The following is a 115,343-nucleotide window of genomic DNA, read 5'->3' as shown; positions in this document are numbered from 1 at the left end:
AACAATATGGTGTACAGACTTCCCGTTGAGCGTTTCGTCTTTTACCTCTAAAGTAGCATAACTGGCTGTAAAAAACCCATAGCGAATTTTGAATTTGAACCATTCTCCACTATTAAAAGAGCTGTGGCTGTCCTGAGCAATAGAGGTAGTTGTAATCAAGATTATTAATAAAAGAATATATCTTTTCATTTGTTCTTTTTTATTGTTTTTTTAGTAGTCAAATGGAATTCGCCATTGTACATTTCTTTGTGTATCAATTTAATTGTTATGGCTCATTTCATAAATATTTTGGGTGTTGTTTTGTTAAACATAAACACTATTGCCAGTAGTATTTACAATATCCATTCCAAAAATACTATATAATATAAACAGATAAAAACGGGGAGTATTACTAAATTTTAAAAAAAGTAATAAAAAAGAGAGCCACCACAGCTCTCTTTTACTTTTATTAACCAACTAAAAACTTAAATTATGAGAATAATTATTGTTTTTGGTATAAGCAGTAACCACTCCGCTTATAATACAAACATCCGCTTTTTTTGCATAATTATCAAACGAAAACGTTTTTTTATTATCATATTTAACAAAAATTTAGGCAGAAACGGATAATTTTTCAATAATCTCAATTTATTAACATTGTTTGCTTAAATTTTTGAAAGGATTCAAAGAAAATATTGAATCTATAGTGTCCCTCTCTGTTCTTGTTCTCTTTCTATTGCCTCAAAAAGTGCTTTAAAATTACCTTTTCCAAAAGATTGCGCTCCTTTTCTCTGAATTATTTCAAAAAACATAGTTGGTCGATCTAAAACGGGTTTGGTAAAAATCTGAAGCAGATATCCTTCATCATCTCTGTCAATGAGTATTCCAAGTTCTTTTAAAGGTTCAAGATCTTCATCAATTTCTCCTACTCTGTCCAGAACTGTTTCATAGTAACTGGCTGGCACGGTAAGAAATTCAACTCCACGATTTTGCAAGGCAGAAACTGTTTCTATAATATTATCCGTAGCCAACGCCATATGTTGAACACCTGCGCCGTTGTAAAAATCAATATATTCTTCGATTTGTGATTTTTTTCTTCCTTCTGCAGGCTCATTTATCGGAAATTTAATTCTACCATTCCCATTACTCATTACTTTACTCATTAAAGCGGTATATTCTGTAGAAATGTCTTTATCATCAAAAGATACTAATTGGGCAAATCCCATAACTTTAGCATAGAATTCGCACCATTTATTCATTTCATTCCAACCTACATTTCCAACCATATGATCAATATACTTAAGTCCGGTAGATTCTGTTTTGTAAGGCTTTTTCCAGGCAACATAACCAGGTAAGAATGCTCCGTTGTAATTTTTTCTTTCTACAAATACGTGAACAGTTTCTCCATAGGTATGGATGCCAGAGAATACTACTTCACCATCTTTATCCTCTTTTGTAATTGGTTTCATATAGGATTCTGCACCACGTTTAACGGTCTCTTCGTAACTTTTTGTAGCGTCATCGACCCAAAGTGCGACTACTTTTACACCATCACCATGGGCATTAATATGCTTATTGATATCTCCATCCGGTTGTAATGGCGAAGTGAGGACTAAAGTTATTTTGTCCTGGCGCAATACGTAAGAAACCCGATCTTTAAGACCTGTTTCTAGTCCTGCATAGGCAATGGGCTGGAATCCCCAAGCCGTCTGATAATAGTAAGCTGCTTGTTTAGCATTACCTACATATAGCTCTACGTGATCTGTACCTAGAAGCGGCAGGAAATCTTCTGCTTGTGGAACTACTTTTTCTAAATTTTGTGAGTTTATATTTGTTGACATGACTTTTTAATTAGATAATTAGTAAATGTGATAATTAGATGATGATATTTAAAATCCTTCGGAATTTTCTAATCATATTTACCACATTGCTCTTAAATGTGAAGTAATATCTTTTCTATAGCTTAGCATTTATCTATTTTTTGATTATTCATTAACTATTCTAGCCAAGATTTATAATAATCTTCATCTGCTATTTTCATGGCTTCTTTTGTAACCATCAAAGGTTTAAAAGTGTCAACCATCACAGCTAGTTCATCTGTTTTAGTTTTTCCAATACTTCTTTCTACAGCACCGGGATGTGGACCGTGCGGAATTCCTGCCGGGTGCAAGGAGATATGACCGGCAGCAATATCGTTTCTACTCATAAAATCACCGTCTACATAATACAATACTTCATCACTATCGATATTACTATGATTGTAAGGAGCAGGAATACTCTCAGGATGGTAATCATATAATCTGGGAACAAATGAACAAACCACAAATGCATCTGTTTCAAAAGTCTGATGTACAGGAGGTGGCTGATGAACTCTTCCAGTTATTGGCTCGAAATCGTGAATGGAAAATGCATACGGAAAATTGAACCCATCATATCCTATCACATCAAAAGGATGCGTAGCATAAATCATATCAAAGATTTCATCCTGTTTTTTCACTTTAATCAGGAAATCTCCTTTTTCATCATTACTTTCTAATTCATAAGGAGCTCTTAGGTCTCGTTCACAAAAAGGCGAATGCTCTAATAACTGCCCGAACCAGTTTCTATATCTTTTTGGAGTATAGATAGGTCTCCTGGATTCTACAATAAACAGTCGATTGTCTTTTGTGTCAAAATCAAGTTTATATATTGTGCCTCTCGGAATTACTATATAATCACCATATTTAAAATCCAGGTTGCCTAAATGACTTCTGAATTTACCAGTTCCTTTATGTACGAAAATAAGTTCATCAGCATCGGTATTTTTGTAAAAGTAATCTGATGTGGATTCCTGAGGAGCAGACAAAATAATACTAACATCACTGTTGGTAAGTACATTTTTTCTGCTTTGTAAATAATCTTTTTCCGGGTTTACATTAAACCCGTGTAATCGATAGGATTTTATATTATTTTTTATTGCAATTTCGGGTGCTACACTATAGCTTCCTTGAATTTCTTTTACTTGTGTAGGTCGCTGATGGTGATATGAATTGGTTGACATTCCATCAAAACCAATGGTTCCAAACAATTGTTCATAATATAAGGTACCATCAGGTTTTCTGAAGATTGTATGTCGCTTAGGAGGTATTTTACCTAAAGAGTGATAAAAAGGCATGATTATTAAAGATTATGGTGTTAACTACTAGGTTATAAAAAAGTAAGCAATAGTAAACTATACCTCATTCCGGATTACGTTTAATAAGGTAGTGTAATAGCAATAATAAGTCCTGCCAATACAAGCTCATAACTATACAAATATCGGAAATATTTCGATCTTTTTGAATGTAAAAATTTATTAAAACCAAAAACCTATACTAAAAAACCATTCTCCTTCTTTTTGTTCAGGAGAATATGAATATTTTACTTGTACCGGTCCTGCAAAAGTTTCTAGTCCATAACCTAAAGCATATCCAGAATATTCGGGAGATTCTAACCACTCACCATTTTCAAATAACCCATTACCAACATTGGCATAGTTAGCAGCTAGATTGATATGGTTTTTCGAAAATATCTCATAGTCTAAAGTGATGGCTGTTTTAAAAAAACTATCTCCCACAATACTCAAAAAATCATACCCGTAAAAAGGGATATTATTATTGATCATTTTTGCCCCAAAACCACCCACGAAAAAATTAAGACTTCTAACATTCTGTTCTTCCCATCTGTTACCGGCACTCAGCCCTAGATTAACCGAAGTTTTGTCAAAAACTTTAAAAGCGTATCCAAAATCAGCCTTTGCAATAACAAAATTGCTATTTTCACTGTTTGGGTTATCGTCAAATAAATAATAATTAATATTTCCGTCAAAGAAAAATCCAGAAGAAGGGAAATACTTATTGTTGTAGCTATCAAATTTTAGATAAGAGAATGTGCTCCAGTAATTGCTGTTGTCAAAAACAACTCGCGGTAATTGATCCTCGTCCTCTCCTATAGTTTCAGAAATAAGTCTAAACCTTCGATACTCTGCTCCAAGACCTAGGGAAAAAGTTTGATTTAATAAAGTTTCTACATAGAACTGAGTTTTGAAATCCAGATAATCCAGGTTGATCTTATTTACTTCTATATCGGGTAAACTAAAATCTTCTCTCACCAGCTCATATTCTACATTTCTGTTGAAACGATTAATACTGTTTTTTAGACCAATACTCCAATAGAATCCTTTGTCGATATAATAATCAAAATCATATCTGATATTATCTCCTAAAGCCACATCAAGTGAAAGAACATCATTGTTAAAGAGTAAACTTTTTTTGGTGAAATTTATAAGAGCGGCAGTTTTATATAAATCATCATAATGAAGCGCTAAACGTAATAGTGTAGTGTTTTTTGATTCTTTTACATTAAGAACCAGTTCCTTGCCATCTTCTTTGTCAATTAAACGATGGCTTACCCTATCAAAATTACCAGTTGCAGATAGGTTATTAATACCTTCGTATAATTTCTTATAAGTAGTGGTTTTGGGATTATTCAGTTTTAATTTTAGTTTTCCCTTGATATAGGATCTTGTATATCTTTGATTTCCAGAAACAACTAAGCTATTGATAAGAAGTGTGTCGGAGTTTTTAGGAGCTTTAATTGATGGTTTTGAAGTTTTTTGACGTCTTTTTATTGCTCTCAATTTTTCATAATTAGCGAATGCCGCTTTTTCTCCATTCGCGATAATTTTATCGGCCTGATCAAAAGATATTAATGAAAATTCTGAAATGGATGGTTTAATATAGACATCGGTTTCAGGCATTTTGCTTTTCATAGCTTCAATCGTCCTGAAATTGCTTATCTGCAACATGATGTTGGTTACAGAATTTAATTCATCTCTTGGCATTAAACTGTCTTGCACATCGATTCCGATTACGATTTCTGCTCCTTTTTTACGTATTTCTTCGATAGGATAATTGTTAGCAACACCTCCATCCGTCATGAGAATACCATCTAATTCGATGGGGCTAAAAATAGAAGGCAATGCGCCACTTGCAGATACTGCTTCAGGTAAATATCCCTTGTCTAATAAAATTTGTTCTCCATTAGCTATATTGGTAGACATACAGAAAAAAGGAATAGGAAGCTTACTAAAATCATCAACTTCGTGAACATGAGAGGTTAATCTTGCAAATTCGTTAAAAAAGTTCTGCCCTTTGGATAACCCTTGTGGAAGTCCTATTTTGAAATTATCAAAAGGAAGAGTAAGTGCGTATTTTTCGGAGTCTTCACGTTCATAAAAAGTTTTAGCTTTTCTTGGTAAGTCATCCTGTATGAGTACATCAAAATCTACAGCTCTAAAAATAGAATCTAGCTCTTTTGCAGAGTATCCTGATGCATATAGTGAACCGACAATTGCTCCCATACTGGTTCCGCCTATATAATCGATTCTAATTCCGGCTTCTTCAATCACCTTTAGCGCTCCTATATGCGCCAATCCTTTAGCACCGCCACCACTTAAAACCAGCCCAACTTTCACATCCTGGCCTTCAGGATTGTCGTGGATTTCAAGAATATCCTTATCCTGAGACACTATGATATTGGATGCAAAGAGCATCACAATCAGTATTAGTGTATCTAAAATTTTGAAGGAGGTGGATTGCATAAGAGGTTTATTCTTTTTTAGAAAGATAGTAATTATACACTTTGGTTGCGCGTGATTCTCCTACTACTTCTGAAAGCTCTTTTTTTGTGGCTTCACTAATTCTTTTTACAGATCTAAAATGCTTTAGTAATTCTATGACGGTTTTTTCTCCTATTCCGGGAATAGAATCCAACTCTGTATCTAAAGCTGCTTTACTTCGTTTCTGTCGATGAAAGGTAATACCAAAACGATGGGCTTCATTTCTGAGATGCTGTATAATTTTTAAAGATTCTGATTTTTTATCAAGATATAAAGGGATTGAATCTCCAGGATAGTAAATTTCCTCTAGTCGTTTTGCAATTCCGATAATCGTTATTTTTCCACGAAGATTTAGGTCTTCTAAAGCTTTCAGTCCAGAAGAAAGTTGACCTTTTCCACCATCAACAATCACTAATTGTGGTAATGGTTGCTCTTCTTCCAGTAAACGTTTATATCTACGATATACAACTTCTTCCATAGAGGCAAAATCGTTTGCGCCTTCTACAGTTTTAATATTGAATTTTCTGTATTCTTTTTTACTTGGTTTGCCATTTTTAAATACTACACAAGCTGCAACCGGATTCGTTCCTTGTATATTAGAGTTGTCAAAACATTCTATATGTCTAGGCTCTTCAGGTAATCTTAGATCCTTTTTCATCTGAGCCATCAATCGCTTTACGTGTCTATCAGGATCAATAATTTTTATTTGCTTAAAACGTTCCTGTCGATAGTATTTTGCGTTACGTATGGATAGATCTACAATTTTTTTCTTATCTCCAAGTTGAGGTATTGTGATTTTTAAATCTTCACCAACATCAACCTTAATAGGCACATATATTTCTTTGGATGTGGATCCAAATCGTTGTCGTAATTCTATAATCGCCAACTCTAATAATTCCTTATCTGTTTCTTCTAGTTTCTTTTTAATTTCTGTAGTATGTGATCGTATAATCGCTCCATACGAAAGTTGAAGAAAATTGACATATCCATAGGATTCATCAGAGATTATGGAGAAAACATCTACATTGCTTATTTTAGGATTTACAACCGTAGACTTTGCTTGATATTTTTCTAAAACTTCAATTTTTTCTTTTATTCGTTGCGCATCCTCAAACTCCATTTTTTCGGCGTGATCTGCCATTTGTTTTCGAAATCTATTAAGAGAATCCTTAAAGTTTCCTTTTACAATTTCACGAATTGCTTCTATATTTTGACGGTATTCTTCCTCTTCTTGATATCCTTCGCATCCACCTTTACAATTTCCCAAATGATACTCAAGACACACCTTATATTTTCCACTGTCTATTTTTTGTTGTGATAAATCATAATTGCACGTTCTTAATTGGTATAAACCTTTGATGAGATCTAAAAGGGTATTTACCGTTTTGAAATTGGTATATGGGCCAAAATATTCTGAACCATCTTTAATAAGACTTCTAGTAGGAAAAACTCTAGGAAATCGCTCTTTTTTGATGCAAATCCAGGGATATGTTTTATCATCCTTGAGCATGACATTAAAACGAGGCTGATGCTTCTTTATAAGATTGTTTTCTAAGAGTAATGCATCAGTTTCGGTTTCTACAACAATATGTTTTATAGTGCTGATTTTTTTAACCAGTACTTTGGTTTTATAATTGTCATGACTCTTTGTGAAATAAGAAGTAACTCTTTTTTTGAGATTTTTGGCTTTACCTACATAAAGTAGTTTATCATCTTTATCATAATATTGATAAACTCCGGGACCTGTTGGTAATGTCTTAAGTTGTATATCTAACGAGGGTTTCTGCATAATGTAAGTGTAAATTTAGTGCTTTACGGGAATTATTAAATACACTTGACATGAATATTATGTTAAAAACAGAAAACGAATTTAACTATTAAAAGGTATTATAGTATAGAATGCATCTGGTTTTTTATTACTTTAGTAGCTCTATTTTTAAAGATATTTTTTTGAAAGATCAAAAAAAAATAATTGGAAGGACTGACAAGGTAGATTTTCCTCTTCTAGATCTGCAGGATATTGATGCAAAAGTCGATACGGGAGCGTATACTTCATCAATTCATTGTAAAGAAATTAAGGAGGTAGGTCAAATCTTAGAGTGTAGGTTTCTCGATCCTACACATCCCGAATATAATGGTAAAAAATTTACTTTTAAGAACTATGACATTACTGCGGTTAAAAGTAGTAATGGAAAGGTAGAAGTTAGATACGCCATAAGAACAAAAATCACCCTTTTTAACAAAACTCATTCTATAACATTAACATTGTCTTCTCGCGATGATATGCGTTTTCCGGTATTAATTGGACGTAAATTTCTAAGCGGAAAATTCTTGGTGGATCCTCAATTAGAGGATCAATCATATAATCTAAAATCCTAATGAATATAAAAATATTATCTCGCAATGCGAGTCTTTTCTCTACTGATGCTTTAGTGCAAGCTGCAGTAAAGAGAAAGCATAATGTGCAAGTAATAGACCCTCTAAACTGCGATATTGTTATCGAAAAAAAGAAACCGGAAATTTATTACCGGGGAAAAAAACTAGATCATGTAGATGCAGTAATTCCAAGGATAGGATCCTCTATTACTTTTTATGGTACAGCGGTGGTAAGGCAGTTTGAGATGATGAACGTATTTACGACCATTCAATCTCAGGCATTGGTCGATTCCAGAGATAAATTAAGAAGTCTTCAGATTCTATCAAAAGCAGGATTAGGATTACCAAAAACAGTGTTTACTAATTATTCTAAAGATGTTTCTGAAGTAATTTCTCATGTGGGAGGTGCTCCTCTTATCATTAAATTATTAGAAGGGACACAAGGTTTAGGAGTCGTTTTAGCAGAAACAAAAACAGCAGCAGAATCTGTACTTGAGGCTTTTAATGGACTGCAAGCCAGAGTCATTGTTCAAGAATATGTAAAAGAGGCCAAAGGAGCCGATATTAGAGTGCTAATTGTAGATGGCCAGGTTGTTGGTGCTATGAAAAGACAGGGAAAAGAAGGTGAGTTTCGGTCTAATCTTCATAGAGGAGGTAGTGCATCAATTATTGAACTCTCTGAAGAGGAAGAGAATGCTGCAATTAAAGCAGCAAAAGCCTTAAAGTTGGGAGTAGCTGGAGTGGATATGCTGCAAAGCGAGCGAGGACCACTTATTTTAGAAGTAAATTCTTCGCCAGGTTTGGAAGGAATTCAAATCGCAACAGGAAAAGATATCGCAAAATCAATTATTCGCTTTATAGAACGAAGTGTTTAAAAGAATATGGCAAAAACAGACAAAAAGAATATCTTAAGTGTTTTAGGAGAGGATATTCCGCTGGGAGCGAGCAAAACGATTAATTTCAATATAGCTAATCTTTATACATCAACAAAGATTGAAATCCCCATTATTATTGAAAGATCTAAAAAAGAAGGTCCTACGGTATTGATTACTGCCGGTATACATGGTGATGAGATCAATGGAGTAGAAGTCGTTCGTCAGATTATTTCTAAAAAGATTAATAAACCGGCAAAAGGAACTATTATATGTATTCCCGTTTTAAATGTATTTGGGTTTTTAGGAATGCAACGTTCTTTTCCTGATGGTCGAGATTTAAATAGAGTATTTCCTGGTACAAAAAGTGGCTCTTTAGCGAGCCGTTTTGCATATCAATTCGTTAATGAAATTTTACCAGTTGCAGATTTTTGTCTGGATTTTCACACAGGAGGTGCCAGTAGGTTTAATGCGCCACACATTCGTGTTGATGAAAAAAATGAAAAATTAGTAGAATATGCAAAGATATTTAATGCGCCATTTACGATGTTTTCTAAAAATCTAGATGGATCATATCGTGCTACTTGTGCGAAAAAGGGAGTTGATATTTTATTATTTGAAGGCGGTAAATCACAAAACAGCAATAAGGATATTGCTAGAGAAGGGGTACACGGAACCATGAGATTATTGAATCATTTTGATATGTTACATACGTCTTTTGTTGTCCCGGAAATTAAGACGGAGACTATATTCATCAAAAAAAGTTCTTGGATTCGGGCAAAATATAGTGGATTATTGCACGTCAAAATTCCATACGGAAAACATGTTGAAGTAGGAGAGCATCTAGCCACGATAACCGACCCTTACGGAAAGATGAGGCACGTTGTTAAGGCAAGCAACGAAGGTTACATTATCAATGTAAATGAAGCGCCAATTGTCTATAAAGGAGATGCGATTTTTAATATCTCAAAAGTTTTGAGTGATGGCAAGTCTGAGTAAACTAGATTTAAGAAAAAAGTACAAAAAGTTGCGTGCTGAACTTTCAGAAGAAGAGATTGATGATTTAAGCGTAGCCGTTGCAAACAATTTATTGAAGTTACCTATCTGGGAGCAATCTTTTTATCATATTTTTTTATCTATTCAAAAACAAAAAGAAATTAACACAGAATTTATACTTCATATTCTACAGGGTAAGGATAAAAATATAGTGGTGTCAAAGAGTAATTTTGAGAATAATACCTTAGAGCATATTTTGCTAACAGATGCTACTATACTTAAGGTAAACTCCTGGGGTATTCCCGAACCTATTGATGGGATTCCTATTGCAGAAGAGAAAATAGAAGTAGTTTTTGTTCCATTATTAGCTTTTGATCATAGAGGAAATCGTGTAGGTTATGGCAAAGGTTTTTATGACAAGTTTCTTTCCAAATGCAATGCTGAGGTTATAAAAATAGGGCTTTCCTTTTTTACACCTGAAGAAAAAATTGGAGGGATTTTATCTACAGATATTGGTCTTGATTATTGCGTAACTCCATCAAAATTTTATACTTTTAACTAACGATATATAATTTTTTTTGCCAGTATAGTTATTCTGTATTAAAATTTTAATTTTTATCCCAAGATGTCCCAAAACTCAAAGAGTGTATGCATCATAGATGATGACAATATGTACGTAAATTTAGTTATTAAAGTTATCAAGCTAAAAAAATTATCAGAGAAGATTGTTGTATTTAATAACGGTAAAGAAGCACTAAATTATTTCATAAATTCTACACAAAATATAGAGGATCAGATTGTCCCCCAAGTTATATTTTTGGATCTGAATATGCCTATTATGGATGGTTGGCAGTTTATTCAGGAGTTTGAAAAAATCAAGGATAAAATCAGTAAAAAGATCGATTTATATGTAGTTAGTTCTTCTATTGATGCCAGAGACATTAATAGAGCCAAATCGATCGATGTGGTTTCAGATTATTTGACTAAACCGATTCATCTGGATGATTTTGAAAAAATTCTGTACTAAATAAATGGTTAGGCTTCTTTTTTTGGAAAAGCTCTTTTATTAAAAATTAACAATAAGAAAACTCCAATACTAATAGCAGAATCCGCAATATTGAATACGGGATCAAAAAATGAAAAAGGTTTTCCACCCCAGAAAGGAATCCATTCGGGTAAAATATCATCGTAAAAAGTAAACTGAATCATATCTACTACTTTCCCATAAAAAATACTTTCATAACCACCACCTTCGGGTAAAAACTGTGCTATTTGAGTAGTTGTACTTTCGTTAAAAATAATACCATATAGAATTGAATCGATAATGTTTCCAAAAGCACCTGCAAAAATTAAAGCGATACAAAAAGTAAGGATTCTTGAACTGTTTTTTCTAACAGAGTCATATAACCAATATCCAATTCCGGTTATGGCAACTAATCTAAACAAGGTCAATATGAGTTTGCCATAATTTCCAGGAAGCTCAAACCCCCAAGCCATTCCTTTATTTTCTACAAATACAATACGAAACCAACTAAATACCGGTACTTCTTCATGTAGTGTGAAATTAGTTTTGATATAAATTTTGGAAATCTGATCGATTAGCAGAACTACGATTATAACTAAAATAGACTTCTTAAGGGACATAAACTTCTCTTATTTCATACAGTGACGGACAAAAATAGTGTTTTATTTTGTTTTGTAGACACTTATGTTTCCACTTATGGATTTTAGGTCAATTAGATGTTGACCATAGATTTTCTCTTCATAAAGAGTTCCTGATTTTGTCGAAGCATTTACTGTTGCATTTTTCGTATGAATAGTAATATCGCCTTGCAACGTATTTATGGTAGCATTTCCAACAAAATGATGAAGCAAGCAATCTCCAGAATTCAGCTCTACAAATAATGATTTAATATCACCATTTAATCTTAGAGAAGCGATCCTTGATTGTATGGTTACTTTGAGATGACTTGGCACTTGAATTTTTATCTTTAATACAATCACTTTATGCGCGCTGAGTTTATCATTGTGGTTTTCCGAAAATGGCTGAATGTCATCCATAATGGTAAGCGTGTTTTCTTTTCGCTTTGCATTAACCAATATGTCATTTTGATACTCTCCTTCAGACAATGCGCTTACTATAATTTTATTTTCTGAAGTATTCTTAACTTCAATCTGAAATGTATTGTCAAGAAGAATAAACACTTCTGAAAGTCCAGTAGCATCGATACTTTTATCAAAAGTTGATTGACCGGATACGTGGATTGATAGTATAAAAGCGATAAAAAAGAAAAAAAGCTTCCTCATACTGCTCTAAGGTAGCTTTTTTTCTGATTTCTATAAAACACTAAAGAATTGTGTTTTGGTGATGTGATTAACGTTTTCTCAAAAAGATATCTCCGCTAATGGTTTTGAGATGTAAATTACTTTTAACATTGCCGAAGGTTCCAGTCACCTTACTACCAACCATTCTGTTTTTTCCTTTATCAAACTCCATTTCTTTGTCAGAATAGATCAATCCGGAAATAGTTTCTGCCAATAATTTGGATTGAGCAATGTTAATATCAATGTCTCCACTAATCGTTTTCAGCGTTAGCTCTCCATCATATTTTTTAATATCTATATTCCCGCTGATAATATCAATTTCTAAGTCACCCTGATAATTTTCTGAAGCCACGTTACCAGAAATGCTTTTTACTCGTAGTTTGGCTTTTTTAGGAAGATATAGTGTATAGTTAGCATCAATATCCATATTGTTACAAGGTCCCCAATTATTTTTGCGGTTAGATCCTTTTTCTTTTTTCCATTTGTCAAATAAATCACCATAACTAGATTCAATATCCAAAACAGAAGAGGAGTTATCTATTTTTAGATCAAAATAGTCGTTAAATTCTCCATCGTTTATACTTACTTCAGCTTTAAGATAGACGGTGCTTTTATCCCATGTTTTTATGGTGATATCTTCTGCAAATTTGAATTCTATATTAATTCGATCAGCAGAAGTAGTGATTTCTTTTTCTATTACTTTTTGTGCATTGAGCTGAAAAGCTACACAGCAGAACGCGATTAGGTTTACTAAAGTTTTCATGATTTTTTGTTTTTGATCCACCTTAGGCGGACAGGTTGATAAATGACCTCTTTATTGTTTTCTCAGATAAATATTACCGGTTGCGGATTTTAGATTAATCTCCACACCACCGTTATTTAATTCAGTTTTTATTGTTTTTTTACCACTTACCACTTTTAGATTACTTTCTGGTACAGGGAATTTAATGTCAAAGTCAGTGAAAATCTCACCCATCGTTGCTTTCATCTCTAAATTTGCAGGAGTATTGGCAGGAATGCTAATATCAATAGCTCCTGTGGCTGAGACCAAAGAAATCGGCGAACTCTGACTTACTTTACTAAAAACAATGTTGATCTCACCTGTAGATGTTTTGGCCACAATTGGCCCGGTAACATCTCTCAACGTGATATGGCCAACATTTGTGGAGGCCTCTATTTCTGATGAGAATCCTTCTGCAAATATTTTTCCGAGGTTACTTCTTTCGACTTTAATATTGATGTCTTTTGGAAGAAATACTTCTAACGTTTTGGTATAAGCACTTTTTAAGTTTCTAACGATCAGTGTCCCTCCTTCTTTCTGTGCATACACACCAAAACCCGTATTGTCACTTCCTCCTGCATACACAGCTTTTAGTCCTTTTGCTTTTTCGGGCATCTTACGGCCATTTCCTATAATCAACAATTCATTTTTATCATGTGCTTTTAGTTTTACCCCGGACTCAGAGCTGATAACTACATTTTTAATTCCTTGTAAAGATTGGGTGTAATCTTCTTGTGCTTGTACCTGTCCAATAGTTATAAAAAGTACTATTGCGATTGCTATATTTTTCATCTGTTCTTCTTTTGATTTTTGATTGAAATTTTAAATTAAACTCGGAAGACCAATGTTTACTTGATCTTTTACATAACCAGGTGTTTCTTCATTCTGAAGTAACTTTTCCATAGAAGGAACTGCGCGTTTTTCCTGTATAGAAACTAATATTTGAATTAATTCAATTTGCATGCCCGGATCCTGTTCTGTCTCCAGAGCATTTACCAATGCTTTACGTACCATTTCTGAGTCCGAAAACTTTGTTAGTGCTTCTGCTGCAGCAAGTCGCACATTAATATGATCATCGTAAAGCATCTTATTAATTAAAGCTTTTAGTATCTCATTTCCGGGTTTTTCAAATTCTTCTGCGTAGTATACTGCTTGTAAACGCTTACTAGCTGATTTATTTTCAATTAGAGAAATGGTTACTTCCTGTTTTAATTGTACTTTTTCTTCTTCTAATACCGCCATTTCCTGAGAAAATGATTCATTGTTTTGTTGTTTTCCATAGAAATATGCTGAAACAATTAAGGCAACAGTCGCGGCTATTTGTAATACTGTTCTCCAAGAATTTTTCGTGTTTTTTTGAAGGGAAACTATTTTAGAATCACTTAATGTCTCTTTTTCCTTTTGAAGCATTTCTTCAAAATTCACTTTCATACTCGCATCCGGTAATTCTTCAGGATCTTGATCAATCCCATCAAAAATTAGTTGAAGTTCTTGTAATGACTCCTGACAACTATTACAGATGGTAAGGTGAGCTGTAATAACTTGATGCTCTTTCTGATCTAAATTTCCATCTAGATAATCGATGAGAAGTTCTTGTATTTGTTTACAGTTCATGGTGTTATATGTTTTGTAGGTAATGGTCTTTTAATTTATGAATGGCTCGATGTACTTTGGTTTTTATGGCTCCTGCTGTTGATCCGGTTATTTCTGCAATTTCTTGGTATTTAATGCCTTGATATCGACTCATAATGACCAATTCTCTGTCTGTATGATTTAATTTTTCTAATGCTTTATTCAATTGTTCTTTGATCTCTTCTTTTTCTAAGCTACCATTTTCTTCTTGCTCCATTTTGTACTCAATTTCATCTAATCGTTGCTCTTTAGTTTTCTGACTTTGATAATGATCAGAAAAGATATTTCTGGCAATCGTATAGATCCAGGATGAGAACTTACCTTTCTTATAGGATTTTCTATATTTTATGGCTTTATAGAAAACCTCTTGAGTAATATCCTGACTGATATCCCGATCTCTTGTCATTTTTAGTAAAAAATTAAATATTCTTATATGGTATCGTTCAAAAAGGATACTCATCATATCTAAATCTCCATTAGATACCAGAATCATTAATTCTTCATCAGTTGAATTTTTCAAGACGTCACTCTTTTTGGTTAGTTTCTATTAGTAATACCTGAGTTTTTTAAAAAGGTTACAACCTAATTAGAATTATTTTATCAAACTCTTATTTGATTTTTAGTAAGTATTAGAGGATCCCGCTTTTTAGCGGGATTAGTTCAACTATTTATTTTGAATGCTTTCAAAATAGAGTTTCACTAATAAAAAAAAAGTGCTTCCCAATCTGGAAAGCACTTTAAAGTTACAATATTTTGTAGTTTGTTAGCTCTGCATATTCTTAGCTTCTATACTAAGTGTAGCGTGCGGAACAAGTTTCAGTCGCTCTGGATTAATTAGTTTTCCTGTCACACGGCAAATACCGTATGTTTTATTTTCTATTCGTAACAATGCATTTTTTAAATCACGTACAAACTTCTCTTGCCTAATTGCTAATTGTGTATTTGCTTCTTTAGACATGGTTTCACTACCTTCTTCAAAAGCCTTAAATGTTGGCGAAGTATCATCTGTACCATTATTACCATCATTTTTGTAAGCACTCTGAAGTAATTCTAAATCTTTCTGTGCTTTTTCCATTTTTTCAACGATAATTGCCTTGAACATCGCTAAATCGGCATCACTATACCTTACTTTTACATCTGCTGCCATACTGTTATTGTTTTTTAATTACCAATTGGGTTGCAATGTCGTCAAACGCAATTTCTGTACCATTTATTACATCTGTTGCAAATTCAATTGTCTCGGTTAAGGTTTCATTCTTGATGTACGCTTCATTAGTTGCAACGGCTTCTTGAATAGATTTGTTTTCCTTTATTACAATTTCTATGCGATCAGTCACTTCTAGTCCGCTATCCTTTCGGATATTTTGGATTCGGTTTACAAGCTCTCTTGCGATCCCTTCTTTTTTGAGCTCTGGAGTTATGGTTATATCCAATGCTACCGTAAGTGAGCCTGAGTTTGCAACCAACCAACCCTCAATATCCTGAGAACTGATTTCTACATCGTCGGTTCCTAAAGTAATAATTTTATTATTAATTTCTATGTCAAAACTTCCAGTTTGTTCAAGAATTTTAATTGTTTCTTGATCAAAGGATTGTATCTTATTGGCTATCAGTTTCATGTCTTTTCCGAAACGAGGGCCTAAATTTTTAAAATTTGGCTTTATTTGCTTGACTAATATACCAGAGGCGTCGTCAATTAACTCTATTTCTTTAACATTTACCTCACTTTTTATCAGACTTGCAATGTCATTTATTTCAGCTTTATCTGCATCATTTAGTACAGGAATCATGATTCTCTGTAGCGGTTGACGTACTTTGATCTTTTCTTTCTGACGTAAAGAAAGTACAAGAGAACATACAGATTGTGCTTTCTGCATTTTGTGTTCTAAGGCTTTGTCTACAAATGAACTATCATATTCGGGGAAGTGTGCCAGATGAACACTTTCAAAAGTCTCTTTGGTTGAATTTGAAACCAAATCTTTATATAAGCGATCCATAAAAAATGGTGCTACCGGTGCTCCAAGTTTTGCTACTGTAAGCATACATGTATATAAAGTCTGATATGCCGAGATCTTATCTTTCTGATAATCACCTTTCCAATATCTTCTTCTGCTTAAACGAACAAACCAGTTACTTAAGTTTTCCTGAACAAAATCAGAAATAGCTCTGGTAGCTTTGGTAGGCTCATATTCATTATAGTATTCGTCTACGCTTTTGATCAATGTATGTAATTCACTTAAAATCCATCGATCAATCTCCGGACGTTCTGCCAATGGGATATCCGCTTCAGTATAGGTGAAATTATCAATATTGGCATATAGCGTAAAGAACGAATAGGTGTTATACAGCGTACCAAAAAACTTACGACGTACTTCTGCAATTCCTTCAGAATCAAACTTTAGATTGTCCCAAGGATTGGCATTACTGATCATATACCATCTGGTAGCATCCGGACCATATGCTTTTAACGTCTCAAAAGGATCTACAGCATTACCTAGTCGCTTTGACATTTTTTGACCATTCTTGTCTAGAACTAAACCGTTAGATACTACATTTTTATAGGCTACATCATCAAAAATCATGGTTCCGATCGCATGTAGGGTATAGAACCATCCACGGGTTTGATCAACACCTTCTGCTATAAAATCCGCTTTTCTCTCACCAGATTCTACTTTTTCTTTATTCTCAAAAGGATAATGCCATTGCGCATACGGCATGGATCCGGAATCAAACCATACGTCAATCAAATCGCTTTCGCGTTTCATTGGCTTCCCAGATGGAGAAACCAAGGTGATTTTGTCTACTACATTTTTATGAAGATCTATTTTATCATAGTTTTCTTCACTCATATCTCCAACAACAAAATCTGCAAAAATATCGGCGTCGAGTACTTCAGCCTCCACTGCTTTTTGCATTTCGGCCTTTAATTCTTCTACAGAACCAATAATCATTTCTTCTTTACCATCATCTGTACGCCAGATCGGTAAAGGGATTCCCCAGAAACGTGATCTAGATAGGTTCCAGTCATTGGCATTTGCTAACCAATTTCCAAAACGGCCTTCTCCTGTTGCTTTTGGTTTCCAGTTGATACTTAAATTCAATTCGTGCATGCGATCTTTAAAATCGGTCACTTTTATAAACCAAGAATCTAATGGGTAATATAAAACAGGTTTGTCTGTACGCCAGCAGTTAGGATAACTGTGCACATATTTTTCAACCTTAAAAGCTTTATTTTCTATTTTTAACTTGATAGCAATTTCTACATCAACAGATTTTTCTGGAGCTTCGCCATCATTGTAATATTCATTTTTTACATACTTACCGCCAAATTCACCTACATGTTTTGTGAATTTACCTTGTAGATCTACTAAGGGAACAAGGTTGTCATTATCGTCTTTTACCAGTAATGGTGGAACTTCTGGCGTAGCTTGTTTAGCTACCATAGCATCATCTGCACCAAATGTAGGAGCAGTATGTACGATACCAGTACCATCTTCTGTAGTTACAAAATCACCAGAAATAACTCTAAAAGCATTTTCTGGATTGTCATATGGCTGAGCATAGTCCAGTAATTGCTCATAACGAATCTCTACAAGATCAGCTCCTTTGAATTCTTTTAGAATTACATACGGAACTTTTTTATCACCTTCTTTAAATGGGCTTAGAGCTTCTTCATTTTCTGCTAGAACGAATTTTCCACCAAACTGTTTTCCAACTAAATTCTTTGCCAGAATCACATTAATCGGCTCAAAAGTATATTGATTAAAAGTTTTTACAACGACATAATCAATCTTTGGTCCAACAGTTAATGCGGTATTCGATGGTAATGTCCATGGAGTAGTTGTCCAGGCTAAGAAATAAATATCACCTGCCACATTTGTTAAGAATGAAGGTAGTGTTTCTTTTTTAGCTTTAAATTGGGCAACAACCGTAGTATCCGTAACATCCTGATAGGTTCCAGGCTGATTTAATTCATGTGAACTTAATCCAGTTCCAGCTTTCGGAGAATAAGGTTGTATCGTATATCCTTTGTATAATAATCCTTTCTTATAGATTTCAGCAAGTAACCACCATACGGTTTCCATATACTTGGACTTATAGGTAATGTATGGATCCTCCATATCTACCCAATATCCTATTTTTTCGGTAAGGTCATTCCAGATATCTGTATAACGCATCACTGCTTTTTTACAAGCTTCGTTATATTCTTCAATGGTAATTTTTTTACCAATATCTTCTTTGGTGATCCCTAGTTCTTTCTCTACACCCAATTCTACTGGAAGACCATGCGTATCCCAACCGGCTTTACGTTTAACCTGGTATCCTTTTTGAGTTTTATAACGACAGAAAATATCTTTAATCGCACGAGCCATTACATGGTGAATCCCTGGTAGTCCGTTTGCAGATGGAGGTCCTTCAAAAAAGACAAAAGGAGTCGCATCTTCTCGCTCAGAAATACTCTTCTCGAAAATATTATTCTGTTGCCAGAATTCTAGTATATCATCTGCCACTTTTGGCAAGTCAAGTCCTTTATACTCAGGAAACTTCGTGCTCATTTGATCGTTCTTTCTATTAAGTGTGCGAAAATAAGGATTTTCTGGAAAAAAGAAGGTCGAAATTACGCTGCGATATGAAATAATTGTTCAGGATGTATTGTTTTTTAACAAGACCTTTATTATTTGGCAAAAAAGCAGGATATATTTATTCTTCTAAAAATCTATAACAATACCTAAACTTGGTATGATTTGCCCCGTCTCAGTTTCAATTGCCGTTAAACTTCTAGGCTCTACGATACTTCCATTTGAATCACGATTAAGCCCGAACTGTGTGGGTTGAGGAGTTTTCTGACCTAATATATTCTGTGCCTCTATGAATACGTTTAATGATAAATTTTTAAAATTCCATTTCTTGTCTATTCGTAAATCAAGTTGGCTAAAGACATCTAATTTTTCCTCACCCAAGCGATCATAGTCTAGTATCACCTCTGGGTAACTGGCAAGTGTGGCATCTTGGTCTGTAGGCACAAAAGGTGTTTCTCCGGCAAAACGATATCTAGCACTTATTTCCCAATTTCGTTTTAGTTTATATCCTCCGGTAAATGAAATAAGATGGCGACTATCCCATACAGATGGAAGATATATTTCTCGATCAAAACCTGTAAATTCACTATAAAACCACGTATATGCAAAAATTCCGTAAAAATTGTTGGAAAGCTTTTGCTGAAATTGAAGCTCTGCGCCATAACTTCTTCCTTTACCTACAGTAGCAACGTCTTCACTTCCTAATATTTCAAAATCTGCTCCTTTATTAGCGAGTGATACTCCGTCTAAGACAGAAACTGGATAATCATCATAGCGTTTGTAAAACCCTTCTAACGAAATACTTGACGAAGGGCTGAAGTTATGTTGTAATCCTAAAACATAATGATCACTTACCGTGTAATTTACATCTTGATTAACAAGGATGTTGTTATTATCTCTAAAACCTAAGATGGTATAAGGAGGTAATTTGTAATATCTTCCTAGAGAACCATTTAATCTCCAGTTTTCCTTAAACTCGTAGGATATGGAAAATCTGGGAGAGAATGTAGATAATAAATTATCTTCATCTGTAAAATTATCATCATCCATTCTAAAACCAAAGGATAGATCTAACTTATCGTTAAAGAATGATTTGGTCATATTTGCAAATAAACCATACTTGAAAAAATCAATTTCTGTATTAAAAATGTTGTTATCAGTTAGGTTTATTGTTTTATTACTATAATCAGAATATTGTGTATTAAAACCAGTAGTAAGTTTCCAATCACCAAAAAATTTTGTCAATTGATATCTAAGTTTTGTTTCTGATTCGGTAGCATCATTGCTAAAAATTACTCCTGTCTCATTTTCAGGATCTTCATATCTGGTGAACTCATTGATCAAGGTATTGTTACTTATCGTAGTTTCCATAAAACCCGAACCATCTTTGAACCTGTTTTTCCAAGTCAATCCAATAGCATTCGTACGTTGTTCGATAAATGGAGCTTGCTCTAGTTGGGCCTGTTGTTCTTCGTCAAAATCTTCTGGTGATTCTAAAGAAAAATCATCAATTGATCCTAAGCCAATAAGACTAATGTCATTATAACTATCGATTTTGTGGTTTATTTTATATTGGTAATCCCAATAGTTAGGTCTAAAAGGAAGTCCAATAACTTCGAATAAAAATTGCAAATAACTTCGTCTTGCAGATACTAAGAAGGTTGTTTTTGATTCTTCATTGTTTTTTCCTTTAAAAAGCGGTCCTTCTAAGGTTAAGGCTGCTTCACTTGCACTTACTCTAAAATTTCCGCCAAATTCTCTATTATTCCCTTTACGTTGACTAAATTGTAATACTCCAGAAAGGGGATTATCATATTGTGCACCAAAAGCTGAAGTAGATAAAGTTACATTATCAATAAAGGATACATTGATAAGCCCTACAGGGCCTCCTGCGCTACCTTGTGTACTAAAATGATTAATATTTGGCACTTCCATTCCATCTAGATAATAAACTGTTTCGTTTGGAGCTCCACCTCTAATGATCAGGTCATTCCTAAAACCACCGATCGAAGGAGAAACTCCGGGAAGTGTTTGAGCAACTTGTACAACATCGTTATTACTTCCGGGATACGTAGCAATTTCTACTGCAGAAAGTGTCTGGGTGGAAAGTGGTGTTTCTTTAGGTCTACTAATTTTATTGGTGTTAGTAATAACAACTTCGTCTAGTGCTTCTGCGGATTCTTTTAGAACAAAATTGTAGTTAGGAGTTCCTTTAGATCTTACAATAACATTAAATTTGGTTTGAGTCTCAAACCCAACATAACTGACAACAAGATTATATGATCCGGGAGTAATATTTTCAATTCGATAATTACCATCAAAATCTGTTTGTGCTCCTTTTTCTGTTCCTTCAAGAAAAATAGAAGCTCCTAAGACGGGTTGTCCAGTTTGATCCGTAACGTTTCCGGATAATTCTCCAAATACTTGCGAATACATATTAGAAACAAGTAGTGAACAAAGTATTAAAGCAGTATTTTTGATATTCATAGCTATAGTTTTAAGTAGTTTTAGAGTATTTTGAAATAGAGGACTTTGTAATTCTTAAGCGATGTTTATTTATTTTATGCAAATATTGAACAAATAAGTATGTTATAGCAATAAATTTTTATAATTTAGTGTTAAAAAGTAGTTTTAATGAAGATTTACGAATTAATAAAGCAATTGATAGATCTAACTGGTGAGTTTGCCAGAGAGAGTCGGGCAAAGGATATAAATATAAAATCATTTGTAAATTGGTTGTCTAAACGAATGGACAAAACTAGTTCAGAAGAAGAAAACACGATAACGGGTCATAGTAGAGAAGCGGAAATAGCAGCACATATTGGAAGAATGAGTAGATATTCTAATACCTATATTAAATCTGCATTGGTTGATTTACCATTTACAACCGATATGGATTTTGCATTTACGGCAATTCTTCATAGATCCGGACAGATAGGTAAAACAGATCTAATCAGAAAAATGGTATACGATAAATCCTCTGGAATGGAGGTCATTAAAAGACTTCTTAAAAATGAGATTATAGAACAATTCCCAAATCCTGACGATAAGAGAAGTAAACTTTTGCGACTTACAAAAAAAGGTGAAGAAAATGTGATCAAAGCCTATGCTGAAGCTAGTAAAGCGGCAAAAATGGTAAGTGGCTGTTTAACGAAAAGTGAACAGATATCGTTGTTAGCAACTCTTAAAAAACTAGACGAGTTTCATCTTCCCATCTATCTTGAAGAAGAAAAGGATTTAAATGTAATTGTAGAGAAGTATTATTTGTAATTACAAAATGATAAGCACTAACTTGATTTTAGTAATTTTGACCTATGAGTACTATGTTAAATATTGCCTTGATCCAATCTCATTTAGCTTGGGAAAATCCCATCCAGAACAGAGTGGTCTTTGAACAAAAAATCAAATCTATACATAACGATACGGACTTGATTATTTTACCGGAAATGTTTACAACAGGTTTTACAATGAACGCTAAAGAAGTGGCTGAGACTATGGATGGTGAAACGATAAGCTGGTTAAGAAAGTTAGCTAAAGAGAAAGATTGCGCTATTGCGGGAAGTATTATCATAAAAGACGCCGAAGCGTATTTTAACCGCTTTCTTTTTGTAAGACCTGATGGTACTATTCAGAAATATGATAAGCATCAATTATTTACATTAGCTAAAGAGGAAGATGTGTTTACAGCCGGTAATGAAGAAGTAATTATACTTTATAAAGGTTGGAAAATTAAACCACAAATTTGTTATGATCTTAGATTTCCTATTTGGGCAAGAAATACATCTGGATATGATTTGTTAATTTATGTTGCCAGTTGGCCAAAGCCACGAGTGAATGCTTGGGATACTTTACTAAAGGCAAGAGCTATTGAAAATATGTCATATTGCATTGGTGTCAATAGAGTAGGTCTTGATGGAAAAGGGTATGAATATAATGGTCACTCTGCAGTCTATGATGTATTAGGGAATTCCCTTTTAGAAGAGAACCCAATAGAAAGAGAGGTAATATTATATGCAACTCTGGATAAATCTCATATCGAAAATACTCGTAAAAAATTACCTTTTCTTAAAGATGCTGATCATTTTAGGATTACTCCAAAATAAAGGTTTGTTTTAGCTCCCAATTGGCTCTTACTTCAATGGCTTCAGGATAATAAACTACTTTTTCTGCCTGAATTCCTTTTAAGAAATTACCGGTATCCCATGCACCGTTTTTATTAGTGTCAAAAATTACTCGGATATTGTATTTTCCAGGGTCTAGGTTGTCAAAAACAGTTGTCTCTTCTTTTGCAACTATTTTTTCATCAATAAACTTTCCTTTTTCATCAGTTGCCTGAACAAGAAGAGGGTATTCTTTTACATTTTGTAGGGTAAAAAAGATGGTACCGTAATCTGCTAATTTCTTTGTCCTGAAATTTATATTAATAGTATCATTTACATTACCAATAAAATCGGTAATAGCCTCAGGTAGTAATTCTATTTTATAGGCATTATCTTCTGTTCTTTCGAAAGTAAATATTGCTTCGTTTTTAATTTTATCCAGTTGAACTGAAAAAGGTATTTCTACAGTGTCTTTATCTATCAATGAAATTAATTTTTCGTTGATAGATTCTAATGGAGTGTTTGAGAAAAGGGTGAAATCTTTATTAAAAGCTAAATTTCCTTTTGCATTATTACTAAGTTTTATAGAGTCTTTATATTGATCCTTAAATCTTGCTACCAGCGTATCACGGAAGTTTTTTGAGTTGGTCACTTCAAAAATTAGCGAATCAGCTTCAAAAAAGGGTTTGAACCAATAGTGGAGCGTATCTTTTGTCTTATCCGGAAAAATCCTGGTTTCCAATTTTTCAGGAGTTTTGCTAAGTAAATTAATCTTCATAGAGTCCGCAACACCCTCATATCCAAAAACAAAAGAATTTTTTGAAACTTGCTTTGGTTTTAAAGCCTTGAAATCCAGAACTTCTTTGAATAAATTTATATTGAAAACTTTTGCTGTATCTGCAGGAAGTGTTACGGTTTCTTCATAAAACCCAATTTTATCTTGCTTAGGCTGGTAGGTATAGTTAGAGGCAACGTCTTTAAGCGCTATTAATTTATAGGTTCCTTCTTTCAGGTTATCTAAGTCAAAAGTAATACTGTCTAAAGTACTTGTTACATATCTGGGGACTTCTTTAAAGACTAAAGAATCAGAGTACTCCTCATCAATTTGGTATAGCGCAACACTAATAAAAGGATCTGCTTTTTTCTCTAATGCATCGCCAACGGTACCCTGTATTCTAAGGGAATCAAGAGAATCTCCTGTAGAGAAAACATATCTAAAAAATGGATTAGGATTTCCTTCATTATTATCTACAATACTCTGACCAAAATTGATACTATAGGTAGTGTTCTCTAATAAGGTATCTAAGAATTTAACTTTTACATATTTACTAGCACCTCCTAAAGGGGTTATCTCCGGCTTAGGATCCATAGGAGGAGAGATTATAATTTGTTTCTGAGGATCTTTTAGCTTTACATACTCATCAAAATATATCTTAATTTCGTTTTTATCAAAATTCGTAGTAAAATTTGGAGGTGATGCTTTCACAAATTTTGGAGGAATCTCATCCTTTTCACCACCGGTTATGGTACCTTTTTTGGCACAGCTGATTATTAGGAGTAGAGAAAAAACATTTAATAATAACGCATAGGATCTTTTATACATAGCTCCATTACAATTTTTAAAGACACAAAGAAACGACTATTTATAACAAACAAAAAATCTATGCAGTGATGGCCATGGTTGCAATACTTATTTTTATACCTGGAATTGATTTAAGAACTTCGATACAAGCTTCTAGAGTAGCACCTGTGGTAACAATATCATCGACGATTAAAATATGTTTGTTTTCTAATAAGGACTCATTTTGTAGGCCGAATGTTTCAGATGTGTTAATCCAGCGAGTTAAACGACTATTTTTTGATTGTTTTTGATTGTAGGAATTTTTTTTCAAAACAAAATCAATGTATTCTGCATCCAGTTTTTCAGCAATTTCTTTTCCAAATTTCTCTACCTGATTAAACCCTCTCTCTCTTAATCTTCTTGAATGAAGTGGCACGGGTATTACCGCTTCAATATTTTGATAATCAGCACTTTGAAACATTTCATTTCCAAGCCATATTCCTAGCTCTTTTCCTATTTCTTCTCTACCTCTGTACTTAAGATTATGGATCAAATTTTGTACTAATCCACCCTTCTCAAACACCAATAAAGAGGTTGCATTCTCTATTTTGGCTCGCCCATAAAATACTTTTTCGATCTTTTTAGCGTTTACCTTATGGAAATTACCTAATGGGAGCTTGTGTCTACAAGAAGTGCACAGGATCCTTTCGTTTTTATATAAAGGGTTGTCACAGGCAGCACAATATATAGGATAAAATAAATAAGCTAAGTCGCTTAACATATTAGGTCAATTAACATTAATTATTATATTTAACTAAATTTACTATTTAACGTAACCATCAAAAATTAGAAATTTATTATGACAACTCAAAACAATAACTTGACCCTTAAGATACTAATCGGTGTTCTGGGAGCTCTTTTATTAATTCTGGGGATCTTCACGTATAAGTTTTACAACGAAGAAAAGAGAGAAAAAGCAATTTTGCAACAAGAAAAGGATTTAATTGAAAGTGAATTAGGAGAATTAATAACAAAATATGATAATGCTATCGCTCTAAATGAAGTAATGGACGATCATTTGTTAAAAGAAAAGCAGCGTGTAGTTGTTTTATTAGATAGTTTAAAAGACTATGATGCTAATGTAGCTTTAATTGCTCGATATAGAAGAGAAGTAAGTAAGTTAAAAAAAGAGCGTGAGAGATTATTTAAACTAGCAGACAGTTTAACTACAGCAAATGCTCAATTAGCTACTGATCTGGATAGTACTTCGACTGCTTTATCAGAAAGAATTGTATTCTCTGATTCTTTGGCATCACAGAACAGCAAGTTAGCAGAGATTGTAGAAAGAGGATCTGCATTACAGGCTTCAGGAATCAAAGCTGAAGGTGTTAGAGTACGTAATAGTGGTAAAATTTCTACCACTTCTAGATCTAGTAGAGCTGAGAAAGTAAGAGTTTGTTTTACACTTTCTCCAAATAAATTAACCGAAAAAGGAGATAAAGACCTTTATGTACAAGTTATTAATCCTGAAAACAATCTTATCGGAGATAAACTGGCTGTAAACTTTGATGATGCGGTATTAACCTACAGTGGTAAAAACAAAGTATTTTATGAAAATGATGCATTAGATGTTTGTGTATTGGTAGATGCAGAAGATGGAGAACTTACAAAAGGTAATTATATAGTTAACTTATTCTCTGGACCTAGAATGATTTCTAATACGCAGTTTGAATTGAAATAAAAGGAGTTTTTAAACACATACTAAAAACCACCATATTATCTTTAAATATGGTGGTTTTTTATGTTTTTGTCAGAAATTTCGCTGTCTGGCGATTAATTAAATAAATTCGTTTTCAATTCTTGTAAATTCAACTATTTTTGCGCCATGGCAAATCAAGAAGATAAATTTAAGAAGGTAATTGCCCACGCCAAGGAGTATGGGTATATATTTGGTTCTAGTGAAATCTATGATGGATTGAGTGCTGTATATGACTACGGACAAAATGGAGCCGAACTTAAAAAGAACATCAGAGAGTATTGGTGGAAAAGCATGGTGTATATGCATCAAAATATTGTGGGGCTGGATGCTGCAATTTTTATGCACCCAACTACCTGGAAAGCATCGGGTCACGTAGACGCTTTTAATGATCCATTGATTGATAATAAAGATTCTAAGAAACGATATAGAGCGGATGTGTTAGTCGAGGATTTCAGAGAAAAAATTAATCAGAAAATCGAAAAGGATATTACCAAAGCTAAAAAACGTTTTGGAGATGCTTTTAATGAAGATGAATTTAGAAGTACCAATCCAAATGTCCTTCGTCGTCAAAAAGAAATTGACAGAATTACTGCTGAACTCACTAGAGTTCAGGAAGAGAATGATCTTGCAGGATTTAAACAATTGATAGAAGATCTTGGAATAGGTTGTCCCGAGAGCGGATCTAAAAATTGGACAGATGTAAGACAGTTTAATCTTATGTTTGGAACCAAATTAGGAGCTTCTGCTGAGTCAGCAACAGATTTATATTTAAGACCGGAAACCGCACAAGGGATATTTGTTAATTTCCTAAATGTTCAGAAAACCGGAAGAATGAAAATTCCTTTCGGCATCGCACAGACCGGTAAAGCCTTTAGAAACGAAATTGTTGCTAGACAGTTTATCTTCAGAATGCGTGAGTTTGAACAAATGGAAATGCAATTTTTTGTGCGCCCTGGTGAAGAAATGAAATGGTATGAATACTGGAAAGAAACGCGTCTTAACTGGCATTTATCATTAGGGCTAGGAAGGGAAAATTATCGTTTCCACGACCATGATAAATTAGCACATTATGCCAATGCTGCTGCGGATATAGAATTTAATTTTCCTTTTGGATTTAAAGAACTAGAAGGAATTCATTCCAGAACGGATTTTGATCTTAAAGCTCATGAGGAATATTCAGGTAAAAAATTACAGTTTTTTGATCCTGAGTTAAAAGAAAGTTATGTTCCTTACGTTGTAGAAACTTCTGTGGGATTAGATAGAATGTTCCTGGCGGTATTCTCTACTGCATTACAAGATGAAGAATTAGAGGATGGATCTAGTAGAGTAGTTTTAAAATTACCAGCTGTAGTTGCTCCTATAAAGGCAGCAATTTTGCCATTAGTTAAAAAAGATGGTTTACCAGAAGTTGCAGAAAAAATTGTAGAGAATCTAAAGTGGACATTCAATGTAGCTTATGATGAGAAGGATGCTATTGGGCGTCGTTACAGAAGACAAGATGCAGCAGGAACTCCAATATGTATAACGGTAGATCATGACACATTAAATGATGAAACAGTGACTATAAGAGATAGAGATACTATGGAGCAGAAACGTGTTCCAATTTCAGAACTTAAATCCATTATTTCTGAAAAAGTAGATCCGGAGTTTTGGTTAAAATAGAATAACAACAGTAATAATCAGCCGCTTTATAAAGCGGCTTTTTAATTTTCAGATAGGTGTAATTGATGAATACAGTAGGGTTTATGTAGGTTCAACTGTTTATTTATATACTTGGTAAGCGATTTAATTTTTAGCCAAATAAATATAGCTGTTTCAATTGTAAGAAATCTCCTTTGTTTCTCGTTATAACTATAGATTAAGTGTCCGGTTTTTGCTATATTTTTTGAAGTTTAATTGTATTTTAGTTTAAAAATTGAGATATTACTCGATTCAAACCCAGACTAAGCTATGAGAAGGATCTTTTTCCTTTCTTTTTTATTTTTGTGCGCTATTGGCTTTTCTCAAGAAAAGAAAGTCTCCTATGCCACTATGATTTCTTCTTCTAGTTATATGAAAGAGGTGGAACCTTTGGTTGGTAAAAAATTGATTCCCGAAGAACCTCGAGAAGGTGAAGTAAATCCAAAGAGAACTAGCGCCAATAAAATTGTTCCAAACAAAGGACTACCTAAAGGACCAGATGCGTTATTGCTGAAACAAAAAAAAGCAAGCAATACCAGAATTAGTAGCACTCCTTCATTAGTTTTTGAAACTAATTCTAGTACAGTTTCGCCATCGGATCCAACAGGAGCGATTGGTCCTAACCATTATATTAGTGCAAAAAACTCTGCGTTTGCGATACACGATAGAAACGGAAATGTCTTAGTGCCTTCTACTTCTTTAACCAATATTTTTCCGGGAGAATCTTTAGGAGACCCAATAGTATTTTATGATAATTTTGCAGATAGATTTGTGATCACACAATTCAGCGAAACGCCGAATGGTTTTTTAGTTGCTATCTCAAGAGGTCCAGATCCTGTAAATGATGGTTGGTTTACCTATCGTTTTAATACCGGTAGTTTTCCGGATTACACCAAATTTTCAATTTGGTCTGATGGATACTATGTCACTGCTAATAAAGATCAAGGACAACAAATGGCTAGTGAAGTGGTATATGTTATTGATAGAGAACAGATGCTAGCAGGTGTTGATACTGCGCAAATGATAGGATTTCCATTACCTGGAGCAAGAATAGGAGGGTTTTATAGTCCGGCTTCTTTTAATGCAACAGGAAGTACACTTCCTCCCGAAGGTGATGCCAGAATTATTTACTTTCAGGATGATGATTGGGAAGGAGTTAGCCAGGATGCACTTAAATTATGGACGATTAACGTAGATTGGATCAATCCAGAACAATCAACAATTACGGAAGCCGAAGAACTCACAGTAAGTAACGGAAATATAACTCCTTTTGATTCTACCTTTGATGGTGGTTCATTTGCTAACCTTCCTCAACCGGGTTCAGATGGACAAGATATTGATGTTTTACAAGGAGCGGTAATGTTTGCTACAAACTATAGAAGATTTTGTAGTTATAACTCAGTTGTATTAAACTTTGCTATAGATATCGATACCCGACAAGATTCAGACGATATATCTGCCATTCGATGGTATGAACTTCGTCAGAATGGAGATAATCAGCCTTGGTCTGTTTATCAGGAAGGTACCTATACTTCTCCGGGAGGAAAAAGTGCCTGGTGTGGTAGTATGGCCATGGATATTTTTGGTAATATAGGAATGGGTTATACGACTATGGGTACAACAAATGACGGAGCGAATCAGGACAGTTTTGCTTCGATTAGGTACACAGGACGGTTAGCAGAGGATCCTTTAGGAACGATGACTTTTGCGGAACAAACAATCGCTGTAGGCACAGATGTGGATAGAACCACTAGAAATCGTTATGGGGATTACGCCCAGATTACCGTAGATCCGAGCGATGATCAAACATTTTGGCATATTGCTGAATATTTTGAGAGTTCAGGAAACAATGCGCGTAATATCGTTGGAGTATTTAAAATTGCTGAAAATATAGCAAATGATGTGGGTGTGGTCAGTATTGATGCTCCAGATGATGCAACTTTTACCACTTCAGAGGTGATAACAGTTACTATAAAGAACTTTGGAACTACTACACAAAGTAATATTCCTATTAGTTATGCCGTGAATGAAGGTACTGCAGTTAACGAAATTTTTACCGGATCCATTGCATCGGGACAAACAGCTTCATTTACCTTTAATACAACTGCAGATTTAACTGGTGGAACAGCTTCTCTTATTACTGCAGAAACCAATCTCGTGGGAGATGTTATTCCAGAGAATGATTGTGCAAGCAAAAAGGTTGCTAATTTATTACCAAATGACGTTGGAGTAATTAGTTTAGTGTCTCCTAATTCCGGAGGTGGTCTTACCGCTGCAGAATCGATTACAATAACTATTAGAAATTACGGAGGATCTCCACAATCTAATATCCCTGTTTTTTATACACTAGATGGAGGAGCTTCTGTGAATGAGATCTTTACAGGAACCATTGGAGTAGGAGAATCAGCTCAATATACGTTTATTGCAACAGCTGATTTATCAGAATTTGCAAGTTATACATTTCAGATAGGTACTGAACTAACAACGGACGAAGATGCTAATAATGATGTTATTTCGAGGGTAATTGAGCATAGATTGTGTTCACCAACGTCCGATTGTATAAGATTTGGAGATGGATTATCGTCTTTCGAATTGTCAAATGTTTCAAACCGAAATATCGAATGTGGTGATGGTTATGCTGATTTTACCAATATGGTCATTAATCTGGATAGATCAATAGGAGTATATACGCTAACTGTTCAGGCAGGTTTTGCAGAAGGTGATGCAGAGCGTTTATCATTATGGATAGATTATGATGATGATACCGTTTTTGAAGATGAAGAGCTGATTATCGATAACCAGGTAATAGCAGAAGAAAATGTAAACCAAACTTTTCTTTTTTCATTAGGTGACGAAGCTCCACTAGGAACTCACCTACTCAGAGTGAGAGCGGGAGATACAAATACCAATAATGGCGCGGATCTTAATGAACCGTGCGGATCTATGCAATTCGGTACGACCCACGATTATAAAGTAGAAATTGGTGAGAATACCAACCCAAATGCTGATCTTACCGTATTTAGTCAACCAAATAAGCAATTTTTGATTACTATGAGTGATCCGAATGCAGATGATATTCTTAGATTGAGTGTATTTACCATCACCGGAAAAACAATAGTTTCTAATTTAGTAGAAAAAGATGCCAATAGTAGGTTTACCTATTTGCTAGATATGTCTTATGTAAGTTCCGGAATTTATTTTGTAAGATTAGGAAGTAATAAGACCGGTAAATCTGCGAAATTTTCGGTAAATTAATCAGTGCGCTTACTAATTTCTTGTATTGAAACAGGTCTCCCTTCACTACATCTATTCTTCATCCTGAGACTACTGTATTTTACCCAAACTTTATCAGGCATATCATCTTTAAAAAAGTCCTGGAGATTAATAGGATCTAATTTATCCCCATATTTTTCTACAGTAAGAATATACGGGCAGCCTTCAGATTTGCTTTCGGATAATGTTCCTTTGATAAATCCTTTTTCCAACATTTTTTCTGAACTTATGGTTTGAGAATTATTTTTATCATCGTTAACTGCTTTTCCATCAGTTCTTTTAGTTGTGTTACAGCTATATATACAAATAACAATGATTAAACACGAAATTTTTAGTAGCCCATTCATCAGTTCTTTTCTATGGTTTTAATTGTTAGATGGAATTCGCCAGGTAACAGATTAGTTGCTATCAACTTAATTGTTAAGGCTCATTTCATGATTTTGATTTGTTTTATAAAGATAAGAATAAGTCTTAAAGCCAGTATTAAAAATATGCTCTAAGTTGAACGCTTCCTGTATGAATCGTATCGGCAGTTTCGCTTTTTCGACCTAAATAGGACACATTGAGATCAAGATATTTAGTTAATTTTTTTTGCGCTAAAAGAGACCATGTATAGTTATCACCAGGTTGTAAGCCATTTAATAATTGATATCCAACTGGTGAAAAAGCATTTCCTGTAAAATCGTTATTAAAATAATTAAACTCACCAGTTACAGATACCTGTTGTTTATTAGCATAGGCAAAAGATACTCCTAGTTTTTGTTGAGCAAGAGCTTCTTCTCCCGAAATGTTTTCCTGATTATTTAGAAGATAGAAAACACTAAATTGTGTCTGCGGCGAAAGCAGATAAGATAATTTAGGCTCAATTTTATAACCTTCTAGAATATAGTTTCTATTAGTAAAGTTTTCAGAAATACTTTCTGTTTCTATCAGTTCGTTTTTTAGATCAAAAAGCCATGTCTTTGCCATTTTATGAGCAAATATAAATTGATGACTGTTTATAATATTTTCCTGAAGACCAGTAACTTGTAAACTGGTGTTTTTTGTTGAAAGAAAAGTATAAGAAGTAGTGTAACGTTGTTTTCCCCGATTAAAAAATAAAGTGTTTCTAAAACTTAGATTCAATGCCAATTCATTTTCGTCTTTTCTAAAGGGATTAAGATCAAAAGAAGTATCATCACGTAGATTTTTTCTATCTACGATGTATGAAGTTTGATTATAAAAGTGAGATAATATTTTCTTGGTTTTATTTTTTGATCCAGACCAGGATATAGGATTTAACGTAATGATCTGACTTAATCTGTTTTGATGCGTTTTTACAAAGAGTTGGTTTGGTAATAACACTCGCAAATAAGTAGCTTCGTCCGTAAATTGAGCAATTTCAAATTCCTCTAGTTCCTGAATACCATTGTTATTATAGTCATTCCAGGTATAAGTTCCTTGTCCGGGATCAACTTGTACATAGGTAAACTCCTGCTGAGGTAGGGTTCCACTATTGGTTTCAAAAACAGTATTCCAGTTAATTTTACCACCAAAAAACTTCTGATTGTATAATAGTCTCGAGTTTAAAGATTGTTCATCTTCACGGTTTTGATCTTCATTATTTAGCGTTCGGTAATTTACAAACAATGATAATTGGGTGTTAGTAGTGCTTAGTAGATTAGATTTTAAAAAGTAGGTATTAGAAGTGCTTACTTTGTCCAAAAGATTATTCTTTACACTATCATTGATACGATGTCTATACCCGATTTCTGCATAAATTTTTGTGCTATCTCCTACTCCACTAAAGACCTCGTAAGATTTGAATCTTTGCGTGTTTAAAGTAAAGGTTTGATCACTGAGATTGATTTCTTTGTTTTCTTCTGTCGCTATTTTACCACCAATCCAGTTTTTCGGAAAACTATAGGTTAAAGTACTATACATTCTGAAAAATCTTGAGTCTAAATCAGCATTTTTACTATTTAATAAGCTTGAATATAAAGAAAGACCTAGTTTGTTGAGTCTAAGTTCTGTGCCGAGTAGATGTCGATTACCATTATAATTCTCTGAAAAATTAAGATGCTGAAAAGAATACCTGGTAAAGCCTTTTTTTGGATGAAGCAATTCCAGACCTGAAGCCCAAAACTGTTGGTCTCCTAGAGGATTATTTAGATTCCAATCTCGATTAAATTCTACGTTGTAGATTCTTTCGATACTCTTAAATTCTTTTTGGATATAATCTCCATTGGCAAATACATTCATTGTCCAACTACTATCCCTAGAAAAGATACGTTGCATGAGTTGCAGTCTTCCCGCTACTCCATCGTTATCATTGTCATCCAGATCAGAAAAAAGATTCAAGTCATTTTTGCTTCCCGAAATCTCAAACCCAACAGATGTTTTTTCATTAGGAATATAGGAGCCTTGAATCACCGCTGTCTGAAGCTTCGTTGGAGCAACCAGCTGCACTACCGGTGCAAAATTCCCTTGAGGAATACCATCAATAGGAGCCACATATTCAAAAATTCTACTAATGGTAGTGACGTCTCCTACGATATAATCGCCTTGATTGTCACCTACCAAAGAGAAACGAACATTGAATAATTCATCTTCGGGATTATTAGAAAACACAAAAACTTCCTGGCCATCGATGATATCTCTTCGGTACAAAATTTTATTTTCGCTAAATACATCAGGAACAGCAGACGGAGAAATCATCTGGGAAGTATCATCTCCGGCATTTGCCAGAATTTCTTTTTGTGGATCACTTAAGTTCTGTTGTAGTGGTTGATTTTTTGCATCATTTTCTGAGTATACAAAGGCACCGATCTTTAGTTTGTTGCTAGTGTGTTCACCACCACCATAAACGATGATTCTTGAGTAATTACGTTCTGTAGTTTGGTATTCTATAGATATCCTCATATCAGAGGTAATAGGATACGTAGGATTAAAACGTACTTCTCCTGCATTATAATCAATGATATAATCCTTGTTTTCGCCTCTTTCCAGTAGTAAACCATTTACATATACACGTTCGCTACCCGATACAATAAGAATAAACAATTCTCCATTAGGACCTGTTAGCTTATAAGGTCCCTGGTTTCCCTCTTGCCCTGTAAACTGGCTTCTGGTAAAAACTCCTCTTACCAATGCTCCCGAAGCAAATAGTCCAGTCTTAGATTCAGGATGATTTAAGGTGCCGTTGATCGATATACCCTGTACATTTTTAGTAAACCTGTTAAAATAGCTTGTGGTGTTTTGTAATTGTACATCACCAGCTCTTACATTCCAGTTTTTGCTATATAATTCGATAAAAACCTGATCAAATTCATCTAAGTTCTGAGAATATCCACTTTGTTGCACGGGAACATTTGCATCTTGTATGGATGCACGTAGCGATATATTATCACTTATTTTTCCAGAAATTTGTAGATCCAGTTCAGAATTTAAAACGGTACTTTGATTGCTACCTACAGTAACTCCTCTGGAGATACTTCCGTTGGTTGTGAGTCCGTCAAAAGGTTTGAATTCTTTATTGTTGTTGGCTTCAGATAAACTATAGAGTTTCTGAAGATCGCCGCTTTGTTCTACTATAATGGATGGATCAAATTCAAAATATTTCTTAGTCAAAAAATCAGGATAACGATAGTATTGTATGGTGATCGAATCGTTTTTTGATTCTATTTGTGGTGATAGAATGACAGAGGCATTTTCAAAATTAACCTGATATAAAGTACTATCTATAACGACTCCTTGTTTTGAAAGTAATTTAAAATTAAAAGAATTGATACTCACAGAATCTATTCGAATGGTATCAGTCACTCGCACTTTTTTACTTCTAAAGTTTATAGAGGCATCCTGACCCATAAGTGTATGGGTGCTGAATAGTAGTAAAAAACCTAAAACCGTAAAAATACGCATCGATACAAAACTAAAGTTTTTAGCACAAACCCTGATATGTTTATTCATAGACATTTGGGCGTCCGAGCGGGCTATACGTTTCAATTCCTCGTGTTGTATATCCTTCGACAAGCTCAGGATGACAACACTCCGGGATTTCCACTGCTATCCCTGACGCAGCACTCCGTAATAAATAACTATTTATGCAACAACTATTGATTGGAAAGGTTTTTATAGTAGCATTAACGATAAAAGTAACATTAAGTTTTGTTAGTCTGTAATTATTTAAATAAAAATTTATGACCGATTATATACATAAGAAAAGTTGGTGGCGTAAGAACCGAAGTTGGATTTTCGGGGTTTTAATACTCGTAACGGGATTTGTCATCACGATATTGACTATTTTAGGAAAACCTATCGGAGATTTTACCAGAGCCATGGTTGATCCGACTGTTTACGATAATGCTTTTGATTTGGTGCAAGAAGATGAGCGAGTGATCGCATTATTAGGAGAAGTACGACCTATAGGTTTTTTCGAGGTTCTGGAAGGAGAAGTACGATATGCAGAAGAAGATAAAGCAATCATTACCGTGGGGATCAAAGGATCTAAACAAAAAGGGAAAATGGATATTGTAGCCAATAAAAACAATAACACCTGGCAGTATCAAACGATAAGAATCCGAACCAAAAAACCAAAGAAGGTCGTGATTGAGGTTTTGGATGAGAAGTAATAAAATTTATACTTCCCCTCTTGAGAGGGGTTAGGGGTGTGTTGAAGTAGGTAGAGTGTGTTCTTTACAGTATATTTGTTTTCATCAAACATACCCTAGATATTTATCTTTTAAATGTAACCGCATGTACCTACTAAGAACCATCGTCCTCTTTTTATTTATTGCAACTCTTTCCTTTTCTCAAACCAAAACCGCAAATGATACCATTCTAGCATCTCAATATTTTAAGAAGGCAGATTCTTTGCTAAACGATAGGAAACTAGATAGCTCTATTGTTTATTTTAAAAAGGCAATACCACTTTACGAAAAAGCGAAAGCCTGGGAGCGGGTTGCTGGGTGTTATAATAGGATTTCTGAAAATCAAGGTGGAAAATATCAATTAAAAAAACACTTATTAAGTGCAAAAAAAGCATTAGAAATTTGTAATACCAAACTTAGTGAATTAAGTATGGAAAAAGCAAGAGCTTATAATAATATAGGGTCTTACTACTTTATAAATTCTAATTATAGTGAGGCTTTAAGTCAATATGAAGAAGCTTTGAGAATCAAGTTGAAAATATTACCTAAAGATCATTTAGAAATATCTAATAGCTATGCGAAAATTGGCAATATTTATTATGAGTATCGTAATTATGATTTGGCTCTTGAGCAATATTTAAAAAAATTAGAGATCATTTTAAATAGCGTTGGAGCAAACGATGAAATGACAGCAAATTCTTATAATAATATTGGCAATGTATATAAACAAAAGGGAGAGTATAATAATGCTCTACGATATTTGGATAGAAGCTTAAAGATAATGCAAAGTATATATGGTGATAGCAGTTTTAAAGTTTCTTCCTATTACTCAAATATTGGTAATATTTATAAGGATATGGAGGTCTATTATAAAGCTTTGGAGTATCACAAAAAAGCTATTGAAATATTAGAAAATAAATATGGAGAAAAGTATCCAGGTTTAATAGGAGATTATCATAATATTGGTATCGTATATCATAAAGAGAAACAGTTTGAACTTGCATTACAATTCTATAATAAAGGATTGGAAATAATTCTAGAACGTTTTGGAGACAAACACACTTTTGCAGCACACTCATATAATAACTTTGGCAAAGCCTATGAAGAATTAAAAGATTATAAAACTGCTTTAGAATATTATATAATGTCACAAAATATTTATCGTGATATTCTTGGTGAAAACAATGTGCGTATTTCGATTGCTTATAATTATACCGCATTAGCTTATTTTAAGAATATAGAATACGAAAAAGCACTGTCATATTATGAAAAAGCGATAAAAGCTAATTTGAAAAATTCAAATATGTTTTTTGACCTAAATACTTCTATAATTAGTTTGGAAGGGAAAGCGAATACATTAAAAGCAATATTTAAAAAGGATAAAAACTATCAGGACCTTAATCAAAGTATTGTAGTTTATCAAAAACTAGATTCCATAATCACAGATAGGAGACTCGATTTAAATAGTCATAGCGATAAACTTACATTTGCCAAGAACGCAAAGGAAGTTTATAAGGGTGCCGTTGAAGCACAAATTTTATCTATTGATCAAAACCTAAATACTTTAGAAACAACATTTTATTATTCGGAAAAAAGCAAATCCAATACGCTAAAAGATCTTTTAAGTGATTCCAATGCCAAAAGTTTTTCGGAAATATCCCAGAAACTTACAGAATTGGAAAAAGAACTAAGAATCAACAAATCATTTTATCAATCTAAAGTAAATGAAGAACTTTCTAACAAGGAAATAGATTCAACAAAACTGTCAAATTACGAAAACAAACTCTTCGATATCTCCAGAAGACAGGATTCCTTAACAGAAGTCTTAGAAAAAAACTATCCTAAATATCATCAACTCAAATATAATAATGAAGTGATTTCGATAGCAGAGGTGCAACAAAAATTAGATGGCAACACCACCTTATTAGAATTTTTTACTGCTGATAGCAATACTTATGTATTTACCATTTCCAAAAATAAAATGGCTGTAAAAGAATTGGCTACTCCAAAACTTAAAGAGCAGGTGGAAGTATTTCGTGCTTCAATGACCAAAAACTATGAGCAATATCAGGAGATTTCATATGAATTGTATCAAACATTAATTGATCCTGTAAAAGATGAGTTGGTAGGTAATCAATTAATTATTGTTCCAGATGGTCCGCTGTGGCATCTTAACTTTGATCTATTGCTTTCTAAGGAAGAAACTTCTAACAATCCAAGAACCTGGCCATATCTTCTTAAAGACTATGCGATCTCCTATGCCAATTCAGCTACCTTATTGTTTGACAATTTGGGACAAGAGAAAACAGGTCCTAAAGAAGATCAAGAATGTTTAGCCTTTTCTTTTTTCAGCGAGGATAATATTGCGATCACTCGAAACCTGAGTCTGGAAACTTTTAGAAGTTCGAGTATGGATTTACCGGGAACTCGAGAAGAGATTAAAGCAATTGCAAATATTGTAAATGGTCAATACTTTTATGGATCAGAGGCTACAGAAGAGAATTTTAAAAAACACGCAGGAGCATATAATATTTTACACTTAGCATTACACGGAGATGTGGATAACGAACGACCAGAAAATTCTAGACTTTATTTTACAAAAAGTAAAGATACCATAGAAGATAATTATTTATATAGTCACGAATTATTTGCATTAGATATTCCGGCAGAATTAACAGTATTAAGTGCGTGTAATACAGGAACCGGTAAAATCGCTAAAGGGGAGGGGATTATGAGTTTGGGGAATGCATTTCAGTATGCAGGAACTAAAAGTTTATTGCTTACTATGTGGGAAGTGTCTGATGAAACTACACCTAAGATCATGGAGTATTTTTACACCAACCTTAAAGAAGGGAAAAATAAGGCAGAAGCCTTGCAACAGGCAAAATTACGATTTCTAACAACTACCAATGAAGAAACCTATCACCCATATTATTGGGGAGGATTTTATTTGCTGGGAGACGCTGCTGCCATTCAGTTTGAAGATAACAATCATCTATATTGGTGGATTGGAATTGGTGTTTTAGCGTTGATTTTATTAGGTTTGTTCTGGTATAGAAGAAAATATTCCCCTCTTGAGAGGGGCTAGGGGTGTTTTTTTTTGAGGGGAGTATATACAGATATTTGTGCAACACACCTAAGAATTTCTAGCTTTCGTCTTTTGACTCAAGCTGAAATGCTATCCTCTCAAGAAGGAAGTTTTATAAAGTAAGAATATCTAAATCACTATATCCCATCTTGAGATTGATGCTAGGATATTCCACTCTTGAGAGGGTTTAGGGGTGTGTTTTGAGTGTATTATGGTATAATATCAACACACCCAAGAATTTCTAGCTTTTGCCTAAGGCGCAAGCTGAAATACAATATTAATATGTAAAATAACAAATAAGTGAAAATAATATCATACAACGTAAACGGCATTCGGGCAGCATTAAAAAAGGGATTTATAGAATGGTTACAACAAGCGGATCCGGATGTAATTTGTTTGCAAGAGATCAAAGCCAATAAGGAACAATTGGAGTTGGATGTATTTGCAGAAGCTGGATATAAATACAACTATTGGTATAGCGCTCAGAAAAAAGGATACAGTGGCGTCGCTGTTTTATCTAAAACAGAGCCTGACCACATTGAATATGGTACCGGAATCGATTATATGGATCACGAAGGTCGTAACCTAAGAGTAGATTTTAACGGAGTATCTATTATGAGCTTATATCTACCAAGTGGTACTAATATAGAGCGTGTAGAGCATAAATTAAAGTTTATGGCAGATTTTCAGGAATATATTAACGACCTAAAGAAATCCTATCCTAATTTGGTGATTCTAGGAGATTATAATATATGTCACGAGGCGATTGACATTCACGATCCGGTTCGTAATAAAAATGTATCAGGATTCTTGCCCGTGGAGCGAGAATGGATTGGTAATTTTATCGATAGTGGATTTATAGATTCCTTTAGGCATTTTAATTCAGAACCCCATAATTATTCATGGTGGAGTTATCGAGCCAATGCCAGGGCAAATAATAAAGGTTGGCGTTTGGATTATGGTATGGTAGCACAACCACTACAAGATAAATTAGAAAGAGCCGTTATCTTATCAGAGGCGAAACATAGTGATCATTGCCCAATTATGGTAGAATTGAATATGTAAAACTATAGCTCCCTCTCTTACGGGAGAGGGCTGGAGTGAGGGCATTTGTAGTCTGTTAAACTTAAAAATACATATAAAAAGACATGATAAAAAGAATTGCAATAATACTATGCATAGGCGTATTTGCTACTTCCTGTGTTTCTTCTAAAGTTCACAAAGAATTGGAAGGTAAATATGCTCGATTAAAAAGAGATAATCGTAAGCTGGAGGATAAATTTAGAGCTTTACAAAAGACGAGTGAAGCAGATAAACTAGCGATGGATCAGCTAAATGATGAATATGAAAAAACCAGAGCAGAAAGAGATGAATTGAGAACAAAATATGATGCACTTTCTGCCAATTACGAAAACCTAAAAAACTCTTATGATGCATTAGGTAAAAATAGTGCGGAGGCGCTAAACGCCAATAATAAAAGAAATAGAGAACTGCTTTCGCAATTAGAAGAGAAAGAAAGAACATTGGCTGCAGAACGAAATAGACTGGAAAAATTACAAAGAGATTTAGAGAGCCGATCTAAGAGAGTGGATGAACTAGAAGGTTTGATTGCAGCAAAAGATGCGAAGATGCAAGCCTTAAAAACTGCTATTTCTAAAGCCTTACGAAATTTTGAAGGAAAAGGATTAACGGTAGAAGAAAGAAACGGTAAAGTCTACATCTCTATGGAAAACAAGTTATTATTTGACTCAGGTAGTTGGGCCGTGGGAACACAAGGAAGACAAGCGGTAAAACAACTAGCATCTGTATTAGGAGAAAATCCAGATATTGCTGTATTGATAGAAGGTCATACAGATAATGTACCCTATACCGGTAACGGACAATTAAAAGGAAACTGGGATTTGTCTACCAAGAGAGCTACTGCCATCGTGAATCTATTGTTAGAGAATAATCAAATCGATGCCCAGAATCTGACTGCGGCAGGTAGAGGAGAATTCTCACCAGTGGCATCTAACGAAACATCTGCAGGTAAAGCTAAGAATAGAAGAATCGAAGTGATTCTAACGCCTAAGCTGGATGAGATATCCAAGTTATTGAACGATATATAATTGTAAAGATTTAGTGCATAAAAAAGCGCTCAAACGAGCGCTTTTTTTATTTCTGTATTTATTATTTAGTTGCTAAATAATTCTGATAAAATACTATCAACTTCTTTGCCATTATTAGCCTTTAATTGTTCTTTTAAGATTAGAAGTTTGCTTCTAAAGCTATCAATTACATCACTTGCTGTGTCTTTGGTAAGTCGAATTTGTTTACCAGCACTTGTTAACAAAGTATAATTATAAAAATCTTTAGCTTTAGACTTATCTTTCTTTGTTTCTAGTGAAATAGTGCCTGACTTTAATACAAAAGATATTATATTATCTTGAGCAGTTACCTTATCTGTTATTTCACCAATATCAGAAGCTAGAGCATATAACTCTTTTTGTTCTTCATAAAGCTGAGACCAATCTGTGTCCTTACCATTGTCTTGCGCTTGACTGATGAATCCTGCGCCTACCATAAGTAAAAGTAGAAATAGTTTTTTCATAATATTTGGGTGTATTAAAATTTAGTATCAAAACTACGTATTTGATTTCACGTATTCCAAAACGGAATAAATATAAATTTATTATTAAAGTTATCTTAAAAACTTGGTTTAAAATAACCATTTTAATCTGAAGTTTCCAAAAAGTATGCCACGAATTTAGTTAACAAAAATAAATTCCTTAATTATGCATATAGTAAAATCTGTAAAAATCAGGTAGACAGATAACAAAAGAAGAGTATCAGACGTTTATAATACCCAAATCAATATAAAACTATGAAACAAATGAAGCGGTTACCCATTTTTATAATGCTACTATTATCTGTAGTAAAAGGAGTGAGTCAGGAAAATGAAGAAGAGTATTATGAGGAAGAAGAAACACAAGATGAAGGAGAAGTACAAGAAGATGATGATGGTCAAAGCAACTACTTTGATTACTATCAGTATTTTGAGTTTACCAATGATGAGTATTCTAATCTATTGGATAAAGTGAATGATATGAATCCGGATCAGGAAGCTATGCTACATACATTTATCGTTGAGGTACAGCAGGATAGAGTCTTAAAACGACGTTTGTTCAATGAAATGGTTACAAAACCTAAGAAAAAGAGTCGTTATAAAGGTAAGGACAGTCCTGGTTTTGTTTGTATTATAAAAGGACTTGTGGAAAATAAATCGGTGTATGATGCGATCATAAAAGACGGTCGCTCTGAGGAACAAGCCAGAAACGCCGCAGCACTTTCCGAAAGAACTACCCGCAGAAAATGTGGTATTACCAAAAAAGCAAATAAAGAAGAAGAGCAATAAGTTTATACTTTAGATCACACCCCACTAGAAAGTAGATAGATCGTAATACTGAGCTTGTTTAAGTGTAACGAAAACCAGCATATTTGTAACTAGGCAGGCAGTAAATTTTTTCTAGATTATATAAAACACTACGATTATTTAAAAACACCTATATTTGTACTGTACGCAAGTACGTGTTCTTTGTAAAACCATACTCCATAGTTTTTGAATTAATGTTTAATTTTTAAAACTATAATTATGAATTGGAAAATTGACAAACTATTGAATGGTGAGACGATTGTCTCCAAAGAACCGGGTAATTCTATGTTACCAATCTTACAATCAAAACAACCTGTAGTGTTGGAACCCGTAAACTGGGAAGATTGCAAAGCAGGAGATATTGTTTTTTGTAAAGTAAGAGGAAACTGTTTTACACATTTAGTCAAGGGCAAAAATGTAAAACGAGGATTACTAATCGGTAACAACCGAGGTCGAATCAATGGATGGACCAAAAATGTATATGGTAAGGTAATAGAGATATTACCAATGTCATAATAGTAGCGCGATAAGCGCTTTTTTTGTTTGTAAAAACTGCCTTTAGAAAACTAATAAGTCAAACCAAAAAAGTTATGTTCTATTCATATGCTTGGTTTTTAGTTGGTCTCACACTTCCCTTTTTTTAGAAATAGTAAGGTATAAAACATCATCTCTACACCACAATGTATATTACTACATAAGAAAATCGACTATTTCCCTCATTCAAAATACCGTTTCCCTCATTCTTAGTTTTGTATATAACATAACCATTATACTTTTATATCAATCTAAAGAATAATGCGTGTTGGTTGAGTGAGGAATTAATTTTTAGGTTGGTTAGTTGTGAAACGGATGTAGTAATGGGGTAGCTACATCCGTTTTTATTGTTAATATATTTTACTATTTCTTAAAAGTTATTTCCCTCAATCAAAGTAACTGTTCCCTCATTCTTCATTTTTTACTGACTACCGGTAAAATACATTTGGAGTAACTAAATAACTAATTATGATGAAGAATGGTATACTTATCAAATATGTAGTAGCTCTTATTTTTTTGATTTCTATAAAGGCTTTTGCACAAGAAGGTACAGTTTCTGGAACTCTTACAGATGATAGCGGCTTGCCCTTACCAGGTGTGAATATAATGATTAAAGGGACTACTATTGGAACACAAACTGATTTTGATGGTAATTATAGTATACAGTGTAATATAGATGATATACTGGTCTTTTCATATATAGGTTTTAGTGCCAGAGAGGTATTAGTGACAGGGGCAATATTTGGAGAAGAAGGCAACGCTACTATGGTTAAAAAAAAACCTATTCAAAAAATACGAAGTGATGCGTATACTAATGCGATACAAAGAACCTCTACACCAAAGATAAAAATTCCTAGTCTTGAAGATGTATATAAAACATATAATAAGAATGGGTCATATTTTGATTATTCGAGAATTAGAAATATTGAAATAGGAAAAGATAAAATTAAACTCTCTTATTTTAGACCTAATACGTATTACGAAGTAGGATGGAATTCTAAGACTGGATTTCAATTTATAAATAACAAAAACCTTCCAGAACTTCAATCGGTCTATAGTCAGGGAAGACCATTTAATGGAGAGAACACTTTTTTTGGCCCGGAAACCGGTGAGATATTTTCGTTTGGCCCCAGAACACAAACCTTGGAATTTGATGGCAGTGCGTATGAGTACGATCAAAATGGAAGACTGGTAGCCTTAGGAAATGGAAACGGAAATCCCTCCAATGTTTATAACAATTCCATTTTTAAAACTTCAATTAAAACATCTAATAACGTGTTTTTGAATATATCTACGGACAATGATTTTTATGGTTTTGACTATCAAAATAAAATTATCGAAGATATTTTTGGAGAAGAACAAAGTAGCCATAATGAATTTACAGTAAGTTACAGAAATTCAAAAAGTAGTAATAAACCTATTTTATGGGATACTTTTATAAAATATAGTAATGCTGTCGATAATCAGCCTAATATTAATGGTTTTCAGAATAACTTGTTGTTAAACACCTATGCAACCCCAATAAGTTTTGGTAACAATCAGGGGATTCAACTTACTGATAATTCACAGCGCAGTTTTAGTCCTAATCGGTTCAATAACCCAATATGGTTGTTAAAAACTAATCAAAATCAGGTAATGAGCAATATTCTTATTGCAAGCCTGCAAAACAAATTTGGAATTTCTGACGACGCATACTTTAAAACAATTCTTAATTATACTAATTCTGCACGTAAGGAAAGATTTGGCTTACCAAGGAGTACAGCCGGATTTTTAGAAGGGTATGTAAGTCATAAGAATGTTGATATAAATGAGTTTGACTCTAATTTGGTATTTAGACTTGAGAAGTATATGAATGATTCTAAGCTTAAGATTGATTCTAAAATTAATTATACTTATCGAAACCTCAACTATAGCCTTTTTGAAGCAGAAAGGTTTTCTGGTTTTAGTTTTAGTAACCCACAAACGAGTAGCGAACGTACTCAAAAATTAGACAGAAACACGTTCAGGATGTTACATACGTTTGCATATACTATAGCAGATATAAGTACTACTATAACTGCAGGTAATAATTCATTCACGTCTTCTTTACAGAATAGTAAATGGTTCTTACCTACTCTAGGAATTAAAACTGATTTGGATAACTACATAGATGTGGATTGGTTACGACGATTTACTGTCGCTGCTAGAACATCGTTTGATGTCAATGATATTTCATTATTCTATACGAATCAGAGTCACAATAGTTTGTTGATCCAACCACAAGAAAGTTTGGAATATACAGCCAATAATGATTTGTTTATTAGTAATGATATACATCTGGAAGAAAAAATAAGTTATGAACTGGGAGTCAATATAGATACGGAATTATTTTATGGAGATGTATATCTTGATTTAGGATTTAACTATTTCAACAATAGAACAAATAACAGTGTATTTCCAGTTTTTGAGCAAAATGAATTTCAACTTAAGAACATTGCTGATGTAAGCAATAAAGGTTTTGAGTTAAGCCTTAATATCAGTATACGTGATTATAACGATTTTTGGTATTCTCCAGGAATTGTCTTTTCTAGTTATCGTACAAAAGTATTAGATATTTTGGATGAAGACGAACGTATCCCATTTGCTGGATTTTCTTCAGTTTCAAAAAATCTAATCAAGGGTCAGCCTGCGGGAGTATTTGTTGGATCTGCCTACCAGAGAGATAATCAAAACAATATTATCATTGATAATCAAGGATTTCCGATAGTTGCTCCAGATCTAAAAGTTATTGGAGACCCAACACCGGAGTATTCTATAGGATTTTCTAATTGGTTTCATTGGAAAAAATTTCGATTTAATTTTTTAATTGACTTTCAAAAAGGAGGAGATGTTTGGAATGGCACTCAGAATGTTCTTAATTATCTCGGTACGTCACAATTATCTGCAGAGCAAAGGCAGATTACTGGTTTTGTGTTTAATGGAGTCAACCAAGAAGGAGAAAGGAATACAATTCCGGTAGATTTTGCGAATCCTATAAATGGGCTTTCTGGAAACAAATTTGTTCGATATGGATATGAGGGAGTTGCTGAAGATGCCATCGTAGATGGAAGCTATATAAATCTAAAATCCATCAACTTTACGTATGATCTTGCCAAAAACAGGAGTAATCATTTTTTGAGAGACCTAACAATAGGGATTTACGCAAACAATCTATTTACGTGGTCTAAATATCGAGGTGCCTCACCATACAGTAATCTTTTTGATCAACATTCCAGTCATGGGCTGAACTTTTTTAATACACCAATTACTAGTGAGATCGGTTTTAAAATCAACTTAAAAATATAGTTATGACATTACAAATTAAAAATATAAAAAGAGGTGTAGTATTATTTCTTTTAGTTACTATATCTATTGCTTTTACAGTACAAAAACCCTTAAATAATCTAGTAGAGAAAATATATACCCAAACGGATCGAACGTTTTATTTTCCCGGCGAGACTATTTGGTTTAAGTCGTATATCACGGATTCAGAACATAAGATAACAACCCTAAGTGAAGTAATGTATGCAGAGCTAATTTCTCCTAAAGGTGATGTTGTAAAATCGTGGAATTTATCAATTCAGCAAGGATACGCATATGGACATTTTGATATAAAAAAAGATTGGGTAGGAGGAATATATACTTTAAAAATGTATACACAATGGATGCGAAATTATGGAGAAGATGCTTTTTTTACGAAAAAGATTACCGTTCAAAAAATCGTACAACCGAATTTGCTATTAAAACTGAAATTCGAAAAAGAAGGATATGGTAAATCATCCAAAGTAGTCGCTAATTTTGAGGTAAAAGATTTAAAAAACACTCCTTTAATTGATAAAGAAATTGCTTTTGAAGTCGCTATAACTGGTAAAAAGACACATTCTAAGACTATGCAAACAGATAAAAATGGGAAAGCAAATCTTACTTTTATATTGCCGTCCGATTTAAATACATCCGATGTAATTCTAAATGTATTAGTCCCTTATCAGGGATCTACAGAATCTATTTCCAGAAGTGTTCCTGTTTTATTAGATACAATTTATTTACAGTTTTTTCCGGAAAGTGGTAAAATCGTGGCTGGAGCGAAAAATAAAATAGCTTTCAAAGCAATAAATGAGTTCGGAAAACCAGCAGATATTTCAGGAAACATAATAGATGAGAAAGGTGATGTTATAGCGAAATTTAGTAGTTATCATGATGGTATGGGCGGTTTTGATATTAGAGCATCAAAAAATACTTCTTACTATGCTCGGATAACAAAACCGTTTCTTTCAGAAAAGAAATTTCCATTACCAAATGTATATAAAGAAGGAGTCCGTTTTTCTGTTATAACAGATTCTTTAAAGACTAAATTAGAAGTGTTTTCTACAAAACAAGAAGAGTTAAAATTAGAAGTTTCTACTATTTCTAATTCTCTGATAAGCAAAAAAATAAAGAGAGATCAGAAAACCGTTATAGTTGATAGTAAAGATTTTCCCAAAGGGATCGCCAAGTTTACGTTATACAATAAAGAAGATATTCCGGTTGCGGAGCGACTATTATTCCTGAATTCACATAAAAAATTAAATATCAATATTTCTCTAAACAAAGAAAGATATGAAACAAGAGAAAAAGTTGAAATGACTATAAAGACTACCGATGAAAATGACATTCCTATTCCGTCAAATCTTTCAATTTCTGTTGCCAATAATAAACTGCTTTCTTTCGCTGATGACAAACAGGATCACATCAGCTCATACTTATTAATGTCATCTGAATTACAAGGAAACATACATAAGCCGGTATTTTATTTTGATCAAAAGGAGCCGAAAGCTTACAAAGCTTTGGATTATGTAATGCTAACTCATGGGTGGAGAAATTACTTATCTAAAAGTGAAGTTACATTGAATAATAGCAAATTTAGACCAGAACAAAAATCGGTACAATCAGGAACTGTTGTTAACAGCAAAGGAAAACCCGTTAAAGCTCATTTACTTGTATTCGATCCAAAAGGGAACAAAGCGTTCACAATGAATACAGGTGAAGATGGACGATTTTCTTTTAAGTTAGAAAGAAAAGCTTATACAATGATCGCTTATACAGATGATGATCGTGCATTACGTATTGTTAAAGATAGACCTAATCAATCGAAATATATAAAAGTAGAAAATCGTAAACTTGAGGATTCTTCGAGTGTAAAAGGTTTTTTTGGAGTTAAGAAACCGTTACAAAAAACAATGAATAAAAAAGCTAAAGCCTCTATCACAATGGATGGAGATAATGCGCAACTCGATGAAGTTGTGGTTGTGGGTTATGGTATTGCTAATAAAAGATCAGTCACTGGAAGTGTAGTAACAATAGTATCAGAAGAGATAGAAACAGAAAGTAATATCGCTCAAGCATTACAAGGTAGAGTTGCAGGAGTACAAGTTGCTAGTGCTGACGGTATTTATGGTAACAGTTCTAAAGTCAATATAAGAGGTGTTTCTTCCCTGTCCGGAAGTAATCAACCCCTAATAGTAGTAGACGGTGTGCCGATAAATAATAATGACCTTAATCTTTTAGATACTAATCATGTAGAGTCTATAACTATATTAAAAGATGCAGCTGCATCATCAATTTATGGATGTATGGCTAATAATGGCGTAATAATTATTACTTCTAAAAACAGAAACTATTTTAGTAATTGGGGTAAAAAGAAACTAAACAATGCTAAGTTTAATAATTATGTCGTTGCGTTTTTTAATAATAATCCAATAAGAATCAACTATGTAGAAAAAGAATTTTATACACCAATTTATGAAGGTACATCATTACCATCAGAGCGAACAGATTTTAGACAAACTATATATTGGAATCCAGTTGTGCAAACAGATGAACATGGATACGCTAAAGTAGAATTCTATAACACAGATGAAATAACTTCTTTTAAGGTAATAACAGAGGGAATAGGATATAATGGGTTAGTCGGGAGAAAAGAAAAGAACTATAGTACAAATAAATTACTACATATTGATTTTAAGGTTCCCAATTATTTAACTTTAAATGACACCGTGGTTCTACCCGTAAGAGTTATTAATGAGTCCACCAAAAGGTTAAAGGCCAATTTAGCATTAGAATTACCTAAGAGTATAAAATTGCTAAATAACTTAGATCCAGAAGTTATAATAGAAGCCAATTCCTCAACAATTAAGAACATAAAAGTTGTACCGGTTCGTAAAGAAAATACAACAACCATTACTGCTTCATTAACATCAGAAGAACATGGTGATACTATTAAAAAAGAGGCAGTTATTTTAAGCCCTTATTTCCCAACAAAAGTTTCCATGTCAGGATATAAAAATCAGTCTTTTGAATTTGATATAAACCATGTAGCTGATAATAGCCTCAAAGCAGAATTTACTATTTATACTGATATTGTTGGTGATGTAATGAATGGCATAGAATCTATGATACAGCAACCGTATGGGTGTTTTGAACAGGTGTCATCCAGTACATACCCTAATATTTTAGTATTAAAATATTTAAAAGAAACAGGCAAAAGCAACCCTGAAATAGAAAAAAAAGCTATGAAATTTATAAGGCAAGGATACAAAAAACTAGCAGCTTATGAAACTAAAGAAAATGGATTTGAATGGTATGGAGCAACACCACCGCACGAAGCATTATCCGCATATGGTCTTATGGAATTTACAGAAATGAAAGAAGTGTATTCTGGAGTAAATCAAAAAATGATAAACAGAACTGTAGATTGGTTGATGAGCAGAAGAGATGGAAAAGGAGGTTTTAAACAAAATAGAGGTAAATATGGTTTTTCTGCCGCTCCAAAAGTTGTGAATAATGCATACATCGTTTATGCGATTAGTGAATCTGGTATACAAGTCGATACAAAGAAGGAATATGAGGCTACATACTCAGAAGCACTAAAAAGCAATGACACATACAGAATGGCTTTGATAGCGGCAGCAAGCTTCAATTATGGGAAAAATGAAAAAGGGAATGTACTGCTAGCTAAGATAAAGGAAAATATAGCAAAACTAGGTTTTGAAAAGTTACCTGTAGAAAATACCATAACGAGGTCTTATGGCGAGGCAAAAAATATTGAAGCTATTGCTTTTACCCTTCTAGCACTAATGAAAGAGGAAAATAAAGATGAGGTGTTAATCTCAAAAGGAATAGAATATTTAGTAAGCAAAAGAAAACACGGAAGATTTGGATCTACTCAATCAACATCAATGGCGCTAAAAGCATTAATTGAATATACAAAAAGTCAAAAAAGAAAACTAATTAATCAAGACGAAGCAGTAGAATTGACAATTAATAATATTAAGTTGACTAAAAGCCTGAAGATAGGTGAAACCGGAAAAGTAGAGATTGAAGGTCTTGCAAATTATATGAGAGAAGGAAAGCAAGAGCTTAAAATTAATTTTAAAAACTCTGAAGTAACGTTTCCATATTCAATAGATGTAGAATGGGATAGTTTTTTACCTGACTCATCAGAAATATGTCAGGTTGATTTGAAAACGATAATAACCAATGAGAAATATAAAGTAGGAGATAATGTAAGAATGGATATTGAAATAATTAATACTACTTCTAAAGGATTGCCAATGGTTACTGCGATCATAGGAATTCCATCGGGGGCATCAGTACAACCATGGCAGTTAAAGGAGATTTTGGAAAGAAAAGAGGTGGCGTTTTATGAGATTTTTGATAACTATCTCGTTTTTTATTGGAGAGAATTTGCTCCTTCAGAAATTAAAAGGATACATGTAGATTTAAAAGCTGATATCGCTGGAAAATATGTGGCTCCGGCAAGTACTGTGTATGAATATTATGCGGATGAATACAAAAAATGGATTTCTGGAAACTATTTGGAAATACAAAAATAGTTCTAGAAGCTTAGTTGTGAAACGGATGTAGTAATGGGGTAGCTACATCCGTTTTTATTGTGACAACATCTTTTCTTTTTGTATTTCGCGAATTAATTTATGATAAGAGTTGCGGTTGATTACGATTCTGTTTTCTTGTATTTCCATTAATGGATTGTAACGTTGCAATACCTTTTTAACTATTTCTTCTGTAAAAGGAGTTTTAGAAGCTATTCTCTTTATAGCAAATTCTTTATTTTCCATAGTTAATTGATTATAATATGTATTTAACATAGCTTAGTTTAGACAATTTAATGTGAAGTTAAATATATACTAAAAATATAAAATCATATACAAAAATAACAATTATATATATAATAATATATAATTGTTTTGTTAAAGTAAATTTTCGGTTGTTTGTTATTTATATCAAAAACCATTTCATAAAAAAAAGAGCTCCTCAATTAAGAAGCTCTTTTTCCGGTTAAAAAAGTAAAGGGTTCGGGGAAAACAAACCCTTTTATCGAGGTTTATGAATAGACCTCTTTTTGGTTGGTAAATTTTCTAGTTTTCTGTTCATCACTTAAAACATCACGGATGTTTTATTCCTTTAATGATATCGAAATAATTGTTCCATAAATGAAAATTATTTTCAAAAACTTGATAGTCAGTATATTAAGTATAATTTTAAATATTTGGCGGGTTCTTTAATGTGTAGATTAGGTATTAAAATTGTGGATAAACTTCTCACTTTTAAAGCGTTGTAAAACTTCGTAACGAACAAAGGTTATCGTAGGTTTTATTATGATAATTTTTAGAATAACTAATTAGAGAGTTTTTACTTTTGGGATTTATGTGTCTAAAAAATGTAACTACGTAAAGAATGAAGTATACTACATTACCGAATACAGATATAAAAGTTAGCAAAATATGCTTGGGTTCTATGACTTGGGGTGAGCAAAATACAGAAGCAGAAGGTCACGAACAAATTGAGTACGCGATTAGTCAAGGTGTTAATTTTATAGATACGGCAGAGTTGTATTCTGTGCCTGCCAAAAAAGAAACACAAGGAAGTACAGAACGAATTATCGGAAGCTGGTTAAAAAAATCTGGAAAAAGAGATGAAGTAGTAATTGCATCCAAAATTGTTGGACCTGCAGAGTTTTCAAATCATATAAGAAAAGGAGAATTTAGCAAAAAAGAGATTGCAGACGCCATCCATAAGAGTTTAGAAAGATTACAAACCGATTATATAGATCTTTATCAATTGCATTGGCCGGAAAGGCAAACTAACTATTTTGGTAAGTTAGGATATACTCATGATGAAAATGATGAATGGGCAGATAATTTTTCTGAGGTTTTAGAAAACCTGAATGGTTTTGTAAAAGAAGGTAAGATAAGACAAGTGGGAGTTTCTAATGAAACAGCATATGGGTTGATGCGATATACTGAGGAAGCTCGAAAGGGAGCTCCTAAGATGATTACAGTACAAAACCCTTATAATTTATTAAACCGAAAAGACGAAGTAGGTCTTGCAGAGGTTTTACATCGAGAAAATATCGGTCATTTACCTTATTCACCATTAGGATTTGGAATGCTAACTGGTAAGTATCTAGATGAGATTCCAAAAAACTCTAGAGTGGATCTTTTCCCTAATTATAATCGGTATATGAATGAGAATAGTTACAAGGCTACTAGGTTATATAACGAAATTGCTAAAAAGCATAGTATCAGCTTAACACAATTATCACTAGCATTTGTGAATCAACAACCTTTCGTAACTAGCAATATTATTGGAGCTACTTCTATCGATCAGCTTACAGAAAATATAGATAGTATTAATGTGACCTTGTCTGATGAAATTATCAATGAAATCAATAAAGTTCACGCACAAATACCTAATCCGGCGCCATAAAAATTAACCAAACAAGTATTCTACTACGTCTTCAATTTTGGCAACTAACTGAATATTGATTTGTGTGTTTTTTCTTGAAATTTTATTGTATTTAGAAACAAAAATAGTCGAGAAACCTAGCTTTTCAGCTTCTTGAATTCTTTGTTCTACTTTATTGATAGGTCTGATTTCACCGGCAAGCCCGACTTCTGCAGCAAAACAATAATCTTTTGCGATTGGTATATCCTCGTTAGACGATAATATAGCGGCAACCACGGCAAGGTCAATAGCAGGATCGTTTACAGAAATCCCACCGGTAATATTTAAAAATACATCTTTAGCTCCTAATCTAAAACCAGCACGTTTTTCTAAAACAGCCAGGATCATGTTTAATCGTTTTAGATTGTACCCTGTTGCACTGCGCTGAGGTGTTCCGTAGACTGCGGTACTTACTAATGCTTGTATTTCTATCATCAACGGTCGCATTCCCTCTACCGTTGCGGCGATAACGGTTCCACTTAATTCTTCCTCTTTCTTAGAGATCAGAATTTCACTTGGATTACTAACTTCTCTAAGTCCGCTACCCAGCATTTCATAAATCCCTAACTCTGATGTAGAGCCAAAACGGTTTTTTAGGGCCCTTAAGATTCTGTACACGTGGTTACGATCTCCTTCGAACTGCAGTACGGTGTCTACCATATGTTCCAGAATTTTAGGTCCTGCAATATTTCCATCTTTGGTAATGTGACCTATAAGAATAACAGGTGTTGCGGTTTCTTTGGCAAATTTAATGAGTTCTGTAGTACATTCTCTGATTTGCGAAATACTTCCTGCACTACTTTCTATATAATCACTGTGTAGGGTCTGTATAGAATCAATAATTACAATATCGGGTTCTGTAGCTTCTATTTGCCTAAAAATATTCTGAGTTTTGGTCTCTGTAAGGATTAAACAATTATCTGTTTTAGATTGAATACGCTCTGCGCGCATTTTTATTTGTTTTTGGCTTTCTTCACCAGAAACATATAAGGTTTTATAAGGGAGTTTTAAGCTAATCTGTAGTAACAACGTACTTTTTCCAATGCCCGGTTCTCCTCCCAATAAAGTAAGCGATCCAGGAACCAGTCCTCCACCGAGAACTCGATTTAGTTCTGAATCATCAGTATTGTACCTGGCTTCGTGGCTGGTATCAATTTCAGAGATTTTTAAAGGTTTCGAAACTCGACGTTCTTTAGATGATGTGCTAGGGTTTTTCCAATCATTTTTTTGAGCCTTTTGGACTACTTCTTCTGCAATAGTATTCCATTCTTTGCAGGAAGTACATTGTCCTTGCCATTTGGCATATTGCGCACCACAATTCTGGCAGAAAAAAACAGTTTTGGTTTTGGCCATAGCTTATAAATTGATCGTAAAAATACTATTATTTAAGATAATTATGTAAAACCGTAAAAGCAAAAAGGCCCCAAAAAAATGGGGCCTTCTTTAAATTCAATATTTTAGGATTATGCAAGGTGCTAATAACCAAAGTCCTCTTTTATTTTATTAACTTTCTCTAACATATAATCTTTTGTAAGAAAAGCTATCTCATTAAGAAGAAATCCGTTTTCATAGGCTCTCATAGCCTTTTTTGGCTCCCCTAGTTGCTCATACCCCAATCCAAGATAATAATATCCCAACATAGTTTCTGGATGTTCTTTAATGGCAAGCTTACCGAGGGGTTCTAATTCTTCCCATAATTCCTTCTTCTCAATTGCAGTAGATATGGCTATAAAATCATTTACTCGTATTTGTCTCTTAAAACCATATAGTTTTTCAGTAGTATCATAAATGTCTACTAAATAATCGTATAGCGATGTCTCAAGTGTTAGAATATCTTCTTTGTACGTTTTTTTGCTAATCGGGCGGTACATTTCAAAGATAGTTTCTAAAGCTTTGGGAATAGCTCTACCTACTAAGGTATAATGGGAGGACTCATCAAAGTTGTCAAAGTAATAATTCACTTCTGTGTTTTCAATAGTAGAAAAGGTTTCATTTGCTTTGATCAAATCTTTTTTGATGTTCTCGGCATCATTAGTCGCAGTAGCCAGATAATACCACATGTCTGATTTCGCTCCACTAAGTACATTAAATATACGTTCGTGCATTGGAGGCGCGAACTCGGGACTTAGATTAATATACGCTTGAAAAAGTGGATTTTCCTTAAATAGATAATAATTAATGAAATTAGCTGTGTAATCGTGTCCAACGATCATTTTTAACTGGGCTGTTCTGTAGGTTTCATCAATATAGGGTAACAATTCTTGTCCAATAAATTCAAAAAACTCGGCTCCTTTACCTTCGGGTAGATAACTTGCTAAATCATATCTACAGTCTTCTTCTCTGGTTTTTTTTTGCATTACACCAACTACAATAGACTCTGGCATATCTTCCCAATAAGAGAAATAATCTACGTTACCGGCTACAGGCTCAAATAAATGATCTCCGTCTAATACGATAATTACGGGGTATGTTTTATCTTCATTTTTTTCATAATTACGTGGTAACTGGATTTTTAAGTCTCTGTTTTGATCTAATTTAATAGACCTAAATGTTTCATATTTTACTTGTCCATATGAGATGGAGGTAATAATAGATACAAGAATCAAAAATATACTTTTCTTCATAAGTAGTAGGATTAAGGTTAAGCAAGTGGCAATATATAAATTATTTTAAAGGTTTGAAATTTAATAACCAATCAATAAAATAATCAATCTATTGTTTACAAGGGTTTTATTGTGTTTTCTTTCCTCTATTTAAAATTGGAAGGAATAAAAATGATAACGCTCCAACGATTATGTTTATTGCGGTTTGAGAACCCCATAGAATCCAACCAAAAGCTTCGCCATCACTTTTTTCGAAACCGAAAAATACAAATACTGCACCAACCACAATAGGGAAAGGCAATATGCCAATACCTCCGTTAGTTGTGGACATAGAAAAAGATCCAACCACAAAAGCTACTAGAATGACTCCTATAGAAGCATTACTTAGATTAGGAACGGCAAATTTTATAACATAAAACATAGATATGTATAAAAACCAAATGAGAAGCGTATGAAAAAGAAAAGCCACTTTCTGTTTCATTGAAAAAATGCTTTTCATTCCGTCTAATAAACCCATTCCAAAATCTCTAATTTTTACGATCCATTTATTGGAAGATTTTTTAAGGATTTGAAGGCCCAAAAATCCACAAAGAATGAGTGCCAAAATTATTCCAAGAGTCAATAAAGGATTAATATCTTTTTCTTCCAAAAAGTTAAGTAAATATTCTGTTTGAAGAATACCTGTGGATGAAGTAACCAGGATGAGCATAATAAGATCCGTTATTCTCTCAGAGACAATAGTCCCAAAAGCCTTTTCAAAAGGGATTTTTTCGTAAGTGGATACCGTAAATCCTCTTAATATTTCACCAGATCTAGGAACTCCAAGGTTAGCCAAATAACCCGCCATTACAGCCATAAAACTATTATATAGCTTAGGGTTATAGCCAAGAGGTTTTAGTAAAAACTTCCAGCGATATGCTCTAGAGAGGTGTGAGATGATACCCAAAGCGAGCGAGAGTATGACCCAAATAGGATCAGCGTTTTTAATATTTCGCAGTAATTCTTGTCTGTATTCTGGCGTAGCAGAACTGAGAAAGTACCAAATTAAAAAAACTCCCAATAAGAATGGGAGTATGATTTTTAAGAATTTTAGGATTTTTGGATTCACCCTTTTACTTTAATAAATTATTTTCTTCGTTAGGGAATAATAGTGCCGGTTTAAAATTTTTAGCAGCTTCGATATCCATCATTGCGTAGGTGATGAGAATTAATATATCTCCTTTGGCGACTTTTCGAGCAGCCGCTCCATTTAATGTGATTTCTCCACTATTTCTAGGTCCTGGAATAGCATAGGTTTCCAGGCGTTCACCGTTATTGTTATTAACGATCTGTACTTTTTCTCCTTCAATTATATTAGCAGCATCCATTAAATCTTCATCTATAGTGATACTTCCTATATAATTTAGGTCTGCGCCGGTTACTTTAACGCGGTGAATTTTTGATTTTACAACGTGTACAAACATGTTACAAATTTAGTTATTTTTAATTTAGGGCAATGTTATCAATAAGTCTAACTTCTCCTGCAAAAACTGCAATAAAAGCTCGATACTTGGTGTTCTTTCTTTTTCTCTTGATCGATCTCAGATCCGAAACTTTTGCAATCTCAAAATATTCTAGCACTAAGACGTCATTATTTTCAAATTGTTCTGAAACCCAACTGGTTAAATCTATAACACTTTTTGTGCCAAAATCATTTTTAACCTGCTTTAGGGTTTTATAAATCAAGGGAGATTCCTGAAGTTGTTTTTTGTTGAGTCTTTTGTTTCGTGAACTTAATGCTAATCCACTTTCTTCCCTATAAATAGGACAACCAATAATTTCTACTGCCATATTTTCAATCTCAACTAATTTTTTAACGATCTGTAGCTGTTGAAAATCTTTTTCACCAAAATATGCTTTAGTAGGTGAGACAATAGTAAACAAATGTTTTAAAACCGTACCGACTCCATCAAAATGACCTGGACGAAACTTGCCTTCCATTTCGTGCTCTAACCCTTTAAAGTCATAATCGAAAGAGCTTGTTTTTGATCCATATATTTCTTTAGGCTCAGGTGCAAAAACGATAATATCATTTGATAAAGTTGATAAAAGTGTTACGTCAGAATCCAAAGTTCGTGGATATTTAATCAAATCTTCTGAGTTATTAAACTGAGTAGGATTTACAAATATACTCACGACCACAGCTTGATTTTGGTCTATCGCTTTTTTTACTAAAGCCAGGTGTCCTTTATGCAATGCTCCCATTGTAGGGACAAAACCGATGCTTTTATTTTGTTTATGTAAGTCTGCAACATCCTTTTCAACGTCCAGTCTTTTCTCGTATACCCGCATTTATCTAAAAGTTAAAGGCGTGCAAAAATAAGATATTACTAGCAGACTACATAAATTTTCGTAATTTTGCAAAAATTTATACCGAAGGAGACGAGAAAAGTAGACTATATGAAAGATAAGAGGATATTGTACGTATCATCAGAAGTAATACCTTACCTACCAGAGACAGAGATTTCATCCATGTCTTTTGAAGCACCAAGAATGGTAAACAGTAAAGGCGGGCAAATTAGAATTTTTATGCCGAGATATGGAAACATTAATGAACGTAGACATCAATTGCATGAAGTGATTCGTCTATCAGGAATGAATCTTGTTATTAATGACTTGGATATGCCGCTGATCATTAAAGTAGCTTCTATCCCTAAAGAAAGAATGCAGGTATACTTTATTGATAATGAGGATTATTTTAAGCGAAAAGCTACTTTGACTGATGAGGAAGGGAATTTGTTTCCGGACAATGACGAAAGAGCAATATTTTTTGCAAAGGGAGTTATCGAGACCGTTAAGAAATTAAATTGGTCTCCAGATGTGATTCATGTTCACGGATGGTTAGCTTCTATGCTACCATTATATCTAAGAAATTATTATGCGAATGAGCCATTATTTACTGATAGTAAGATTGTAACATCAGTGTATGATCATGGTTATGAAGGGACATTAGATAAAAATATGTTGAAGAAGGTTAAGTTTGATGGCATTGATGAGGAAAAAATAGCTGACCTGGCTAAACCAACATATAACAATGTTATGAAGGTAGCAATCGATAATTCTGATGCAATAATTGTTGGATCAGAAGAAATTCCTGAAGAGCTTTCTAAACATCTAAAAACAATAGACCAACCTGTACTAGAATATAAAAAACCAGATGAATTTGCAGATGCCTACGAAGCCTTCTATCAGACAGAGGTATTGGTATAGCAAAAGAAACTATTATGAATTTGAAAAATGTTTTGATCAAAATAACGGCTATAGTAGTGGTTATTTTTACTGTGGTATCTTGTGATGATGATTTTAATTCTGTAGGTAGCGAGGTAATCGGAGGTGTAAATTTTGAAGACAATGAGTATAAAGCGGTCCCTATAACGTATAGCAAAAGATTTGAAAGAGTACAGACCAGTGGTTTACCCAATAACTTGTTAGGAGTTTATAATGATCCAGTGTATGGTCAATCTACATATAATGTGTTAGCACAGGTATTACCTGCACGGTTTAATCCTACTTTTGGCAATAATGCAGTACTAGATAGTGTAGTAATAAGTTTACCATATTTTAGTGAACTAACAGAAACTAATGTAGATGAAGACGGAGTTGTTACAAATACTTTTGAGTTAGATTCGGTATATGGTTCGGGAAAAATAAATTTATCAATATATCAATCAAATTATTTTTTAAGGGATTTTGACATAGATCAGGGGTCAGAAGAGAGACAAATATATTATTCTAATGATATTGCTGATAATTTTGGAGCATCGGTAGAGGGAACATTAATAGCAACTGAACTGGGTTTTTCTCCTTCAGAAGAAGAGATAATATTAACAACCCCTGATGGAACTGACGCAGACGAAGAAAGAGATTCACAATCCGTCAATCCTAGGTTAAGAATTGCTTTTCTTTCTACTATTGCAGCTGCAGCTGCACAGAATAATACAGATCCGCCGACCCCTAGGGAAGCTAATCAGCTTATTATAGATTATTTTACGGCATTATTTTTAGATAAAGAAGGAAGTATAGAGTTAAGTAATGCTAATAACTTCCGTAATTATTTTAGAGGGATTTATTTCAAGGCAACACCAGATACAGGAGATGGATCCTTGGTATCTTTTGACATAACAAATACCAATATCACATTACATTACTCGTTTGATACGGATGAAATATCAACAGAAGATTTAGATGGAAATCCAGATACCGAAGATTTTGTTAGAGGTACTGGTGATCTAGCGTTAAATTTTTCAAATAATATTGTCAACGGGATTGACTTTGATTTTTCGAACGGAACATTGAATGATGGTAGTAATATTTCTGATATTTTAGATAATCAAGATGAAATCAATGGTGAAGATAATTTGTTTCTGAAAGGAGGAGAAGGATCTTATGCGGTTATTGATTTATTTAATGGTAATGTAACCAATGAGAATGGAGAATCAGAAAATGAATTAGATTTCTTAAGACGACAAGATTGGCTGATTAATGAGGCTAGCATGAAAATATATATTAATCAGGATGAAATGATTTCTGGAGATACAGAGCCAGAAAGAATATATGTATTTAATCTGGAAACCGGAGAGGTTCTAATTGATTATCAAGCTGATGTTACCTCTAACGCCGCTAATCCATTTATCTCTGTTACAGAGCATTTAGGACCTATTAGTAGAGGTAGTGACGAAAGAGGAGAATTTTATAAAATAAAATTAACAAGACATATTATTAATGTTTTTAATGAAGATACAGATAATGTGAAATTAGGATTGTCTGTCTCACAAAATGTTAATGTAATAGACATCGCTCAAGGATTTACTACCCCCACAAATACAGAAGATGAAATCATCCCCTTTTCATCAATAATAGCTCATGAAGGAACAATTCTTTATGGGAATGGAACCAATGTTCCTGAAGAAAAGCGTATAAAGCTTGATATTTTTTATACAGAATCAAAAAGTAATTAACCGACAAACAATCAAACCATGTGTGGAATAGTAGGGTATATAGGTCATAGGGAGGCTTATCCAATTGTATTAAAAGGATTAAAAAGATTAGAGTACAGAGGGTACGATTCAGCAGGAATTGCACTTTATGACGGTCAGGATATCAAATTATCCAAAACCAAAGGTAAAGTGGCGGATCTTGAGAAAAGATTAGTAAATGAAATTTCGACAGAGGGAAGCGTGGGTATAGGACATACCAGATGGGCCACACACGGAGTACCGAATGATGTAAATTCTCATCCCCATTATTCTAATTCAGGTAATTTGGTGATTATTCATAACGGAATTATAGAGAACTATGAATCGTTAAGAAAAGAGTTAACAAACAGAGGATATACATTTACTTCTGAAACAGATACCGAAGTCTTAGTGAACCTAATTGAGGATGTAAAGACAAAAGAAAATGTAAAGCTAGGGAAAGCTGTTCAAATTGCATTAAATCAAACTGTAGGTGCGTATGCGATAGCTGTTTTTGACAAACAAAAACCAGATGAAATTGTAGTAGCAAGATTAGGAAGTCCACTGGCAATAGGTGTCGGAGAGGATGAGTTTTTTATTGCTTCAGACGCATCTCCATTTATCGAATTTACCAATAACGCAATATATCTCGAAGATGGCGAAATGGCTATCGTTCGTAGAAAAAAAGGGATAAAAGTAAGAAAAATCAAGGATGATAGCTTGGTTGACCCTTATCTTCAGGAATTACAGATCAATTTGGAGCAAATTGAAAAAGGTGGTTATGATCACTTTATGCTGAAAGAGATTTATGAACAACCTAATGCGATTAGTGATACCTATAGGGGTAGGATGCGAGTGGCAGAAGGAATCATAAAAATGGCCGGTATCGATGATAACCTGGCTAAATTATTAAATGCTAAACGTATTCTGATCATTGCTTGTGGTACGTCATGGCATGCGGGACTTGTTGCCGAATATATTTTTGAAGAATTGGTAAGAATTCCGGTAGAAGTCGAATATGCTTCAGAATTTAGATATAGAAATCCTGTAATTCACCAGGATGATGTGGTTATTGCTATTTCACAAAGTGGAGAAACAGCAGATACAATGGCTGCAATTAAACTAGCCAAAGAGCGTGGAGCATTTGTTTTTGGAGTATGTAATGTAGTTGGTTCTTCAATTTCCAGAGAAACACACGCTGGTGCTTATACTCACGCAGGACCAGAAATAGGAGTTGCTTCTACAAAAGCGTTTACAACTCAGATTACAGTACTTTCTTTAATAGCATTAAAGTTGGCCGAAAGGAAAGGTACAATTTCTAATAGTGATTTTCATTATTACCTTCAGGAACTAGAACGTATTCCAGAGAAAGTAAAGCTAGCTTTAGAATCTAATGAGCATATAAAATTAATTGCTGATACATACAAGGATGCTAAAAACTTCCTGTATTTAGGAAGAGGGTATAATTTCCCAGTAGCTTTAGAAGGCGCTTTAAAATTAAAAGAGATTTCATATATCCACGCAGAAGGATATCCGGCTGCAGAGATGAAGCACGGTCCGATTGCCTTAATAGATGAGCAGATGCCTGTGGTAGTAATCGCCACAAAAAAAGGACACTATGATAAAGTGGTAAGTAACATTCAAGAAATTAAATCCAGGAAGGGTAAAATAATTGGAATTGTTACAGAGGGCGATGAGACGGTAAAAGGACTTGCTGATCACGTTATCGAAATACCGGAAACTATTGAATTTCTAACACCGCTTTTAACAACGATTCCACTACAATTATTGTCTTATCATATTGCGGTAATGCTAGATAAAAATGTAGATCAGCCGAGAAATCTGGCAAAATCGGTTACTGTAGAGTAGATTTCAGAACATAATAAATGTCTTTAAAAATGCAAGAAATGTGCGATTTGTCGCACATTTTTTGCATTTAATCGATAAAAACTAATGAAAAGTTATTATTTGTAAAGTTTTTTTTCTAGTTTCGCGGCCGAAAAGTGGAAATAAACCATTTTAAATAAATTTAAGTTACCCCAAGAAAACTTAAAACTTTAAAAATAACCTATTTATGAAAAAAATTGCTTTTATAGTAACGCTTCTGGTATGCGTTATTAGTAATGCCCAAACGACTATTAATGGTAGAGTTGTTGATGATTTTAATCAACCTATTCCAGGAGCTAATATTTCTTTGAAAGGAGAAGCAATAGGAACAGTTACGGATTTTGATGGTTTCTTTACTTTAAAAGTTACCAAAGAACTGCCTGTTACAATCACTGGAAGTAGTATTGGATTTGAGTCAAGTTCGATTGAGGTCACTTCAGCAACGCAAGAAGTAGTAATTGTCCTTACAGAAGGAAATGTTTTAGACTTGATCGTAATATCTGCATCGAGAGCGCCTGAACGTTTATTTGAGTCTCCGGTAAGTATCGAACGATTCGGAGTTAAAGAAATCAAAAATACACCTTCTGTAGATTTCTATGATGGTTTGGAAAACCTAAAAGGAGTAGATGTAAATACAAACAGTTTAACCTTTAAGTCAATTAATACTAGAGGTTTTGCGTCATTTACCAATACTCGTTTTGTACAGCTAATAGATGGAATGGATAATACCTCTCCTTCATTAAATTTTGCTTTAGGTAACCTTATTGGAATGAATGAACTAGACGTAGAGAATGTCGAATTACTTCCGGGAGCATCATCTGCATTATATGGTGCAAACGCATTTAATGGTATTCTTTTTATGACCAGTAAGAATCCTTTTGATAAACAAGGAATTAGTGCTTATGCAAAAGCAGGAATCACATCTCAAGAAGCCGCTGGAAATAATGGATATTACGATGTTGGGGTTAGAGCAGCTCACAAGTTTGCAGATTTTTTTGCTGCAAAAGTGAACTTTTCTTATATGAATGGTACAGATTGGTTTGCTACAAGTACAGATAATGTTTTGAATCCTGGTTTAAGTAGATCAGAAGATCCGGTATATGATGGGTTAAATGTATATGGTGATGAGGTTCGTGCGGATATGGAACGTGTAGGACAGAATCTATTAGCTCAGGGAGCCATCACTCAAGAGCAGTTTGATCTATTACCAGAGCAGCAATTTGTTAGTAGAACTGGATATAACGAGTCTGATTTAACAGATTATAATGCTGAGAGCATCAAGTTTGATGGAGCTTTACATTTCAAGCCTTTTAACAATGATTTTGAAATTATTTATGCAGGTAAATTGGGTAAAGGACAGACAATTTTTCAGGATTCTAACCGATTTTCTTTAAAAGATTTCTTTTTTCAGCAACATAAACTAGAGGTAAAAAACGACAACTTTTTTGTAAGAGGTTATATTTCTGCCGAGGATGCTGGAGACACATACGATCTTCGTTTTACAGGAATCAATATTAATCGCAGATGGAAGTCTGATAACCAGTGGTTTGGAGAGTATGTTGCAAACTGGGCAGCAGCTAGACAACTTGGACAGACTGAAGAAGATGCACACACTTTCGCTAGGCAACAGGCGCAAATTGGTAGATTTGTTCCAGGTACTCCTGAATTTGAAACAGCTTTTGACGAAGTAACTAGTAATCCGGACTTCTTAACAGGTTCTAGATTCAAGTCTAAAACTCAACTTAGACACGTAGACGCTAATTATAACTTTGGACATATCACGAATAACTTTGCTGATATTCAGGTCGGGGGATCGTTTAGAGAATATGTATTGAATTCTGAAGGTACTTTCTATACTGATTTTGATGGTGCGATTAACTATTCTGAATTAGGTATTTATTCTCAAATTCAGAAGAAATTATTAGATGATCGATTAAAACTTACGGGATCTGTTCGTTATGACAAGTCACAATTATTTGATGGTAATTTCTCACCAAGATTTTCTATTGGATATACTTTAGGAAAGAATAGAAATCGTAACCTTCGTGCCTCTATTCAAACAGGTTTTAGAAACCCAACAACACAGGATTTGTATTTAGGTCTTGATATTGGAGAAGGGGCTATTGTAGGTTCTGCACCAGATAACTTAGACCGTTATGTGAGAACTGCTAATAATGGAACGACTTATACTGGGCGTATTGCTTACGAGAATTCTTATACCGCTAATTCAGTTAGAGCATTTTTGGATTTGGCAAGAGAAGGAACTATCGATACCTCAATTTTAGATATAGCTAATCCAGATATAGTAAAGCCAGAAAAGGTTACGGCTATTGAAATTGGTTATCGAGCGGATTTTGGTAAGCTATTACTTGATCTAAGTGGTTATTACAATATGTATCAGGATTTTATTTCCACCATTGATGTAGCAAGTCCGCTAGAGGGACAAGCTGGAGATGCATTGGCAGAGGGCTCCATATTAACAGGTAATTTTGCAGGTTTTCAGGCGACTACAAATTCTGAAGCGGATATCAACTCTTATGGAGCTGTATTAGGGATTAGTGCTAAAGTATTTGGAGATTTTGATCTTAATGCCAGTTATACATATGCTAAGCAGGATTTTGATCAGAATGACGATCCTGGATTCAGAACTAATTTCAATACTCCGGAGCATAAGGCTAAAGCTAGTTTTGGACACGATAATTTATTCAGAAATTTTGGTTTCAATACTGCGGTTAGATGGAGTGGAGATTATGTATGGGAATCTGCTTTTGCGGTAGGTGAAGTTCCGTCTTTTACGGTTTTCGACGCTCAATTTAATTACAGAATTCCTTCTCTAAAAACTACTCTTAAAATTGGTGGTTCTAATATTGGAGGTAGCGAATACTTCACAGCAGTAGGAACAGCTCCTATTGGTTCACTTTATTACTTTGGATTGACTATAAACAATTTCTAGATAAAGAAATACATCATAAGCTTCCTATAAGGAACTTATGTGCTTAGATTTTATCCCCGTTTAGTTTTCTAAACGGGGATTTTTTTGTAGGAAACAAATTAAACAGTTGTTAAATTTGTAAGAATTTATGTGTTAACCGTATCTTTTTTGTGTTAAAAATTGTTTTTTGTCGTGTTTTTTATACTTTAGACGATATAATTGAATCTAAGCGTCTTCTATAGGAACGTTTAGTGATTTATTTTAGTGTCCCAAACACTTGAACTTAAACCTAAAAATTTATGAAAAAAACATTACTATTATTAGGCATGTCATTTTGGTGTGTGTGTACTTTTGCTCAAACAACTATATCAGGAAGAGTAACGGATGAAGTTGGCGAACCCATACCATTAGCCAATGTAAAATTAAGAGGAGAAAGAGTTGGAGCAGTAGCCGATTTTGATGGAGAATTTGTTTTGACAACAACAGAAAAACTTCCTGTAACACTTATTATTAGCAGTATCGGGTATAAAACAATATCATTAGATGTTACTTCTAATGCCGAAGAGATTTCAGTAGTTTTAAAAGAAGGTACTGAACTCGATGTGGTTGTAATTTCTGCCTCGAGAGCGCCTGAGAGAATATTTGAATCACCTGTTAGGGTAGAATTTTACGGATCCAGGCAAATAAAAAATACCCCATCAATTGACTTTTATAGTGGATTGGAAAACCTTAAAGGAGTAGATGTAAATACCAATAGTTTGACTTATAAGTCTGTAAATACTAGAGGATACGGATCGTTTTCTAATACAAGATTTGTTCAGTTAGTCGATGGAATGGACAATAGTTCACCGTCTTTAAATTTCTCTTTAGGGAATTTAGTAGGAGTATCAGAACTTGATGTTAATAATGTAGAGCTATTGCCTGGAGCTTCATCCGCACTGTATGGGGCAAATGCATTCAACGGAATTTTATTTATTAACAGTAAAAATCCATTTGACAATCAAGGGATTAGTTCGTACGTCCGAGGTGGTGTGACATCACAGGAGGCAGCCGGAAGTAATTCTTTCTATGACGTTGGAATTAGAATGGCAAAAGCATTTTCGGATAAATTTGCAGCAAAGGTTAATTTTTCATTCTTCAAAGGTACTGACTGGTTTGCTGTTAATAATACAAACATAAACAACCCTTCCCTTGATCGATTGACAGACCCTAATTATGACGGTGTGAATGTTTATGGAGATGAGATAAATCTAAATATTCCTGGTATTGGTTTTGTAAGCAGAACAGGATATGAGGAAAGGGATTTGGTAGATTATAATGCTGAAAGTCTAAAATTTAGTGGAGCATTGCATTATAGACCATTTGCAGATGACTTTGAAATTATTTATAACGGAAGAATAGGAAGAGGAACAACAATTTTTCAGAATGCAAATAGATTTTATTCTCCGGATTTTTTCCTGCAGCAGCACAAGTTAGAATTTAAAAACAATAACTTTTTCGTTAGAGGTTATATAACAGACGCAGATGCCGGAGACACGTATGATACCAGAATTGCAGCATTTAATATTAATAACAGATGGAAAGATAACCGTACTTGGTTTGGTGAATATGCAGGCACATACTTTGCTGCTGTGAATGGAGGTTTTACTCCTGATCAGGCACATCAGGCAGCAAGAAATCAGGCAGATACGGGTAGATTAGAGCCGGGAACTCCGGAGTTTCAGCAGGTTTTTACATCAGTTATTTCTGATCCTGATTTTACTACCGGGGCAAAATTTCAGGATGAAACTCAACTTAGACATGTAGATGCTAATTATAACCTTAGTTACTTAACCAATAATTTTGCAGATATACAATTAGGAGGATCTTTTAGAGAATATAGACTAAGATCTAACGGGACAATATTTACGGATAGAAGCGGGCCTATAAGTTATTCAGAGATGGGCGCATATGCTCAATTACAAAAGAAAGTTTTTGACGAAAGATTGAAAATTACAGGATCTGTACGATATGATAAGGCGGAGTTGTTTGATGGTAATTTTTCTCCAAGACTTGCATTAGGATATACAGTAGGTAGCAATAGAAATCACAATATTAGAGCTTCTTTTCAAACAGGTTTTAGAAACCCAACGACGCAAAATCTTTATATGGGATTAGACGTGGTACGGGCAATTACTATTGGTTCTGCCGAAGATAATTTGGATAGAGAACAAAGAGATTTTGAGTTAAGCGCAAATGGCTCTGCCCTGGTAGGAGAAGATTCTGTTACAATCACAGGTAGAGATGCCTTTGAGAACTCGTATACATTAGCTTCGGCAATTGCTTTTTCTCAGACATCTGATCCTTCTCAACTAATTCAATCAGCTGTAGAATTGGTAAAACCAGAAAAGGTTACCAGTTTAGAACTAGGGTATAGAGGTGATTATAATAAAATATCATTAGAGGTAAGTGGTTATTATAATATGTATCAGGATTTTATAACTAGTAATAATGTTTTAGTTCCATTTTATGGAGCGGTAGGTTCTGTAGAGTCTTTTCAAGCTATAGCAAATGGTGACTTTAAGATATATAACATTGCTACAAATTCTAGCGCAGATGTGAACTCTTATGGAGCTGTTGTAGGAGTTGACGGAAAGGTGTTTGGTAATTATAATTTTGGACTTAATTATACCTATGCAAAGGAAGATGTTTCAGACGTAGATGAGAATGACTTTTTCTCAGAATTTAATACACCCGAGCATAAAGTGAAATTTAGCTTCGGAAATCGAAATCTTTTTCAAAACTTTGGATTCAATACAAGTGTACGATGGAGTGATAGTTTTGTTTGGAATGATGCTTTCGGTTCTTCTGAGATTCCATCTTTTACCGTTGTTGATGCTCAGATGAATTATAGAATACCAAGGCTTAAATCGGTATTCAAGGTTGGAGCAACAAATATTGGTGGGAATGAATATTACAATGCCTTAGGTACAGGACTGGTTGGAGCGCAATATTATATTGGTTTATCTATAAATAATTTGTAGAATAACGAGATCAGAATATATTAAAAATAGCATTATAACCTGTTTGAAAACATTTTCAAACAGGTTATATTTTATAAGTCAATTCTATAAATTATACCTTAAAAACTGTTTCTAGTTTTGTTAAAAATCATTAAGGCGCACTGTATTTAGTAAATTTGTTAACACAGAAAGATTATAATTAACAAAAACACATCATTTTAACTTTTTTTTAGAGAATTAACAAAAAAGCGTATATTGTTCTCATAACATAAAAACTAATTTAGGATATGAGGACAATTACTTTAGTATTAATGCTCCTTCTGGGCGTTGTTACTACTGCACAAACAACAATTAGCGGGAAGGTGGTTGATGACAACAATCAACCAATTCCGGGGGCTAACATCGCATTGCAAGGGGCTTCGGTAGGAACAGTTACCGATTTTGATGGATTATTTACATTAACGCTAGAGGAGACACCTCCTTTTACTATTATAGTAAGTAGTGTCGGTTTTGAAGCTGCTACAGTAAATATTACATCTAGCTCTAGTGATTTAACGATCACCTTAAAAGAAGGAACAGAATTAGATGAGGTGGTTATTTCTGCGTCTAGAACACCAGAAAGAGTATTTGAATCACCAGTAAGTGTGGAACGTTTTGGGATTAAAAAAATAAAAACCACACCAGCTGCGGATTTTTATGATGGTCTCGAAAGCTTAAAAGGGGTAGATATTAATACCAATAGTTTAACCTTTAAATCGGTTAACACTAGAGGGTTTGCCACGTTTGCCAATAACAGATTTGTACAATTGGTTGATGGAATGGACAATGCGGCTCCTGCATTAAATTTTGTTTTAGGAAATTTACTTGGGATGACAGAACTAGATGTGAATAGTATAGAATTGCTTCCAGGAGCTTCATCTGCATTATACGGAGCAAATGCATTTAATGGGATACTATTTATGACGAGTAAAAATCCTTTCGATCATCAGGGGATAAGTGCATATGTAAAAGGTGGTATCACCTCTCAAGATGCTGCAGGTGATAATGAATATTATGATTATGGAATCAGAATTGCACATGCATTTTCTGATAAATTTGCGGGTAAAGTAAATTTCTCATATCTACGGGGAACTGATTGGTTTGCTACAAATGAGATAAGTGTTTCAGAGGGTGCAACTGGTACAAGATTAGATCCTAATTATGACGGGCTTAATGTTTATGGAGATGAGGTAAGTACTAATATTAGAGGTGTAGGAGTATCGTTAGTAAATTTAGGTATACTGCCTTCTGGAGCAGAAAATTTATTGCCTAATGAAGAGGTGAGTAGAACTGGATATTTAGAAAGTGATTTAAATAATTATGATGCAGAGAGCATAAAGTTTGATGCTGCTTTACACTATCGTCCCTTTGCAAACGATTTAGAAATTATTTATTTAGGAAAAGTTGGTAAAGGAACCACTATTTATCAGGGTGCAAACAGATACTCGATTCGTAATTTCTTCTTACAACAACATAAATTAGAAATTAAGAATAACAACTTTTTTGTAAGGGGTTATATAACAGATGAGGATGCTGGTGATTCTTATGACTCTAGATTTACAGGGATAAATATTAACAGGTTGTGGAAAGATGATAGAACCTGGTTTGGTGAATATGCAGGAGCTTTTGTGCAAGCAACATTAGCAGGTCAGTTGCCTGAACAGGCTCATTTACTTGCAAGACAAACGGCAGATACTGGTAGATTAATTCCAGGGACACAAGAATTTGCCAACGCATTTCAGCAAGTTATAAATGATCCAGATTTAGCGACAGGGTCTAAATTCCAAGATGCTACTCAACTTAGACATGCTGACGTAAATTATAATTTTAGTCATATAACAAGTGATTTTGTTGATATTCAGGTCGGAGGATCTTTTAGAGAATATAAACTAAATTCTTCAGGGACTATTTTTACAGATTTTGATGGTCCAATTCGCTATTCAGAATATGGAGCATATACACAACTTCAGAAAAAACTTGCTGATGATCGATTAAAAATTACAGGATCTATCAGATATGATAAATCAGAACTATTTGATGGTAACTTTTCACCAAGATTATCACTCGGATATACTGCCGGGGCAAATAGAAATCACAATATAAGACTTTCTTTACAAACAGGTTTTAGAAACCCAACAACTCAGGATTTATATATTGGACTTAACGTGGGTAGAGCAATTCTTGTTGGTTCTGCTCCTGATAACCTAGATAGAGATATCAGATCTTTTGATCTAAGTGGTGGAGGTCAAACCATAACAGGTCAGTCTTCTATAAATCTTGCTGGACGACAAGCGTATGAAAATTCATATTCATTAAGTTCGGCATTAGCATTTGGTGCATCTCAGGATCCAAACGATCTTGTGATAGCTAATCCAGGAATTGTGCAACCAGAAAAAGTTACCGCTGCTGAAGTAGGATATCGTGGTAAAGTAGATAGGTTGGTCATCGATCTTAGTGTGTATTATAATTCATACAAGGATTTTATTGCAGAAGAAGCTGTTCTGGTTCCTTTATATGGTGAAGTAGGAGATAATTCGTTGTCATTGGCTGCCTTGGCAAATGGAGATGCCGAAGTTTATCAAGCATATACTAACTCTAATGTTGATATTAAGTCTTATGGAGCTACTATAGGTTTGGATACTAAAATTTTAGGAAATTTTGATTTAGGAGTAAATTATACTTTTTCTAAACAAGATTTTGACAAAAGCCAGGATCCTGACTTTAGAACCAGTTTCAATACACCGGAGCATAAAGTAAAAGCTTCTTTTGGACATACCAATTTGTTTAAAAACTTTGGGTTTAATACAAGCTGGAGATGGAGTGATGCCTATTTCTGGGAAGCTTCTTTTGGGAATGGAAATGTGCCTTCTTTTAATGTTTTGGATGGTCAAATCAATTACACCATTCCAAAATTGAAGGCAACATTGAAGGCAGGAGCAACCAATGTATTGGGAGATGAATACTTTACAGCGTTTGGAACTGGATTTATAGGATCTCAATACTATATAGGGATATCTATAAACAATCTATAATTAATACAAAATACTTTAAGAAATATAAATATGAATATTCAATATAAATGGCTATTAATCTTATTGGTTTTTGGATTTATAGCCTGTGAATCTGATGATGATTCTACAACAGAAGAAGAGGTGGTGATCACCTCTGGAACTGCAGATTTTTCTACCTATGTAGCCTTGGGAAATTCGTTGACAGCTGGGTTTACCGATGGAGCACTTTTTATTGCCGGCCAGGAAAATTCTATGCCTAATATTTTGTCACAACAATTTGCACTAGCAGGAGGAGGAACAATTACACAACCTTTAATGAGTGATAATATTGGTGGTGCTTTACTTGGAGGAAACCAAATACTTTCTCCGAGACTTTTCTTTAACGGGGCTGGTCCAGCAGTTTTACCAGCAACTCCAACCACCGAAATTTCTTCGGGATTATCTGGTACCTTCAACAATATGGGAGTTCCCGGCGCTAAAAGTTTTCACTTACTGGCTAATGGATACGGCAATATTGCAGGATTATCTTTAAACCCACCACAAGCAAATCCATATTTTGTAAGAATGGCAAGTAGTCCTAATGCTTCAGTTTTAGAAGATGCTATGGCGCAAACCCCTACATTTTTCTCTCTTTGGATAGGCAATAATGATGTGTTGGGATATGCTTTATCAGGTGGTGATGGTACCGATCCTATTACAGATACTGGTTTATTTACACAAGCATACAATGGATTGGTAGCTACATTAACCTCTGGAGGCGCAAAAGGAGTAGCATTTAACATACCTGATGTTACATCCATTCCTCATTTTACCACTGTGCCACACAATCCAGTTCCACTAGATGCGGGGACTGCGGCCTTTTTAAATAGTGCTAGTGCCTATGGTGCATATAATGGTGGTCTAGATGCGGTATTGGCATTTTTAACCGCTAACCCAGGGACTTTAGGAGCTCTTTTTCCAGCTACGTCAGACATGACTTCACTAGAATTGGCAACTGCTGAAATAGCTAGAAGAAAAATAACTTTTAGTGAAGGAGAAGGAAATGCGGTGGTAATTTTAGACGAAGACTTAACAGATCTAACAGTTATAAATGCAGCTCTTGTAAACATTAGACAGGCCACAGCAGATGACTTATTAGTATTGCCTTCTGCAAGTTTTATTGGTACAGAGGCTGTTCCTGGAAACCCACAAACGGTAAACGGCGTAGCTATTCCTTTGGCTGATAAATGGGTATTAACCCCAGAAGAGCAGCAAGAAATTGCAACTGCAACAGAGGTATTTAATAATGTAATATCCTCTGCTGTACAACAGGCGGGTCTTGCATTTGTTGATGCAAATGGACTCTTGGATCAAATATCAGATACGGGTATCCAGTTTGATGAATTTTTGCTAAAGGATGACTTGGTATTTGGTGGAGCATTTTCTTTAGATGGAGTGCATCCAACAGCAAGAGGTTATGCATTTTTAGCTAACCAGGCCATTTTAGAAATTAATGCAACATATGGTTCAAATTTACCAGCTGTTAATGCAGCACCATATCCAACCTTTTACGGGGCAACATTGCAATAATTGAAATGAATAAAATATATACCCACTTGGTTTGAAAGCTAAGTGGGTTTTTTTATGCAATAGGTTTAAGAGTTCCAGTCACATATTTTCTTTCAATGAATTGAAAATAAATAGAAGCTAGAAAAGACACTATTAGATACCCGATTACAAAATAGGTAAGTCCGTATAAAACATCGTCGATTCCAAACCAGCCTTCTCCTTTGATGATAAAATAAATTCCTAAGCCAAGTTTGATAATTTCTGAGTAAATCGAAATGATATGCCGATCCATTAAAGAGGTGTATGCAAATATCGAAATCATTAAAAAGATCGAGTAATTAATAATTTGAATAAAAGGGAGCTTACCAACACTTATCAATAAGTAATACATTAGGGCAATAGTTACAATCAATTGCGTCCATGACCATATTTTCAATAAGAAAGAACTTTCTGTTTTGTATTTTTCTCTCTTATAAGGATCAGCAGTAATTGCGATAGGGTATTTCAATTTTACATCATCTGGTCTCCATCCGGTTGGCATAAACCATATCCTGATTTTATCCCAAAGGTTTTTGGTTCTTACCGCGTCTTTTAGAATTCCCCATACGTGCATAAAATTAATGAAGAAAGGATTCCAGGTATGTACTGGCTTTTTTACACCGTAAACTGGTGGTTGGTCAGACAATTCCTTTTGAAATGTTCCGAACAACTTATCCCAAAAAATAAATATTTCAGAATAGTTTTTATCCAGATACTGGTCGTTTATAGCGTGATGGACTCTGTGATGGGATGGGGTCACGATAATATATTCAAGAACACCCATTTTGTCAATTAATCTTGTATGATACCAGAATTGAGCAAAAAAGTGAATTGGGGCAACAAACGCAACAATTTCTGCTGGAATGCCAAGTAATGCTAAAGGAATGTAAAGAAAGAAATAAATGGATACAATTGCAGAAACGTTTTGTCGTAACGCACAAGCTAGATTAAATTCTTCGCTGCTATGATGAATAATATGCCTGTTCCAAAACACATTTATTGTATGATTAAATCTATGTGACCAATAACCAGCAAAGTCTAATCCAATAAAAGTTAGTAAATAAACAAGGATAGAGGATTTCATTTCTAACAAAGCAATATGATCAACCATCCAGTCATAACTTATGATGATCACGGTTAAACCCATCAGACTCTTTAATGTATTTGTTATTCCAGAACTAATGCTGGAAATCGTATCCATCACCTCGTTAACCGGAATTTTTTTCCATCTACTTATCAGATATTCCAAAAGAATAAGCACAATAAATCCTGGAATAGCATAGCTTAAAGCAATAGCATATGTTTCCATAGGTACACTTTTTTATAAAAACAAAAAATGAATTTGTAGGAAAAGTACGATTTAATGGTTTTAAAATCAAATAAAAGCCTGCTAAAATCAATACTTTTTGTACAGTAATTAAGCTTGATATTTTTCCATTTAAAAAACAAAATAAAAGACAGTATTTTTTTCATTTTAAAAGCCTATATTTGCAGCCTGAAAAAAGGTCGTATTCGGTATAGCCGAAAAAAGGGTCTTTTAAATAGTTAAATACTAAACATTAAATAGTTATATAATGTCTCAAGTTACGGGTAAAGTATCACAAATTGTAGGTCCGGTTATAGACGTAGCATTCGCTGCCGGTACTGAATTACCAAAAATTTACGATTCGTTAGAAATTAATAAAGCAGACGGTACCAAGTTGGTGTTAGAGATTCAATCTCACATTGGTGAAGATACTGTGCGTACTATCGCGATGGATTCCAGTGATGGATTAAGCAGAGGAATGGAAGCTGTTTCAACTGGTTCGGCGATTCAGATGCCAATCGGTGGAGACGTATATGGACGTCTATTTAATGTAATTGGTGACGCAATTGATGGTCTTGGAGATCTTCCTAAATCAGGAGATAATGGTCTTCCTATTCATCGTCAAGCACCTAAATTTGAGGATTTATCAACTTCTACAGAAGTTTTATTTACTGGGATCAAAGTAATTGACCTTATTGAGCCATACGCAAAAGGAGGTAAGATTGGTTTATTCGGTGGTGCCGGAGTAGGTAAAACAGTATTGATCCAGGAATTGATTAACAATATTGCAAAAGGTCACGGTGGTCTTTCTGTATTCGCAGGAGTAGGAGAAAGAACTCGTGAAGGAAATGATTTACTTCGTGAGATGTTAGAGTCAGGAATTATCAAATATGGTGATGATTTTATGCATTCTATGGAAGAAGGAGGATGGGATCTTTCTAAGGTTGATAAAGAAGTAATGAAAGAGTCTAAAGCAACTTTCGTATTTGGACAGATGAATGAGCCACCAGGAGCACGTGCTCGTGTTGCTTTATCTGGTCTTACGATTGCAGAATATTTCCGTGATGGAGCTGGAGATGGACAAGGAAAAGATGTACTTTTCTTCGTAGATAATATCTTCCGTTTTACACAAGCAGGTTCTGAGGTATCTGCACTTCTAGGGCGTATGCCATCAGCGGTAGGATATCAGCCTACTTTGGCAACAGAGATGGGTGTGATGCAGGAACGTATTACTTCTACTAAGAAAGGATCTATTACATCTGTACAGGCGGTTTATGTACCTGCGGATGATTTAACGGATCCAGCACCGGCAACAACGTTTGCTCACTTAGATGCGACAACAGTATTATCTCGTAAGATTGCTGAGCTTGGTATTTATCCAGCGGTAGACCCATTAGATTCTACTTCAAGAATTCTTACAGCTGATATTTTAGGAGATGAGCACTACAATTGTGCACAAAGAGTAAAAGAGCTTTTACAGCGTTATAAAGAATTACAAGATATTATTGCTATTCTCGGTATGGAAGAATTATCTGAAGAAGATAAATTAGCGGTAGGACGTGCACGTCGTGTACAACGTTTCTTATCTCAGCCATTCCACGTAGCAGAGCAGTTTACAGGTATCCCGGGATGTTTAGTAGATATTAAAGATACAATTAAGGCATTTACAATGATTATGGATGGTGAGTTAGATCACTTACCAGAAGCAGCGTTTAACCTTAAAGGTACGATCGAAGAAGCTATCGAAGCTGGTGAGAAAATGTTAGCTGAAGCATAAATAGTAGTGAGAAGTTAGAAATGAGTAGTGAGATTAATTCGTTTCTCATTATTCTCTAAATACTAACTACTCGATACTCAATACTTATAAAAATATGTATTTAGAAATAGTAACTCCGGAAGCAGTATTATTCAGTGGCGAAGTAACTTCGGTTGCGGTGCCAGGTGTAAACGGAGAGTTTCAGATGTTAGATAATCACGCACCAGTCGTTTCTTTGCTTGCCAAAGGAAATGTAAAGGTGTACGGAGATATGAATTTAGAAGAAGAAGTTGCTGAAAAATTCACGAAAGAGGATGGGGTGACATTACTTCCTATAAACTCTGGAACTATCGAAATGAAAGATAATAAAGTAATCGTTTTAGCAGACTAACTCAATTACTTTTACCATTATAAAATCCCAAATTCTCATAAGGAATTTGGGATTTTTTGCTTAAAAGAATGAGTTTTTGAATTGAGTAATTAGCTGATATTATAGATTAGGAAAAGGAGTTACTCCTACGGGTTTAACTCCTTTTTTATAAGGTTAATTAGATCAGAATTAGATAAACACTACGTTTTTACATAAAATTATGTTAAACCATTATTTATAGATAAAACGTTTTATACATTTCGGTATAGACATAGCTCAACGTGATGATTAGGAACATACTTACTCTATTTTTTTTCAGTTTTACAACATTGATTTTTGCTCAGAAACGACCTTTGACTCACAAGGATTATGACCTCTGGAAAAGTATAACTGATACCAAGGTATCTAACACAGGAAAATTGATAGTTTCTGTTATCGAAACCAGTACAAAAAGAGGAGATGGATACATAGAAATTTACAATACAGAAAATAACAAAAAATTCACCTTTTTTAACGGGTATAATTCTTCAATCACACAAGACGAAAATTTTGTGATTTTCAAACGTAAACCGAAATATGAGACCATTCGAAAAGAGAAAAAGAAAAAAGTAAAGAATGAAAAACAATCAAAAGATGATCTGTTTATCTATGATGTAAAGAACAATAAAATATATGATTCTATTGTAAGGGCAAGTTCCTATAAGATTCCTGAAGAATCTGATGGTTGGTTAGTGATAGAAAAATTTAAAAATGAGAAACCGGAAAAAAAGAAAGAAGATTCCTTAAAAACCAAAGAAAAAGATACTGTTAAAACCAAGCTAGGAAAGGCATTTAAGCAGAACTACGCATTAGTATATAATCTAAAAACTAAAGCAAAGGATACTATTTTTCAAATTAAGGACTTTGTTCTTTCAGAAGAAGGTAGCAGATTCTATTATACAAAGAAAAACCAAAAGAAGAAAGAAAAAGACCTTGGAGTCTTCGAATATGACATCGTTTCCAGATCTAAGATAGTAATAGATACTACTAATTATATTTATGATAAATTATCAGTGGATAGAACAGGGAAACAATTTTCCTATATTGCTGCAAAAGATTCTACTGACTTAGATTCATTAAGATACCAGTTATTTTATTATAAAGATCAAAAGCTAACAAATTTAGTAGACACCATAGGAAAAAATCTAAGGAAAAACTGGGAGTTAGGTGATGGTCAAGCCTCGTTTTTTTCGGAAAGTGGTAATAGACTATATTTTTATTCAAAGCCAAAAGTTGAGTATCAAAAAGACACTACACTTTTAGCGGATGAAGTTCCACAAGTAGATGTTTGGAATTGGAAAGACAAAATGATACAACCTGAACAAAATGCAAGGTTTGAAGAATTAAAAAACAGAGCATTTATTTCTTATTATAATACAGAAAAAAAATCCGTAGTTCATATACAGGATGAAACATTTGAAGATCTTATTTTCGATAAGAACAAAGAACAAAGATTTATATTAGGAGCTACAGGAACGCCATATGATAGTCAGCGTTCTTGGGTCATGCCTTGGACCAAAGATTTTTATGTAATAGACACGTATACTGGTCAAAAACGTTTGGGACTTACTGAAACAGCTTTACAGCCTTATTTGTCACCTGATGGCAGGTATGCTTTGTATTATGATATATTTAAAAAGCATTGGTTTTCATTAGAGTTATCAACGCTGAAAAAAACAAATCTCACTAAAAAAGTTAAGGTAGTTTTTTATGACGAAGATGATGATCATCCAATGTTGCCTTATCCATATGGTTTTGGAGGATTTGATAAGGATGGTAACGGTTTGGTTTATGATAAGTTTGATGTTTGGAAAATTTCTATGTCAGGAGAAACAAAACCTATCAACATTACAGCTAATAGTAGGAAAAATAAAATAGAATATAGAACGCAAAGATTAGATTCAGAAAATCAAAATAATGCATCTTATAGTAATGATGAACTATTGATTACAAGCTTTGATATGACCACTAAAGCTTCAGGTTTATACGTATTAAGAGATAATAAGTTAGTAGAAAAAATAAAACCAACAGAGTTTTATTTAAACAGATATCAAAAGGCTAAAAAAGGAGAAGTATTTACGTTTCGAAAACAGAATTTCAATACATTTCAGGATTTACATTACACTTCTAGTGGATTCGAAAATTTTACACAAATTACAGATGTAAATCCCCAAAAAAAGAATTTTAAATGGGGAACAGCAGAACTTTTTAGTTGGAAAGCTTATGATGGTAAAAAGTTAGAGGGAATTATCTATAAGCCGGAAGATTTCGATCCATCAAAAAAATACCCTTTGATTACATACTTCTATGAAAAACGATCTGATAGTTATAACAACTACTATACACCAAGACCTAGCGCATCTATTGTGAACCCTTCTTACCTGGTGAGCAATGGTTATATCATGTTTGTACCGGATATTGTTTATGAGGATGGTAAACCTGGCCCTAGTGCTTATAATTGTGTAGTTTCTGGAGTCGAGGCTTTAGAAAAATTGGGTTATGTGGACAGTGAAAATATGGGGATTCAAGGTCAGAGTTGGGGAGGTTATCAAGTAGCTTATTTGGTAACCGTTACCAATAAATTTAAGGCGGCGATGGCAGGAGCGCCCGTAAGCAATATGACATCGGCGTATGGCGGTATACGTTGGAAATCGGGATTGAGTCGTGCATTCCAATATGAGAGAACCCAAAGTAGAATAGGAAAGAATTTATGGGAAGGTTTTGATCTATATATAGAAAACTCCCCATTATTTGGAATTCCTAAAATAGAAACACCACTCTTAATGATGCATAATGATAAAGATGGGGCAGTTCCTTACTATCAGGGTATAGAAATGTTTATGGGTATGCGCAGGCTACAGAAACCAGCTTGGCTTTTAGTATATAATGATGAAGCGCATAATTTAAGAAAAGAAAAAAACAGACAGGATCTTTCCATTAGAATGATGCAATTCTTTGATCATTATCTACAAGGGAAACCAGTCCCAAAATGGATGGCAAGTGGTGTTACCAGGGTGGATAAAGGAAAAAATCTAGGGTATGACTTAGAAGAAAAACCTTTGGAAACAGAAAAGATTATACCCAGTTCCAACTGATAAGATGCCAGTCAATTTCATCACTTTTATACACAAGCAGATTTTTGAAACCGATGGCTTTATGAGCTTTCAGTGATCGCAAATTATTAGCAGCTACTTCTGTGATTAGAAGGTCATATTTTTCCTGTAATTCTAGCTTCATTTTTTGATATAAACCTCTAAATATTCCTTGACCACGGTATTCTTTATCGATGCATACTTGACCCATAACGATATACGTTTTAGTTTGATCCAATGAATGCTCTATTTTTGTAAACATAGGTCTAAGCACAGGAATATCATTCCCAAAATCTGCTGTCATACAAAGCGTATAACCAACAACAAGATCTCCATCCTTTGCAATTACATGTGGCTGTTGGTCATTCATCTTTTTTAGGATATCGAAATCATGTTCTACAGTAACAAAACCTTCTTTTTCTTTTTCACTTTGAGAAATTGATGCAGCTAGGTTTTTTTGTTGAAGTTGAATGATTTGTTCCAGCTCGTTGTCTGATGTAGCAATTGTATATTTTAGATGTTTAAGAATCATTTTTTTATTGATAGAATTCTAAATATAAAGATAAGATTCTAATCATTTTTTAAGAAGACATAGAAATAGGATTATAGACCTATCTTTGTCGAAAATATTTTTATGTCAAATCAGTTTCTTAATTTGGGAGTTGCTGCTCCTTTGCAAAAGAGTTTAGCAGACTTGAACTTTTCTGCTCCTACAGATATTCAGGAAAAATCAATTCCTATTTTATTACAAAAGAAAGATGATTTTGTGGGATTAGCAAAGACTGGAACTGGAAAAACCGCAGCTTTTGGTTTGCCTATACTACAATTGATTGATTTGGACACCCCAAAAATCCAGGCGGTGATACTGGCTCCGACTAGAGAACTAGGACAACAGATTTATAACAACTTAGTATCCTTTTCTAAGTATTTACCTACTATATCTATAGCTTCGATATGTGGAGGAATCCCTATTAAACCACAAATAGAACGTTTAAAGGATACTACTCATATTGTGGTTGCAACTCCAGGACGTTTAATTGATTTAATAAAACGAGATAAGATTGATATAAAAAGTGCCGATTATCTGATTCTTGATGAGGCGGATGAAATGATTAATTCTCTAAAAGAAGGATTAGATGAAATCGTTTCGGTATTGCCAAAGAAAAGAAGAACGATTTTGTTCACCGCAACAATGCCAGGAACCATAAAACAGCTGATCCAGAATTATATGTCTAAGCATGTGATCCAGGTAAGTGCAGATATGGAAACCATAGGGCATCAAGGGATTGACCACCAATATGTAGTGGTAGAACCAATAGAGAAATTAGAAGTTCTAATGCATTTTCTTAGTGCTAGAGAGGGTGAACGAGGTATTATTTTTTGTAAAACAAAAGCAGCAGTTAATAAACTGGCAAAAAATCTGGTAATTAATAAGTTTTCTTCTGGGGCACTTCATGGAAGTTTGTCACAACCCATACGAGATAGAATAATGGGTCAATTTAGAGAGGGTCATATAAACATTCTTGTTGCTACAGATTTAGCAGCCAGAGGAATTGATGTAAAAGAGATATCATATGTAGTGAATTATCATCTGCCGGATGTGTATGAGACGTATGTGCATCGTAGTGGGAGAACAGCGAGAGCAGGAGCTAAAGGATTATCCTTAACTGTATTACAAAAAGAAGAAATTGTAGATTTAGAAGAGTTTACAAAAGAATTAGGAATTACTTTTAAGGAGTTTAAAAAAGCAGATGCTCAGAGTATAGAAGAGAATAATACACTTTTATGGGCTAAAAAAATATTTAAAACCAAACCTAATCATGATCTGTCAGCGGAGTTTAAAGAAAAAATTAAAACCGTTTTTCATCACCTGACAAAAGAGGAATTGATTGAGAAAATATTAGCTAGCCATCTGACAGAAAAAACGAATAGTACCTCTCTTAAGGTAGAAACCCCTAAAAAGAAAAAGAGGTAACCCCTTTTTTAGATATCTCATTGAGACTTATAAGAATATAAGGGTCTTTATAGGGAAAAACGGCTATTTTAAAATTAAAACACGTAGTTTCGCGCCTGATTTAGAAAACCCCTGTTTTATGAAGCGTGTTAATGAATACAAGAAGTTATTTTCTGTTGAAAAAGAAATAGATCTTAAAACACTAAAAACTACCTATAGAAATTTAGTAAAGGAATGGCATCCGGATAAATTTATGGATGGAGATTCGATGCGTGAAGAGGCAGAAGAAAAAAGTCGAAAAATCATAGATGGATATCATTTCTTGGTAAGTATAGCCCCAGAAACAAAGGCAGCTAATCAAGAAGCATACAATCGAACTATAGCTGAATCAGGCATAGCAGATTTTCAACACAAAGGATTGTTATTAGAGGTTTCATTTTTAGATGGTACTACATATGAATATTTCGGAGTTCCCAAGAATGTGTATGTGAAATTAATTAATTCTGACAGGCAATTTAGATTTGCAAAAAGAAGCATTTTTAATTCATACCTATATAGGAAATCAAAGAAAGATATAGAAATGGCTTAACAAATAAGAATAGAACAAAAAAACTGTAATTGTAACTAGATCATCTTCTGTAACAATTACAGTTTTCTTTTTATATCACTATTTAATACTAACTTTCTTTTCACTTTGAGAAATCGAAGGTGATACTATCTTGGTTAGTGCCTATAACTTCTGTGTCTTACCGGATTCATTAATAGTATAGAATACGTTTTGTTGTTTTAAAAGTCCATGAACTAATCCTTTTTGGGGTGAAGTAGGATGTTTAAGATCGATAGCAATGACTTTATCCTGATACATTGTTTTTATTTTTTTAACTGGAGTATGTCCTACCACAATGTGATCAATATTATAATGCGAGGTAATTAAATCAAGTTCAGATTGAGGTAAATTTTCTGTAAAATAACCTCTATACCATAAGGGTCCTGCGTTACTTGAAAATACTCCTTTTGCACGATTATTCTTGATAATATCTTCATTGGATTTTCCATAATAGGCACGGCCAATATTATTCATTTCCTGAAGAGAGAAATTCTCATCTGCCAAACGTTTGCTTAGACCTCCGTGGACATAAATTGTATTTCCAATTTTTTCTACGCAGTTTTTTGTACGAAGCCATTGTCCCAATTCGGTATTGTCTCCATATAACATTTTGGTGGTTGTATCAAGTGATAGGGCCAGATCCTTATATTTAGTCTTTACATAACGATTATCTCCTTGTAAATTCATGGTTTCATGGTTTCCAATGATAAAATGAACCATTCCTCCATTTTCTTTAGCCTGACGTTCTAAGTCATATAATAACCATAAGGATTGGGTCACATTATTTCCGCGATCAAAAAAATCTCCAACCAAAACCAGATGTCCTTTGCCAAAAGTCCATTTGTAATCCACACTCATAACCCTACTACCTATAAGAAACTTTTTTAGGGCATAGAAATTCCCTTCGATATCCGATATGGCGACTAGTTTTTCAGGTTCATCATAATTGGTTTTAGGAATTTCTAATTTTTGTTGTAATTGAATCTCAAATTGTTCTTTTTCATTATTATCAACGGTTATCTTAATTGGCTGTTTTTTGTCAACTAGTGCCAGTTTCTTTATTTGTAATTGATTATTAATTTCTTCTACCCGAATACTCTGGATACTATCATTTTTGTAAAATATATAAGGGCCGTCGATGCCTAGTTTTATTTTATATTCCAAGTTTAAGGCAGCGAATATTTCTTTAGAATTTTGTTCTTTAGCAAAATCAAGAATTGTGTGTTCATCATCTAATTTTAGATTCATATCACCTCCTAATTCAATTAGCATTTTTAGTCCGATAGCGTTTTCGTATTTAATGGCGTATATCAATGCGTTAGCTTTACCTTTATTTTGAAGGTTTACTTGAGCTCCTTTAGAAACTAAGAATGGAATAAGATCATTTCTACTATACTTGGCAGCGTACATTAATGGAGATTTTCGGCCTTTATTAAACTGATTGACATCAGCACCATTATCGATGAGATAGGCAATTAGTTCTTTGTGTGCATTTTTTTTAATAGCATATGCTAAGAGTGGATATCCATTGTAATTTTCATTGATGTCATTACCTTCTGACAAGAAATTTTTTACGGATTCTATGTCACTGTTAGCAATTGCTTCTTGTATGGGAGAAGGCTTATGTGAGCAGGATATTTGTATGATTACTAATAAAATGTATACTATATTTTTCATTGGTTTAATTTTTAAAATTAGACAAAAGAATTGCTGGTCGAGTCTTTTTGTAGGCTCAACAGATTTATGATTAAAATTTTAGTGGATTCTATAAAATCCCAGGTATCGAAATGACTTTAAATTAGAGCGTTACCATTTGATTCATTTTTGCGTGGATTGTTTTAAAATAATTAAGGTTGATACTCTAAAATATCCGATGGTTGGCACTCTAATGCCACACAGATTGCATCCAAGGTTGAAAAGCGTATGGCTTTAGCCTTCCCTGATTTTAAGATAGAGAGGTTTGCTGTAGTTATACCAATTTTTTCGGCCAAATCTTTACTTTTCATCTTCCGTTTAGCTAGCATTACATCAAGGTTTACAATTATCGGCATAGTTATATAGTTAATTCGTTTTCTTCTTGTAAAGTAAATCCCATCTTAAATATGGTAGCGATGAATGCTGCAAATATTCCAAGTCCAACGTGCAATAATCCAGGAATAATATCATCGAGAGCAATTGTTTTCTTAATTAAAATTCCGGCTACAATATAAATAACAGGCAAAATAAGATTCAGAATAGTGAACCACTTTAAATTTTTAATTGCTTTTTCTGTAAAAAGTTTTTCACCACTAAACGTTTTGAAGATCATTGATAAAAGAAAGAAAAAAACTGCATAAAAAATGAAGAAGCATAAAATTGCAATAAATGTAGTTACATCATATTCACCTTTTATAACAGAAGAGGTAAAGGGAATTGTAATTTGAAATTTGTTTCCATCCGTAATACTAAAATTTTTAAATAATAAAGATGTGATTATAAATAATAAGAAGAATCCATATCCAAAGATTATAAGTCTAGTGCAGTAAAATAGTACTGTTGACAACGATTTTTTTCCAAACATTTTTAGTCTCATAATTATACGGTTAATTCGTTTTCGGATTGAATTTCTACTCCTCTTTTAAATATTAATGCTATGACAAACACGATTCCGGCCATAAATAAGAATTCAGAACTTCCCCAATCTATTCTAAATTCTGCTCCTTTTTTTAATACCCATTTCCCATAACCATTTGCAAAATAAGCCAACAAACCTGTCCACAGCGAGATGTAACTGATAGAAGAAATTAAGCGGGTCACAACTTTCGTAAAGGGCTTATCAAAGTTAATTTTAGAAAAAATCTTAATGACTAAATAAAATAGATAAGCTTTTAGAGCAGTTATCGAAATTAGTAATGATAAAATCGAAATGTAATGGTTTATAGAAAAATCATAGAGATTGGATAAGTCTAAGCCCAGATAAAGATTTTCCGCAGCTTCTTTGTTTACAAAAAGACTCATGATACTTGAAAAAAGGATTACTCCTAACTTAATACATAAACCAATAAATATAATCCAGGATAGGATTTTCATGGCACTTAATATTTCTTTTGTTTTCATCATTATTATTGTTTTACGATAACAAATATATAAAAATTATTGAAAAACAATAATATTTTATTTAAAAAAGATATTAATTTGTTGTTTTACAACTGTGATAACTGTTTAGAAGAGCATCATAATAGTATCATTTTATTGTATTTTTACAGTATGAATGGTTTTCCAAAAAAACTTCAAAAAAAACTTGAGAATAGAAAAGAGAATAATGCATTACGGAAACTTCCGGAGCAAAATGATTTGATAGATTTTGCCACAAATGATTATATAGGTTTTTCTGGTTCCAAGGTAATTTTTGATAATGCGCATAAGACATTAGAAGAAAAAGGAATGTACCAAAACGGTGCTACCGGATCTCGTTTACTTTCGGGAAATCATGAGTTATATTCTAATACAGAAGAGATATTAGCAAATTTTCATAACGTAGAGTCGGCATTGATATTTAATTCTGGATACGATGCTAATGTTGGTTTTTTTTCATCAGTACCACAAAGAGGAGATATTATCTTTTATGATGAGCTTATTCATGCTTCTATACGAGATGGAATTACAATAAGCAAAGCCAAGTCATATAAGTTTGCTCATAATGACATAGAGGATTTAAAAAAAAGGCTTCTACAAGCTCTGCCCGACAATGAAAGTCACTCTGAGCTTATCGAAGTGTATATAGTCACCGAGTCTGTGTTTTCTATGGATGGAGATATTCCTGATCTAAAAGCTTTCGCTAAATTATGTAAAGAAAATAACTATCATTTTATAGTAGATGAAGCACACGCAACAGGAGTTTTTGGCAATCAAGGTGTAGGTCTCATACAGGAATTAGAATTAGAAGATGATGTGTTTGCACGGATACACACATTCGGAAAAGCATTAGGTTGTCACGGAGCTTTAATTCTGGGATCTAACCAACTTAAAAGTTACCTGGTTAATTTTGCCAGAAGCTTTATCTATACTACGGGATTACCGCCACATTCTTTGGCTACTATAGAAGTTGCGTATAAAGAACTAGAAACAACTTTAGAAATTGAAAAGCTTCACAAGAATATTCGTTTTTTTAACCAGAAGATAGCTAGTACACACCTAAAACCTCTCTTCATCCAGAGCGATTCTGCAATTCATTGCTGTATTATTTCCAGAAATGAAAAGGTAAAAAAAATTGCGTTACAAATACAGGAGAAAGGTTTTGATGTAAAACCCATTCTTTCGCCTACAGTTCCTGAGGGTAAAGAACGATTGCGTTTCTGTTTACATTCGTATAATACAAAAGAAGAGATAGCAGAAGTTTTGGAGTTGTTAGCTACCTTTGTTCAAAATTAAAGAGAGACACAATTATTTCTGATAGGGCTATGGCAAATTCGAAAAAAATATTTATCACAGGAATCGGAACGGATGTAGGTAAAACAGTAGCTTCGGCAATTGTAGTTGAGGCGTTACAAGCTGATTATTTTAAACCCGTTCAGGCTGGAGATTTATCTTATTCTGATACGCATAAAGTAAAGGAATTAGTGAGTAATACTAATTCCAAATTTCATCCCAACAGTTATGCACTAGAAACACCAATGAGTCCTCACGCGGCTGCAGAAATTGATGGAATCACCATTGATATTGATACGATTAAGATTCCAAAAACTAAAAATGATATTGTTGTTGAAGGAGCAGGTGGATTATTAGTTCCTCTAAATGAGGAAGATACTATTTTAGAACTTATAGACGCGGATTGTAAAGTGATTGTAGTTTCCAGACATTATTTAGGAAGTATTAATCACACATTGATGACAGTAAAGTTGTTACAAGAGAAAGGTTTTGATCCTGTAATTATTTTTAGTGGAGATGAGCATCCAACTACCGAAAGCATTATCAAAAAAATGACAGGATCCAAAGTAATTGGTAGAATTGATAATGAACCTTATTTCGATACTATGGTAGTAAAAGAATATGCAGAATTGTTCAGAGATAGATTAGAGGAATTATGAGTCTAAAAGAAAGAGATAAAAAACATATTTGGCACCCACTTACACAACATAAAATTCATCCGGATTCTTTACCAATTGTAAAAGCAGAAGGAGCTTTATTATTCGATGATGAGGGAAAAGAATATATAGACGGAATCGCTTCTTGGTACACTGCAATGTACGGGCATTGTAATCCATATATCATAGAAAAGGTGAATGAGCAAATGCGTAAGCTGGATCAGATTGTTTTTGCTGGTTTTACGCATGAACCAGCGATTCGTCTTTCTGAAGAATTGATCAAAATATTACCGGATAATCAAGAAAAAATATTCTTCTCTGATAATGGCTCTACAGCAAATGAGGTTGGAATTAAAATGGCATTGCAATACCATTTTAATAAAGGCGAAAAAAGAAATACGATTATTGCTTTTAATGATGGTTTCCATGGAGATACTTTTGGAGCCATGTCTGCATCAGGGTTATCAGTTTATAACGGTCCTTTCGAAGATTTTTTTATTGATGTACAAAGAATCCCTACACCAAATAAGGATAATTTTGATGAGGTTATGAAACAGCTTCAGAAGATTATTAATTCATACAATGTAGCTGCTTTTATCTACGAACCACTTGTTCAGGGAGCTAATGCAATGCATATGTTCGAAGCAGAATTTCTTAATGAAATCCTTCAGATTTGTGCTGCTAACAACATCATTACCATTGCCGATGAGGTAATGACGGGTTTTGGTAAGACCGGAACAAACTTTGCTTCAGAATATGTAGTGACTAAACCGGATATTATCTCTATGTCCAAAGCATTAACAGCTGGTTTTGTACCAATGGCCGTAACAAGCTGTACACAAGAAATCTATGATGCTTTTCTGGATGATTCTGTTGGTAAAGCCTTTTTTCACGCTCACACCTATTCTGCAAATCCGATAGCCTGTTCTGTGGCAATTGCCGGAATTGAACTTCTAGGCTCAGAAGAAATACAGAAAAATATTCAAACGATTATTAAATCTCATCAGGATTTTGATACTAAAATCAAAAATCATCCCAAAGTAAAAACCACCCGTCAGCAAGGAGTAATTTATGCTTTAGATTTAGATATTGAAATGGATCGTTATGGAAAGAAAAGATATGAAATCTTCGATCACTTCATGCAAAACGGAGTTTGTCTTCGTCCATTAGGGAAAACAATTTATATACTACCACCTTATGTTATTACCAAAAATCAGTTAGATAAAATTTATAATACTATTATAGAATTACTGGAGGTTGTTTAAGGAATGTTTCAGTTTTTGTTTTGACCTTCTCCCCATAATAAATCAACAGTTTCATTATTTTCTTTCAGTATAACATAAAGCTCAGAATAGGTCCAGGTGTCATTTTGTTTAGTACCTACAATATATATTCTGGCTTCCCCATCAGGACCTTTAATCGGGATAGAAATATCCACAGAGCCCTCGTCATTTTCAAATTTTAAGCTACCGCTCATAAGTCCATTGGTTTCTATAGGCTCACCTAACATTTGGACAACATATTCATCTTGTTGTGCTTTAGTGAGTCCATCTTGATACGGCGCGGAGTTTGTAAAGGCTTTAGAAACACCAAATATAACCGATCCTAAGAAGACAAAAAATATGATAATTAAAGTAAGGCAACCTCCTAACGGCACTACCCAAGGCCAATTTCTGCTAAACCAACTTTTTTGACGCGTATGTTCTTCCATTATAATTTATATTAATTTAGGTTGTTTCTATTTTACATGTCTGTAAGCGATCATCTTTGTTACAATTTAGGTGTTTATAATTTAAACAAAAAAAATAGTAATCAGTTGAACAAAGGTCAACAAACCCCTACATTTGCTGAAAAATGAAGTGTTGCAAAACCCTGTATCCATAACCGGAATTTCATCTATTTCTCCTCTCGGAATTTCTTCTGAAGAGATTTGGAGTTTATATAAAGAATCATCCCATAAAATCACTTTTGAAGATTTTACGGGCAGTCCGACTCCTATTGCGAAACTAAATTTGGAGGCTAAACGAGAAATTGAAAAGCTCAAAGAAGAGAATTCGCAGTATGCATCTTTGGACGACTCTGTCTTATTCGCATTGTTTGCTGCAAGAAATGCAATAAAAGAAGCAAACTGGGAAGATGATTTTAATTTTGGGATTAATGTTGGGTCTTCCAGAGGAGCAACTGGTCTATTTGAACAATATCACAAAGAGTTTTTGCAAACCAATCAATCTTCCACCTTAAGTTCTCCAACCACTACTTTAGGAAATATATCCTCCTGGATTGCGCAGGATCTAAGATCAAAAGGTCCGGATATTAGTCATTCTATTACGTGTTCTACCGCATTACACGCTGTGCTTAACGGTATAGCCTGGCTTCAATCTGGTCTAAGTGATAAGTTTTTGGTGGGCGGAAGCGAAGCTCCATTGACTCCATTTACGATCGCCCAGATGAAAGCTTTAAAAATTTATGCTTCAGGAAAAGTTTCGCTTTACCCTTGTCAGGCGATGAACATGAATAAAACCAGAAACTCTATGTTTCTGGGAGAAGGAGCAGGTGTCGCTTGTCTAGAAAATGGAATCAAACAAAATGCATTAGCACTTATCACAGGAATTGGTTACGCTACTGAGTCATTAGCACATAATATATCTATATCTACAGATGCCATTTGTTTTCAGAGATCCATGAAAATGGCTATAGGAAATTATAATACCGACGAAATTGATGCTATCGTCTTGCACGCTCCTGGAACTATAAAAGGAGATAAGGCAGAATGCAAAGCCATTGAGAAAGTTTTTGGGGACAATACTCCGGCAATGACGACAAATAAGTGGAAGATTGGACACACTTTTGGAGCTAGTGGGATTCTGAGTATGGAACTAGCAATACTTATGATGAAACATCAGGAATTTATTCCTGTTCCTTTTATTGAACATACCAAAACACCTAAAAAACTAAATAAGATCTTGGTAAATGCTGTAGGGTTTGGAGGGAATGCTGTGAGTGTTTTATTGGAATCACCATCAACCCTTAATCAAAATAGAAAGTAGATTGTTATTAAAACTATCGAATTTGATAAAGCTAATTTGTGTTTTTTGATTTTAAACGATTACTTTTGAAAATTCACATACCATTAATTTATGAGCGTTATTAGACACGATTGGACATCTCAGGAAATACTTGATATCTATAATAAACCATTAATGGAGTTGCTATATCAAGCGGCAACAGTTCATAGAGAATATCACGATCCCAATACAGTACAGGTTTCAACCTTATTATCTATTAAGACAGGAGGATGTCCTGAAGATTGTGGATACTGTCCGCAAGCTGCAAGATACCATACCGATATAGAAGGGAATGATTTGATGAGTGTACAGCAAGTAAAGGCACAAGCACTGCGTGCTAAAGCTTCTGGGAGCTCCAGAGTATGTATGGGAGCCGCCTGGCGTAATGTAAAAGACGGTCCTGAGTTTGATAATGTATTGGAAATGGTAAGAACGATCAATAAATTGGAAATGGAAGTGTGTTGTACGCTAGGTATGATTACCGAGAATCAGGCACAGCGACTGGCAGAAGCCGGATTATATGCTTACAACCATAATTTAGATACATCTGAAGAGTATTATAAAGAAGTAATTTCTACCAGAGGATATGAAGATCGTCTTCAGACCATTGATAATGTTCGTAAAACCAATGTTACAGTATGTAGTGGAGGTATTATTGGGATGGGTGAGAAAACTGAAGATCGTGCGGGAATGCTGGTAGCTTTGGCAAAGCTAAATCCACAACCGGAATCTGTACCAATTAATGCACTTGTTGCTGTGGATGGGACACCTATGGAAGATGAAAAACCTGTAGAGATTTGGGATATGATTAGAATGGTAGCTACTACCAGGATTGTAATGCCACAGACACAGGTAAGATTATCTGCAGGAAGAACAGAAATGAGTAGAGAAGGACAAGCTATGTGCTTTTTTGCAGGAGCAAACTCAATTTTTGCAGGAGATAAATTATTGACAACTCCTAATCCAGATGTAAATGAGGATATGGAAATGTTTAAAAAGTTAGGATTGAATCCTCAAAAGCCATTTGTAAAGAAGGCTCAACCGGATACAGTAGAAGCAGCAGACTCTAAATTCGAAGCTAAAGGAGAAAAGCCTAAATGGTCAAGACCGGAACATGTCATTGAAAAAAATGAACTTGCAAAACAAAAAGGGAAAGAAGCTTTATTGAATAAGTAATTGTTGGAGTTATAGACTTTGAAAGAAGAGTTTTAGAATTATTTCGTTGTTAGTGGGATTACATTTAGATCAAATACCAAGAGTAGAAACAATAACTAAAGAAGAATTTTTGCGGGATTATTTTATTCCTCAAAAACCTGTGGTTATTGAACGATTAATTGAAGACTGGCCGGCTTTTGAGAAATGGAATCTGGATTATATCAATGAAGTCGCAGGTGATAAAGAAGTACCGTTATTTGATGATCGACCTATAAATTCTAAATTCAAGTTTAATGAGCCTCATACGAGCATGAAAATGAGCGAGTATGTAGATCTCTTAAAGAAAGAGCCTACCAATTATAGAATTTTTCTTTACAATTTATTGAAACAAGTACCAGCGCTTCAGACGGATTTTAAATACCCGGAAATTGGATTAAAATTCCTTAAAAAAATGCCTTTCTTGTTTTTTGGAGGTGGAGGTTCTAAAGTGTTCATGCATTATGATATAGATCTAGCGAACATATTTCACTTTCATTTTCATGGAGAAAAGCAATGCATTCTTTTCCCTCCTTCTGAGACAAAATATTTATATAAGGTTCCCCACGCACTGATCGCCCATCAACAAATAGATTTCTCCAATCCTGATTTAGAAAAGTGGCCTGCATTAAAAAAAGCAAAGGGTTATGTAACTCATCTTACTCACGGAGAAACATTGTATATGCCAGAAGGATATTGGCATCATATGACCTACTTAACTCCGGGATTTTCGATGAGTATCAGATCAGTACCCAAAAAGATACGCAATTTCGTTCAAGCAACCTATAATGTGTTTTTTATGCGTCATTTTGATAACTTTATGCGTAAGCGCAAAGGTCAAAAATGGATGGAGTATAAAAATGAAAAGGCTGTAAAAAGGACAAATAAGAATATTTAAATTAAGGTATAAGTTCTTTAGCCTTCTCAAAAACTAATTGATTTTCCCATCCTCTGTACAGAAGATAATTAATTAGTTTTTTTCTTTTCTGCATAGCTAATAATATCGAATGTCTATTATATAATTCTCAAGTGTAGTACCTGAAAAGTTTTGGTTATCTGATTTTAAGCGTAGTTGACTTCAGCTTAACTATTTTTTTGATTTAGATATGGCATCTGCCATTACCAATGCATTATAGGCGTTAACCACGCGACCAGATTTAGATAACGACGAGAACGGTACCATTTTTTTGGAATCATCTACGGTGATCTCTACATCTATATTATATAAGGTGCCTGATTTCATTAAAATATTTTTAACCTCTGTTGCTGATAGATTTTGATAATAGGATCGTATCAATCCAGCTACTCCAGAAACGATTCCGGCTGCTAATGAGGTTCCGCTGTCTAGTTTATATTCATTATTTGGCAGCGTTGTATAAATCTTATGACCCGGAGCAAAGAGATCTACATCGGTTTTACCATAATTGGAAAAATATGGTAATAAGCCAGAATTCAATTGATTACCGATCGCTCCTATAAGCATAAAAGTATCAGAGAATTCTTTTCCATTATTATCATTGTCATTTGGGTAATAATGATTCTCTTTTTCTAAATCTAATGAGCCGTTTCCAGCAGATGATACTATTAGAACATCATGCTCGGCTGCATAACGAAGGGCATCATAAACCCATTCTTTATGTAACGAAAAGTTTTTTCCGAAACTCATGTTAATCACTTTAGCCCCATTATCCACTGCATATCGAATCCCTAAAGCGATGTCTTTATCATGTTCATCTCCTAGTGGTGAAATACAGACTGGCATGATTTTATTATGATTAGAAATACCATCTATTCCTAAATTGTTATCTCTAGTTGCTGCAATTAACCCTGCAACTCTTGTACTATGTGTTAATTGGTCAATATCTGAGAATACATTATTATTACCATACTCCATATCTCTCAAATTAGATGGATCATCTCTTAAAATTCTTCTTTCGTCGTACTCTATATTAAGATGTTTTTTTATTCTTCTTTTTCTGTTTTTTAAAATATCTTGTAAAGAAGATTCTGTAAATTCGTGTTTTACAAAGAAAGACAGGCTTTCTACATAAGGTTTTAAACCGTTTCCAGTAGTATCTATGTTTTTCAATGTTTCTAATGTAAATTTACCCTCAGGTACATAAGCGCTTAATTTTATTTTGGATTCATTGTATTTATTAATAGAATTCTCTGCAGTAATTAATTTACGCTTAGCTTGTTCTTGTTCTTTTTCGTAGAGTGACATTGCTCTGTGAAATTCTACATATTCCTTTGAAAAAGTATCAATAGAATCCTTGATAAATTTCTTTTTATTTGCTTTTATATATCTAACATAGGCATAATGTGCACTAACCATATTTTCACCTTCCTTATTTCCAAGAAAATTCCATCCTTGGGTATCATCTACATAACCATTGCCGTCGTCATCTACATTATTATTCGGGATTTCTAAAGTATTTTGCCAAATTTGTGATTTTAGATCCTCGTGATTGATATCAATACGACTATCTAATAGTGCAATAATTATATCGTTACCTGATTTATCTGAAAGCAAATCCCTATACGCTTTATCCAGACTTATACCTGGTATGGTATCTTCTATAACATCCTTATGCTGCCATTTTCTAGCCGTACTTTCTAAAAGTGTATTTCTTCTGTCTTTCGTAACAACAACGTTATCAAAAAAAAGATGTCCATTAGTATGTTTAGCGCAATTGCTGAAAAGTAATATTACAGTAAATAAATAAAAAGACCTATGATTCATAGTATAATTAAGGTTAATTAAAAAGGATTATCTTTATAATAATCCTTTTTAATTTTATCTTTTAGTTTAAGCCAAATGATGTATTCCAATTAGTTGGTCGTCAGGATCTCCTCCACCTTTATGCCAGCAATCAGGATCCAGACGATCATTAGAATATGGAGGGTCAGGAAGTATTGTTTCTCCATCATCTCCTCCACCACCTCTGATATAGCTGATTTTTTCTAGTTTGGCAATTTTTAATTTGTTTAGTGTTAATTTTTTACGACTTTCTTTTTTCATCTTATTTAAGTTTTTATGCGTGATGGTTACAAATGTAAAAGAATACTTTGGTAAAAAGTTAGTTGTAATATGAGTAACGGTCTATATTCATAAATACACAGTTTTTTAAAAAAGTAAATATTTAATAATCAACAATTTATTTTTAATTTCTTTTTTCAAGCTGTTTAATAAAACTTGAAGGTTTAATCTCTGTTTTCTTATAAAATGCCTTAGAAAATGATTCTGGATTATTAAATCCTACCTCTTCGGAAATAGCTTTTATCGAATACTTTCTAAACATTTTTTCTGTTTTTAACCGATCAATAGTATATTCTAACCTAAGATCATTAATATAACTACCAAAACTTTTTTCTTTATAGAAATTAACCATTTTAGATAGATAATTGGTATTGGTTTGGAGTTGTTTTGCCAAACTGTTTAGAGAGATTGAATTATCCAAATAGCCTTTATTAATTTCGAATTGTTTTAGACCTTCCATAATATGATCCTGAATATCTTTGGAGATAGAGAGTTGATCATTTTCTGAAGTATCCAGTTTCGGTTGTATATTTTGCGATTGTATATATTTATTAAATTTATCCCGAATAATCTTTTGTTTCTTATAGTTTGCATAGAATATAATGCCAAAAACAACTAATACTATTAAAAGACTAATCGCCCAGTATTTGTTTTTGCTTTTTAATTTATTGATAATACTGTCTCTTTCCTTAATCAATTTTGGTGTATCATACTCCTTATTTAATTTTCTACTTAGATATTCATAATTACTTTTTAAAAGACTATCTATTTGTAACAACTTTTCGATATACACCAATTGCTGTTTTTGGTTCCCTTTTTCGCGATAATTGTTGATCAATATTTCGTAGCCAATACGTAACTCTGGATGCAAATCATTTATTTCCTGATATATAGTATCTACTTTTTTTAGATAGATTTCTGATTGATTTGTATCATCTAATTGATTGTATATTTTTCCCAAGAAATGATAGCCCATTGCTTCATTGGATTTATCTGGTATTTCTCTTATATAAGGAAGTGATCTTTGTATATAATCTAAAGCTTTGTTGTAATTATTTTTATCATATTGATTAGCTCCTTCATTTAAAAGGAAATAGTTATACCACTGTTCTGATTCTTTAGATAATGCTATTTTTAATCCTTTTTCATTGTAAAAAGATGCAGAATCTAATTCTTTCAGATGTCTAAATGTATCTGCTATGGCATAGACTGAACCTAAATAATTCTTGTGATTATCAGAAACCGTTAAGTAATCATTAGAACATTGTTTAAAAATAGCTAATGCTTCATTATAATATCCCAGTCTTGTCTTAATTAATCCTATTTTAAAATTGTTTTCTATAATCAGGTTTTTATCATCTGTTTTATCTATGTAGGAGTTTGCTTTAATACAGTTATCCAAAGCTTTTTTAAAATCACGTTTATCATAATAATATTGGGATTTCATAAGATATGTTCGTAATGTAAATCCTTTTAAATTTCCTGACTTAGTATACTCGATAATACTATCAAAATATTGAATTCTGACTTCATCTGTATTTAAATACGCCAAATAATGAAACCCCCTAGCAATATTCTCTAGATCATCTTCTCTTTTTGCTTTAGCAACATAACAAGAAGCATAAAAGGCAGCTATATCTGTATTTTCTTTCTCTTCAACAATAGATGAGGCTAACTCTTTATATGTTTTATTTTGTAACGAATCCGGAATTACAAATGCTTTAGTTTGTTGACTAAATAATGACAAACAACAAAAACAGCCACTTATCAGAAGTAACTTCTTCATTAAAGAACACTTGGAAATCAATAGCTTATAGAGAGTTCTATTTATAGGGGTGGTCATATCTATTTTATCTACAACTAGTTAATGTAGGTTTATAGCTAATTGTTACCCATATCAGGGGTATATCGGGCTCGTCAAATATAATCAATTTGGTTTAAGTTATCATTAAGATATATAATTTTACAAATTATTGATTTTTAAATACTTAAAAAGAAACACCGTACACAATATTCATAAATAACAGGTAGACCATTTATGAATCTCGAGTTACTGTCCTTGCACTGCCCCTCTTTCTCGCTCTATATTTGAATTGATCAAAAAAAGTTACGTAACAAGAGGCCGATACCGAAAAGCCTTTTAAACAGAGTAGGTAAAATTATAAAGTTTTATATAAATGAAAAATTCAATTTTAATCGCATTAGCAATGGTATTATTCGCAGGAACAGTAACTGCAAATACGATGAATACCGAGAATACATATACTGTTTCAGACAACGATATCATACTAAGCATCGATTTAGGTGATATCACTAATGCTACTGCAGAAGAACTAACTGCCAGAATCAATGATTTTATTAATGAGAACCTAGCTGATTTAGATGATGAACTAACTTGTAAAGTTACGGCTACTGGGACTATTGGAGTAGGGATTGCAAGTATAGAGATTTCTGTAGAAGTAAGTGGACCTTGTTCTGAAATCAGAAATGGTGGACAAGAAATTGCAAACCAGATCTTACAAGAGATCAAAGATGCACTTAAATAAAAGCGCTGTATAAACAGGAGGTCTTTATAAAGACCTCCTGTTTACCCTTCATAATGATTCTATAATATTAAACCTGTAAACTATGTATAAATATATAATATCACTAGTTTTTATCTGTCTCGTTTGTAGTGTTAAGTCCCAAACGAATTATCAGTTTCAGATCACCTATGAAATGTCTCTTAACTTTAATAATTATGATCGGTACAAATGCAATTTGTTCTTTGACAAAGAAAAATCGTTTTTTAGCTATAGCTCCATCAATTTACAAGATTTGGATATAGAACAGGATCAAGATGATGATCAAAGTTATACTTTTAAGGTTAGCGATACATCACGTTATTTTATAAAAACTAATAAAGTATCAAAATCTATCGTTCAGCTAGAAAAAGGGTTTGGTGAAGATGATTTCTACATTGTAGAAGAAGGTTTGCCTAAAATTTCTTGGAACATCACTTCAGAAACCAAAGACATTGATTCCTACAGGTGTATTAAAGCAACTGCACAATATAGAGGCAGAGACTATATTGTTTGGTTCACGACCGATTTTCCTGGGTATTTTGGCCCTTGGAAATTTCACGGGCTACCAGGTATCATTCTAGAAGCTCACGATCTGACTCAAGAGGTACAGATTTATGCCACCAAAATTACCAAAAACAATCTCCCGGTAAACGATACTGTAGATCAGGACTATTTAAAAATTAATAGACAAGATTATCAAATCCGATTAAATAGTTTTATTGATGACTTGGGTAAAAGAATGGCTACTAAATTTGGTCGAGGGTATAGAGTACAAGTAAAAACACCAATAGTTAAGCATATCGAGATCTATGAAGATTAAATTCCTATTTCTGTTCTTTTTCTTCTGTCATTTTTATACTACTGCACAGTATAGCGTTAAGGGATCAATAAAAGATGCCGTAGATCTTTCGCCATTGATTAATATAAATGTGATCTTACAGGATACTATCTCATCTGCTCTCATCGCTTTTTCGTATACGGACAACAACGGAAATTTTGCATTAGAAACGGAACAATCAGGATTTTATAATCTTCAATTTTCTGCTCTTGGATATAAACAAAAAATAATTCCTATTACTATAGGGGAAGGAGCTTATCCCATACTAGATATTATAATGATGCCAGAGCCCTTAACATTGGGAGAGGTTGTAATAAAAACAGAACGAGCCATAATACAAAAAAAAGATACGGTGATTTTTAATGTGGCTTCTTTTATTAAAGGAAATGAACAAGTGGTAGAAGATGTCCTGAAAAATATACCGGGAATAAACATTGACTCAGAAGGAACCATCAGAGTAGGCTCCAGAGAAGTAGAAAAGGTAATGATCGAAGGTGATGATTTTTTTGAAAAAGGATACAAAATATTGACTAAAAATATGCCGGCAAACCCAATAGAGAAAGTAGAACTCCTGCAACACTACTCACACAACCGGCTTCTTAAAAACATAGAAGAAAGTGATAAAGTAGCGCTGAATCTTAAACTTAATGAGGAAGCCAAAAGAAAATGGTTTGGTAATACTGCTTTAGGATATGGATTGGCTTCAGAAAATCGGTATGAGGTACAATCTAATATTATGAATTTTGGTCAAAAGGATAAATATTATTTTTTAGGAAACTTAAATAATACTGGTTATGATGTAACTCAAGATCTTCAATACTTAATTGACCCTTCTTCCCAAAATGAATCTTCTAATATTGGAGATCATCAAAAAATTAGCCCTTTTTTTAGTTTTACAGGGGATATCCTTAATTTCAAAAAAGAGCGAACAAGTTTTAATAATGACGAGTTATTATCTATCAATACTATTTTCAATCCTACAAAAAAACTGAAAATAAAAACAATAGGGTTCCTAAATTGGTCAACTATTGATTTTTTTAGAAATAGTTCAGAAACTTTTAGTGCGAATGCCACTAATTTTACCAATACCGAAGATTTTGTTTTACAAAGTGATAAAAAACTGGGTTTTGTGAAAACTCATATAACCTATGATATCACTAAAAATAAAACACTACAATATATCTCTAGATATTCTGACAAGGATCAGTCCGACACCTCTAATTTAGACTTTAATCAAAATACGACACTCCAACACCTACAGAGTGATCGACAGTTATTGGATCAAAAAGTTATTTTTTCCAATAAATTTGGCAAAAAAGATATTCTATTATTGACTTCCAGATATATTGACGAAAAATTATCACAGGAGTATGCCGTGGATAAATTCATATTTTCTGAGTTATTTGCCAGCAGTGATAACATTGATAATATAACTCAAACGATTAAATCTAAAATGCAATTTGCTGGAATAGAAGCACATCTGTTACAACGTAAGCGAAATAATAATTTGCTAGAAGTAAAATTAGGAAATAAATATAGAAAAGATCAACTTAAAAGTGCGTTGCAACTACAAGAACAAACTTTCGTGCGATTAACTCCCGAAGAATATCAAAATGATATGGTTTATCATACTAACAATCTATATCTTGGTGCAAAGTATCGTGCAGAAATTGGGGACATCGGCTTGATGGGGAAACTAAATGTACATCAGTTATTTAACCATATAGAGACTACTTTGCTAACCAAAAAACAATCTCCATTTTTTATCAATCCATCCATAAGTTTTGATTGGCAGATTAATAAAAATAACAAAATCACATCTTTATATGCATACAATAGGACTAATGCAGATATTATTCAGGTATATAATCGGTTCTTGCTCACCGGATTTAGAACATTTTCCAGGGGTACTGGAGAGTTTAACCAATTAGATGCTTCGATCTTTAGTTTTAACTATAACCTAGGAAGTTGGGGAGATCGTTTTTTTGCAAATACTTTTATTCTCTACACTAAAAACCACGATTTTTTTTCTACCAATACATTAATCACTCAAAACTTTAATCAATCAGAAAAGGTTTTAATAAAAAACAGAGAGCAACTTACTATCAACAGTAATATAGATCGATATTTCCGACCGATTTCTTCTAATCTAAAATTAAATTTAGGATACTCAGGATCTAACTATAAAAACATTATTAATGATTCTGATCTTAGAGAAGTTACCTCCAGAAGTTATACCTATGGATTAGAATTGCGTTCTGGATTCAAAGGTTTTTTTAATTATCATGTAGGCTCTAAGTGGACAACAAATAGTATTCAAGTCCAAACTACCAATTCATTTACTGACAACCTTAGTTTTATAGATCTGTCTTTTGTATTTAATGATCGTATAGACATAGAACTTAAGGGAGAGCGTTACTTCTTTGGTAACCTGGATACTAACAATAATGTATATAATTTTCTGGATTTTGATGTCCGTTATAGTATAAAGAAAAATACCTTAATGCTTTCCCTGCACGGTAAAAATTTACTAAACACCAAAAACTTCACTAATTTTTCATTAAGTGATACTGGAAGCCTTACCACCCAATATCGCTTACTACCCAGATATATTCTATTACAATTAGAGTTTAGGTTTTAGCTCTATTATATTGATTTATATAATTCAGAATATCAATTTCTATTTTTTCATTGGGAATAACTACGATATTATGGACGTCATTATGTAGTATTATATAAATATTGAGATATTACACTTGTAATTAGCTTAACGTCTACTTTTTATTTTGATCTGATTAAAATATTTAAGTAACAAGAGGTCGAAATCGAAAAGTCTTGTGACAGAGAAGCTTTACATTATATTAATATTTACAAAATGAAAGAAATACAAAACTTGAAGACATAAAATTAGATCAATTAAATCTTGTAAAAGATACATTCTCATCCCCAAAACCACGTTAAAGACTTTTTCAATTTACCAATTTATTTTAATACTTTATTTGTGTTTTCTTAAATAGCAGAAATTACCTAAAAAAGGAACGGAGTTATTAAATCTATATATTTTATCTTCATTTAGTTTTAGCGAAACTTCTACAATCTGCTTTTTTGGTAGAATTTTCCGAAAATTCAGCAAGTATCAAATAAAGAACTATAAAATCGATCTTTCGTTCAATAATTTATAGAAGTCTTTTAAAGATGTTATTAGTTTTTTACTTTAAAGTACTAACGGTTTCGATCTAATTTTCTCTGTCTAAAAAAATACTTAACCATCTCCAAGAATATAGGTGCTATATCGGAAAAACTATTTCCAATATATTGTCTTCACCTCGTTATGATTAAATAATGTATAGGTTGGTTATGTTATGAGTTTCTAAAATAAACTCCATTATAAACTATAAACGATGAATTTCTTATCGGTGTAGTTCAATTTTTTATAAATAAATAGGCGATTTGACTTTTTCTACTTTAATCAAAGAATTATTCCAAATTTTTACAGAAAACTAAATTAAAAACTAAATATTTTTATGTAGTAAATGTATCATTTCACTCTTTTCATATAATATAGACAATCGTTGACATCGTTTTAAACCCATAGATAAGTTGTTTTTTTAAAAATCTAAAAATCAAAGTGTTAATAAAAATCAAAACACACAATATTCATAAATAACAACCCTGTTATTTATGAATATCGAGTTACTGCCGTTGCTTTGACCTCTTTTCTCAATCTATATTTGACTCGATCAAAACAGTTGCGTAACTCAAGGCCGAAACCGAAAAGCCTTTTTTAAATAGAGTAGGTACAAATCATATTAATTTTCATAAAGATGAAAAAAATAGAAAAATTCGAAGACTTAAGATTAGATGCATTGAACCTTGTAAAAGGTGCAGGAGACACATTAACTAACTCTAAAGAAACAAGAGAATCTACCTTTGATTCAGATAGTGCTTGTGGTGGATCTTGTGAGCAAGACGCTAATGGTGGCGGAGGTTTAAGTGATCAAATATCTGCTGTAGGTTTCGAATAGTAGAGGTATAGGTAGTTGAAAAGGACTCTTTTCAACTACCTACTTTTTGCCTAATTCATTATATCACATTTAAATCATTTAATAAAAATAACTACTATGGTATTAATTGTAAGTCAAAAAGCTGATCTAAGTACTTGTGAGGTCATGGACTGGGTAAGACACTTTAATCATCAATGTATTCGAATTAATGTAGACGAAGATTCATTAAAATCATTACACTTTGATATTCAGGACTTGGAAAATATGGTCCTATATTTTGAGGGCGAGACTATAAAACTTGAAGATGTTAAGGGATATTGGTATCGTAGAGGTGGAATTCCTAAATATTATCAGAAAAATGATACTCTCCCAGAATTTTTTAATACTTCCCAAATAAAATCAAAAGTGTATCAACATTTAAAATCTGAAGATCATAGTCTTAATGTATTCTTACACTACGTTTTTGAAAATGGAGAAAATAAGGTGCTTGGTAATAAAAAGACGGCTGATATTTGTAAACTAGTTCAATTGGATAAAGCGGCCAAGGCTGGGCTTAAAGTTCCTAAATCCATTGTAACTAGTGAAAAGAAATATCTAAAAAAATTTAAGGAAGCACAGGGGGAAATAATTACAAAAGGAGTACAAGAAGTTATTCTTACTCAAGACGATGATAATAGATATTTTGGTTATACAGAAGGTGTTTCAGATAAGGTCATTGATACTTTACCGGATCATTTTTTTCCGTCATTCTTTCAGGAAAAAATAGAAAAGCAATATGAGCTTAGAGTGTTCTATCTAAATGGTGTTTGCTACTCTATGGCAATTTTTTCACAGAATGATCAACAAACCGAAACAGATTTCAGGAAATATAATCGTGATAAAGAGAATAGAAGAATTCCTTATCAACTCCCAGATGATATTACGGAAAAAGTGCATACGTTAATGCAGTCTTTAAAGTTACATACAGGTTCTCTTGATTTGATTTATTCTGTGGATAATGAATATGTATATCTAGAAGTAAATCCAGTGGGACAATTTGGTATGGTCTCGGATCCTTGTAACTATCAATTAGAAAAGAAAATTGCAGAATACTTAATTAGTTAAACTATGAATGATAATGATAATATATACGAACAAGAGTTTCAGATTATAGAAGAACAGTATCTATCTAAACTCCCAGTCATGTACAATTACCTGTACAAGATGGAGCTTAACTTGGATCCAAACAAGAAGGAGGCCATTAGTGTGGATTTTTATAAGACTTCATATTACTCTCCACATAAGAACCTAAAAAAACCAATCTCTAAAATTGTCAATTTTGACCAGCTGTACAATGAATAAGAAATATTTTAAATTATTTGCCAATTGTAAATTGGTAGAAGGGTATAAAAGATCGGTCATTGTGGATACACAACGTAATGAGATTTTTCATGTTTCAAATAGCTTAATCCCTATTCTTACAAGTTTGAATGATAGCCCTATAGCCGATGTAAAGATAACATACGAATCAGATGATATACAGGAATATTTAGATTTTCTTATTGCAAATGAATTAGGGTTCTATACTGATACTCCTAACTTATTTACTGATATTGATACTAAGTGGGATTCTCCTGATCAGATTACCAATGCTATTATCGATTATAACAAAAGTTCAAATTATGATTTTAAGCACGTATTCAATACGCTTGATACAGTAAATTGTACAACAATACAAATACGGTTTTTTGATAGGATATCTTGGACATTCCTGCTGGATATATTAGATCTAATAAAAGGAAAACGTATCAGCAGCGTAGAGTTATTGTTGAAATATAATCCCGAAATTAGTTTTGAAGACTATAGATATTTAGTTCAGAATTATCTTCGGATTAAAGGTATGGTAATTCATGGTTCACCAAAAGATGTTGTAACAAGATTAGCTACGGCAAGAAATAAAGAAAAGTTTGTGTATACCGATCAGACAATTACTGATCAGACTCATTGCGGAATAATCTCAACATCGCTATTTGCTCCTACTTTACTACATCATAACGAATCATTATATTTTAATTCTTGTTTGCATCGTAAAATAGGTGTTGATGTCAATGGAAATATCAAAAATTGTCCAACATTAGAAGATAGTTATGGAAATATAAAAGAAGTATCCAGTCTTAAAGAAATTGTAGAGCTAGCAAGTTTTCAAGAATTATGGGGTGTTACTAAAAATCAGATAGATGAATGTAAGGTGTGCGAGTATCGTACAGTGTGTTCTGATTGTAGGGCACATATGAGCAAAGATGAAATTAAAACAGCAAAACCTAAAAAATGTAATTATAATCCTTATGAAGCAAAATGGTTTTAACATATTCTATTTATTGCTCCTTGTAACCGTATTTTTTACAATGAGTGCGCAGGATAGATCGGCAAACGAAATCACAATACATTCTAAGATTCTTAAAGAATTTAGAAAAATTAAGGTTTTTGATCCTAACAAGGATATCAAAAAACCTATTGTAGTGGTTTTAGATGCACAGGAGGATATTTTCTATGAACTGATCAAATCTAATCTTGTATATGGCAATTCATTTGATGATGAATTACCCCAATCATTATTGGTAGGTATCATTACAGAAAATAGGAGAAAGGACTATACCAATGAATCTTTTAGGAGATTTATATTGGAGGAATTGATCCCATATCTAGCAACTAATTATAATACTGCTGGCTATAAGGTAATGGTTTCGTTTTCATTATCAGGATCGTTTCATCTACAGTCTTTAAGAGATCCGGCCTTTAATTTTGATGGTAATATCATTTTTAGTCCTGCAGTTTCTGATCAACTGATTAATTCATATACGGATCAAGATCTACCGAGTCATATAATTAATAAACATATCTATATAAGTAGTGGTACTATTGGACAAAATGATACCTATATCAGCAAACAATTACTAAAACTAAAAGAACATCTTGGAGATCTTACATATTTTAATATTGACATTATTAAGGGGATTAACCATAATAAAACTCCAAATTTCACTATATCAAACGGTTTATACCGTGTTTTTTACCCTTGGATAAAAAGTGATATGTTACAGATGCAATCACAGCAAATCCTAAAAACACTTACATACAAGAATAAGTTAATTTCTGAAATCTATGGAGAGGAGAAAAAAATACAACCTGAAGAATATAATTTCATTGCAGAGCTATCCTTAAAAAACAATAATGCTTTAGAAGCATTGGCAATCGTAAATAAAGGATTGCTACAAGGAGAAGAGCATAAATTATTATTTACAAAGACTAAAGCTCATTATGATTTACAGCAAATCGATTCGGCTATTATTAGCTGTAAAGAGGCTCAAGATATGTTACCTAAATCAGATATAGAATTTGAGTACTTAAGTAAAATATATCGCTCTTATCTCTATTTTTTAGAAAGTAAAAAGGCTTGTAATAATGGTAATATTGATCTTTTTTATAAAAAAAGAAGACAGGCAATAGCAAAGATAGAAGAGTTAAAAAACCAATTACAGTCATTATTGGATCTATATCACACAGAATGTCAGTCTAGATAGCTATTGATAACTGATTTTAGATATAATTAATAAACTATATCCATTTATGTAAAATTGGTAGTAGTCCTAACACCCATAGGTTTCATACAAATCTATACATCAAATTTATTACTAACAGCACCATACAAATCATTAGGATAACTAATGGTTGAGGTATCTAATCATTATTTATTATACGATGGCTTTTCCTTTTTATAAACAAGCAGATTCCAAAGATTGTGGTCCTACTTGTCTTAAGATTATTTCTAAACATTATGGCAAAACTATCAATCTATCATATATACGGCAATTATCAGAAACACAACGAGACGGTAGTAGTTTAATGGGACTAAGTGGTGCAGCAGAAACAATAGGTTATAGGTCTCTGGGTATTAAAGCACCGTTAGAAAAGCTTATAGATGCTCCACTACCCTGTTTGTTACACTGGAACGAAAATCATTTTGTGGTACTGTATAAAATAAAAACAGATAATAAATTTTATATATCGGATCCAGCACATGGGTTATTGACATATACCAAGAATGAATTTCTTAAACGCTGGTCAGGTGCAAATGCAATAGACAATACCTCAGAAGGTATTGCTATGCTATTAGAACCAACACCACAATTCTATGATCAAGAATATAGTGCAAAAGACCAAAAATTAGGGTTTAGTTTTCTTTCTAAATATCTTTTTAAGTATAATAGTCTCATTGTACAGTTGATCATAGGTCTTGTTGCAGGCAGTTTGTTACAATTAGTATTTCCATTTCTTACGCAGAGTGTTGTAGATGTAGGGATCCAGAACAGAGATGTTAATTTTATATACCTCATCCTAATTTCCCAACTTTTTTTATATCTAGGTAGTACTGCGATAGGAGTTATCCGTAGTTGGATATTATTACATCTGAGCACACGTATTAATATTTCTCTGATTTCTGATTTTTTTATGAAATTGATGAGTCTACCCATCGCATTTTTTGATACGCGAATGACTGGAGACATTTTACAGCGGATCAATGATCATAAAAGGATAGAACAAATTCTTACTACATCCTCCTTAAATGTTTTATTTTCTCTTTTTAATCTTCTTATTTTCGGAATTATACTAGCATATTATAGTCTTCAGATTTTTTCAATATTCTTTAGTGGTAGTATACTATATTTTCTCTGGATTGTCATCTTCTTAAAAAAACGAGCAGATCTTGATTACAAAAAATTCTCACAAGTAAGTCAGGAACAAAGTAAGGTAATAGAACTTATTAATGGAATGCAGGAAATTAAACTCCACAACGCAGAAAAGAAAAAACGTTGGGGATGGGAATTCTTACAGGCGAGGTTATTTAAGTTATCGATAGAAGGTTTAGCCCTGGAACAATATCAAAGAGTAGGTTCTAATTTTATTAATGAATTTAAAAATATTCTAATCACTGTTTTTTCTGCCAAATTAGTTATTGATGGGGAAATCACTTTAGGGATGATGTTAGCTATCACATATATTGTAGGGCAATTAAATTCTCCTATTGCACAGCTCATTGATTTTATAAGAGAATTGCAGGATGCCAGGATATCTCTGGATCGTCTTGGAGAAATACATACTAAAGAAAATGAAGAATCGGATCTACAACAAAAGGTCTATGAGATCTCTGAAAATGTGGATTTCTCTTTGCGGGATGTATCTTTCAGATATACTGGGTCAGAAGCCCCTGTTTTAGAAAATCTTAACCTTACTATTCCTGCAAATAAAGTTACCGCAATAGTTGGGGTAAGTGGTAGTGGTAAAACTACTCTAATGAAACTATTATTAAAATTCTATGAGCCAAATAATGGTATGATTAAGATTGGAAGCACTGACTTAAAAAGTGTGTCTCAACGATATTGGAGATCTAATTGTGGAGCAGTAATGCAGGAAGGCTATATCTTTAATGATACTATCGCTAACAACATCGGGGTTGGTGAAGATTATATCGATAAAAAGAAACTAATCCATGCAGTAGATGTTGCCAATATTAAAGAATTTATAGAATCCCTACCATTATCCTACAATACCAAGATAGGTTCTGAAGGAGCCGGACTTAGCACAGGTCAGAAACAACGTTTGCTAATCGCTAGAGCGGTATATAAAAACCCTAAATTTTTATTTTTTGATGAAGCTACCAGTGCTCTAGATGCCAATAATGAAAAAGTGATTATGGAAAAATTAGATTGCTTTTTTCAAAACAGAACGGTCGTAGTAGTAGCTCATCGATTGAGTACTGTAAAAAATGCGCATCAGATTGTTGTTTTGGACCAAGGTAAAGTAGTAGAAATAGGAAATCATCAGAAACTCATTGAGCAAAAAGGGAATTATTACAATCTAGTCAAAAACCAATTAGAATTAGGAAAATAATATGGAGCAACAAATAGAACAAATACAGTTAAGAAGTGAAGAAGTACAAGAAGTATTATCACAAATTCCCAATTGGATGGTGCGTTGGGGGAGTTTATTGTTTTTAATTTTAATTATGATGCTTCTCTTCCTATCATACTTTATAAAATATCCCGATATAATTGTCTCAGAAAGTATTATTACCACAGAGATTCCTCCAGAAAAAGTACATGCCAAGATTAATGAAAAAATAGAAGTTATATTGGTAAATGACGGGCAATATGTAAAAGATCAGACTCCGTTAGCTATATTGGAAAACAGTGCGAATTATAAAGATGTTTTACTCTTAAAGTCTATAATTGATACTATTAAACTTAACAACACATTTTTTGATTTTCCGTTTAGAGATCTTCCAATGTTATTTTTAGGTGATGTTGCTGAAAATTTTGCCTTGTTTGAAAATAGTTATTCTGCCTATGCCTTACATAAAAAATTACAACCTTTTTCTAATGAGGCGATGGCTAATCAATTATCATTATCAGAACAAAAACGAAGATTACAGAGCTCTTTATCTCAAAAGAGGATTAGCTATAAAGAATTAGTGTTGCAAAGAAAAAATCTAGAGCGTCAGCAAATTTTATTCAATAAAGGAGTAATTTCTGAACAGGAATATGAAAATGAAAAATTAGAGATATTACAGGCAGAAAGGAATTATGCTAATATGGATATTACCATATCTCAAATCCGCGAAACCATTAGCACAATGAATAAAACCTATAAAGGAACACAAATTGATAAGACCAAAGAAGATGTTAAGCTGTTTAAAAACGTGATACAATCATTTAATCAACTTAAAAAATCTATAAAAAACTGGGAATTGCAATACGTGTTAAAATCAAATTCTTCAGGTATAGTTGCATTTATGAATTATTGGAGTTCTCATCAAAGTGTGTCAGCAGAAGAAGTAATATTTACTATTATCCCTTCGCAAAATAATGGATATATTGGTAAGTTGGAAGCTCCATCTCAGAACTCTGGTAAAATCAAGATTGGACAAAAAGTACATTTTAAACTAGACAATTATCCTAGTGCTGAATTTGGCGTATTAGAAGGTACAATAAAAAAAATATCTGCATTACCTAATAAAGAAGGATTATATCTAATCGATGTTACATTACCCAATAAATTGATTACGAGTTATAAAAAAGAAATTGATTTTAAACAGGAGATGACAAGCGCTGCAGAGATTGTCACGGAAGATTTAAGACTTATCGAACGCTTTTTCTATCAACTTAGAAAAATAATGGATTCCCGTGGAGAAGATCAAAATAGTTGATTTTTTAGATAGGGTACTTCTAGAATTATTCAATGCAGACTTTTTGAGGAATAAGGTAGTCAAATTGATAATGCTGTTGAAGTGTTGAACGCTACTGATTATTACGTGAGAGTTATTCTGATAAATCTCTAGCCTTCTCAAAAACCAATTGGTTTTCCCAGCCTCGGTATAATAGATAATCAATTAGTTTTTTTCTTTTCTTTTGTATATCTTTTTCGATAATAGCGTCAAACTTTTTTTCTGCCAGTTCGTGAAATGTTTTTAAATATTCATCTTTAGGGATTTCTTTTAGAGCGGTCTTAATACAATATTCGGATATTTGTCGAAATTTTAATTCTCTAACAATTCGTTGTTTCCCCCATTTCTTAATCCTGAATTTTCCACGGGCAAAGCTTTTAGCATAACGTTCTTCATTAAGAAAGTTATGTTCCAAAAGATGTAGTATTATCTTTTCTTTTGCCTCAGGAATTAGTCTCATAGTGTTCAATTTATTACTAATATCCTTATGGCAACGTTCCTGATAGGCACAATAATGCTCCATTTTTTTTATAGCCTCGGTAACAGTTATGGATTGTGGTCTTTTTTGATACATAAACGCAAATATAGCAAACCAAAAAACCCAGCCTACATCCGTAAGCTGGGTTTCATTATTATTGTATCATTTCTCCATTCTTGTCGTGGAAATGATATTCTAAATACGTGTAAGCGTCTCTAGGTATTATTTTGACCCATCTTTTATGGTCTATAAACCATTTAGATCGGGTGGATGGAAATCCTTTAGTTAAAAAAGCTGCAATAAAAGGATGCGCGCTAAGCGTTAACTTTTTATGATCTTTTTTAATTAATTTTTCTAAATCAACCTTTATTTTATCTACTAAAACTATGGGCGCCTCAATTTCGCCATTTCCTCCGTTCGGGTTTTCCTCGCGGGTTTTGATATTCATTTCAGGTCGTACACGCTGTCGCGTTATTTGAATCAGGCCAAACTTACTTGGCGGTAAAATTTTGTGCTTCGCCCTGTCGTCTTTCATCTCTTCGCGTAAGTGATTGAAGAGTGTTCTACGGTTATCAGCATTATTCATATCGATAAAATCGACTACGATAATACCTCCCATATCCCTAAGACGCAGTTGGCGGGCTACTTCGGATGCACTGATTAGGTTGACTTCTAGTGCAGTGTCTTCTTGGTTTTTGGCTTTGTTGGATCGGTTTCCACTGTTTACATCAATGACATGCATTGCTTCAGTGTGTTCGATTACAAGATAGGCTCCCTTACTCATGGATACCGTTTTACCAAAACTTGTTTTGATTTGTCGTTCGATACCGTATTTTTCAAAAATTGGTACGTTTGACGTGTGTAATTTTACGATTGATTCTTTTTTTGGTGCAATTTCTTGCAGATAATCTTTGATTTGGTTGCAGAGATCTTGTTCATCTACAACGATCGAAGTGAAACTGTCATTAAAAACGTCTCTTAAAATAGAGGACGCTCTATTCATTTCACCTAAAATTTTTGATGGGTGGTGGGCTTTGTATAATTTTTTACACATAGACTCCCAGCGGTCCACCAGGTTTTGCAAATCTCTGTCTAGTTCTGCTACTTTTTTGCCTTCTGCTACCGTACGAACAATAATTCCAAAACCTTTTGGCTTGATACTTTTTACCAGTCTTTTTAGACGTTCTTTTTCTTCAGAGGATTCTATTTTTTGAGAAATAGACACTCTGTTAGAAAAAGGTACCAATACAATATATCTACCGGCAATCGAAAGCTCTGAGCTTATTCGAGGGCCTTTTGTAGAAATAGGTTCTTTTACTATTTGTACCAATAACGATTGATTTGATTTTAACACATCTGTAATAACTCCGTGTTTATCAATATCGTTCTCAAAAGGAAAATCCTTAAGAGAGTAATCTTTTAATTTACCTGTGCTTACACGTTTGATGAATTTAAGTAAAGAAGATACTTGAGGACCTAGGTCGTGATAATGCAGGAATGCATCTTTCTCATAGCCTACATTAACAAATGCGGCATTAAGACCTGGGACAGCTTTGCGGATTTTAGCAATAAAAATATCGCCTACAGCAAAATTACTGTCGTCTTCTTCCTTATGTAATTCAACTAGTTTTCCATCTTTTAATAAGGCAAAATCAGTAGAGGAACCAGATCTAATGATCAATTCTTTGTTCACTCTGATTAGATTTTTATCCACCTCGATATGTTCGAGACAGATGGATTAAACAAATTTTATTCACAGGAATTTTAATAATTCCGTTGAAACAAAGTCTTATAAAGGTAGTGATATAAGATACTCTATTTCGATTTCAAAGAACATTCTTAAATAGAAAAAGTAGTTAGAAAACTACTTTTTCTTGTGGCGATTAGCTCTTCTTCTCTTTTTACGCTTGTGCGTAGCTACCTTGTGTCTTTTACGTTTTTTACCACTTGGCATAGTGCGATCTATTTATTGATTATTAATTACTTAACTTCTACGTTAGTTTTTACACCTTCCACAAATACTTTTGCCGGCTTAAAAGCTGGGATATTATGTGCAGGTATTTTGATTGTAGTGTTTTTAGAAATGTTACGACCTGTTTTTTCAGCTCTTGTCTTGATGATGAAGCTACCAAAACCTCTTAGGTATACGTTATCTCCGCTCTCTAAAGAACTTTTTACTTCTTCCATAAAGGTTTCTACAGTTGCCTGAACATCTCCTTTTTCAATTCCTAGTTTTTCTGAAATTTTTGCTACAATATCTGCTTTAGTCATTATATTACCTATTTAGGGGTTTTTAAATTTTCAAGGGGGCAAATATAGCAATTTAAAATCCAAAATATCAATACTTAAGATGAAATTATCATCTTTTAAAGGTTTAATTTTACAAAACTTAAGATTTTCTTATGATTTTTCCTAAAAAACTCATTACGTGGTACTTACAAAACAAAAGATCGATGCCGTGGAGAGAAACGACCGATCCATACCGCATTTGGTTGAGCGAAATTATACTTCAGCAGACCAGAGTTGCGCAAGGATTACCTTATTATTTGTCATTTATTGATCACTATCCGACCGTTTTTGATTTAGCAAATGCAAAAGAAGAAGAAGTATTAAAATTATGGCAGGGATTGGGTTATTATTCCAGGGCCAGAAATCTACATACCACAGCAAAGTATATTGCCAATAATCTCGAAGGTGTTTTTCCTACTACCTATAAGGATTTATTGCAGCTAAAAGGAGTTGGTGATTATACGGCTAGCGCTATAGCTTCTATATGTTATAATGAAGTAGTGCCTGTAGTGGACGGTAATGTATACCGCGTTTTGTCCAGATACTTTAATGTGGATACTCCTATTAATAGTACACAAGGAATCAAAGAGTTTAAAAAACTTGCATGGGAGATGATTGATCCAGAACAACCTGCCACGTTTAACCAGGCGATTATGGAATTTGGCGCGCTGCAATGTAAACCACAAAGTCCATATTGTATTGTTTGTCCGCTCAATGATAGTTGTGAGGCGTTAAAAAAAGGCACAGTTGCTTCTTTACCCATAAAGCTTAAAAAGTTAAAAGTAAAAAAACGATATTTTAATTACTTGATATTTTCTGTAAAGGACCAACAAACAATTATCAAACAAAGAAAGGGTAAAGGAATCTGGCAGAATTTATATGAGTTTCCTCTAATAGAAACCGAAAAAGAAGTAGGTCTTGATTATATTAAGGACAATGATGTTTTTAAAAGTTTATTGAATAACGTAGATTATGACATCATTTTGCACGAAACAGAGTTTAAAATTCATAAGCTATCTCATCAACATCTGTACACTCGTTTTTATATAATAAAAACAGAAGAACCTCCCAAAATTAATGGTGAATCAAATATTGTGGGAATAGAAAAAATTCGTGAATATCCGGTTCCTATATTAATAGGTAATTTTATAGATAGCTTTTTTTAGGTATGATGCTTTTTTATTACATTTACTATAAATAATAAAGAGTATGTCTGGAACGTTGAATAAAGTAATGCTTATTGGCCATACAGGTGATGAAGTGAAGATGCATTATTTTGAAGGAGGAAATTGCATCGGTAGATTTCCGCTGGCAACTAATGATTCTTATGTAAATAAAAGCACTGGAGAAAGAGTGACTTCTACAGAATGGCACAATATTGTGGTGCGCAATAAAGCAGCCGAAATCTGCGAAAAATATCTGAAAAAAGGAGATAAAGTATATATTGAAGGTCGTCTTAAAACCAGAAAGTGGCAAGATGAGCAAGGAAAAGATCGATATAGCACAGAGATACAGTGTACTGATTTTACCTTTTTGACTCCAAAAACTGAAGGTCAGCAAGCAGAAATTGTTGCGGACAAACAACCGGTATCAAATAAGCCAATGGTTGATAATCCTCAGTCGATTTCATCTTCGCCTACAGAAATGGAAGAAGATGATCTTCCGTTTTAATATGTTTAACTAAACAGCTATAATTTGGACCCTGATCCCGAACCGTTATTTATTTTATTAGTTGCTTTTGAACCCTTACAGGCAGTTAATTTTATTGTTCTTATTCTGCTACTGGTTTGTTCTGCCTTAATATCCGGTAGCGAAGTCTCTTTGTTTTCGCTTACTTCATCAGACCTAAAAACAGACGGAGAGGATCCAACTATCAACCAAAAAATAATTTCTAAATTACTAAGTAGGCCAAAAAAGTTGCTGGCAACCATCCTGGTGGCAAATAACTTCATCAATATTGCCATTGTTTTGCTTTTTGATACATTGGGAGAAATCTATTTTAAAGGATTAGATCATTTAGTTTTTCCTGGTTTAGAATGGTTAAGTATTAGATTTGTTACTGAAGTAGGTGTAGTAGCATTTCTTATTTTACTTTTTGGAGAAATATTACCGAAGATTTATGCCAGTCGTAATAAAGTTAAGTTTGCCAATTTTATGGCAAGACCGCTGGGTATACTGGACTGGATCATTACTCCCATTAGCCTACCCATGCGAAGCATTACTTTACTGATTCATAATAAGCTAGGTAAACAAAAATCAAACATTAGTGTGGATCAATTATCTCAAGCACTTGAGTTAACATCTGATCACGATACCACTTCTGAAGAGAAAAAAATATTAGAAGGGATTGTCTCTTTTGGAAATACCGATACCAAACAGGTGATGAAACCAAGAATTGATATTTTTGCACTGAGTCGAGATCTGAAATATATAGAGGTAATTCCGGAAATTATAGAGAATGGATATTCTCGTATTCCTGTATATGAAGATAGTATAGATAAAGTAATAGGAATCCTTTATGTAAAAGATTTGTTACCATATATTAATCATAAAGATTTTAATTGGGTTGATCTTGTTAGGGAGCCCTATTTTGTTCCAGAAAACAAGAAGTTGGATGATTTATTGAATGATTTTAAAGACAAAAAAAATCACCTAGCTATTGTTGTGGATGAATATGGAGGTACTAGTGGCCTGATTTCATTAGAAGATATTATCGAAGAAATTGTTGGGGATATTAGTGATGAGTTTGATGATGAAGATTTAGTGTTCTCAAAGCTGGACGATAATAACTATATTTTTGAAGGAAGAACTTCGTTAAAAGATTTTTACAAGGTTCTAAAACTTGAAGATAATACTGGTTTTGAGAATAAAAAAGGAGATGCAGAAACCATTGCGGGATTATTGTTAGAGATCTCCGGTAGTTTTCCAAAAAGAGGAGATATCATTACATTAGAACAATATGCTTTTACAATTGAGTCTTTGGATAATAAGCGTATAAAAAGAGTAAAATTAACAATTAATGAGGAGTAGACTGAGTAAATTTTTAGCAGCGATCGTTGTGTGTGTTTTATCTTCTTGTGGAGGCGAAACGTTGCCTAAGCCTAAAGGAATGTTAAGATTGGCTTATCCTGCTCCAAAGTATGAGCAGGCCTTGTTAGATTGCTCCTATACTTTTGAAAAGAACAAGATCGCCAATTTTGAAAAAGCTAAAAACAACAGGAGGTGCTGGTATAATATTGATTATCCTAAGTTGAATGCTACCGTATATATTTCTTACTACGATGTCAATAACAATTTAGACTCTTTGTTAAGAGATGCACAAAACCTTACCCAAGAACATTTTATCAAAGCTGATG

Annotated in this window: 89 protein-coding genes (2 of these 89 cut by a window edge); 51 read left to right on the top strand and 38 right to left on the bottom strand. The window is 33.5% G+C overall.

Features of this window, described 5'->3' with window-relative positions; all coding sequences use genetic code 11:
• The 5 genes from ACFSR1_RS11875 to uvrC form a co-directional block, all read right to left on the bottom strand.
• Window positions 1-189, bottom strand: partial view of a DUF3108 domain-containing protein gene (locus ACFSR1_RS11875; RefSeq protein WP_378292724.1) — the start only. The gene continues 588 nt to the left of window position 1, outside the view; only the first 189 of its 777 coding nucleotides appear in the window; it begins with the start codon at window positions 187-189; the stop codon falls past the left edge of the window.
• A 491-nt stretch (window positions 190-680) separates the two neighbouring features.
• A complete protein-coding gene (gene hppD, locus ACFSR1_RS11870; RefSeq protein ID WP_378292722.1) occupies window positions 681-1,820 on the bottom strand; it encodes a 4-hydroxyphenylpyruvate dioxygenase in 1,140 nt (379 codons plus the stop codon).
• Window positions 1,821-1,975: 155 nt separating this feature from the next.
• Window positions 1,976-3,133 (bottom strand): homogentisate 1,2-dioxygenase, encoded by a 1,158-nt coding sequence (locus tag ACFSR1_RS11865; RefSeq protein WP_378292720.1) that lies wholly within the window; start codon window positions 3,131-3,133, stop codon window positions 1,976-1,978.
• Between the two features lie 180 nt (window positions 3,134-3,313).
• A complete protein-coding gene (locus ACFSR1_RS11860) occupies window positions 3,314-5,599 on the bottom strand; it encodes a patatin-like phospholipase family protein (protein WP_378292718.1) in 2,286 nt (761 codons plus the stop codon).
• A gap of 7 nt (window positions 5,600-5,606) precedes the next feature.
• Complete coding sequence (gene uvrC / locus ACFSR1_RS11855; RefSeq protein ID WP_378292716.1) at window positions 5,607-7,406, bottom strand: excinuclease ABC subunit UvrC; 1,800 nt, start codon at window positions 7,404-7,406, stop codon at window positions 5,607-5,609.
• A gap of 161 nt (window positions 7,407-7,567) precedes the next feature.
• Here uvrC and ACFSR1_RS11850 point away from each other — a divergent pair, with 161 nt between their 5' ends.
• The 5 genes from ACFSR1_RS11850 to ACFSR1_RS11830 all read left to right on the top strand — a co-directional run bounded on the left by ACFSR1_RS11850 (window position 7,568) and on the right by ACFSR1_RS11830 (window position 10,888).
• Complete coding sequence (locus tag ACFSR1_RS11850; RefSeq protein WP_378292714.1) at window positions 7,568-7,996, top strand: ATP-dependent zinc protease family protein; 429 nt, start codon at window positions 7,568-7,570, stop codon at window positions 7,994-7,996.
• Window positions 7,996-8,868, top strand: coding sequence for a 30S ribosomal protein S6--L-glutamate ligase (rimK, locus tag ACFSR1_RS11845; RefSeq protein WP_378292712.1), 873 nt, complete (start codon window positions 7,996-7,998; stop codon window positions 8,866-8,868). The genes ACFSR1_RS11850 and rimK overlap by 1 nt, the downstream gene beginning before the upstream one ends.
• A gap of 6 nt (window positions 8,869-8,874) precedes the next feature.
• The gene (locus ACFSR1_RS11840) at window positions 8,875-9,864 is read left to right on the top strand and encodes a succinylglutamate desuccinylase/aspartoacylase family protein (protein ID WP_378292710.1); all 990 of its coding nucleotides are present in this window, start codon (window positions 8,875-8,877) and stop codon (window positions 9,862-9,864) included.
• On the top strand, window positions 9,857-10,423 hold the full coding sequence (locus ACFSR1_RS11835) for a 5-formyltetrahydrofolate cyclo-ligase (RefSeq protein ID WP_378294501.1): 567 nt from the start codon (window positions 9,857-9,859) through the stop codon (window positions 10,421-10,423). Before ACFSR1_RS11840 ends, ACFSR1_RS11835 begins: the two co-directional genes overlap by 8 nt.
• A gap of 63 nt (window positions 10,424-10,486) precedes the next feature.
• Complete coding sequence (locus ACFSR1_RS11830; protein ID WP_378292708.1) at window positions 10,487-10,888, top strand: response regulator; 402 nt, start codon at window positions 10,487-10,489, stop codon at window positions 10,886-10,888.
• 8 nt (window positions 10,889-10,896) lie between these two features.
• Here the strand turns inward: ACFSR1_RS11830 and ACFSR1_RS11825 are convergent, their stop codons facing one another.
• From ACFSR1_RS11825 to ACFSR1_RS11785, 9 genes are all read right to left on the bottom strand, one after another.
• Window positions 10,897-11,505, bottom strand: coding sequence for a lipoprotein signal peptidase (locus tag ACFSR1_RS11825; RefSeq protein ID WP_378292706.1), 609 nt, complete (start codon window positions 11,503-11,505; stop codon window positions 10,897-10,899).
• Between the two features lie 42 nt (window positions 11,506-11,547).
• Window positions 11,548-12,168, bottom strand: coding sequence for a hypothetical protein (locus tag ACFSR1_RS11820; RefSeq protein WP_378292705.1), 621 nt, complete (start codon window positions 12,166-12,168; stop codon window positions 11,548-11,550).
• A 67-nt stretch (window positions 12,169-12,235) separates the two neighbouring features.
• Window positions 12,236-12,949, bottom strand: coding sequence for a DUF4097 family beta strand repeat-containing protein (locus ACFSR1_RS11815; protein ID WP_378292703.1), 714 nt, complete (start codon window positions 12,947-12,949; stop codon window positions 12,236-12,238).
• 51 nt (window positions 12,950-13,000) lie between these two features.
• The gene (locus ACFSR1_RS11810; RefSeq protein ID WP_378292701.1) at window positions 13,001-13,759 is read right to left on the bottom strand and encodes a DUF4097 family beta strand repeat-containing protein; all 759 of its coding nucleotides are present in this window, start codon (window positions 13,757-13,759) and stop codon (window positions 13,001-13,003) included.
• 30 nt (window positions 13,760-13,789) lie between these two features.
• Window positions 13,790-14,581: a HEAT repeat domain-containing protein gene (locus ACFSR1_RS11805; RefSeq protein WP_378292699.1), complete on the bottom strand. Its 792-nt coding sequence runs from the start codon at window positions 14,579-14,581 to the stop codon at window positions 13,790-13,792.
• Window positions 14,582-14,585: 4 nt separating this feature from the next.
• On the bottom strand, window positions 14,586-15,119 hold the full coding sequence (locus ACFSR1_RS11800; protein WP_378292697.1) for an RNA polymerase sigma factor: 534 nt from the start codon (window positions 15,117-15,119) through the stop codon (window positions 14,586-14,588).
• A 243-nt stretch (window positions 15,120-15,362) separates the two neighbouring features.
• A complete protein-coding gene (locus ACFSR1_RS11795; protein WP_378292695.1) occupies window positions 15,363-15,746 on the bottom strand; it encodes a TraR/DksA family transcriptional regulator in 384 nt (127 codons plus the stop codon).
• 4 nt (window positions 15,747-15,750) lie between these two features.
• On the bottom strand, window positions 15,751-19,155 hold the full coding sequence (ileS, locus tag ACFSR1_RS11790; protein ID WP_378292693.1) for an isoleucine--tRNA ligase: 3,405 nt from the start codon (window positions 19,153-19,155) through the stop codon (window positions 15,751-15,753).
• Window positions 19,156-19,308: 153 nt separating this feature from the next.
• Window positions 19,309-21,666 (bottom strand): TonB-dependent receptor, encoded by a 2,358-nt coding sequence (locus ACFSR1_RS11785; protein WP_378292691.1) that lies wholly within the window; start codon window positions 21,664-21,666, stop codon window positions 19,309-19,311.
• A 147-nt stretch (window positions 21,667-21,813) separates the two neighbouring features.
• Between ACFSR1_RS11785 and ACFSR1_RS11780 the strand changes: the two genes are divergently transcribed.
• Window positions 21,814-22,449 (top strand): MarR family winged helix-turn-helix transcriptional regulator, encoded by a 636-nt coding sequence (locus ACFSR1_RS11780; RefSeq protein ID WP_378292689.1) that lies wholly within the window; start codon window positions 21,814-21,816, stop codon window positions 22,447-22,449.
• A 44-nt stretch (window positions 22,450-22,493) separates the two neighbouring features.
• Window positions 22,494-23,282, top strand: a complete 789-nt coding sequence (locus ACFSR1_RS11775; RefSeq protein ID WP_378292687.1) for an amidohydrolase — start codon at window positions 22,494-22,496, stop codon at window positions 23,280-23,282.
• Here the strand turns inward: ACFSR1_RS11775 and ACFSR1_RS11770 are convergent.
• Both ACFSR1_RS11770 and ACFSR1_RS11765 read right to left on the bottom strand, forming a co-directional pair.
• On the bottom strand, window positions 23,269-24,882 hold the full coding sequence (locus tag ACFSR1_RS11770; RefSeq protein WP_378292685.1) for an Ig-like domain-containing protein: 1,614 nt from the start codon (window positions 24,880-24,882) through the stop codon (window positions 23,269-23,271). The genes ACFSR1_RS11775 and ACFSR1_RS11770 overlap by 14 nt on opposite strands.
• A gap of 58 nt (window positions 24,883-24,940) precedes the next feature.
• Complete coding sequence (locus ACFSR1_RS11765) at window positions 24,941-25,621, bottom strand: ComF family protein (protein WP_378292683.1); 681 nt, start codon at window positions 25,619-25,621, stop codon at window positions 24,941-24,943.
• Window positions 25,622-25,699: 78 nt separating this feature from the next.
• Here ACFSR1_RS11765 and ACFSR1_RS11760 point away from each other — a divergent pair, with 78 nt between their 5' ends.
• The 3 genes from ACFSR1_RS11760 (at window position 25,700) to ACFSR1_RS11750 (ending at window position 31,534) form a co-directional block, all read left to right on the top strand.
• Entirely contained in the window at window positions 25,700-26,581 is an 882-nt protein-coding gene (locus ACFSR1_RS11760; RefSeq protein ID WP_378292681.1) for a hypothetical protein, read from the top strand.
• Window positions 26,582-26,725: 144 nt separating this feature from the next.
• Window positions 26,726-28,261, top strand: coding sequence for a glycine--tRNA ligase (locus tag ACFSR1_RS11755; RefSeq protein ID WP_378292679.1), 1,536 nt, complete (start codon window positions 26,726-26,728; stop codon window positions 28,259-28,261).
• A gap of 288 nt (window positions 28,262-28,549) precedes the next feature.
• Window positions 28,550-31,534: a GEVED domain-containing protein gene (locus ACFSR1_RS11750; RefSeq protein ID WP_378292677.1), complete on the top strand. Its 2,985-nt coding sequence runs from the start codon at window positions 28,550-28,552 to the stop codon at window positions 31,532-31,534.
• On the opposite strand, the gene ACFSR1_RS11745 is transcribed toward ACFSR1_RS11750, so the two are convergent.
• Window positions 31,531-31,899: a hypothetical protein gene (locus ACFSR1_RS11745; protein WP_378292675.1), complete on the bottom strand. Its 369-nt coding sequence runs from the start codon at window positions 31,897-31,899 to the stop codon at window positions 31,531-31,533. The genes ACFSR1_RS11750 and ACFSR1_RS11745 overlap by 4 nt on opposite strands.
• A gap of 136 nt (window positions 31,900-32,035) precedes the next feature.
• Entirely contained in the window at window positions 32,036-35,500 is a 3,465-nt protein-coding gene (locus ACFSR1_RS11740) for a hypothetical protein (protein ID WP_378292673.1), read from the bottom strand.
• Between the two features lie 230 nt (window positions 35,501-35,730).
• Here ACFSR1_RS11740 and ACFSR1_RS11735 point away from each other — a divergent pair, with 230 nt between their 5' ends.
• The 4 genes from ACFSR1_RS11735 (at window position 35,731) to ACFSR1_RS11720 (ending at window position 41,376) form a co-directional block, all read left to right on the top strand.
• Window positions 35,731-36,162: a cytochrome c oxidase assembly factor Coa1 family protein gene (locus ACFSR1_RS11735; RefSeq protein ID WP_378292672.1), complete on the top strand. Its 432-nt coding sequence runs from the start codon at window positions 35,731-35,733 to the stop codon at window positions 36,160-36,162.
• A gap of 124 nt (window positions 36,163-36,286) precedes the next feature.
• Window positions 36,287-39,268, top strand: coding sequence for a CHAT domain-containing protein (locus ACFSR1_RS11730; RefSeq protein ID WP_378292670.1), 2,982 nt, complete (start codon window positions 36,287-36,289; stop codon window positions 39,266-39,268).
• 300 nt (window positions 39,269-39,568) lie between these two features.
• Window positions 39,569-40,333, top strand: coding sequence for an exodeoxyribonuclease III (locus tag ACFSR1_RS11725; RefSeq protein WP_378292668.1), 765 nt, complete (start codon window positions 39,569-39,571; stop codon window positions 40,331-40,333).
• An 83-nt stretch (window positions 40,334-40,416) separates the two neighbouring features.
• On the top strand, window positions 40,417-41,376 hold the full coding sequence (locus ACFSR1_RS11720; RefSeq protein ID WP_378292666.1) for an OmpA/MotB family protein: 960 nt from the start codon (window positions 40,417-40,419) through the stop codon (window positions 41,374-41,376).
• 65 nt (window positions 41,377-41,441) lie between these two features.
• Here ACFSR1_RS11720 and ACFSR1_RS11715 read toward each other — a convergent pair whose 3' ends face one another.
• Window positions 41,442-41,858 carry a hypothetical protein gene (locus tag ACFSR1_RS11715; RefSeq protein WP_378292664.1) on the bottom strand — a complete coding sequence of 139 codons (417 nt, stop codon included), beginning with the start codon at window positions 41,856-41,858 and terminating at the stop codon, window positions 41,442-41,444.
• A gap of 273 nt (window positions 41,859-42,131) precedes the next feature.
• Between ACFSR1_RS11715 and ACFSR1_RS11710 the strand changes: the two genes are divergently transcribed.
• The 4 genes from ACFSR1_RS11710 to ACFSR1_RS11695 all read left to right on the top strand — a co-directional run bounded on the left by ACFSR1_RS11710 (window position 42,132) and on the right by ACFSR1_RS11695 (window position 51,103).
• Window positions 42,132-42,662 (top strand): hypothetical protein, encoded by a 531-nt coding sequence (locus ACFSR1_RS11710; protein ID WP_378292662.1) that lies wholly within the window; start codon window positions 42,132-42,134, stop codon window positions 42,660-42,662.
• 237 nt (window positions 42,663-42,899) lie between these two features.
• A complete protein-coding gene (locus tag ACFSR1_RS11705) occupies window positions 42,900-43,196 on the top strand; it encodes a hypothetical protein (protein ID WP_378292660.1) in 297 nt (98 codons plus the stop codon).
• A 486-nt stretch (window positions 43,197-43,682) separates the two neighbouring features.
• Window positions 43,683-46,538, top strand: a complete 2,856-nt coding sequence (locus ACFSR1_RS11700) for a carboxypeptidase-like regulatory domain-containing protein (protein ID WP_378292658.1) — start codon at window positions 43,683-43,685, stop codon at window positions 46,536-46,538.
• 2 nt (window positions 46,539-46,540) lie between these two features.
• Window positions 46,541-51,103 (top strand): TonB-dependent receptor plug domain-containing protein, encoded by a 4,563-nt coding sequence (locus ACFSR1_RS11695; RefSeq protein WP_378292656.1) that lies wholly within the window; start codon window positions 46,541-46,543, stop codon window positions 51,101-51,103.
• Between the two features lie 54 nt (window positions 51,104-51,157).
• Here the strand turns inward: ACFSR1_RS11695 and ACFSR1_RS11690 are convergent, their stop codons facing one another.
• On the bottom strand, window positions 51,158-51,346 hold the full coding sequence (locus ACFSR1_RS11690; protein ID WP_378292654.1) for a hypothetical protein: 189 nt from the start codon (window positions 51,344-51,346) through the stop codon (window positions 51,158-51,160).
• Window positions 51,347-51,965: 619 nt separating this feature from the next.
• On the opposite strand from ACFSR1_RS11690, the gene ACFSR1_RS11685 reads away from it, so the two are divergent.
• Window positions 51,966-52,997, top strand: a complete 1,032-nt coding sequence (locus ACFSR1_RS11685; protein ID WP_378292653.1) for an aldo/keto reductase — start codon at window positions 51,966-51,968, stop codon at window positions 52,995-52,997.
• Window positions 52,998-53,000: 3 nt separating this feature from the next.
• Here ACFSR1_RS11685 and radA read toward each other — a convergent pair whose 3' ends face one another.
• From radA to panC, 5 genes are all read right to left on the bottom strand, one after another.
• Window positions 53,001-54,368 carry a DNA repair protein RadA gene (radA, locus tag ACFSR1_RS11680; protein WP_378292651.1) on the bottom strand — a complete coding sequence of 456 codons (1,368 nt, stop codon included), beginning with the start codon at window positions 54,366-54,368 and terminating at the stop codon, window positions 53,001-53,003.
• A 122-nt stretch (window positions 54,369-54,490) separates the two neighbouring features.
• Window positions 54,491-55,639: an alpha/beta hydrolase gene (locus tag ACFSR1_RS11675; RefSeq protein WP_378292649.1), complete on the bottom strand. Its 1,149-nt coding sequence runs from the start codon at window positions 55,637-55,639 to the stop codon at window positions 54,491-54,493.
• A gap of 106 nt (window positions 55,640-55,745) precedes the next feature.
• The gene (locus ACFSR1_RS11670) at window positions 55,746-56,726 is read right to left on the bottom strand and encodes a lysylphosphatidylglycerol synthase transmembrane domain-containing protein (protein WP_378292647.1); all 981 of its coding nucleotides are present in this window, start codon (window positions 56,724-56,726) and stop codon (window positions 55,746-55,748) included.
• A gap of 4 nt (window positions 56,727-56,730) precedes the next feature.
• Complete coding sequence (gene panD / locus ACFSR1_RS11665) at window positions 56,731-57,081, bottom strand: aspartate 1-decarboxylase (protein ID WP_378292645.1); 351 nt, start codon at window positions 57,079-57,081, stop codon at window positions 56,731-56,733.
• A 19-nt stretch (window positions 57,082-57,100) separates the two neighbouring features.
• Complete coding sequence (gene panC / locus ACFSR1_RS11660; RefSeq protein WP_378292643.1) at window positions 57,101-57,949, bottom strand: pantoate--beta-alanine ligase; 849 nt, start codon at window positions 57,947-57,949, stop codon at window positions 57,101-57,103.
• A 108-nt stretch (window positions 57,950-58,057) separates the two neighbouring features.
• Between panC and ACFSR1_RS11655 the strand changes: the two genes are divergently transcribed.
• From ACFSR1_RS11655 to ACFSR1_RS11625, 7 genes are all read left to right on the top strand, one after another.
• The gene (locus ACFSR1_RS11655) at window positions 58,058-58,867 is read left to right on the top strand and encodes a glycogen/starch synthase (RefSeq protein ID WP_378292641.1); all 810 of its coding nucleotides are present in this window, start codon (window positions 58,058-58,060) and stop codon (window positions 58,865-58,867) included.
• A gap of 14 nt (window positions 58,868-58,881) precedes the next feature.
• Complete coding sequence (locus ACFSR1_RS11650) at window positions 58,882-60,615, top strand: DUF4270 domain-containing protein (RefSeq protein WP_378292639.1); 1,734 nt, start codon at window positions 58,882-58,884, stop codon at window positions 60,613-60,615.
• Between the two features lie 18 nt (window positions 60,616-60,633).
• Window positions 60,634-62,481, top strand: a complete 1,848-nt coding sequence (gene glmS / locus ACFSR1_RS11645) for a glutamine--fructose-6-phosphate transaminase (isomerizing) (protein WP_378292637.1) — start codon at window positions 60,634-60,636, stop codon at window positions 62,479-62,481.
• Window positions 62,482-62,686: 205 nt separating this feature from the next.
• A complete protein-coding gene (locus ACFSR1_RS11640) occupies window positions 62,687-65,452 on the top strand; it encodes a TonB-dependent receptor (protein ID WP_378292635.1) in 2,766 nt (921 codons plus the stop codon).
• Between the two features lie 278 nt (window positions 65,453-65,730).
• Entirely contained in the window at window positions 65,731-68,454 is a 2,724-nt protein-coding gene (locus ACFSR1_RS11635) for a TonB-dependent receptor (protein WP_378292633.1), read from the top strand.
• A gap of 266 nt (window positions 68,455-68,720) precedes the next feature.
• On the top strand, window positions 68,721-71,504 hold the full coding sequence (locus ACFSR1_RS11630; protein WP_378292632.1) for a TonB-dependent receptor: 2,784 nt from the start codon (window positions 68,721-68,723) through the stop codon (window positions 71,502-71,504).
• A gap of 30 nt (window positions 71,505-71,534) precedes the next feature.
• On the top strand, window positions 71,535-73,052 hold the full coding sequence (locus tag ACFSR1_RS11625) for a G-D-S-L family lipolytic protein (protein WP_378292630.1): 1,518 nt from the start codon (window positions 71,535-71,537) through the stop codon (window positions 73,050-73,052).
• A gap of 52 nt (window positions 73,053-73,104) precedes the next feature.
• Here ACFSR1_RS11625 and ACFSR1_RS11620 read toward each other — a convergent pair whose 3' ends face one another.
• Window positions 73,105-74,379, bottom strand: coding sequence for a sterol desaturase family protein (locus ACFSR1_RS11620; protein WP_378292628.1), 1,275 nt, complete (start codon window positions 74,377-74,379; stop codon window positions 73,105-73,107).
• Window positions 74,380-74,644: 265 nt separating this feature from the next.
• On the opposite strand from ACFSR1_RS11620, the gene atpD reads away from it, so the two are divergent.
• The 3 genes from atpD (at window position 74,645) to ACFSR1_RS11605 (ending at window position 79,636) form a co-directional block, all read left to right on the top strand.
• Complete coding sequence (gene atpD, locus ACFSR1_RS11615) at window positions 74,645-76,153, top strand: F0F1 ATP synthase subunit beta (protein ID WP_378292626.1); 1,509 nt, start codon at window positions 74,645-74,647, stop codon at window positions 76,151-76,153.
• Between the two features lie 94 nt (window positions 76,154-76,247).
• Window positions 76,248-76,523, top strand: a complete 276-nt coding sequence (locus ACFSR1_RS11610; protein ID WP_378292624.1) for a F0F1 ATP synthase subunit epsilon — start codon at window positions 76,248-76,250, stop codon at window positions 76,521-76,523.
• Window positions 76,524-76,786: 263 nt separating this feature from the next.
• Entirely contained in the window at window positions 76,787-79,636 is a 2,850-nt protein-coding gene (locus tag ACFSR1_RS11605) for an alpha/beta hydrolase family protein (RefSeq protein WP_378292622.1), read from the top strand.
• Here ACFSR1_RS11605 and ACFSR1_RS11600 read toward each other — a convergent pair.
• The gene (locus tag ACFSR1_RS11600; protein WP_378292620.1) at window positions 79,617-80,165 is read right to left on the bottom strand and encodes a GNAT family N-acetyltransferase; all 549 of its coding nucleotides are present in this window, start codon (window positions 80,163-80,165) and stop codon (window positions 79,617-79,619) included. The genes ACFSR1_RS11605 and ACFSR1_RS11600 overlap by 20 nt on opposite strands.
• Before the next feature lie 102 nt (window positions 80,166-80,267).
• Here ACFSR1_RS11600 and ACFSR1_RS11595 point away from each other — a divergent pair, with 102 nt between their 5' ends.
• Together ACFSR1_RS11595 and ACFSR1_RS11590 are read left to right on the top strand one after the other, a co-directional pair.
• Entirely contained in the window at window positions 80,268-81,608 is a 1,341-nt protein-coding gene (locus ACFSR1_RS11595; protein ID WP_378292618.1) for a DEAD/DEAH box helicase, read from the top strand.
• Between the two features lie 118 nt (window positions 81,609-81,726).
• A complete protein-coding gene (locus ACFSR1_RS11590) occupies window positions 81,727-82,176 on the top strand; it encodes a KTSC domain-containing protein (protein WP_378292616.1) in 450 nt (149 codons plus the stop codon).
• 141 nt (window positions 82,177-82,317) lie between these two features.
• Here the strand turns inward: ACFSR1_RS11590 and ACFSR1_RS11585 are convergent, their stop codons facing one another.
• From ACFSR1_RS11585 to ACFSR1_RS11570, 4 genes are all read right to left on the bottom strand, one after another.
• Window positions 82,318-83,871: an ankyrin repeat domain-containing protein gene (locus ACFSR1_RS11585; protein ID WP_378292614.1), complete on the bottom strand. Its 1,554-nt coding sequence runs from the start codon at window positions 83,869-83,871 to the stop codon at window positions 82,318-82,320.
• Between the two features lie 170 nt (window positions 83,872-84,041).
• The gene (locus ACFSR1_RS11580) at window positions 84,042-84,245 is read right to left on the bottom strand and encodes a helix-turn-helix domain-containing protein (protein ID WP_378292612.1); all 204 of its coding nucleotides are present in this window, start codon (window positions 84,243-84,245) and stop codon (window positions 84,042-84,044) included.
• A gap of 2 nt (window positions 84,246-84,247) precedes the next feature.
• Window positions 84,248-84,766: a DUF2975 domain-containing protein gene (locus ACFSR1_RS11575; RefSeq protein ID WP_378292610.1), complete on the bottom strand. Its 519-nt coding sequence runs from the start codon at window positions 84,764-84,766 to the stop codon at window positions 84,248-84,250.
• Window positions 84,767-84,768: 2 nt separating this feature from the next.
• A complete protein-coding gene (locus ACFSR1_RS11570; protein WP_378292608.1) occupies window positions 84,769-85,293 on the bottom strand; it encodes a DUF2975 domain-containing protein in 525 nt (174 codons plus the stop codon).
• A 147-nt stretch (window positions 85,294-85,440) separates the two neighbouring features.
• Here ACFSR1_RS11570 and ACFSR1_RS11565 point away from each other — a divergent pair, with 147 nt between their 5' ends.
• From ACFSR1_RS11565 to bioA, 3 genes are read left to right on the top strand one after another with little or no spacing between them, the layout of a single operon-like run.
• On the top strand, window positions 85,441-86,604 hold the full coding sequence (locus tag ACFSR1_RS11565) for an aminotransferase class I/II-fold pyridoxal phosphate-dependent enzyme (RefSeq protein WP_378184198.1): 1,164 nt from the start codon (window positions 85,441-85,443) through the stop codon (window positions 86,602-86,604).
• A 29-nt stretch (window positions 86,605-86,633) separates the two neighbouring features.
• Window positions 86,634-87,260, top strand: coding sequence for a dethiobiotin synthase (bioD, locus tag ACFSR1_RS11560; protein WP_378179511.1), 627 nt, complete (start codon window positions 86,634-86,636; stop codon window positions 87,258-87,260).
• Entirely contained in the window at window positions 87,257-88,522 is a 1,266-nt protein-coding gene (gene bioA / locus ACFSR1_RS11555; RefSeq protein WP_378179509.1) for an adenosylmethionine--8-amino-7-oxononanoate transaminase, read from the top strand. The genes bioD and bioA overlap by 4 nt, the downstream gene beginning before the upstream one ends.
• Window positions 88,523-88,530: 8 nt before the next feature.
• Here bioA and ACFSR1_RS11550 read toward each other — a convergent pair whose 3' ends face one another.
• A complete protein-coding gene (locus ACFSR1_RS11550) occupies window positions 88,531-88,968 on the bottom strand; it encodes a cytochrome c oxidase assembly factor Coa1 family protein (protein ID WP_378292607.1) in 438 nt (145 codons plus the stop codon).
• Window positions 88,969-89,119: 151 nt separating this feature from the next.
• Here ACFSR1_RS11550 and ACFSR1_RS11545 point away from each other — a divergent pair, with 151 nt between their 5' ends.
• From ACFSR1_RS11545 to ACFSR1_RS11535, 3 genes are all read left to right on the top strand, one after another.
• Complete coding sequence (locus tag ACFSR1_RS11545; protein WP_378294500.1) at window positions 89,120-90,304, top strand: beta-ketoacyl synthase N-terminal-like domain-containing protein; 1,185 nt, start codon at window positions 89,120-89,122, stop codon at window positions 90,302-90,304.
• 90 nt (window positions 90,305-90,394) lie between these two features.
• Window positions 90,395-91,498, top strand: coding sequence for a biotin synthase BioB (bioB, locus tag ACFSR1_RS11540; protein WP_378292605.1), 1,104 nt, complete (start codon window positions 90,395-90,397; stop codon window positions 91,496-91,498).
• Between the two features lie 52 nt (window positions 91,499-91,550).
• On the top strand, window positions 91,551-92,411 hold the full coding sequence (locus tag ACFSR1_RS11535) for a cupin-like domain-containing protein (protein WP_378292603.1): 861 nt from the start codon (window positions 91,551-91,553) through the stop codon (window positions 92,409-92,411).
• A gap of 189 nt (window positions 92,412-92,600) precedes the next feature.
• Here the strand turns inward: ACFSR1_RS11535 and ACFSR1_RS11530 are convergent, their stop codons facing one another.
• The 3 genes from ACFSR1_RS11530 to ACFSR1_RS11520 all read right to left on the bottom strand — a co-directional run bounded on the left by ACFSR1_RS11530 (window position 92,601) and on the right by ACFSR1_RS11520 (window position 96,339).
• Window positions 92,601-94,256: a S8 family peptidase gene (locus ACFSR1_RS11530; protein ID WP_378292601.1), complete on the bottom strand. Its 1,656-nt coding sequence runs from the start codon at window positions 94,254-94,256 to the stop codon at window positions 92,601-92,603.
• Between the two features lie 66 nt (window positions 94,257-94,322).
• The gene (locus ACFSR1_RS11525; protein WP_378292599.1) at window positions 94,323-94,535 is read right to left on the bottom strand and encodes a hypothetical protein; all 213 of its coding nucleotides are present in this window, start codon (window positions 94,533-94,535) and stop codon (window positions 94,323-94,325) included.
• A gap of 142 nt (window positions 94,536-94,677) precedes the next feature.
• Entirely contained in the window at window positions 94,678-96,339 is a 1,662-nt protein-coding gene (locus tag ACFSR1_RS11520; RefSeq protein ID WP_378292597.1) for a helix-turn-helix domain-containing protein, read from the bottom strand.
• Window positions 96,340-96,730: 391 nt separating this feature from the next.
• Between ACFSR1_RS11520 and ACFSR1_RS11515 the strand changes: the two genes are divergently transcribed.
• The 10 genes from ACFSR1_RS11515 (at window position 96,731) to ACFSR1_RS11470 (ending at window position 109,202) form a co-directional block, all read left to right on the top strand.
• On the top strand, window positions 96,731-97,099 hold the full coding sequence (locus ACFSR1_RS11515) for a hypothetical protein (protein WP_378292596.1): 369 nt from the start codon (window positions 96,731-96,733) through the stop codon (window positions 97,097-97,099).
• A gap of 82 nt (window positions 97,100-97,181) precedes the next feature.
• A complete protein-coding gene (locus ACFSR1_RS11510) occupies window positions 97,182-97,937 on the top strand; it encodes a GLPGLI family protein (protein ID WP_378292594.1) in 756 nt (251 codons plus the stop codon).
• Window positions 97,927-100,596 carry a carboxypeptidase-like regulatory domain-containing protein gene (locus tag ACFSR1_RS11505; protein WP_378292592.1) on the top strand — a complete coding sequence of 890 codons (2,670 nt, stop codon included), beginning with the start codon at window positions 97,927-97,929 and terminating at the stop codon, window positions 100,594-100,596. The genes ACFSR1_RS11510 and ACFSR1_RS11505 overlap by 11 nt, the downstream gene beginning before the upstream one ends.
• A 1,183-nt stretch (window positions 100,597-101,779) precedes the next feature.
• Window positions 101,780-101,980 carry a hypothetical protein gene (locus ACFSR1_RS11500; RefSeq protein ID WP_378179487.1) on the top strand — a complete coding sequence of 67 codons (201 nt, stop codon included), beginning with the start codon at window positions 101,780-101,782 and terminating at the stop codon, window positions 101,978-101,980.
• A 96-nt stretch (window positions 101,981-102,076) separates the two neighbouring features.
• Window positions 102,077-103,063 carry a grasp-with-spasm system ATP-grasp peptide maturase gene (gene gwsG / locus ACFSR1_RS11495; RefSeq protein WP_378292591.1) on the top strand — a complete coding sequence of 329 codons (987 nt, stop codon included), beginning with the start codon at window positions 102,077-102,079 and terminating at the stop codon, window positions 103,061-103,063.
• Window positions 103,064-103,066: 3 nt separating this feature from the next.
• Window positions 103,067-103,300, top strand: coding sequence for a hypothetical protein (locus ACFSR1_RS11490; protein ID WP_378292589.1), 234 nt, complete (start codon window positions 103,067-103,069; stop codon window positions 103,298-103,300).
• Window positions 103,293-104,303 carry a grasp-with-spasm system SPASM domain peptide maturase gene (gwsS, locus tag ACFSR1_RS11485; RefSeq protein WP_378292587.1) on the top strand — a complete coding sequence of 337 codons (1,011 nt, stop codon included), beginning with the start codon at window positions 103,293-103,295 and terminating at the stop codon, window positions 104,301-104,303. The genes ACFSR1_RS11490 and gwsS overlap by 8 nt, the downstream gene beginning before the upstream one ends.
• Complete coding sequence (locus ACFSR1_RS11480) at window positions 104,239-105,519, top strand: alpha/beta hydrolase-fold protein (RefSeq protein ID WP_378292585.1); 1,281 nt, start codon at window positions 104,239-104,241, stop codon at window positions 105,517-105,519. Before gwsS ends, ACFSR1_RS11480 begins: the two co-directional genes overlap by 65 nt.
• Window positions 105,520-105,697: 178 nt before the next feature.
• Window positions 105,698-107,887, top strand: coding sequence for a peptidase domain-containing ABC transporter (locus tag ACFSR1_RS11475; protein ID WP_378292583.1), 2,190 nt, complete (start codon window positions 105,698-105,700; stop codon window positions 107,885-107,887).
• Between the two features lies 1 nt (window position 107,888).
• A complete protein-coding gene (locus ACFSR1_RS11470) occupies window positions 107,889-109,202 on the top strand; it encodes an HlyD family secretion protein (RefSeq protein ID WP_378292581.1) in 1,314 nt (437 codons plus the stop codon).
• Window positions 109,203-109,314: 112 nt separating this feature from the next.
• Here the strand turns inward: ACFSR1_RS11470 and ACFSR1_RS11465 are convergent, their stop codons facing one another.
• From ACFSR1_RS11465 to ACFSR1_RS11455, 3 genes are all read right to left on the bottom strand, one after another.
• Window positions 109,315-109,794 carry a regulatory protein RecX gene (locus ACFSR1_RS11465; protein WP_378292579.1) on the bottom strand — a complete coding sequence of 160 codons (480 nt, stop codon included), beginning with the start codon at window positions 109,792-109,794 and terminating at the stop codon, window positions 109,315-109,317.
• Window positions 109,795-109,852: 58 nt separating this feature from the next.
• On the bottom strand, window positions 109,853-111,391 hold the full coding sequence (locus tag ACFSR1_RS11460) for an Rne/Rng family ribonuclease (protein WP_378292577.1): 1,539 nt from the start codon (window positions 111,389-111,391) through the stop codon (window positions 109,853-109,855).
• Between the two features lie 287 nt (window positions 111,392-111,678).
• Complete coding sequence (locus ACFSR1_RS11455) at window positions 111,679-111,969, bottom strand: HU family DNA-binding protein (protein WP_024768281.1); 291 nt, start codon at window positions 111,967-111,969, stop codon at window positions 111,679-111,681.
• A 131-nt stretch (window positions 111,970-112,100) separates the two neighbouring features.
• On the opposite strand from ACFSR1_RS11455, the gene mutY reads away from it, so the two are divergent.
• The 4 genes in view from mutY to gldD are tightly spaced (at most 43 nt apart) and all read left to right on the top strand, a layout consistent with a single transcriptional unit that may run on beyond the window.
• A complete protein-coding gene (gene mutY, locus ACFSR1_RS11450; protein WP_378292576.1) occupies window positions 112,101-113,153 on the top strand; it encodes an A/G-specific adenine glycosylase in 1,053 nt (350 codons plus the stop codon).
• A 43-nt stretch (window positions 113,154-113,196) separates the two neighbouring features.
• A complete protein-coding gene (locus ACFSR1_RS11445) occupies window positions 113,197-113,658 on the top strand; it encodes a single-stranded DNA-binding protein (RefSeq protein ID WP_378292574.1) in 462 nt (153 codons plus the stop codon).
• Window positions 113,659-113,682: 24 nt separating this feature from the next.
• Window positions 113,683-115,017, top strand: coding sequence for a gliding motility-associated protein GldE (locus tag ACFSR1_RS11440; protein ID WP_378292572.1), 1,335 nt, complete (start codon window positions 113,683-113,685; stop codon window positions 115,015-115,017).
• Window positions 115,007-115,343, top strand: the 5' portion of a protein-coding gene (gldD, locus tag ACFSR1_RS11435; RefSeq protein ID WP_378292570.1) for a gliding motility lipoprotein GldD. The gene runs 236 nt beyond the window's last position; the window shows 337 of its 573 coding nt (coding positions 1-337); its start codon is at window positions 115,007-115,009; its stop codon lies off the right edge, out of view. The genes ACFSR1_RS11440 and gldD overlap by 11 nt, the downstream gene beginning before the upstream one ends.

The sequence above is a fragment of the Aquimarina rubra genome, from assembly GCF_042684305.1.
In the GTDB taxonomy this organism is placed as follows: Bacteria; Bacteroidota; Bacteroidia; order Flavobacteriales; family Flavobacteriaceae; genus Aquimarina; species Aquimarina rubra.
Note: the sequence above shows the minus strand (reverse complement) of the source record. Positions and strands in the feature narration are given on the sequence as shown.

Bases quoted from the DNA above. Each gene is read 5' to 3' on its own strand.
- ACFSR1_RS11740 (WP_378292673.1), bottom strand. From the start codon at position 35,500: ATGAATAAACATATCAGGGTTTGTGCTAAAAACTTTAGTTTTGTATCG.
- ACFSR1_RS11445 (WP_378292574.1), top strand. From the start codon at position 113,197: ATGTCTGGAACGTTGAATAAAGTAATGCTTATTGGCCATACAGGTGAT.
- ACFSR1_RS11580 (WP_378292612.1), bottom strand. From the start codon at position 84,245: ATGCCGATAATTGTAAACCTTGATGTAATGCTAGCTAAACGGAAGATG.
- ACFSR1_RS11530 (WP_378292601.1), bottom strand. From the start codon at position 94,256: ATGAATCATAGGTCTTTTTATTTATTTACTGTAATATTACTTTTCAGC.
- ACFSR1_RS11525 (WP_378292599.1), bottom strand. From the start codon at position 94,535: ATGAAAAAAGAAAGTCGTAAAAAATTAACACTAAACAAATTAAAAATT.
- ACFSR1_RS11745 (WP_378292675.1), bottom strand. From the start codon at position 31,899: ATGAATGGGCTACTAAAAATTTCGTGTTTAATCATTGTTATTTGTATA.
- ACFSR1_RS11630 (WP_378292632.1), top strand. From the start codon at position 68,721: ATGAGGACAATTACTTTAGTATTAATGCTCCTTCTGGGCGTTGTTACT.
- ACFSR1_RS11700 (WP_378292658.1), top strand. From the start codon at position 43,683: ATGATGAAGAATGGTATACTTATCAAATATGTAGTAGCTCTTATTTTT.
- ACFSR1_RS11600 (WP_378292620.1), bottom strand. From the start codon at position 80,165: ATGATTCTTAAACATCTAAAATATACAATTGCTACATCAGACAACGAG.
- ACFSR1_RS11765 (WP_378292683.1), bottom strand. From the start codon at position 25,621: ATGTTAAGCGACTTAGCTTATTTATTTTATCCTATATATTGTGCTGCC.
- bioD (WP_378179511.1), top strand. From the start codon at position 86,634: ATGGCAAATTCGAAAAAAATATTTATCACAGGAATCGGAACGGATGTA.
- ACFSR1_RS11750 (WP_378292677.1), top strand. From the start codon at position 28,550: ATGAGAAGGATCTTTTTCCTTTCTTTTTTATTTTTGTGCGCTATTGGC.
- ACFSR1_RS11625 (WP_378292630.1), top strand. From the start codon at position 71,535: ATGAATATTCAATATAAATGGCTATTAATCTTATTGGTTTTTGGATTT.
- ACFSR1_RS11515 (WP_378292596.1), top strand. From the start codon at position 96,731: ATGAAAAATTCAATTTTAATCGCATTAGCAATGGTATTATTCGCAGGA.
- ACFSR1_RS11695 (WP_378292656.1), top strand. From the start codon at position 46,541: ATGACATTACAAATTAAAAATATAAAAAGAGGTGTAGTATTATTTCTT.
- radA (WP_378292651.1), bottom strand. From the start codon at position 54,368: ATGGCCAAAACCAAAACTGTTTTTTTCTGCCAGAATTGTGGTGCGCAA.
- ACFSR1_RS11720 (WP_378292666.1), top strand. From the start codon at position 40,417: ATGATAAAAAGAATTGCAATAATACTATGCATAGGCGTATTTGCTACT.
- ACFSR1_RS11865 (WP_378292720.1), bottom strand. From the start codon at position 3,133: ATGCCTTTTTATCACTCTTTAGGTAAAATACCTCCTAAGCGACATACA.
- ACFSR1_RS11830 (WP_378292708.1), top strand. From the start codon at position 10,487: ATGTCCCAAAACTCAAAGAGTGTATGCATCATAGATGATGACAATATG.
- ACFSR1_RS11685 (WP_378292653.1), top strand. From the start codon at position 51,966: ATGAAGTATACTACATTACCGAATACAGATATAAAAGTTAGCAAAATA.
- ACFSR1_RS11795 (WP_378292695.1), bottom strand. From the start codon at position 15,746: ATGGCAGCAGATGTAAAAGTAAGGTATAGTGATGCCGATTTAGCGATG.
- rimK (WP_378292712.1), top strand. From the start codon at position 7,996: ATGAATATAAAAATATTATCTCGCAATGCGAGTCTTTTCTCTACTGAT.
- ACFSR1_RS11585 (WP_378292614.1), bottom strand. From the start codon at position 83,871: ATGAAAAATATAGTATACATTTTATTAGTAATCATACAAATATCCTGC.
- ACFSR1_RS11570 (WP_378292608.1), bottom strand. From the start codon at position 85,293: ATGATGAAAACAAAAGAAATATTAAGTGCCATGAAAATCCTATCCTGG.
- ACFSR1_RS11650 (WP_378292639.1), top strand. From the start codon at position 58,882: ATGAATTTGAAAAATGTTTTGATCAAAATAACGGCTATAGTAGTGGTT.
- glmS (WP_378292637.1), top strand. From the start codon at position 60,634: ATGTGTGGAATAGTAGGGTATATAGGTCATAGGGAGGCTTATCCAATT.
- bioB (WP_378292605.1), top strand. From the start codon at position 90,395: ATGAGCGTTATTAGACACGATTGGACATCTCAGGAAATACTTGATATC.
- ACFSR1_RS11475 (WP_378292583.1), top strand. From the start codon at position 105,698: ATGGCTTTTCCTTTTTATAAACAAGCAGATTCCAAAGATTGTGGTCCT.
- ACFSR1_RS11470 (WP_378292581.1), top strand. From the start codon at position 107,889: ATGGAGCAACAAATAGAACAAATACAGTTAAGAAGTGAAGAAGTACAA.
- ACFSR1_RS11520 (WP_378292597.1), bottom strand. From the start codon at position 96,339: ATGAAGAAGTTACTTCTGATAAGTGGCTGTTTTTGTTGTTTGTCATTA.
- ACFSR1_RS11715 (WP_378292664.1), bottom strand. From the start codon at position 41,858: ATGAAAAAACTATTTCTACTTTTACTTATGGTAGGCGCAGGATTCATC.
- ACFSR1_RS11480 (WP_378292585.1), top strand. From the start codon at position 104,239: ATGAAATTAAAACAGCAAAACCTAAAAAATGTAATTATAATCCTTATG.
- ACFSR1_RS11755 (WP_378292679.1), top strand. From the start codon at position 26,726: ATGGCAAATCAAGAAGATAAATTTAAGAAGGTAATTGCCCACGCCAAG.
- ACFSR1_RS11635 (WP_378292633.1), top strand. From the start codon at position 65,731: ATGAAAAAAACATTACTATTATTAGGCATGTCATTTTGGTGTGTGTGT.
- ileS (WP_378292693.1), bottom strand. From the start codon at position 19,155: ATGAGCACGAAGTTTCCTGAGTATAAAGGACTTGACTTGCCAAAAGTG.
- gwsS (WP_378292587.1), top strand. From the start codon at position 103,293: ATGAATAAGAAATATTTTAAATTATTTGCCAATTGTAAATTGGTAGAA.
- ACFSR1_RS11595 (WP_378292618.1), top strand. From the start codon at position 80,268: ATGTCAAATCAGTTTCTTAATTTGGGAGTTGCTGCTCCTTTGCAAAAG.
- ACFSR1_RS11575 (WP_378292610.1), bottom strand. From the start codon at position 84,766: ATGAGACTAAAAATGTTTGGAAAAAAATCGTTGTCAACAGTACTATTT.
- ACFSR1_RS11640 (WP_378292635.1), top strand. From the start codon at position 62,687: ATGAAAAAAATTGCTTTTATAGTAACGCTTCTGGTATGCGTTATTAGT.
- ACFSR1_RS11825 (WP_378292706.1), bottom strand. From the start codon at position 11,505: ATGTCCCTTAAGAAGTCTATTTTAGTTATAATCGTAGTTCTGCTAATC.
- ACFSR1_RS11690 (WP_378292654.1), bottom strand. From the start codon at position 51,346: ATGGAAAATAAAGAATTTGCTATAAAGAGAATAGCTTCTAAAACTCCT.
- mutY (WP_378292576.1), top strand. From the start codon at position 112,101: ATGATTTTTCCTAAAAAACTCATTACGTGGTACTTACAAAACAAAAGA.
- ACFSR1_RS11455 (WP_024768281.1), bottom strand. From the start codon at position 111,969: ATGACTAAAGCAGATATTGTAGCAAAAATTTCAGAAAAACTAGGAATT.
- ACFSR1_RS11465 (WP_378292579.1), bottom strand. From the start codon at position 109,794: ATGTATCAAAAAAGACCACAATCCATAACTGTTACCGAGGCTATAAAA.
- ACFSR1_RS11565 (WP_378184198.1), top strand. From the start codon at position 85,441: ATGAATGGTTTTCCAAAAAAACTTCAAAAAAAACTTGAGAATAGAAAA.
- ACFSR1_RS11590 (WP_378292616.1), top strand. From the start codon at position 81,727: ATGAAGCGTGTTAATGAATACAAGAAGTTATTTTCTGTTGAAAAAGAA.
- ACFSR1_RS11610 (WP_378292624.1), top strand. From the start codon at position 76,248: ATGTATTTAGAAATAGTAACTCCGGAAGCAGTATTATTCAGTGGCGAA.
- ACFSR1_RS11620 (WP_378292628.1), bottom strand. From the start codon at position 74,379: ATGGAAACATATGCTATTGCTTTAAGCTATGCTATTCCAGGATTTATT.
- ACFSR1_RS11840 (WP_378292710.1), top strand. From the start codon at position 8,875: ATGGCAAAAACAGACAAAAAGAATATCTTAAGTGTTTTAGGAGAGGAT.
- panD (WP_378292645.1), bottom strand. From the start codon at position 57,081: ATGTTTGTACACGTTGTAAAATCAAAAATTCACCGCGTTAAAGTAACC.
- ACFSR1_RS11505 (WP_378292592.1), top strand. From the start codon at position 97,927: ATGAAGATTAAATTCCTATTTCTGTTCTTTTTCTTCTGTCATTTTTAT.
- ACFSR1_RS11675 (WP_378292649.1), bottom strand. From the start codon at position 55,639: ATGAAGAAAAGTATATTTTTGATTCTTGTATCTATTATTACCTCCATC.
- ACFSR1_RS11510 (WP_378292594.1), top strand. From the start codon at position 97,182: ATGTATAAATATATAATATCACTAGTTTTTATCTGTCTCGTTTGTAGT.
- ACFSR1_RS11760 (WP_378292681.1), top strand. From the start codon at position 25,700: ATGACAACTCAAAACAATAACTTGACCCTTAAGATACTAATCGGTGTT.
- ACFSR1_RS11775 (WP_378292687.1), top strand. From the start codon at position 22,494: ATGAGTACTATGTTAAATATTGCCTTGATCCAATCTCATTTAGCTTGG.
- panC (WP_378292643.1), bottom strand. From the start codon at position 57,949: ATGCGGGTATACGAGAAAAGACTGGACGTTGAAAAGGATGTTGCAGAC.
- ACFSR1_RS11785 (WP_378292691.1), bottom strand. From the start codon at position 21,666: ATGAATATCAAAAATACTGCTTTAATACTTTGTTCACTACTTGTTTCT.
- atpD (WP_378292626.1), top strand. From the start codon at position 74,645: ATGTCTCAAGTTACGGGTAAAGTATCACAAATTGTAGGTCCGGTTATA.
- uvrC (WP_378292716.1), bottom strand. From the start codon at position 7,406: ATGCAGAAACCCTCGTTAGATATACAACTTAAGACATTACCAACAGGT.
- ACFSR1_RS11550 (WP_378292607.1), bottom strand. From the start codon at position 88,968: ATGGAAGAACATACGCGTCAAAAAAGTTGGTTTAGCAGAAATTGGCCT.
- ACFSR1_RS11490 (WP_378292589.1), top strand. From the start codon at position 103,067: ATGAATGATAATGATAATATATACGAACAAGAGTTTCAGATTATAGAA.
- ACFSR1_RS11500 (WP_378179487.1), top strand. From the start codon at position 101,780: ATGAAAAAAATAGAAAAATTCGAAGACTTAAGATTAGATGCATTGAAC.
- gwsG (WP_378292591.1), top strand. From the start codon at position 102,077: ATGGTATTAATTGTAAGTCAAAAAGCTGATCTAAGTACTTGTGAGGTC.
- ACFSR1_RS11605 (WP_378292622.1), top strand. From the start codon at position 76,787: ATGATTAGGAACATACTTACTCTATTTTTTTTCAGTTTTACAACATTG.
- hppD (WP_378292722.1), bottom strand. From the start codon at position 1,820: ATGTCAACAAATATAAACTCACAAAATTTAGAAAAAGTAGTTCCACAA.
- ACFSR1_RS11815 (WP_378292703.1), bottom strand. From the start codon at position 12,949: ATGAAAACTTTAGTAAACCTAATCGCGTTCTGCTGTGTAGCTTTTCAG.
- ACFSR1_RS11820 (WP_378292705.1), bottom strand. From the start codon at position 12,168: ATGAGGAAGCTTTTTTTCTTTTTTATCGCTTTTATACTATCAATCCAC.
- ACFSR1_RS11810 (WP_378292701.1), bottom strand. From the start codon at position 13,759: ATGAAAAATATAGCAATCGCAATAGTACTTTTTATAACTATTGGACAG.
- ACFSR1_RS11710 (WP_378292662.1), top strand. From the start codon at position 42,132: ATGAAACAAATGAAGCGGTTACCCATTTTTATAATGCTACTATTATCT.
- ACFSR1_RS11730 (WP_378292670.1), top strand. From the start codon at position 36,287: ATGTACCTACTAAGAACCATCGTCCTCTTTTTATTTATTGCAACTCTT.
- ACFSR1_RS11770 (WP_378292685.1), bottom strand. From the start codon at position 24,882: ATGTATAAAAGATCCTATGCGTTATTATTAAATGTTTTTTCTCTACTC.
- bioA (WP_378179509.1), top strand. From the start codon at position 87,257: ATGAGTCTAAAAGAAAGAGATAAAAAACATATTTGGCACCCACTTACA.
- ACFSR1_RS11735 (WP_378292672.1), top strand. From the start codon at position 35,731: ATGACCGATTATATACATAAGAAAAGTTGGTGGCGTAAGAACCGAAGT.
- ACFSR1_RS11860 (WP_378292718.1), bottom strand. From the start codon at position 5,599: ATGCAATCCACCTCCTTCAAAATTTTAGATACACTAATACTGATTGTG.
- ACFSR1_RS11805 (WP_378292699.1), bottom strand. From the start codon at position 14,581: ATGAACTGTAAACAAATACAAGAACTTCTCATCGATTATCTAGATGGA.
- ACFSR1_RS11655 (WP_378292641.1), top strand. From the start codon at position 58,058: ATGAAAGATAAGAGGATATTGTACGTATCATCAGAAGTAATACCTTAC.
- ACFSR1_RS11705 (WP_378292660.1), top strand. From the start codon at position 42,900: ATGAATTGGAAAATTGACAAACTATTGAATGGTGAGACGATTGTCTCC.
- ACFSR1_RS11780 (WP_378292689.1), top strand. From the start codon at position 21,814: ATGAAGATTTACGAATTAATAAAGCAATTGATAGATCTAACTGGTGAG.